The organism is Parabacteroides goldsteinii (assembly GCF_020091425.1).
Taxonomy (GTDB): domain Bacteria; phylum Bacteroidota; class Bacteroidia; order Bacteroidales; family Tannerellaceae; genus Parabacteroides; species Parabacteroides goldsteinii.
In genome coordinates this window covers 807,398-922,740 of sequence record NZ_CP081906.1, presented here as the reverse complement: position 1 = coordinate 922,740, position 115,343 = coordinate 807,398, and the positions used below count along the sequence as shown (strand labels likewise).

At 43.5% G+C, this 115,343-nt stretch carries 69 protein-coding genes and 2 tRNA genes (2 of these 71 running past the window's edge); 36 read left to right on the top strand and 35 right to left on the bottom strand.

What is annotated here, in order from left to right; all coding sequences use genetic code 11:
* On the top strand, positions 1-3,134 hold the 3' portion of the coding sequence (locus tag K6V26_RS04705) for an InlB B-repeat-containing protein (protein ID WP_224264717.1). 439 nt of this gene lie to the left of the window's left edge; the window shows 3,134 of its 3,573 coding nt (coding positions 440-3,573); its start codon lies beyond the left edge, outside the window; its stop codon occupies positions 3,132-3,134.
* 64 nt (positions 3,135-3,198) lie between these two features.
* Here K6V26_RS04705 and K6V26_RS04700 read toward each other — a convergent pair whose 3' ends face one another.
* From K6V26_RS04700 to K6V26_RS04640, 12 genes are all read right to left on the bottom strand, one after another.
* Positions 3,199-4,446: a DUF1015 domain-containing protein gene (locus K6V26_RS04700; protein ID WP_046146666.1), complete on the bottom strand. Its 1,248-nt coding sequence runs from the start codon at positions 4,444-4,446 to the stop codon at positions 3,199-3,201.
* A gap of 10 nt (positions 4,447-4,456) precedes the next feature.
* Positions 4,457-5,380, bottom strand: coding sequence for an NAD(P)-dependent oxidoreductase (locus K6V26_RS04695; protein WP_010799991.1), 924 nt, complete (start codon positions 5,378-5,380; stop codon positions 4,457-4,459).
* 2 nt (positions 5,381-5,382) lie between these two features.
* Complete coding sequence (gene serC, locus K6V26_RS04690; protein ID WP_224264716.1) at positions 5,383-6,450, bottom strand: 3-phosphoserine/phosphohydroxythreonine transaminase; 1,068 nt, start codon at positions 6,448-6,450, stop codon at positions 5,383-5,385.
* A gap of 188 nt (positions 6,451-6,638) precedes the next feature.
* Positions 6,639-7,910 carry a replication-associated recombination protein A gene (locus tag K6V26_RS04685; RefSeq protein ID WP_048315981.1) on the bottom strand — a complete coding sequence of 424 codons (1,272 nt, stop codon included), beginning with the start codon at positions 7,908-7,910 and terminating at the stop codon, positions 6,639-6,641.
* 224 nt (positions 7,911-8,134) lie between these two features.
* Positions 8,135-9,298, bottom strand: coding sequence for a site-specific integrase (locus K6V26_RS04680; RefSeq protein ID WP_048315984.1), 1,164 nt, complete (start codon positions 9,296-9,298; stop codon positions 8,135-8,137).
* An 869-nt stretch (positions 9,299-10,167) separates the two neighbouring features.
* On the bottom strand, positions 10,168-11,562 hold the full coding sequence (locus tag K6V26_RS04675) for a RagB/SusD family nutrient uptake outer membrane protein (protein ID WP_044245754.1): 1,395 nt from the start codon (positions 11,560-11,562) through the stop codon (positions 10,168-10,170).
* A gap of 20 nt (positions 11,563-11,582) precedes the next feature.
* Positions 11,583-14,438 carry a SusC/RagA family TonB-linked outer membrane protein gene (locus K6V26_RS04670; RefSeq protein ID WP_262905164.1) on the bottom strand — a complete coding sequence of 952 codons (2,856 nt, stop codon included), beginning with the start codon at positions 14,436-14,438 and terminating at the stop codon, positions 11,583-11,585.
* A gap of 281 nt (positions 14,439-14,719) precedes the next feature.
* Positions 14,720-15,931, bottom strand: coding sequence for an ATP-binding protein (locus tag K6V26_RS04665; RefSeq protein ID WP_224264715.1), 1,212 nt, complete (start codon positions 15,929-15,931; stop codon positions 14,720-14,722).
* Between the two features lie 143 nt (positions 15,932-16,074).
* Entirely contained in the window at positions 16,075-17,541 is a 1,467-nt protein-coding gene (locus K6V26_RS04660) for a SusD/RagB family nutrient-binding outer membrane lipoprotein (RefSeq protein WP_224264714.1), read from the bottom strand.
* Between the two features lie 39 nt (positions 17,542-17,580).
* Positions 17,581-20,457 (bottom strand): SusC/RagA family TonB-linked outer membrane protein, encoded by a 2,877-nt coding sequence (locus K6V26_RS04655; RefSeq protein WP_229102445.1) that lies wholly within the window; start codon positions 20,455-20,457, stop codon positions 17,581-17,583.
* Positions 20,458-21,238: 781 nt separating this feature from the next.
* Complete coding sequence (locus K6V26_RS04645) at positions 21,239-22,831, bottom strand: SusD/RagB family nutrient-binding outer membrane lipoprotein (RefSeq protein WP_224264713.1); 1,593 nt, start codon at positions 22,829-22,831, stop codon at positions 21,239-21,241.
* 12 nt (positions 22,832-22,843) lie between these two features.
* Positions 22,844-26,011: a SusC/RagA family TonB-linked outer membrane protein gene (locus tag K6V26_RS04640; protein ID WP_224264712.1), complete on the bottom strand. Its 3,168-nt coding sequence runs from the start codon at positions 26,009-26,011 to the stop codon at positions 22,844-22,846.
* 724 nt (positions 26,012-26,735) lie between these two features.
* Between K6V26_RS04640 and K6V26_RS04635 the strand changes: the two genes are divergently transcribed.
* From K6V26_RS04635 to K6V26_RS04620, 4 genes are all read left to right on the top strand, one after another.
* A complete protein-coding gene (locus K6V26_RS04635) occupies positions 26,736-29,876 on the top strand; it encodes a SusC/RagA family TonB-linked outer membrane protein (protein ID WP_224264711.1) in 3,141 nt (1,046 codons plus the stop codon).
* 32 nt (positions 29,877-29,908) lie between these two features.
* Positions 29,909-31,456, top strand: a complete 1,548-nt coding sequence (locus tag K6V26_RS04630) for a RagB/SusD family nutrient uptake outer membrane protein (protein ID WP_224264710.1) — start codon at positions 29,909-29,911, stop codon at positions 31,454-31,456.
* A 30-nt stretch (positions 31,457-31,486) separates the two neighbouring features.
* A complete protein-coding gene (locus tag K6V26_RS04625) occupies positions 31,487-32,269 on the top strand; it encodes a hypothetical protein (RefSeq protein WP_224264709.1) in 783 nt (260 codons plus the stop codon).
* A gap of 101 nt (positions 32,270-32,370) precedes the next feature.
* Positions 32,371-35,259: a M16 family metallopeptidase gene (locus K6V26_RS04620; protein ID WP_224264708.1), complete on the top strand. Its 2,889-nt coding sequence runs from the start codon at positions 32,371-32,373 to the stop codon at positions 35,257-35,259.
* 53 nt (positions 35,260-35,312) lie between these two features.
* Here K6V26_RS04620 and K6V26_RS04615 read toward each other — a convergent pair whose 3' ends face one another.
* The 3 genes from K6V26_RS04615 to K6V26_RS04605 are packed head-to-tail and all read right to left on the bottom strand — an operon-like array spanning position 35,313 to position 39,993.
* Positions 35,313-36,773: a TolB family protein gene (locus K6V26_RS04615; protein WP_224264707.1), complete on the bottom strand. Its 1,461-nt coding sequence runs from the start codon at positions 36,771-36,773 to the stop codon at positions 35,313-35,315.
* A gap of 11 nt (positions 36,774-36,784) precedes the next feature.
* Positions 36,785-38,536 (bottom strand): DUF6057 family protein, encoded by a 1,752-nt coding sequence (locus K6V26_RS04610; RefSeq protein ID WP_048316162.1) that lies wholly within the window; start codon positions 38,534-38,536, stop codon positions 36,785-36,787.
* Between the two features lie 11 nt (positions 38,537-38,547).
* A complete protein-coding gene (locus K6V26_RS04605; protein ID WP_224264706.1) occupies positions 38,548-39,993 on the bottom strand; it encodes an ATP-binding cassette domain-containing protein in 1,446 nt (481 codons plus the stop codon).
* Positions 39,994-40,433: 440 nt separating this feature from the next.
* Between K6V26_RS04605 and K6V26_RS04600 the strand changes: the two genes are divergently transcribed.
* Entirely contained in the window at positions 40,434-41,102 is a 669-nt protein-coding gene (locus K6V26_RS04600) for a 3-keto-disaccharide hydrolase (protein ID WP_010800008.1), read from the top strand.
* Positions 41,103-41,194: 92 nt separating this feature from the next.
* Here K6V26_RS04600 and K6V26_RS04595 read toward each other — a convergent pair whose 3' ends face one another.
* On the bottom strand, positions 41,195-42,856 hold the full coding sequence (locus K6V26_RS04595; protein WP_224263243.1) for an IS1182 family transposase: 1,662 nt from the start codon (positions 42,854-42,856) through the stop codon (positions 41,195-41,197).
* 129 nt (positions 42,857-42,985) lie between these two features.
* Entirely contained in the window at positions 42,986-43,759 is a 774-nt protein-coding gene (gene argB / locus K6V26_RS04590) for an acetylglutamate kinase (RefSeq protein ID WP_224264705.1), read from the bottom strand.
* A gap of 70 nt (positions 43,760-43,829) precedes the next feature.
* On the opposite strand from argB, the gene K6V26_RS04585 reads away from it, so the two are divergent.
* The 8 genes from K6V26_RS04585 to K6V26_RS04550 all read left to right on the top strand — a co-directional run bounded on the left by K6V26_RS04585 (position 43,830) and on the right by K6V26_RS04550 (position 49,027).
* A tRNA-Gly gene (locus tag K6V26_RS04585) sits at positions 43,830-43,902 on the top strand.
* A 47-nt stretch (positions 43,903-43,949) separates the two neighbouring features.
* Positions 43,950-44,798, top strand: coding sequence for a BRO-N domain-containing protein (locus tag K6V26_RS04580; RefSeq protein ID WP_224264704.1), 849 nt, complete (start codon positions 43,950-43,952; stop codon positions 44,796-44,798).
* Between the two features lie 93 nt (positions 44,799-44,891).
* On the top strand, positions 44,892-46,322 hold the full coding sequence (gene nhaD / locus K6V26_RS04575; protein WP_224264703.1) for a sodium:proton antiporter NhaD: 1,431 nt from the start codon (positions 44,892-44,894) through the stop codon (positions 46,320-46,322).
* 19 nt (positions 46,323-46,341) lie between these two features.
* Entirely contained in the window at positions 46,342-47,004 is a 663-nt protein-coding gene (locus K6V26_RS04570) for an MgtC/SapB family protein (protein WP_007652609.1), read from the top strand.
* Positions 47,005-47,069: 65 nt separating this feature from the next.
* Positions 47,070-47,705, top strand: a complete 636-nt coding sequence (locus K6V26_RS04565; protein ID WP_007652608.1) for a hypothetical protein — start codon at positions 47,070-47,072, stop codon at positions 47,703-47,705.
* A 12-nt stretch (positions 47,706-47,717) separates the two neighbouring features.
* The gene (locus K6V26_RS04560) at positions 47,718-48,074 is read left to right on the top strand and encodes an arsenate reductase family protein (RefSeq protein ID WP_007652607.1); all 357 of its coding nucleotides are present in this window, start codon (positions 47,718-47,720) and stop codon (positions 48,072-48,074) included.
* A 7-nt stretch (positions 48,075-48,081) separates the two neighbouring features.
* Entirely contained in the window at positions 48,082-48,441 is a 360-nt protein-coding gene (locus tag K6V26_RS04555; protein ID WP_007652606.1) for a DUF3795 domain-containing protein, read from the top strand.
* A gap of 10 nt (positions 48,442-48,451) precedes the next feature.
* On the top strand, positions 48,452-49,027 hold the full coding sequence (locus tag K6V26_RS04550) for a uracil-DNA glycosylase family protein (protein WP_224264702.1): 576 nt from the start codon (positions 48,452-48,454) through the stop codon (positions 49,025-49,027).
* Between the two features lie 138 nt (positions 49,028-49,165).
* Here the strand turns inward: K6V26_RS04550 and K6V26_RS04545 are convergent, their stop codons facing one another.
* Positions 49,166-50,668, bottom strand: a complete 1,503-nt coding sequence (locus K6V26_RS04545) for a glutamine synthetase family protein (protein WP_007652603.1) — start codon at positions 50,666-50,668, stop codon at positions 49,166-49,168.
* Between the two features lie 186 nt (positions 50,669-50,854).
* Here K6V26_RS04545 and K6V26_RS04540 point away from each other — a divergent pair.
* A tRNA-Trp gene (locus K6V26_RS04540) sits at positions 50,855-50,927 on the top strand.
* A gap of 145 nt (positions 50,928-51,072) precedes the next feature.
* On the opposite strand, the gene map is transcribed toward K6V26_RS04540, so the two are convergent.
* The 4 genes from map to K6V26_RS04520 all read right to left on the bottom strand — a co-directional run bounded on the left by map (position 51,073) and on the right by K6V26_RS04520 (position 53,877).
* Positions 51,073-51,924, bottom strand: coding sequence for a type I methionyl aminopeptidase (gene map / locus K6V26_RS04535; protein WP_010800013.1), 852 nt, complete (start codon positions 51,922-51,924; stop codon positions 51,073-51,075).
* 84 nt (positions 51,925-52,008) lie between these two features.
* On the bottom strand, positions 52,009-52,539 hold the full coding sequence (locus K6V26_RS04530) for a hypothetical protein (protein ID WP_224264701.1): 531 nt from the start codon (positions 52,537-52,539) through the stop codon (positions 52,009-52,011).
* A complete protein-coding gene (locus K6V26_RS04525; RefSeq protein WP_224264700.1) occupies positions 52,536-53,264 on the bottom strand; it encodes a DUF2271 domain-containing protein in 729 nt (242 codons plus the stop codon). Before K6V26_RS04525 ends, K6V26_RS04530 begins: the two co-directional genes overlap by 4 nt.
* Positions 53,257-53,877 carry a TetR/AcrR family transcriptional regulator gene (locus K6V26_RS04520; RefSeq protein WP_186961303.1) on the bottom strand — a complete coding sequence of 207 codons (621 nt, stop codon included), beginning with the start codon at positions 53,875-53,877 and terminating at the stop codon, positions 53,257-53,259. Before K6V26_RS04520 ends, K6V26_RS04525 begins: the two co-directional genes overlap by 8 nt.
* Positions 53,878-54,124: 247 nt before the next feature.
* Here K6V26_RS04520 and K6V26_RS04515 point away from each other — a divergent pair, with 247 nt between their 5' ends.
* Entirely contained in the window at positions 54,125-54,958 is an 834-nt protein-coding gene (locus K6V26_RS04515) for an endonuclease VIII (protein ID WP_224264699.1), read from the top strand.
* Between the two features lies 1 nt (position 54,959).
* Here K6V26_RS04515 and K6V26_RS04510 read toward each other — a convergent pair whose 3' ends face one another.
* Together K6V26_RS04510 and K6V26_RS04505 are read right to left on the bottom strand one after the other, a co-directional pair.
* Complete coding sequence (locus tag K6V26_RS04510) at positions 54,960-55,322, bottom strand: hypothetical protein (RefSeq protein ID WP_224264698.1); 363 nt, start codon at positions 55,320-55,322, stop codon at positions 54,960-54,962.
* Positions 55,319-55,612, bottom strand: coding sequence for a hypothetical protein (locus K6V26_RS04505; protein ID WP_007652597.1), 294 nt, complete (start codon positions 55,610-55,612; stop codon positions 55,319-55,321). The genes K6V26_RS04510 and K6V26_RS04505 overlap by 4 nt, the downstream gene beginning before the upstream one ends.
* An 88-nt stretch (positions 55,613-55,700) precedes the next feature.
* Between K6V26_RS04505 and K6V26_RS04500 the strand changes: the two genes are divergently transcribed.
* A complete protein-coding gene (locus K6V26_RS04500; RefSeq protein ID WP_224264697.1) occupies positions 55,701-56,291 on the top strand; it encodes a nitroreductase family protein in 591 nt (196 codons plus the stop codon).
* A 76-nt stretch (positions 56,292-56,367) separates the two neighbouring features.
* Here the strand turns inward: K6V26_RS04500 and K6V26_RS04495 are convergent, their stop codons facing one another.
* The 6 genes from K6V26_RS04495 to K6V26_RS04470 all read right to left on the bottom strand — a co-directional run bounded on the left by K6V26_RS04495 (position 56,368) and on the right by K6V26_RS04470 (position 65,998).
* Positions 56,368-58,428, bottom strand: a complete 2,061-nt coding sequence (locus tag K6V26_RS04495) for a glycoside hydrolase family 2 protein (protein WP_394373145.1) — start codon at positions 58,426-58,428, stop codon at positions 56,368-56,370.
* Between the two features lie 159 nt (positions 58,429-58,587).
* Complete coding sequence (locus K6V26_RS04490; RefSeq protein ID WP_224264695.1) at positions 58,588-59,442, bottom strand: DUF7281 domain-containing protein; 855 nt, start codon at positions 59,440-59,442, stop codon at positions 58,588-58,590.
* Positions 59,439-63,104, bottom strand: coding sequence for an ATP-binding protein (locus tag K6V26_RS04485; protein ID WP_224264694.1), 3,666 nt, complete (start codon positions 63,102-63,104; stop codon positions 59,439-59,441). Before K6V26_RS04485 ends, K6V26_RS04490 begins: the two co-directional genes overlap by 4 nt.
* Complete coding sequence (locus K6V26_RS04480; protein ID WP_224264693.1) at positions 63,088-63,648, bottom strand: condensin complex protein MksE; 561 nt, start codon at positions 63,646-63,648, stop codon at positions 63,088-63,090. The genes K6V26_RS04485 and K6V26_RS04480 overlap by 17 nt, the downstream gene beginning before the upstream one ends.
* Positions 63,649-63,657: 9 nt before the next feature.
* Positions 63,658-64,854: a hypothetical protein gene (locus tag K6V26_RS04475; protein WP_224264692.1), complete on the bottom strand. Its 1,197-nt coding sequence runs from the start codon at positions 64,852-64,854 to the stop codon at positions 63,658-63,660.
* Positions 64,855-64,927: 73 nt separating this feature from the next.
* The gene (locus K6V26_RS04470) at positions 64,928-65,998 is read right to left on the bottom strand and encodes a Fic family protein (protein WP_224264691.1); all 1,071 of its coding nucleotides are present in this window, start codon (positions 65,996-65,998) and stop codon (positions 64,928-64,930) included.
* A gap of 547 nt (positions 65,999-66,545) precedes the next feature.
* Between K6V26_RS04470 and K6V26_RS04465 the strand changes: the two genes are divergently transcribed.
* From K6V26_RS04465 to K6V26_RS04405, 13 genes are all read left to right on the top strand, one after another.
* On the top strand, positions 66,546-67,136 hold the full coding sequence (locus K6V26_RS04465) for an HU family DNA-binding protein (protein WP_048316155.1): 591 nt from the start codon (positions 66,546-66,548) through the stop codon (positions 67,134-67,136).
* A 2-nt stretch (positions 67,137-67,138) separates the two neighbouring features.
* A complete protein-coding gene (locus K6V26_RS04460) occupies positions 67,139-71,221 on the top strand; it encodes a hybrid sensor histidine kinase/response regulator transcription factor (RefSeq protein ID WP_224264690.1) in 4,083 nt (1,360 codons plus the stop codon).
* 124 nt (positions 71,222-71,345) lie between these two features.
* Positions 71,346-72,509, top strand: a complete 1,164-nt coding sequence (locus tag K6V26_RS04455) for a glycoside hydrolase family 88/105 protein (RefSeq protein ID WP_224264689.1) — start codon at positions 71,346-71,348, stop codon at positions 72,507-72,509.
* Between the two features lie 148 nt (positions 72,510-72,657).
* Positions 72,658-75,738 (top strand): SusC/RagA family TonB-linked outer membrane protein, encoded by a 3,081-nt coding sequence (locus tag K6V26_RS04450; protein ID WP_224264688.1) that lies wholly within the window; start codon positions 72,658-72,660, stop codon positions 75,736-75,738.
* Positions 75,739-75,757: 19 nt separating this feature from the next.
* Positions 75,758-77,365 carry a RagB/SusD family nutrient uptake outer membrane protein gene (locus tag K6V26_RS04445; RefSeq protein WP_007652576.1) on the top strand — a complete coding sequence of 536 codons (1,608 nt, stop codon included), beginning with the start codon at positions 75,758-75,760 and terminating at the stop codon, positions 77,363-77,365.
* 69 nt (positions 77,366-77,434) lie between these two features.
* Positions 77,435-79,702, top strand: coding sequence for a hypothetical protein (locus K6V26_RS04440; RefSeq protein WP_224264687.1), 2,268 nt, complete (start codon positions 77,435-77,437; stop codon positions 79,700-79,702).
* A 36-nt stretch (positions 79,703-79,738) separates the two neighbouring features.
* Positions 79,739-82,156: a glycoside hydrolase family 3 C-terminal domain-containing protein gene (locus K6V26_RS04435; RefSeq protein WP_224264686.1), complete on the top strand. Its 2,418-nt coding sequence runs from the start codon at positions 79,739-79,741 to the stop codon at positions 82,154-82,156.
* Positions 82,146-82,592 carry a hypothetical protein gene (locus K6V26_RS04430; protein WP_046146644.1) on the top strand — a complete coding sequence of 149 codons (447 nt, stop codon included), beginning with the start codon at positions 82,146-82,148 and terminating at the stop codon, positions 82,590-82,592. Before K6V26_RS04435 ends, K6V26_RS04430 begins: the two co-directional genes overlap by 11 nt.
* A gap of 308 nt (positions 82,593-82,900) precedes the next feature.
* The gene (locus K6V26_RS04425; RefSeq protein ID WP_122327613.1) at positions 82,901-83,323 is read left to right on the top strand and encodes an HU family DNA-binding protein; all 423 of its coding nucleotides are present in this window, start codon (positions 82,901-82,903) and stop codon (positions 83,321-83,323) included.
* 75 nt (positions 83,324-83,398) lie between these two features.
* Complete coding sequence (locus K6V26_RS04420) at positions 83,399-87,448, top strand: hybrid sensor histidine kinase/response regulator transcription factor (protein WP_224264685.1); 4,050 nt, start codon at positions 83,399-83,401, stop codon at positions 87,446-87,448.
* 111 nt (positions 87,449-87,559) lie between these two features.
* A complete protein-coding gene (locus K6V26_RS04415) occupies positions 87,560-90,718 on the top strand; it encodes a SusC/RagA family TonB-linked outer membrane protein (protein ID WP_224264684.1) in 3,159 nt (1,052 codons plus the stop codon).
* Positions 90,719-90,758: 40 nt separating this feature from the next.
* Positions 90,759-92,666, top strand: coding sequence for a RagB/SusD family nutrient uptake outer membrane protein (locus K6V26_RS04410; protein ID WP_224264683.1), 1,908 nt, complete (start codon positions 90,759-90,761; stop codon positions 92,664-92,666).
* A 213-nt stretch (positions 92,667-92,879) separates the two neighbouring features.
* On the top strand, positions 92,880-96,212 hold the full coding sequence (locus tag K6V26_RS04405; RefSeq protein WP_449590453.1) for an SUMF1/EgtB/PvdO family nonheme iron enzyme: 3,333 nt from the start codon (positions 92,880-92,882) through the stop codon (positions 96,210-96,212).
* 6 nt (positions 96,213-96,218) lie between these two features.
* Here K6V26_RS04405 and K6V26_RS04400 read toward each other — a convergent pair whose 3' ends face one another.
* Both K6V26_RS04400 and K6V26_RS04395 read right to left on the bottom strand, forming a co-directional pair.
* Entirely contained in the window at positions 96,219-99,281 is a 3,063-nt protein-coding gene (locus K6V26_RS04400; protein WP_224264681.1) for an SbcC/MukB-like Walker B domain-containing protein, read from the bottom strand.
* On the bottom strand, positions 99,278-100,528 hold the full coding sequence (locus K6V26_RS04395) for an exonuclease SbcCD subunit D (protein WP_195439373.1): 1,251 nt from the start codon (positions 100,526-100,528) through the stop codon (positions 99,278-99,280). The genes K6V26_RS04400 and K6V26_RS04395 overlap by 4 nt, the downstream gene beginning before the upstream one ends.
* Positions 100,529-100,939: 411 nt before the next feature.
* Between K6V26_RS04395 and K6V26_RS04390 the strand changes: the two genes are divergently transcribed.
* From K6V26_RS04390 to K6V26_RS04375, 4 genes are all read left to right on the top strand, one after another.
* A complete protein-coding gene (locus tag K6V26_RS04390) occupies positions 100,940-104,293 on the top strand; it encodes a SusC/RagA family TonB-linked outer membrane protein (protein WP_224264680.1) in 3,354 nt (1,117 codons plus the stop codon).
* A gap of 18 nt (positions 104,294-104,311) precedes the next feature.
* Entirely contained in the window at positions 104,312-106,111 is a 1,800-nt protein-coding gene (locus K6V26_RS04385) for a RagB/SusD family nutrient uptake outer membrane protein (RefSeq protein WP_048315602.1), read from the top strand.
* 48 nt (positions 106,112-106,159) lie between these two features.
* Positions 106,160-107,278: an Sb-PDE family phosphodiesterase gene (locus K6V26_RS04380; protein ID WP_048315601.1), complete on the top strand. Its 1,119-nt coding sequence runs from the start codon at positions 106,160-106,162 to the stop codon at positions 107,276-107,278.
* 352 nt (positions 107,279-107,630) lie between these two features.
* On the top strand, positions 107,631-109,301 hold the full coding sequence (locus K6V26_RS04375; RefSeq protein WP_224264679.1) for a putative transporter: 1,671 nt from the start codon (positions 107,631-107,633) through the stop codon (positions 109,299-109,301).
* 48 nt (positions 109,302-109,349) lie between these two features.
* Here K6V26_RS04375 and K6V26_RS04370 read toward each other — a convergent pair whose 3' ends face one another.
* The 3 genes from K6V26_RS04370 to K6V26_RS04360 form a co-directional block, all read right to left on the bottom strand.
* Entirely contained in the window at positions 109,350-110,999 is a 1,650-nt protein-coding gene (locus K6V26_RS04370; RefSeq protein WP_224264678.1) for a Gfo/Idh/MocA family oxidoreductase, read from the bottom strand.
* Positions 111,000-111,003: 4 nt separating this feature from the next.
* Positions 111,004-111,510 (bottom strand): DoxX family membrane protein, encoded by a 507-nt coding sequence (locus K6V26_RS04365; RefSeq protein ID WP_007652543.1) that lies wholly within the window; start codon positions 111,508-111,510, stop codon positions 111,004-111,006.
* Between the two features lie 74 nt (positions 111,511-111,584).
* Positions 111,585-112,772, bottom strand: a complete 1,188-nt coding sequence (locus tag K6V26_RS04360; protein WP_195439382.1) for a THUMP-like domain-containing protein — start codon at positions 112,770-112,772, stop codon at positions 111,585-111,587.
* 302 nt (positions 112,773-113,074) lie between these two features.
* On the opposite strand from K6V26_RS04360, the gene trpB reads away from it, so the two are divergent.
* On the top strand, positions 113,075-114,262 hold the full coding sequence (trpB, locus tag K6V26_RS04355) for a tryptophan synthase subunit beta (protein ID WP_224264677.1): 1,188 nt from the start codon (positions 113,075-113,077) through the stop codon (positions 114,260-114,262).
* 3 nt (positions 114,263-114,265) lie between these two features.
* Positions 114,266-115,343, top strand: the 5' portion of a protein-coding gene (locus K6V26_RS04350; protein ID WP_224264676.1) for an anthranilate synthase component I family protein. It continues 329 nt past the right edge of the window; only the first 1,078 of its 1,407 coding nucleotides appear in the window; it begins with the start codon at positions 114,266-114,268; its stop codon lies beyond the right edge, outside the window.

Here is a 115,343-nt window from a genome sequence, read left to right as displayed (position 1 = left end):
AAATGGAAGCTCCTGTAACTTTCAAGAATCTGACATTAGATCTGAAAGAACTTGTAGCCTGTGGTAATGCATTGGTCTTCGATGAAAATGTAACTTGTACAAATCAGTATATGACAGTATGCGGCGGAAGTGGCTTTTATGAAGAGGGAGTAGAAATAAAAAGTACTTCCATTACAATAAAGAGCGGAACATTTCAAACAGTTTATGGTGGCGGATTTTACGCAGATGTGACTGGCGATACTAATATAAAAGTACTAGGCGGTAATGTTTCCTGGCTTTATGGAGGAGGTAAGAATGCTTCGGTTGCGGGTACGGCGAATGTAGAGATTGAGAATGGCAGTATTGATTATGTATATGGTGGAGGTAAAGAAAGTTATGCCGAATGTGGAAATACCAATGTCACAATAAAAGGCGGCACCTTCGGGAAAGTAGATGGCTATAGATATAATCTGATGGGAGGTGGAGAAGAGGCCCCTGTCACGGGTAAAGCCAAAGTAACGATAAACGGTGGCACATTCAATTGTTTTGTAACTGCCGGAGGAGGTCAAAATAATGCAACCACCGCCACCTGCGGCAGTACGGAATTGAATATAACCGGCGGTACGTTTACGAAATGGACATACGGCGGCGGTTGGGCGTCGCCGGTTTTAGGGACGGCAACGGTACGGGTAAGCGGTTCTGCAAGTTTGACTACTACCTTATGCGGGGGAGGTGTTATGGCAACGGCATCCTGTCAAAATACGGATGTACAGGTATCAAGTGGAAGTTTGGGTTATTTGTATGGTGGTGGCGAGAACGGTCCGGTTATTGGTGAGAGTAAATTGACCATTGATGGCTCGGCTTCTGCCTCCTGGACTTTCGGAGGTTGCTATAATGCTGATTGCAGAAATACCGATGTAACGCTTAATACCACAGGTACAATTACCGGAGGTTTATACGGAGGTTGCAGAACCGGTAGTAGTAACACCTCTCGGGTGAATATAAAGCAAGGAACTGTAACCAATCTCATTTATGGAGGTGGCGAACAGGAAGCATCTGTTGTAACCGGCGACACTTATGTCACTATGGACGGTGGATCCTGTATCGGAGTATATGGCGGAGGCTGGCAAGGGCAGGTGAACGGGACTACCCATGTGCTGGTAAATGGGGGTACGATAAGCGATGCTATTTATGGCGGTGGCTATGGTAGTGATCAGGATAACGATAAGGGACGTGTCGGTAATACAGAAGTGAGGGTTACGGGTGTAACAACAAAATCAACTGTTTTTGGTGATGGTCTTTACGGAAGTGTGACAGGCAATACCTCCGTAATAATAGAAGGAGGCAAATTTGATGGTATTTACGGAAGCGGACCGAATGGTCAGATTGGAGGAAAGGCTGATATATTGGTTAAAGGAGGAGAAATATCTGTTCTCCGTATTGCATCAAATAATATACCTAAAGTGGGAGGAAGTATTACTATAGAGGGAAACCCTACTATTACTAGTACAATAAATTCATGCCAAAACATTACCGGCGACCGGGCAGACGATTTCAAACTGATCCTAAAAGGAGGTGGAACAAAGGAAAATCCTCTTGTTTTGCCAACAATAGATCGGTTTACCGATATAACGCTGGATAACTCTTTTATAACAATTGAGTCGGTAAATCCGTCTTCCACTGAATATCCGGCTATCCGCCTGCTTAGTGGTAAAGCAACGACGATAAAAGGAAAAGGGCTAACAGGTGAGACGCTTCTTGTCAGGAGTGTGGGGGGAGTTCCTTCAACAAGTGTTCCACTGATTATAGGTGATTTCCCTTCAAACCTTCAGTTTTCATATTTCTACTCAGCTGATACAAAATATCCTCTTTTCAAAGCAGGAGATACCTATCAATTGTCGGAATATAAAGATGCGGTAGCAGTAGTTCTTAAGACTGTGAATATCACTCAGCCTACACACGGAGCGCTTGCTGTTAAATGGATAGGTATAGCGGGTAATCATGATACGGAACTGGATAGTGGCGATAAAGTCCCTGCCAATACGGAACTGACATTGTCCGTGATTCCTGAAGACGGTTATCAGGGAGGTTCCGTTTTTGCTAATGGGGAGGAGCTTACCGGTTCTACTCATTCGGTAACAGATGATGTAACCTTTTCGGCACAAGGATTTACTGCCATACCTTATACAGTTTCTGTTACTCCAACGGCAAACGGTACAATTACAGCGACTCCGAATACCAACGTAACAGTAGGAACAGAGGTTGCTTTAACCATCTTGCCAAACGACGGTTACCGCCTGAAAAGTGGTTCATTGAAAGTCTATAAGACAGGAGACGAAGGTACAACTATCGCTCTGTCCGGAACCTCATTCAATATGCCGACTTATGGCGTAACGGTTACAGCAGAGTTTGAGCAGATCCCTTATCAGATAACAATTTCTTCTATGGAGAATGGAAACATTACAGCTTCTCCGAATGCCGACGTAACAGTAGGAACAGAGATTGCTTTAACCATCTTGCCAAACGACGGTTACCGTCTGAAAAGCGGTTCATTGCACGTATATAAAACAGGGGATGCAAATACAACTGTTGCCTTGTCCGGTAATTCTTTTCGTATGCCGGCCTACGACGTGACCGTCATGGCTGAGTTTGAAGGAATACCGGCTCCACCTCCCCCTGTTTATTATACAGTTACTCTTCCGTCCGTAGAGGGAGCCACGACCGATCCGGCTCCGGGTGACTATGAGGTTGAATCGTGGGATAATTTCCGTTTCTACCTGACATTGGATGAAGATTATAACCAATCCGAACCAATCGTCACGACCGATCGGGGAGAAACAATTACACCACGGAGCAGTGACGGAGCCTATATCGTGAAGTATATCCGTAACGATGTCGAAATCTTCATCGACGGTATAGTGAAAAATCCCGATCCGGTTGCCAACGAGACAGTCGATACCGGCAGTATCAAGATTTATGCCGCCAACGGCTATCTACACATACAGGCTCCTCAGCCGGAACAGGTTCACATCTTTGCCCCCGACGGACGCCTGCTGAAAGCTTTCCGGACTTCCGGCAATGAAGAACAGATAGCATTACCGAAGGGTATTTACCTGATACGGGTAACGAATCAGTGTGTGAAAGTTGTTTTATAATAAAAGACAAACCTATCAAAAAAGCCCCAGAGCAAAAGTTCCGGGGCTTTTCAATAGATCGTTATCATACCAATTTATGAATAACCAGTCCTGACCGCAATTTAGGTTCAAACCAGGTTGTCTTAGGAGGCATGATATTTCCGGTATCGGCTATATCCATCAACTGTTTCATTGTTACAGGATATAGAGCTAATGCCACTTTCATTTCGCCACTGTCTACACGGCGTTTCAATTCTCCCAATCCACGGATACCTCCGACGAAGTCTATACGTTTGTCTGAACGCAGGTCTTTAATACCCAAAACTTCGTCCAGGATCAGGTTGGAAGAGATCGTCACATCTAGTACACCGATAGGGTCATTATCGTTGTACGTACCAGGTTTAGCTGTCAATGAATACCACTTACCATTCAGGTAGAGGGAGAAGTTATGCAGTCCCGTTGGTTTATATATATCCGTACCTTTTTCTTCTACGGTAAAGTTCGTTGCCACTTTGGAGAGGAACTCTTCCTCCGTCAGTCCATTCAGGTCTTTTACAACACGGTTATAGTCGATAATCGTCAACTGATTAGCCGGGAAGCAGACAGCCATAAAGAAGTTATACTCTTCATCCCCGCGATGGTTCGGGTTTTGTTTAGCCTTCTCCGCTCCTACCAAAGCTGCCGCTGCCGAACGGTGGTGACCGTCCGCTATATATAATGAAGGCATTTCTTCGAATAGTTCGGTGATACGGGCAATATCTTTCTCTTCATCGATAATCCAGAAAGTATGACCGAAACCGTCCAATTCAGCCACGAAGTCATATTCCGGTGCATTAGCCGTATATTTCTTTACGATAGCATCCAGTTCGGCATTGTCAGGATAAGCAAAAAATACCGGTTCGATATTGGCATTGTTCACACGAACATGCTTCATACGATCCTCTTCCTTATCACGGCGTGTCAACTCGTGCTTCTTGATGTTGCCTTTCAGATAATCATCCACATAAGCGCATACGACCAGGCCGTATTGTGTATGTCCATTCATAGTTTGTGCATACACATAATATTGTTCTTTCTGATCCTGAACCAACCAACCTTTATCCTGGAACATCTGAAAGTTCTCGGCAGCCTTTTCGTAAACGGCCGGATCATGTTCGTCTGTTCCCACCGGGAAATCTATTTCCGGCTTGATGATATGGTATAAAGACTTTTCGTTGCCTTTCGCTTCTTCACGTGCTTCTTCAGAGTTCAACACATCATAAGGACGTGATGCGACATCTTTTATTAAATCTTTCGGAGGACGGATACCCTTGAAAGGTTTTATTTTTGCCATGGTAGTAGATTTATTTATTGACTCTAAACTTTTCGTTACCGTTCTGCAAGAAATCGACGATTTGTTTTGCAGCAGCAATACCGGCATTGATGTTGGCCTCAGCAGTCTGGGCACCCATCTTTTTCGGTGTACCGAAATAGCGGTCCGGATATTTGGCAGCCAGGTCTGCATCGATAGCCGGCTTGATATCCGTGATATATTTAAAGTCAGGACGTTCTTCCAGCATCTTTGCCAGACCGGCTTCGTCGATCACCTCCTTACGGGCCGTGTTTACTACGATGGCGCCTTTAGGCATAGAGTTCATCAATTCAAAATTGATAGAACCTTTTGTTTCGGCTGTAGCCGGGATATGAAGAGATACGATCTGGCACGTCTTGAACAGGTCGGCAGTGGAAGCAACCGCTTTTACACCATCCTTTTCAATCACTTCTGCCGGACAGAATGCATCATAAGCATATACATCCATACCGAAACCTTTTGCAATACGGGCTACATTACGTCCCACATTACCATAAGCCAGGATACCCAGCTTCTTGCCCATCAATTCTGTTCCGGAAGTTCCGTTATAGAAGTTTCTGACAGCATAGACCAACATACCGAAAACAAGTTCGGCAACCGCATTGGAATTCTGTCCCGGCGTATTCATTACACACACATTGTGGGCAGTGGCAGCAGCCAGATCCACATTGTCATAACCGGCACCGGCACGAACCACAATCTTTAATTCTTTGGCAGCATCCAACACCGGAGCATCAATGATATCACTACGGATAATCACCGCATTGGCATCTTTCACAGCATCCAGCAATTGAGCTTTGTCCGTGTATTTTTCCAGAAGAGCCAGTTCATAACCTGCACCTTCAACAACTTCACGGATACCTTTCACTGCTATCGCAGCGAAAGGTTTATCGGTAGCAACTAATACTTTTGTCATAATCAATGCTGTTTTTCAAATTCTTTCATTGTAGCAACCAACGCTTCCACACTGCTCTTCGGCATTGCATTATAAAGAGAAGCACGGAATCCGCCTACTGAACGGTGACCTTTGATACCTACCATACCGGCAGCAGAAGCAAATTTATTGAATTCGTCTTCCAATTCCTTATATTCATCGTTCATTACGAAACAAACGTTCATGATAGAACGGTCTTCTACGGCAGCAGTACCTTTGAACAATTTGTTGCGGTCGATTTCATCATACAGGATAGCTGCTTTTTCAAGATTCATCTTTTCAATAACAGCAACACCACCTAACTCCTTATACCATTTCAATGTCTGCAAAGCGGCAAAGATCGGGAACACAGGAGGCGTGTTGAACATAGAGTCCTTCTTGATATGTGTATTGTAATTCAACATTGTAGGAATAGCACGTTCTACATGTCCTAAAGCATCTGTACGGACAATAGCCAATGTTACACCAGCAGGAGCCAGATTTTTCTGTGCACCGGCATAAATTACATCATATTTAGAGATATCGATCGGACGGGAGAAAATATCAGAAGACATATCGGATACCAGACGTACATTCAGATCGGGATCATAACGCATCTCCGTACCATAGATCGTATTATTAGATGTAAAATGGAAATAGTCTGAATCTTCTGCGACTGCATAACCTTTCGGAATATAAGTATAATTAGCCTCTTTTGAAGAAGCTACAACATCAACTTCTCCGAATAATTTAGCTTCCTTGATCGCATTAGAGGCCCATGTCCCCGTATCCAGATAAGAAGCTTTTTTGTTCAACAAGTTGAAAGGAACCATACAAAACTGCATGCTGGCACCACCACCCAGAAATACAACCTCGTAACCAGCCGGCACATCCAGTAACTCTTTGATCAAAGCTCTGGCCTCGTCGTTTACTGCAACAAATTCTTTACCTCTATGAGATACTTCAAGAATTGATAACCCTGTACCTGCGAAATTTTCAACAGCTGCTGCTGCATTCTTAATCGTGTATTCGCTCAGAATAGAAGGTCCTGCAGAAAAATTGTGCTTCTTCATATCAATTTCTTTTTAATGTTATATATTATTTAAGTAACGTGTTTTTCGAAAACAGGCGGCTAATGTACGAATTTAATTGAAATTTGAAAACTGAATAGTGAAAATTATTAGCAAAAAGCCACTTTTTCCACCCATCCGACAACTTTATTCCAGTTAATCATCAATTTTCAATTATTAATTGTCAATAATCAAAACCGGTCTCCCCATAATTTCCTCATATGTTCGACCAGTTTTTGCTCAGCCGGATTATTTTGCCCTTTCCAAAAGTGCTGATCCTGTACTTCCTTAGGCAAATAGACCTGTTCAACAAAGTTGTTTTTATAATCATGTGCGTACTTATATTCTTTCCCATAGTCCAACTCCTTCATCAAAGTCGTCGGAGCATTCCGCAAATGAAGCGGAACCGGGAGGTTTCCCGTACGTTCAACCAATGCCAATGCATCATTTATAGCCATATAAGCCGAATTACTTTTAGGGCTGCAAGCCAGATAAACCGTAGTTTCCGCCAATATAATCCGTCCTTCCGGCCAACCTATCTTCTTCAGGGCATCAAAACAGGCATTCGCCAGCAATAACGCATTCGGATTAGCCAATCCTACATCTTCCGAAGCAGAGATAACCAACCGGCGGGCAATAAACTCAGGGTCCTCCCCTCCTGCCACCATACGGGCCAGCCAGTAAATAGCTCCATCGGGATCGCTTCCCCTGATCGATTTGATAAAAGCTGAAATAATATCATAATGCATCTCTCCGCCTTTATCATAAGCTGCCGGATTTTCCTGTAACCGGTCAACGACTTTTTGATCCGTTATCTCGATCTTATCCGTTTCTTCTGCCGAAATAACCAGCTCCAGTATGTTGAGCAGCTTCCGGGCATCTCCGCCGGAATAACGCAGCATGGCATCTGTCTCTTTCAGGACAATATCTTTATCCTTCAGTACGACGTCCTCTTTGATCGCCTTATTTAATAATGTAAGCAAATCATTTTTATCCAATGATTTCAGTACATATACCTGACACCTGGACAAGAGCGGACGGATCACTTCGAAAGAAGGGTTTTCCGTTGTAGCTCCAATCAACGTCACCACACCCGTTTCCACTGCATTCAGCAAGGAATCTTGCTGGGATTTGCTGAAACGATGTATTTCATCAATAAACAATATAGGAGATACGGTATTAAAAAAGCGATTGCTTTTCGCTTTTTCAATCACATCACGCACATCCTTCACCCCCGAATTAATAGCACTCAATGCATAGAAAGGAGCCTCCAGCTTATTGGAAATGATCTGTGCCAATGTTGTTTTACCAACACCCGGCGGTCCCCAAAGAATAAAGGAAGGGACGCGACCTGCATCTATCATTTTCCTTAACACGGCTCCTTGCCCTACAAGGTGTTTTTGTCCGATATAATCATCCAACGTTTTCGGACGTAATCTCTCTGCTAAAGGTTGATTCATCATGCAGACAAAAGTCGGATATTTTATTTACTTTTCAAAGTATAACCTGCTGAAAAATTCACTTACAAATAAATGTTTGAGAACAGAATTTTACAACAAAAGGAAAGCCTCAGGGAGTCAAAACCGGAGCGACACCCCATGCGGGCTAACATTTTGTCAACAAAACATTAGAGAACCCAGAAAATCCCTCATAATCTCCCCACGTTCCCTAATGCCATTATCCAATATCATTTAATACTTGACAAACTCGAAAGATCACGTACTACTGTCATATCCATAATATTACTGTATATCTCCGTCGTACGTACACTTTTATGCCCTAAAAGCTTCTGCACTGTTGTTATATTCGCGCCATTATATAATAATAATGTAGCATTCGTATGACGGGCAGTATGGAAAGAGACTTTTTTGTCTATATTCGCCATCTTACAAATTCGACGGAGTTGCTTGTTCACATTCGAATTTGAAGAAGCCGGCATATCGAACAAGGTCCACGGATTATTCTTATAACGTTCATAAATCGGAAGAGATTTTCCGTCAAACAATAAGAATAAGGGCAAACGAACATTAACATCCGTTTTGATAGATGAATAGATCAACCAAACCTTATCATCAATAATGAGAAAGTTCTCCCTCGTGATACTGACTATATCCGAAAAACGAAGTCCGGTATAGCAACTGAACAAGAACATATCTAATGTTCGTTGCAGCGTACGGCGGCCTTTCAGGTTAAGGCTTTCCAGCTGTTCCAATTCTTCCGGTGTAAGATGAGTTCGCTTGCTTTCCATATACTTGATCTTGTACTTACGGAAAGGATAGCGATGCAAATCAAACAGATCTTTATTGATTGCCAGATTGATGTAACGCTTCAAATGCTTCATATGTTTGGCAATCGTATTCCGGTGATATTTATTTACCAACATATAATGCTCAAGATCGCAAAGGAAATTAAAACTCAAATCATTAAAACTCACATCCGTTTTAAATGAAGAGAGAACCTGCAATGTCGAAAAATGATTCTTCAACGTTGAGGGTTTCAGATTACTTTGAGTAATCTCATTTTTCATAAACAGAGAAAAAGAAGTCTGACCTGCTTCAGGTTTCTCTTTCAGATCATTCAACGAAAATTCCTTACCGGTATGTACAATTTCCAGTTCCAGCTGTTCTAATTCTGCAATAAAATTAGCCAGATACTGATTTAAAGAGTCCATATTAGGATGGTTCTTCACTGCTTTTCTCTTTGCATCCCACTGGAAAGGCTTGACATAGACCTTTGTCGAAAAATACTTTTTCTGCTTATTCAAGTACGCTTCTACCTGAACCAAAGCTTTACCTTCTGAGTTTAACTGCTTTTTGCGGTTAAATACCAAGTTATAAATTACTTTTTCCATGATATATATTTATTTTCTGAATGAAACACGAAGGAACAATAATTAGTTCTTTCTTATGTCTAAGACAAATTAAAAATTTGTTATTACTTATTTACCGGAGTTCCAAAGAGACAAAATCCCCACCTAGACTTGCCTTAAAAAACAATTGATCCGAATAACTCATTTCTACTATGAGTCTGCAAAGATAAAAGAGACTTACTAATCATAAAAAACAAAAAACAAGAAGAAGCTTTCCGAAATGGATACAAAAAAGACTTTTTTACTTAATCTGTTCAGAAAGTGAAACACAAAGAATCTATTTTTTTGATGATTGAAAGAAAAAATAAAAAGTGTAGCGTTTACCAATATCCCCATTAAAGAAAACAGTTTTAGCCAAGTTGACAGCCGTGAGTGAAGTATTGAAGAAAAAGAGGTAGAACCACTCCTCTATACAGAGGATAATCAAAGAGTAAGAGTCAAAAGATGAAGAATGACACCTAAATTCATAAAACATAAATTTGTATGAATAAGCAGGAAATGAGAAACGGGTAGGCATCCGTTCGCCATACCTTGCCTATCCGTTGGAAGATAAGCGTATGTTTTTTTCCAAGAATACGTACGGCTTTTTCCCAGACTTAGCTGCGCTATCATGCCAGTACTACTATGTCATCTTGCTAGCGTAGTAGTGTCAATACCATTACCCCGGACAGATTGAGAGATGAATGTAAAAAGAAAGGCTGTACCGTAAAACATAATTACGACACAGCCTCTTATAATTTGTTACCAGTAATTTTATTTACTTATGATTCATTTTTACCGTTCAATCTTCAAAAAACCGATTCTGTATATTCTATCATATTCATAATATCCAAAGAGAATCCTTTATCGGATTAATATTGCGGATTCTGAATCAAAATAGAAGGAGCTAAGTCTATCTCTGCTTGCGGAATCGGTAATATTGTACGATAATCATTATATTTGATTTCTCCGACATATGGATTGACGACAGACTTTTTATTTCTCCAATAATCGAATGACATACTATTTTCTGCCATTAATTCAATACGACGTTCGAACAATATATCATCCAATGTTACACTTTTTACTTCTACATAATCTGAAATACGATTTTTACGCAATGTATTTACATACGAAACAGCATCCCCGTTGGTTTTCAATGCCGCCTCTGCTGCAATCAGGTAAACCTCGGATAAACGTATGATCTTGGGATTGTTTACATAAATATTATTGTCACGTCCCGGATATTTGGCTGGATATATTCCAGGGTTTGCACCCTCTTCTTGATTATCGATCAAACCAGAACGAATATCTTTAGGATTAGCAATCAAATATTTATACAAATCGCTGGATTCTTCAAAAGCACATTCTCCATAACCATCAGAAGAACAATAATAACCAACAGCATTACGCTGTGCATTATAGTTAGTAGTGATAGTCATTTCAAACAATGATTCGGTAGTGTAAGTCAATCCCCATGATTTCAAATAATTATCAATTGTATAAAGAGAGTATTCTTTACAAGCGATAACATCATTTGCATCTTTCAATGCCGCTTCGTTGTTTCCATAATAAAGATTTGCACGAGCACGAAGAGCCAGCGCAGCCCAATAGTTGATATGCCCGTTGTTTGCTTCTTTTGTCAACAAAGGAATAGCCGTATCAAAATCTTTCAAAATCTGGTCGTATGTTTCTTTCAATGTTGTACGTGGAGCAACATATCCAGGTTCATACACTTCAAGAGACAACACAAGCCCCGTATTACCTGCATTAATATCATCGGATATTGTCGGAATCTGGCAAAACATACGAGCCAGATCAAAATGAAGTAATGCGCGCCAAGCATACAACTGACCTTTATAATCATTGAATGTAGCCTCATCTTCTTCTGCCACGACTAAAGCATCGGCAGCAGCTAAAGCCTTATTTACATTAGCGATTGCTTTGTAAAAATAATAATAAGCCCAATCAGGAATATCATCTTTTTGAGTAATCGTGTAACGAGATAACGGACCGGCTTGATTGTTATTACTTAATGCTTTAAAATCCGAACCTCTCAAATCGGCATAGATCGCAAAATCGGCACTGTATGTCATACGGTCTTCCGACATCAAATAATAAATTCCATTTACAGCATTGCCAAAATCATCTAATGAAGTAATTGCCTCTTCAACAGGTAGAGATGTTGATGGGTTTTTCTCCAAGAAGTCGCTGCAAGATGTAAATATACTACTGATGAAAGCACCTATTAATAATATCTTTTTCATATACATTTCTTTCTTTTTAATTATAATTCAAAGTTCAAGCCAAACATAAATGATCTTGTCGGCGGTGTATCGACTTGCCGATAACCATTCACATCTACATCCGGATCAATATAATCGCTTGCACAATAAATCAAGAATGGATTGTTGGCTTTAAAGAATACACGTAGGTTATTGATGTATTTCTTGGAAACAGGAACCTTATAACCGAATGTGATATCACGCATACGAATATTGTTTGTTGATTTAATTGTACGTGAAGAGAAACGGTCTGACCGATATGGGTTGTTATATATCGGTCTCGGGTTGTCTACCACATCACCAGGAGCTTTCCAATAGTTTCCTGCAACCTCTTTTGACACACTGAAGTTTCCGATACGCATACCATCACTCTGTGACAAGAAATAAGCCGGATAATCAAACAAGCTTGCACCGGTTTGGAATGAAATCATAAAAGATAAATCAAAATTCTTATAGACAAACGTATTTGTCATACCACCAATCCAGTCCGGAATAGCTTTCCCAACAATCGTATTTCCGGCTTTTGTATAATAGTTCGTCACATTGCCATCTTTTACAACCTGACCGTCTACTACCGCATCACGGCTGTTTAATGAAGGATCAATGTAGAATTCTCCTAAACCAGTTTCCGGATTAACACCTAACCACTGTGGCAGATAGAATGTGTGCATAGATTCTCCTTCGCGGAGCAGATACATGTTACCATCACCATACATGATGTCATTACCTTCTGGCAGCGACTTTATTTTATTATTTTGTTTAGTTACGTTGAAATCGGTAGTCCAAGTAAAATCTTTTGTCTGGATATTGGTAGAACCGATTGTAAGTTCTACACCGTTATTTTTGATTTTACCAAGATTTTGCCAGTTAGTACTGAAACCAGTAATATATGAAGTCGGTACTCTAAAGAGCAAATCGGTTGTTGTCTTGTCATAATATTCAAGAGACACATTGACACGATTATATAAGTTCCAGTCAATACCGATATTGAAGTTTTTGGATTTTTCCCACCCCAGATTAGAGTTACCTGCACTACCCCAATAAATAGCACTGGCATCACCATAACCGCCACCAAAAGAGTAAGTAGCCAAATTGGCGTAATAGTCGCTGGGTAAGTTACCATTTGTACCAAAAGAGGCACGTAGTTTCAAATCACTGAATAGAGGATTGTCAGACAAAAAGTCTTCTCCACTAATTCGCCATGCACCAGAAACAGACCAAAAGTTAGCCCAGCGGTTATTCTTTCCTAAGCGAGAAGAACCGTCACGACGGAAACTTCCAGACAGATAATATTTGTTGTCGAAATCATAATTTACATTGGCAAGTACAGACATGATAGACGAACCGTATGTCGAACTTGATACGTTATAAGGTTGTCCGTTTGCCAATTCCGGAAGTTTGTCTGTCGAATATGATTTGGCAGAAGCCACGGTCAGCAACAGACTACGGTCTTCAATTTCGTAACCAACCAATGCACGGATGTTGTGTTTGTCGAAGTTGCCATTGTAATTTAAAGTGGTAGAGGATGTCATTGTCTTATTCGTATAGTCTGTTCGGTATCCTAAACCATTCAAAGAAGCCCCATTTACACTACTCGGCGCCCAAAATTCACGTTCCTTATTATCAATATAGTCATAACCAAAGATAGTCTTGGCAGAGATTCCATAAGGAAGAGAAACTTCCGCTTCAAAATTTGTCATACTTCGTAACATTTCAGAAGTAACCGTTTCTGCGTTAGGACCAGTTGATTCGCCTAACATCAGGTTGGGATTTGAAATATTTGATTTCAAACCTGCATTCGGATTATATGAACCGTCTTCCAATTTGTTTACAGCTGTTGGGTCCATAGAATACAAGATAGAAAGAGGAGAACTTGTTCCCATTCCTTGCTCCTGGTCATTTTGGTCACGAAAACCATTGGTATTTGTGAATGATAACATTTGACGGGCGTTAACGCGTAGCCAATCGAAAGCCTGGTGGTCAATATTGATACGTCCGCTATAACGTTCAAAATCACTACCGGCAACGATACCTTTCGTCTTATTGTATCCGAAACCGGTGTAGAATTTTGTTTTCTCATTACCACCGCTAATAGCAACTTGGTGGTCTGTGATCATGCCGTTTCTATATACTTCTTTTTTCCAATCTGTATCAATATCGGAATCATAATTCCAAAAGAAATCAGGCGTATTTTCGTCAGAAAAAGCATTAGCGTCTGCTTCGTTCATGCCGCCTCTGAATATTGCATAGTTCTTGATGCCTTCCCAATAGTATTCTTTTAATTCGGCTGCATTCATCAGGTTGTATTGATTTTTTACTGCCATATTGGTCCAGCCGGTTTCCATATTGTAGGTAATTTTTGTTTTACCTTGTTTACCCTGTTTAGTTGTAATGATTATTACACCGTTGGCAGCACGGGATCCATACAAAGAAGCAGCAGCGGCATCTTTCAGTACCGTTAAGTTTTCAATATCATCCGGATTGATGGATGATAATACGGATTGAGATTTCAACCCGGAAGTCACATCATTGTTTACAATGGCAACCCCATCAATGACATACAGAGGCTGGCTGGAAGCACTGATCGAACTGATACCACGGATTTGGATTCTTTGGTCAGCACCAGGATCACCGGTTGATCCTCCGACACGAATACCTGCCACTTTCCCTTGTAAAGATTTTACAAAAGACTCTTTTTGTGCTGACAATTCCTCAGATTTGACAACAGAAGCAGATCCGGTAAAAGAAGCCTTTTTCGTAGTACCATACGCAACCACCATCACTTCATCAAGTTGTTGGTTATCACTTTCCAATACAATCTTTAATATTGGCTTAATTACAACCTCTTGGCTTTTCATACCGACATACGAAATCACCAGAGTCTTTGCAGAACTTAGTCAATCGTAATATGTTGATTAACAACAGTTTATAAACACTAAACAATTCGGTTATTTTTGCTATAATAAGCTTATTCAATCTCTTTTTATCAAACAAATATATTGTAAAACATCTGATTACCAGGTGTTTGATATTTTTGTATACAAAAACAGGTAGAATTTGATATTATAAAACTAATACTCAAATTCTACCTAAAAAAGATAGGAATATCTAATTCCTGTATATAAATCGATAGAAAAAATTACTTGAATTCTCGTAAAAACTTCCGTATTGGAATTTGTTTTATTCCTTCATAAGAACTACCCTCCAGTTCATCCATTGTAATAACCATTTTGGGATAATTGTCTTTAATAGCCAATAGATTTCCGAATTCTCTTTCATGAGTTTTTGGGTCCATAACAGAGTAGGCTACCTGAACGTATATTTTTTCACCATCTTTCTCACCGACAAAATCAATTTCTCGATCTCCATCTCTTCCGACCAAAAGGTTATAACCATTGACAAGAAGGTGATGGCAAACGATATTCTCCAATACTTGTCCTATATCGTTAGGTCTGAAAGGACGTATTGCGTGGCGTATGCCCAAATCTTCAAAATAATACTTTTCTCCGATTTGGAACTGGCGTTTTCCTTGAATATCAGCTGGTCGTAATCTTTTTACAAAATAAGCATTGTTTAAATAGGTTAGATATTCTAATATTGTCTTTGGAGGTAAATCAACACGTTGGGATTTAAGATATTCACTTATTTTATTTGCAGAAAACAGATTTCCTATCGTATCAGCCAGATATATGGTTAAGTCTTGCAATTGTCTGACATTTCTGATGCTGTACCTATTTACTACATCTTTTAGAATAATCGTATCATAAATGCTTCTGAGATAATCCGATACTAATAGCTCATTGAAAGGGAGATTGATCAGATAGGGTAATCCTCCAAATTTATAGAACTTCGTAAAAGAGTCAGAACTATCTTCCAGTTTGTGGAACTGTAAAAACTCATTATAAGTAAGGCTGTATACTTTGAATTCAATATAACGGCCACTTAAATAAGTAGCCAACTCACCGGAAAGCATGTTTGCATTACTACCGGTGCAATATATATCATAGCCCCCTTCCGCAAAAAAATGCCGTAGTGCTTTCTCAAAGTTTGTGATATCCTGCACTTCATCAATAAACAGGAAGCATTTATCATTTAGATTATTACGTTTTTGAGTTACATAATTTACCAGATCAGAATAATCTTTTAAACCATCAAACTCGAATAATTCCTTATTGATATAAATAAAGTCTGAAGAAGGATATGACAAACGTATATAGTCCATTAACTGGAATATAAGAAAACTTTTTCCGACACGACGTTGTCCTGTCAGCACCTTTATCATCTGCGTATTTACAAATGGCTTGATACGATCAAGATATAACTCTCTTTTATAAAACTCCGGAATCCTCATGGCTTATTACTTATAAGTAAAACTTTTCGCAAAAATAGTGATTTTATTTCGTATAAGGAATAAAAAGATTTCTTTTGAACAGAAAATAAAAAAGCGAGAATGCCATATAGTCATCCTCGCTTTTTATTAAATTATAATATAGATTATTTATCAAACCACATCGCATCCCATATTTTAGGTGAATCTTTTGGAGCATTCGGATTTGTGCTTAATTCGTCCGGAGAATATTCCCAACGACGAATCAAATCTTTAGATGATGCTTCTGCTGGTACAGTCAGAGCAGGAACTTCATTGCCTTGTGTACCGGAACGACGCCATTGAACAAATGCTTCAAGAGGTCTGTCCATTAAATCAATCCACTGTTGCATATGAATTTCGTAAAGAGCTTCACTTTCTGATAATTTAGACAAATCTGGTAAATTAGATAAAAATGTTTTTGTTGCTTCTGTATCTGCTTTATAATAATTACATGCTGCCTGCACACCAGCCTGGAATAATTCATTCGCTTTAGCCAAATCTTTAGTTACACCGATACCACGGGCATACACTTCTGATTCCAGAAGTAATTGTTCCTGATAGGAATAAAGAACATCCGGACAATCTTTTCTATATAGATAGGAACTGATAGCCGATGAGTAAATGTTTCCGTCTTCGTCATCTTCTGCATCCTGACGGGTGTCAAGAGCTCTGAATACACCATCATGTCCCGGATCGAAATAGCGTGGAATACGTGAGTCTGCGTATTTTTCCATTGGTTTAAATACATTGTTATGTGCAAAAAACATAGTATTGATACCTCCGGTATACTTTGCCAGAATTCCATATTTAGGATTTTCATTTCCTGCTGTTTCGGAATATTGGAATTCCATATTTCCGGCAGCAGAAGAGATCATTTTCTTTTCATCCATCATCTTTTTGATATCATCGGCTTTGCTGGGATCTGCATCCACCATAACCATTAATGTACGGAATTTAAAAGAATTAGCAATCGCTATCCATTTGGACATATCTCCCTTAAAATAAGGGTCATATTCGTCAATGCAGTTTTTATCATTGATATCAATCATTGCCAGTGCTTGGTCCAGCATATCAATAACACCATTTAAGACATCTTTCTGATCATCGAATTTCGGATATTTAATTTCTTTTTTCCATGCTTCAGAGAAAGGTACATCTCCATATATCATAGTTGTTTCATAAACCTGCATAGCTAACAGTATTAAACACTGTGCTTCTGCATTTTTATTTTCCGGAACACTATTTTGTGCTTGCTGTATGGCCAATTGAAGGTTGTTACCACATACGGAATAGTAACTAACCCATGTGTTTCCTAAGCTATACGTGCTGATAACATAATAAGCTTCGCCCCAACCACCATAATTGTCACCTCCGTCAGCTTGCGACTGAATGGATTGTGAGAAAGGAATGTAAGAGTCACCTCCAATACGATTACCGGACCAGTTAACAGCAGCATAGTTGAACAAATACCCTGCTTCCACTTTCTCTGCTGTATTCGGATTATTGTTTACATCTAACCAATCACTGCAACTGCTGAGTGTACTGCAAACAACCAGCAATAGAAGTATATATATATTTATTAGATTTTTCATTTTATTTACTGTTTAATTTTAGTTGAAATAATGAATTAATTACAACGTCAGTTTCAAATTAAATCCGAAGCTACGTGTTGCAGGAATACTGTTGAATTCTACACCTTCACCAATTTCAGCCGTACCAAAGAAGTTAGCTTCCGGATCAATATGGGGAACATGAGATTTGATCAACCATAAATTACGACCTTCAAATCCTAGATCCAAAGATTTGATAAAGAAATCCTTAAACCATTTTCTGGGTAATGAATAGGAGAATGTTAACTCTCTCAGTTTTACATAAGAAGCATCAAAAACACAGCCTTCTGTATTAGATGTTTTTGCCATATGACTCCAATAGTCCTGCATATTTTTAACAGGGACATCATTTGGACGGCTAGTTCCATCCGCATTCATAATAACTCCTGATTCAATGTATTGGTCTTCACGTCCTACAGCTGTTTCAGCAGAGAGACCGAGTGATCTTAAAGAAGAAACTGTTCCTGAATAAAGACTTCCACCCTGGCGAATATCAATTAGGAAGCTAAGGTTGAATCCTTTATAAGAAAGACTATTATTGATACCCATTGTAAAATCAGGATAGATATCACCTAAACGAACATTGTTTTCTGTTTCACGTAAACCTGTTTTTTCGTTGATAATAAAGTTTCCCTGGTCATCACGTTTCCATCCTGTTCCATACAACCCGAATGACTCGCCAACCTGTGCCTTTACCTGTAAACCACTCCATCCGGAAGTCAATGTATAGTTTGTCATTCCTTCTGCCAACTCATTTACAGTTTGTTTATTAGATGCAAAGTTTATGTCCAAATCCCATTTCCAGTCACGTGTACGGACAGGGGTTAATCCAAGACTGATTTCAATACCATTGTTCGTTAATTTACCGGCATTGATATTATTTGTAAAATAACCGGTAGAACGAGGTACATCTATAGAAACAATCTGATCTGTTGTTACATTACGGTAATAAGTAGCATCTAAACGTACACGATTGTCAAAAAATCGTAGATCGGCACCAATTTCAAATGCAGATTGATTTTGAGGCTTCAGATCTTCCAGAGGGAAAATACGCGGTCCGGTAAAACCAACTAAACCATTATGTGGCAAAGTGTTTACAATACTATACTGCAAAAAATATGTGTTTACAGCTTTATATTGGAATGCCAACTGATAAGGTTTTTCATCGCTACCAACGTTTGCATAGTTTATACGGAATTTACCAAAGTTCAGGATGTCTTTATTTTCCATTAACTCTGTAAAAACAAAAGCGGCACTTACTGAAGGATAGAAATAAGAACGATTGTTGACAGGTAAAGTAGACGACCAGTCGTTACGTCCTGTTACATTTAGGAATGCCATACTTTTGTAACTGAAGCCCAAATCGAAATAAATACCCATAAGGCGTTTGATTTCGTAGTAGTTTACGGGACTTGTTGCTTTTGCATTTGTATAAGTATAAAGACCATCGACGATCAAACCATTTGCCAATGTATTGTTATTAGTCCATTCGCGCTGATTGATATTATGTCCGAAAATACCTTTGATTCCGAAATCATCAAATGTCTTTTCGTATGTAACCATCAAGTCGTTATTAACAATTCTATTAGCCAAGTCCCATGTTTGGAATTTACCTTCCATTTCGCCAACAGTTCCTTTTGCATATATCTTACGTCTGGTTTCGTTATAGAAGTCAGTTCCGGCATTGTTTGAGATAGTCAATCCTTCGAAAGGCTTATATGTCAAAATGATATTGCCGATGACACGATCCATTCTTGTCGTATATTTATTTTTGTTGATAATCCAATAAGGGTTATTACTTTTTCCGTCAGGATCCAGAGTAATTTGTTTTCCGTATTCGTCCACCCAATTGTTTTTAATATCGCGTGTATCAACAGTTCTTGGCAATCCATTTACCAGAGGCACTAACAAGTTCGGGTCGTTTGAACCTTGTGCGGCACGTCCTTTGGAATCATTACGTACGTATTGTGCAGAGACACGGGCTGAAAATTTTGAGTTGAAATCCATTCCGGCATTTACAGAAAAACTATATTTATTATAATCAGACTCCGGTATAATACCTTTCTGGTTAACAGAAGAGAAGCTGGTTCTAAAATCTGCTTTTTCACCACCACCGGCAACAGATACGTTATTGATATAACTCATACCTGTTTGGTAAAAGTCTTTTACATTATCCGGATATGCTTGTAAAGTTACTTTTTCTCCTTTATAGTTATTATATTGCATACCGTCGGCAGCAGCTTTAGCAATGTTCGGTCCCCAACCGTTCAAACTCTTAACGTTGTATTCTCCGTAGTTACCTTGAGCATATTCATTTTGGAATTCAGGTAATTTAGCTACGTTCTCAAATCGCGTAGAAGAATTTACGGTAATGAATGTCTTCATGTTCTTGCTACCTTTTTTAGTTGTGATAACAATTGCACCATCTTTTGCACGTGCTCCATACAACGCTGTTGCAGCTGCCCCTTTCAGGACATTGATAGACTCAACATCATCTGAACTGATGTCGCTGGCACGGTTACCGGCATCGACGTTTCCTGTGATATCATCAGGATTATAAGCACCATTATCAATAGGTAAACCATCAACAACAAACAAAGGTGAAGAGTTCGTACCAATAGAGGAAGCTCCGCGAATTTGAATTTTTGCAGCTCCGCCCGCAGTACCAGAGGACTGTCCGATACGTACACCTGCAACTTTTCCAGATAAAGCATTTACTACATTACTTTCACGCGCTTTGGTAATCTCTTCTCCTCCTACGCTCGACACAGCATAACCCAATGATTTTTCAGAACGTTTAATACCGATAGCTGTTACAACAACTTCGTCTATATTTTGAGTATCAGAATTTAATCTGATATTCAAAACAGCCTGAACAGCGACTTCCTGAGTTTTCATACCTACGTACGAAATTACCAGAGTCTTTGCAGAACTCAGTTAAATATAATATTTTGATTATCAGATATTTAGGTAAATATCAAAATATTTATTTTTCTGATAATAAACTCTGATTTCAACAATAGGACAAATAGCACAATCAATATATACAACTGTAATACTGATGTTTACATTTTTAGCATATAACAAATGGTAGAATTTGATATTATGAAATATAATACTCAAATTCTACCTTATTACATAAATCTTCAGATATGCTTTTTCCCGTATCTGTAAAGCGTGTAAAAATGAACGAAACCCAATCCTACCTATTTTGTACAAAAACAGGATATCTCCTAATTTGTAACAAGGCATGCTGTAATCATTAAAAATATCCGGCAACATCTGCCGTTTAAAACATCTAATTAACTAATTTGAAATCGACCTATTTCAAATCAATTGATTAGATGCGGACTTTCTTCTCAAAAGTATCCTGTCTATTGAGCAATTTATCCCTATGTCTTTTTAATTACTATGCATACTAATTTAAATTACATCGGCAGGTAATCAATGGTTGATAACCATCAACCGTTTGGTTCATAATTATCGACCGATTGGCTCACAATTATCAACCATACGGCCGATAATTATCAGCCGCTGATTTCGTCAGCTTCTAATATAAGAAATAAAGCTATAAGTTGTTCATAAGCAAAGGAATAAATAATAATGTGTTACAATAAAAAAAATAGGGCGTATCGTAATCGCCGATACACCCTATTCCTGTCTTTATTACTTTCTATTCTCAACGGCTTCCGCCTGCCCACCAAACGGGTTCAGTGTAAACATATTGTCCGTCACCAAAAGCTGTTTTTATAGCCGGGTTGGCAAGCACATCGTCTGCACCGTATCCGAAACGATACGGGAATCTGTTGGTATTTAATGGGTTCTTCAGTTCAACGAATTCTTCACCGGCACCTTTCATACGACGGTAATCGCAATATGCTTCGGTAGACTCGCCTGACGCTCCGAAAAATGATAGGTATTTCTGAATCATTGTTTCTTTCAGAGGATTGACTGCGAACAGAGGTTTTACGCTTTTCTCGAAATAATCTTCTGCAACATCTGCGCCCAGGTTTACTTCGCCGCCTACCCAATTCTCAGTAGCATCTATCAGCATGTTTTCTGTATTTGCAAATCCGGCAATTACTGCTTCTTTCAATGCTGCTTCCGCTTCGTTTTTTCTTCCTAAGCGGCAAAGCGCCTCTGCTTCAAGGAATTTCACTTCGTGATAACTGATTAACTGCGTAGGAGTAGTGATTGCCCATAAGGCCATAGACATACCATAAATATTCTGTACTTCATCCGGAGTCCCGTTGGGTGCGAAATTGATACTTTCAATATCAGTAGCCTGGTCTCCACCATATCCGTAAACAATATATCCTGTCGGGTCCGGTTCGATAAATGCCTGAGGTGCTCTCGGGTCATTTCTTTCTACGAACTTGTCTATCAGGCTTTCGCTGGCTGCAAAACTGTTACGGCTATAGCTGAAACCCCATAATGGGTTTACCTGAGAATCTCCATCGTAAATAGTTAATTTACATTCTTCGGCAGCAGACTTGAATGAGTTGTTTACATAAGTAAGAATATCTTCCAAATCTTTTGTCTTATTACTGCTCTTGTTAAGCAGGCGCATTGTATAACGTGCTTTCAACGCATTTGCGGCCTTGTACCATGCACTGGCTTTACCGGAATAAATATAGTCTTTTGAACCGACTGCACCTGACAGACCTTCATCTTTGGCATTACCGCCGTCCAAAAGAATGATGGCTTCGTCCAGATTCTTATAAATTTCTGTGTAAATAAACTCCTGTGTATCTATTTTCGGCTGCATATAAGCCGGAGTTCCGTCAGGATTCAAGATACCGGTTTCGGTGAAAGGTGTATCACCGAAGAAGTCCGTAACAATGGCTGCATTGTAGGCCAGATAAATTCTAGCAATAGCTTCAGTCACCACATTTCCTTGTTCGGAAGGGTCTTCCTGGCATTTCTGAATGGCTATTTTAGCATTTTTGATATTGGAATAAACTGTTCCCCAGACATTGTTATAGGTCGTTGCGATAGTCGGCTCCCCTGTGCGTACTTCCGCTCTGTACATCTGATTACTGATGCCTGTTTCATGTTCCATGTAAACAGACGAGTAAAGAGAGAAGTCTCCACCAACTACACCAAATCCGGTGCTGACTCCCAGGTCTGTAATCAGAAACTTAGCAGGAGCATCCGTCGGGTTATTCGGGTTGTTATTAACCTTGTCCATCGCATCTTCCGTACAGGAAGTAATGCTGAATGCAGTCAGGAATGAAAAAGCTAACAGCTTTCCTATTTTATTTATTTTCATTTTGCGTACGAATTAAAATTTAACATTGACTCCAAAACCGTAACTGGCTGTTTGAGGCATTGAATAGTCTTCAAATGCACCAGACATGTTGTTGTTACCCTGGCTGGCTTCCGGGTCTAAATCAGGAACCTGTGCCCAAATAAGAATATTTCTTGCGAAAACATTCAGAGTAACTTGCATCCAATTGCTTTTGAATACCGGATAGCTTACTGCTACTTCGCGAAGTTTAATGAATGAATTATCATAGATTGAAGATTCATCAATATTATTCAGGATACTATAATAATTTTGCTGTGCATTTGCACCTGTAATGCCAATATCATTTTTTGTACCGTCTTCTTTATACCCATCAAAGATGATAGTTCCTTCACGATTTTCAGTTCTCTTGCTTACACCATAATAATCTGCCAGACCGGATGTTCTGCTATACATTTGTCCGCCTTGCTTCCAGTCTAATACTGCACTGATTGTACAATCCCACAGACGTAATGTAGTGTTAAAACCCATGATAAAATCAGGCGATACCTTACCGATAACCTGTGCTTCACCGGCTATTGGAAGACCGTTTTCATCAACCAGACGATTGCCGTTAGCATCTCTCTTATAACCGACACCGTATATTACCGGATATTTTTCGCCGGCAGCAGCACGTACCTGCGGAGTTACATAACCACCCAGGCTGATATTTTCCACTCCCGGAGCAAGTTCGTCAACGTAGTTGTCCATTTTGGTCCAGTTGAAACCGAAGTCCCAGTTTATGTCTCTCGTTCTGATCGGATTGAAAGACAAAGTGATTTCATGTACGTTCGTATGAAGTTTACCACCATTTGTCACTAGCTTGCCGGCTCCGGTCGATGAAGCCAGAGGCACATCGAATATCTGGTCTTTTACATTCTGACGGGAGAATGTATAATTTAATGTTACCAGGTTGTCGAAGAAACTTAGGTCTGTCCCCAGTTCATAAGAACGTGTATTCTGAGGTTTCAGATTCGGATCATAAATTTTGTAATAAGGCGTATAACCGTTACTACCGTTAATCGGATACAAGATTGGAGTTAAAGAATAGAAACCTCCTCCGTATGTCGGTACAGAATAAAAGTTTTCACGGAAATCACCGGCCTGTCCCACTTCTGCATAAGAAGCTCTAATCTTTGCGTGGTTAACGACATCGTTTTTCAGCGCATCCAGTTCTGTCAGGATAAAACCCGCAGAAACAGAAGGGTAGAAGAATGCACGGTTTCCGCGCGGCATGCTTGAAACATAGTCCTGACGCCCTGTTACGGTTAAATAAAGCATGTTTTTATAAGAAGCGGATACGTTTCCGAAGAATCCGACAGTTCTTTTCTTCCAGTGTTCGGATGAAGTGGACTGAGTCGTTGCATTGTCAATATGATTCCATCCCGGGAAGTTGTAACCTGTTCCGTATTCATAATATTTACCTCTGTTGCTCTGGATTACTTCGTTACCGGCAACTACATTCAATCCCCAGTCTTCGTTGATATTCCAGTCATAATTAATTGTCAGCAACGAGTTGTAGGTCGCATTGGTCCAACCGTAATTTTCGATTTGGCCTTTACCGCCTCCGGTGTTACTTCCGTAACCGTAACTATCGACATAGTCTGTTGTATACGAATCGACACCGAACATATATCTTACATTCAATGTATGGTCTGTCGTACCAAACTTCGTTTTGTAGTTTGCATACGCATTACCAAAGAAACGGTTTGTATTTTCAGTAAATTTGTTATTATCCATCGCCCAGTATGCCTGGTCGAATGCACCACGGAATGAGTTTTGTGTATAAGGGTCGCCTGCGATATGGCTAGGGATTCCTGCCAGGTCGTAGCTTGGAGGTGCTGAATAAACAGTTCTCAGCAAACCGTTACCCGAAGTAACTGCCTTATCGATTGCCGTAGTAATGTAATTACCGATGAATCCGGTAGTCCAATTGTCATGCAGTTTTGTTTCTGCACTTACTTTTACATTATATCTGTCCATACCTGTACTAGGAATGATACCATCCTGGTGAGTATTACCCAAGGAAACGGAATAAGAACTCTTATCCAAAGCCTGAGCGACATTTATAGAATTACTCCAGGTTACGCCGGTATCGAAGAAATCTTTGGCGTTGTCGTATGCCTGCGGTGTAGTCCAAGGGTCTAAACCAGCTGCGGCACGTTGAGGTTGATAATACATACCTTCATGATTTCCATATTCTTTAGTATATGCATTACTTGTATTTCCGCCATAAGTCGGGTCATTAGGAAGGTCAGTAATTTTAGGTCCCCATGACAAACTGTTAGTAGGACTGTATTTTCCCGAAGCTCCCTGTGCATACGTTTTCTGGAATTCAGGAAGGCGTCCGATTACATCGAAACTCAGGTTAGAAGAAAAACTAATCTGAGGTTTGCCTTTAGCCAGGCCTTTACCACTTTTAGTCGTAATAACGATTACACCATTAGAAGCACGGATACCATACAAAGCAGAAGCTGCCTGACCTTTCAGGATATTGATGCTTTCAATATCGTTAGGGTCGATATCCACCGCACGGTTTGCGAAGTCGGCACCGCTCACACTACCATTGTTCTGCAAATCCGTATCAACGTCAGGTGTACTTGTTACAGGCATACCGTCAATTACATACAGCGGAGTATTGTCACCGGAGAAAGAACGTGCACCACGGATCGTGATCTGAGAAGACGCACCAGGCATACCGGAAGACGGTTTGATATCCAAACCTGAAACTTTACCCTGCAAAGCGCCGGCTAAGTTTGAATTGGCAGCCTGAGTCAATTTTTCTCCCTTTACATCTTGGACAGCATAACCCAATGCTTTCTTTTCTTTAGAGATACCCATCGCTGTAACAACAACTTCATCCAGATTTTGAGTATCTGATTTTAAAACTACTCTTACATTCGGGGAAACGGGTACTTCTTGTGTAAGCATACCGACATAAGAAACTATCAGTACTTTACCGTTAGAAGGAACTTCCAACGTGAAGTTACCATCATAGTCTGTCACTGTACCGACCATTGTACCTTTCACAACAATCGACGCCCCAATAACCGGCAGCCCATCATCAGCGGAAATAACAGAACCTGCTACTTTCGTGTTCTGAGCAACCACAGTGCTTATACCTATTACGAGGCACAGCAGAATAAAAGTGAACTTTTTCATCATAAACACACATTATTTATTAAACTAATAGAATTTACCATGTATATACAAGTGCGATATAATTAGATAGTTAAGTGACAAAATAAGACTTGTTAAGATTTTATTTAGTCTTTGCAGAACTTGGTATAAAATGCGTAAACGAATCTAAAATCAAGGGCGAAAGATTTAGAAGAAGTAACAGGATATACATGTGGGTATCTTTTCAATGTATTTTCTATCTTGCTAGAACAGAAATAGAAATAACTTTATTTACTACTCATTTTCAAAAAAAGAGGGATTTGACTGACTATATTTTTTCACAGAAAATTAGTAGCCGATATTTTTTGACTTGCTTTGCGTTTCAATCCATCATCTCTATTTGGGGGCAAATGAAACGAAAAAATCGCGAGGCTTTTCTACCGGGGTGGTCCCCAGCGGTTTTTAGGTCAAATAAATCTTAGCCTGAAGTGTAAAAGACAAGGGGTTAAAAATAGATAATTTTAAATCGTCTGTTTGTCGGAAATCTTAAAATAACAGCAGCTGTTTCACTTCCGGAATACCCGATTTACTGGCTATTTTGTTAATTAACAGTCCTTTTTTTGTAAAAAGTTATTAGAATTTAGTTGTTATAATAAATTTATTATTACATTTGCAGTCTCTCAGGTATGTTTTATAATAGGTTTTTGGCAAAGTATTCACAAATATAGTGCAAATTAGTTATTTATAAGTTAAATAAAAAAGTGTGTCTATGAAAAAGTTGACTTATCTTTTGTTTTGCCTAATTTTAGGTATTGGGATGGCGACTGCTCAGACGACGAAGGTAACAGGTACTGTTATCTCGGCGGATGATAATGAGCCAATTATTGGTGCATCGATTGTCGTAAAGGGTACGATGGTCGGTACAGTGACTGATTTTGATGGTGCGTTCTCTTTGGATGTACCAAGTTCTGCAAAGACTCTGGTAGTTTCTTACGTGGGTATGAAGACTCAAGAGATCGAAGTAAAATCTAATTTAAAAATCCTAATGCAAACTGATAATCAATCTCTTGACGAGGTTGTTGTAGTTGCATATGGTACTGCGAAGAAAGAATCATTTACTGGTTCTGCCGAAATCATCAAAAATGAGAAGATCGAAAAAAGAACTGTTGCTAATGTTAGTAAAGCATTAGATGGACTAGTGGCCGGTGTACAGACAACATCGGGTTCCGGACAGCCGGGGTCTGGTTCTTCTGTCGTAATTCGTGGTTTCGGTTCTATCAAAGCATCTCAAAACCCGTTGTATGTGGTAGATGGTATTCCTTATGACGGTAATATCAATGCAATCAATCCAAACGATATCGAGTCGATGACTGTATTGAAGGATGCATCTGCCGGTGCGTTGTATGGATCTCGTGGTGCAAACGGGGTTGTGATGATTACAACTAAAAAAGGTAAGGATGGTGCTTTACTTGTCAATTTGAAAGCTAATTGGGGTATTGCTTCACGTGCTATCCCCAGATATGAGACAATGGATGAAAGAGGTTATCTGGAAACGATTTTCCAATCATATAAAAATGATCAGATTGCAAGTAACGGATTATCTCCTGAAGCAGCAGGTGTTGCTGCATTAACAGCTATGGGAAGCGGAGCTAAAGCTATCTTTGGTACTAACCAGATGTATAATCCGTTTAACTTTCCTATTACAGAACTAATTGATCCGGTTACAGGTAAGGTCCGTTCTGATGCAACATTACGTTATCATGAAGATTGGATGGATGAAGCTACAGCAAACAATCCGTTACGTCAGGAATATGTATTGAACATGTCCGGTTCTCAGAATAAAACAAAATACATGTTTTCTTTAGGCTACCTGAATGAAGACGGTTTGTTGAAGACTACTAACTTTCAACGTTACACGGGTCGTATCAATGTGGATACAGAATATAAAAATTGGCTGACCGCTGGTTTGAGTACAAACTTTGCCCATACGAAGAGTAACACTTCTCAAACATCTACTTCTGCTTCATCAAATATTTTCTACTCGGCTCAATTGATGGCTCCTATTTTCCCTGTACATCAATTGGATGAAAACGGACAAATTATGTATGGCGCCGATGGTGCACCTATGTTTGATTATGGTTCAACTCGTCCTGCAGGAGCAAATGCCAATTTTAATAGCATTGCAACTTTGTTTGATGACAAATACGGAACAAACGACGATAACGTAAGTGGACGTACTTATATCAGTTTGGGTGATTTGAAAGACGGTCCTCTTCAAGGATTGAAATTGACAGCGAACTTCGGTTTTGATTATGTGAACCGAAATAACTTTACTTATTATAATCCTTATTTCGGAAATGCAGCCAGTGTAAAAGGTATGCTGGGCAAGACTAACTATCGTTATTTCAGTTACACATTCAACCAATTGCTGACTTATGATAGAAAGTTCAATGACAAACATCACATTGACTTTTTAGCCGGTCACGAATATTATGATTACGAAGTGAGTTCTTTGAGTGCAACCAAGTCTGGTTTCCCATTCGGAGGTATCTATGAATTAGCTGGTGCTACTACTATCACAGATGCTAGTTCTGTAAAGGATTCTTATACGATCGAATCTTATTTGTTCAGAGCAAACTATGATTATATGGACAAGTATTATTTGTCGGCCAGCTTCCGTACAGATGGTTCTTCTCGTTTCAACAAAGATTATCGTTGGGGTAAATTCTGGTCGGTCGGTGCAAACTGGCGCATGAATAACGAAGCATTCCTAAGCGATGTGGACTGGTTGAATAATCTGTCAGTGAAGGCTAGCTATGGTGTTCAGGGTAATGACAATGTCGGTACATTATATGCTTGGCAATCTTTCTATGATTTAGGTTGGCCTAATGCCTCCATGAGTGGTGCATTAGTATCTTCTCTTGAAAACACGAATTTGAAGTGGGAACAAAACGGTAATTTGAACGTGGGTGTCGAAGCTAAAGTCTTCGATCGTTTCTCAGCATCTATCGAATGGTACAACCGTAAAACAACGGATATGTTGCTCGATTACCCGATGGCATCTTCTTTAGGTTTCGACAGTTATTTGAAAAATATCGGTAGCATGCGTAACACCGGTTGGGATATTACGTTAAACGGTCGTTTGGTCAACACAAACGATTTTACCTGGGACCTGACTTTGATGGGATCGACTGTCAAAAATAAAGTATTGCATTTGGCAGATAAACCAGAAATCATTAGCGGAAACTATATTATAAAGGAAGGTGAAACGATTAACTCATTCTATACAGCAAAATCTGCCGGAGTAGATCCTGCGACAGGTAGCCAATTGTATTGGGTTTGGGATACGGATGAAAATGGCAATCCGGGAGAACCTTACATCTCTTCCAATATAAACAAAGCTACAGCTTCTAAACAGATTATGGGTAGCCGTATTCCGAATTTGTACGGATCATTCACAAACGATTTCAAATATAAAGGTTTCGATTTAAGCATCATGTGTACTTATTCGATCGGTGGTAAAGTGTTGGATAGCGTATATAATACCTTTATGTATGGAAACTATGTCGGACAAGCCAAACATAAAAACCTGGAAAGGGCATGGAAACAGCCGGGAGATATTACCGACGTACCTAAAATTGAAATTGGTAAAGCGTATCCTATCACAGACGCCGATTTGATCAATGCTTCTTATTTGGCGATTAAAAATATCACATTAGGTTATTCTTTGCCGACCAGATTGACAAAGGGAATGTTCATGAAAGATATACGCTTCACGGCTACAGCCGATAATCTGGTGTTATTCTCTCATTTGAAAGGTATGGACCCGCAATATAACTTCAGCGGTGGTACTACATTTGTTTATACACCTTCAAGAACTATTTCTTTCGGTGTAGATGTTAAATTTTAAGCAGAACCAGTAAAATATAAATACGAAAAAAAATGAAAAAAGTAATATATATATTATCTGCTGTCGGATTACTTACTTTGGGAGCATGTAACGACCAATTGGAAACAAATCCGACCGATAAAGTCAGCGGAACAATTATATTTAGCGATGCCAATGGCGCTGAAACGGCGATGAATGGTATTTATCGTGCTACTTATGTAGCTGGTTGGGGTACAGGTTGGGCTGACGAAAATCCCGGATTTGTCGGTGTCTATTTAGCTGGCGATCTGATGGGAGAAGACCATCTGATGCTTGGACAAGGACAAGGCTGGTTTTATGAAGATTACCGTTTTAATGTTCGTCAGGATTATACACATAAGCAAGGACGTCCATATCAGTTCTGGAATCTTCATTATACGCTGATCTCAAACGCCAATTACATTATCGCCCAAGCACCGGATGCCGGAGGTGATCAGAATCTTTTAAACAGCGTTGTAGGACAGGCCTATGCTATGAGGGCACTCTCCTATTTCCAATTGATCCAGTTGTATCAACAGACTTATAAAGGAAATGAATCAGCTCCCGGAGTACCTTTATATACGGAACCGACTACAAGCTCATCCGAAGGTAAACCGCGGGGTACTGTAGAAGATGTCTATAAACAGATCAATTCTGATTTGGAAACAGCTATCTCGTTATTGAAAGATTGCGGTGTTGAACAAAAACATCCATCTCATATCGACTATTATGCAGCGAACGGAATCAAGGCACGTGTTTGCCTCGTTCAACAAAATTATGAAGGCGCACTAGCTGCTGCCAAAGAGGCTTTGAAAAAGCCGGGATTGCAAGCGGTTCTTCCTGTTAGTTCATTAACAGGATTTAATAGTGTAAAAAATGCCGATGTATTGTGGGGTGTAGAAGTTATAGCAGATCAAAGTCAACATTTCGCATCCTTGTTCAGTCACATGGATGCTGATACTGAAGGAATGTATGCTTCAGGTGCAGAAAAATGTATTTCCAGTTGGTTATACAACAATATGCCCGAGACAGATGAACGGAAATCTTGGTGGAGAGGTGACCTGAGTGAAGACGAAATAGTGAGTGGTACATCCATGTTGCCTTATTGCCAGGTAAAATTCAAGTTTGCAAATGTAACCAGCCGTACCGGTGATTATATTTATATGCGCGGAGAAGAAATGGTGCTTATCGCCGCAGAAGCAGAATGTCACTTAGGACATTATGCTGAAGCACGGAAGTTAATTTCACAATTAGGAAGCGTACGCGACAGCAATTATGCGGTTCGTTTGGCAAAATTCTCCGATTCTAATTCTTATAATCAGAATACAGTAGCTCCATTGCAGACTCTTATGGATGAAATCTTATTCCAGCGCCGTGTGGAATTATGGGGCGAAGTAGGACGTATATTCGATTTGCAACGTTTAAAACTAGGCTTCGATCGTGATTATAGCGGCTCTAATCATACCGAATTGGTTAAGAATGTAGATACAAATGCCGGATCCAATGCATTCATAATGACATTGCCCCAATCGGAAATAGACGGTAATGCCAATATCAGCGCATCCGATCAGAATCCATTCTAATGACATGTTTAATAATTAAGCAATAGAAATATGAAATCAAATATATTCAAATCGTTATCCTTGCTGATTCTAATGGCAATGGCATTCGTTGGTTGTTCAGAGCATGATGGTGTCGTTTACAGTGGAGACAGTGCCGTTTATGCTTTTGCCGGAGCTACACAGAAAGTCGAAATGTTAGCAACGGATGGAAACAAGATCGTTGTTCCTGTCTATCGCGGAACAACACAGGGAACTTCTACTCTTGAACTGACCTTTACTCCTGCCGAAGGAACTGAAGAGTTGTTTACATTGGAAAATCCAACTCTGACGTTCGAAGATGGAAAATCTGTTGCAGAAGCAGTTATTACTTATAAAGATATCAATTTATTGGGAGTAACAGACCAATATGTTTTAACTTTAGGATTTGATGAAGCTAAAGCCTCTCCTACTAAAGTTAATTCTATCACGGTAAAAGCTCAACGCAAGTTAACCTTTAAATCCATAGGTACAGGAACGTTCACATCCAGTCTTTTTGAAGAATCCTGGCCACAGGTTATTGAGAAAGCAGTTGAAGCAGATGTATATCGGTTGCCGGATTGTTATTATGAAGGTTATCCTATCATCTTCTCAATGGATGAGAATGGGGAAATAGCTAATATTGCGATACAAGAAACGGGGTATGTGGATAAAGATTATGGTATGACTTCTTTTTATTGTACAGGCACGGAAAAAAGCGGGAACAAACATAATATTTCAGCCTTCTTGGTTGTGAATTACAATGGAGGTTTGGCTAAACTATTTGACGAATTTGTGACTCTTGAATTTCCAGAATAATATATAGCATACATCGAAATGAAAAAGATACTGTTTTATTTTATGCTAATAAGACAGTATCTTTTTTGTTTTATTACATCTACAACATAAATTAAATACAAATGAAAAAAATCTATTTTCTGATTTGGTTAATAATCACGGTTGTTTACCCTTTCACGGTTTCTGCACAAGGATTGAAGGGGTTTAAACTTAAAAACGGACTTTCTGTATATATATGGGAAGATAGTACGAAAAATGATGTGTTTGGTTTAGTCGGAGTAAAAGTTGGTGCGGTAAATGATCCGGAAGACTTAACTGGACTGGCACATTACCTGGAACACATGATGTTTAAAGGAACACAGAGTATCAGTGCTTTAAACTGGGAAAAAGAAAAACCTATATATGAACAGATCATAGCCAAATATGATGAAATGGCAAATGAAACAGACCCAGCTAAAAAAGAAGCGATTTCACTTGAAATAAATAAACTGACCGTAGAAGCAGCGAAGCTTGCCGCTCCTAACGAATTTGCTGAATTGACAGATAATATGGGAGGAAAAATGCTCAATGCTGCAACCGGATACGATGAAACCATGTATTACAGTTCATTTCCCCCCTCTCAGTTATATAAATGGCTAGACCTTAATTCAGAACGTTTTATTAATCCGGTCTTTCGCGCCTTCCAGCCGGAGTTGGAAACCGTTTACGAAGAATTTAACAGAAGTCAGGATATGCAAGGTTCCCTGCAATCAGACTTTATGTTGAAACACATTTTCCCTGGTCATCCTTATTCCCGCGCAATACTAGGTTTACAGGAACATCTCAAAAAACCTCGTCTGGGGGGATTAGTCGATTTCTATAAGAGTTGGTATGTTCCGGAAAATATGGTTCTGATCTTAGTCGGAAATATCAAGTTAAAAGAAGCAATGGGGCTTATTAATGACCGCTTTGGCCGTTTGAATCCACAAAAAAGCCCAGAACGGAAAACCTATCCTGAAATAGAAATAAAAGGCCGCACAGAATATAGTACAAAAATGGGAGACTTCCCTACTTTAAGATTAGCCTTCAAAGGGGTTCCGAAAGGACATGAAGACGAATTAGCCCTTACTATTTGTGTAAACATGTTATCTAATAGTAACCGTACCGGATTATTAGATAAACTATCTTTGTCCGGAGATGTCCTGGGGGCTGATGCCGGTTTGATCAATTTCAAAGAACAAGGTCGTATACTAATTGTAGGTGTCCCCTATTATGATGTAAACCAACGCCGCTTCGAATCATCAAAATCGCTTGAGAAAATGTTACTTCAGGAAGTCTCCAAAATACAAAAAGGAGAATTTAATGAAGAACTATTCAACTCAGTGAAAGCGACTCTTATACGTGACTTCGATCTCGCTTTTGAATCATCATACAATAAAGCGGAACAAATTTTGTCTACTTTTATTTGTAATGAAGACATAAGCCATGTTTTGAATTATAAAGAAAGATTGAAAGCCATCAGCATAGAACAGGTAAAAGAGATTGCAAGCAAATATCTCAATAAAAATTACATTGTGTTAAATTATCAGCCAGGAAAAGCCCCTAAGGCTGAAAAACTATCCAAACCCAAATATGATCCGATCAATCCGGAACGCGGAGTGATATCACAATATGCTGAAAAATTCCGTAAGCTACCGGTTCGTAAAGTTGATCCGGTTTATGAAAAGTTCGATGCTGTCCAGATCAAGCAAGTGAATGAACGCTCCCGATTATTCTATACACAGAATCAGGAAAATGCGATATTCACACTAACTCTGAAATATGGAGTCGGAACCCATGAAATGCCTCAACTTAAATATGCCGTCGATTTGATGAACAATGCCGGTATTATGGGAGCTTATGAACCGCAAGCGTTAAAGCAGGAGTTCAATGCCCTAGGCGCAGTTTGTAATTTTGGTGTAGATGACAATTACCTTTATGTCTCTATGTCTGGTTACGAAGAAAATCTTGAAGCTTCCTGTAATTTGCTGACTCGTCAGATCCTTATGCCCAAACTTGATGAGAAACAATTAAATAATATGATTGGTTCTGCTTATCAGATGCGCGCTATCGAAGAAAAAAATGAAAATTTGTTGGAAGGAGCCTTACATGACTATTTACTGTATCAAAACAAATCCGAATATCTGGATCGTATGCCATTGGAAGATATTATCAATCTAACAATCAGCAGTCTTACAGGAGAATTCAATCGGGCCACAGATTATGAAGCAGAAATTCATTATGTGGGTTCAATGCCTTTCAATGATGTTTACGATGTTTTAAGCAAGAACCTTCCTTTGAAAGCTACAGAAAAGACAAGTAACTCACCTGTTGTAAAGGATCGTGTTCAATATAAAGAAAATACGATCTATTTCGTATCCGATAACGATGCATTGCAAAGCAAGATTTATTTTTATGTCGAAGGTAATCCTTTTAAGGTTGAAGATGACGTTTATTACAAAGCTTTCAACAAATATTTTGGAAGCGGATTCGGCGGATTGGTTATGCAGGAAGTTCGTGAATACCGTTCTATGGCTTATACCGCAGATGGTGGAGAAATCACGCCACCTCTGGCTAATAAAAATGCCTACTTCGAAGGATATATCGGTACCCAGGCAGATAAAACGATAGACGCAATTGATGTCTTTATGAATCTATTGACGGAAATGCCTGAATATGCAGACCGCATCAGTGGCATAAAAGATTATTTGAGGGAAGGTCTTCAAACGGCTAAACCGGACTTCCGTTCAAGGAGCCAAGTGTATGAAGCATGGAAGCGTTTGGGTTATACCGAAGATCCTGCCAAAACACAATTACCTAAAATCCAGAATTTATCATTTGAGGATGTTGTAAAATTCTATCAACAAAACGTAAAAGGCCGCCCGGTAGCTATCGGTATAATAGGCGACCCCAAACGAATTAATCTGGATGAGTTATCGAAATACGGAAAAGTCATTCGGATAAATAAGAACAAACTTTTTTCTTCCAAATAATAGAAATTCGACTAATATTACTAATAAAAAAAGCCGCTTAAAAGCGGCTTTTTTTATTTAGCGAACTTCACATCTATCCCTTTATCCTCTTTCGCTTTCAGTCCTAACACCCTGCCACCGACTTTCACCTTTCCGGTAATAAACTCCGGAATATTATATGACATCATAAAACGGTCATAAAAGCCGGTATCTTTCTGAGGCAATAAAAACGGTTTGCATGCATTTCCTTTTTCATCTATATAAGCGATATAAGGACGTGTATATAATCCATCCATCCGGCGACTGCTAAATATAACCCAACGGCTATTGCTACTCCAGGAATGATAGCTTTCCACATCATCGCTATTCAATATATCTAACGGTATGCTTTCTCCTGTTGACAAATCCGCCATCTGCAAATCCGCATCTTTATGCCAGATTGAGAAATTTCCATAACCCGAGACTGTATACATTAAATATTTCCCGCCCGGAGATACCCGGGGGAAAGAAGCACTCCGACCTGAAACTGCTGCATTATATAAAGTATCTACCTTTGAACCGAAACTCCGGCTGTCAGGATCGAATCCGATAGCACATAAATTATATTTGATCTCTGAAAACTCTTCCGGAATAGGACGTGCCGGAGCCGTACAGAAATAAAGCGTTTTTCCATCCGGAGAGAATGTCGGGAAAGTTTCAAAAGCATCTTTGGAAAACAACTTAGCCGTAGTTACAATCTCATGTTTTTTCACATCATAGACAACAACGTCCGACGCCTCATCAAACACTTCTATACGGTTCCTGTCGTTGGCATGGAAACCCTGTTTGGTGTTGTTTACAGAAAATGCCACATATTTTCCGGAAGGATGCCAGGAAGGATAGACCAAAGAGGATATTGTCTGCTCGGTTTTCGTGTTCAGTTTTTCTATCTTATCGCCATCTATCAGAAGAGTTCCCGGATATGTTTCACGCATATGGAAAAGCATCTTATCCGGATTCTGCATGCAAAATGAATGACAATTCACACAGTTCCTGCCACTCATCTTATTCTCGATAATAGGCATCTCGGTATAATTCTCCAGGTTACGCTGATAAAGTCCCATTTTATTCCATAAAGTGTATCCCGGTGCAATCAGACGGTAAGCTATATAAGGATCGACCGGTTCTGCCGCCACATTCCATTTAACAGGAGCATATTCCACCCATTTCCCTTTATCTTTCACCTGAACAACAACCTTTACCTCATTTCCTGCCGCAGACGATAATAGTTTTTTCCATTTAGAAACAGGAAAAACGAACTGGTTATCCTTCGCCTTCACTCTTATCTGCTGATCCGAGAATGACAGAACAGCACGTGCATCTTCAACAGGAGTCTCCAAAGAGAAATTCAGCGGAGCGATATTTGCCGGTATCGTTATATCGGTGTAATCCGGGAAGATAGCAGGTCTTTCGCTTAACGTATCACTCACCTGAACCGAATCCGAACAAGAAAAAAACAAGGCCAGCAATGCTATATATTTATAATTTCCATTCATATCCCATTCCTTTATTTAAACATAAAATAAAACCAGTAAGTATCTCCGTAAGCCCTGCGCAACAGTCCGGGGAGGGCACTCTTATTATTCCGGTTCGCCAGAACCTGTTTCTTGTATTCTGCAAAACGTTGCATGACGGAGGGAGAAATATCAAAACGTTTCCAATAATCAGGTTCCGCTTCCGACAACGTGATCACTGCTTCCTGGAAAGACTTCGGCAACACTGGGAGCACCTCCGTTCCATAATAAGTTTCGACCAGTCCTTTGAAACCATCCATATTCTTTGCCAATAAAAGAAAGGCTCCCAGATATTCGATGGCCGCTTTATTTTCCGGATTGGCTTCAGCGATCATACGCATGTCTTTTTCGATATAGTTTATCTCTGAAAGATAGTTCTCTTTCGGTAAACATTTGCGCCTTGGTCCCAGCACCGGATCCTGCTCTACAGCAGCATCATTATATAAAAATTTACGATGTTCACCGGCCCATTTTTTATAATAAAATGTATTCTCCAATATATTCAGATACTTCTCCGCCACCGGATATTCCCCATAAATAATATTTGTCTGAACAAGTCTCTTTAACATACGGGGATTCCCCTCTCCTATGGCTGTTGCATATGCTTCAAAAGCCATTTCCTGAGCCATCGCCGGATTTCCCATGGCAAAAGCAATATCACTCAATAAAGAGGATATCTGCTCTGTTTTATTCCATCCGACCATTATTCCCTGCGGTCCTCTCTGGTCAAAACTGAATAAACGATCTGCCAACTCTCCTTTTTGAGATAATGCCAGATTCAAAAAACACATATTCAGATAATTAGTCAACGTGCCTTGACTGCTTTCCACTATTTTATCCCATTGTTCCGTCCTTGCATAATAGTCGAGTTCTTTCACTTTGGCTGATTTCTTATCTCCATATTCAGGTATTCCCCACCAGCATAATACAAATAAAAGGATTACCTGAAAGATTCCGCCGGCAATCAGGAGTTTTTTACCAATATCTTTCTTCCTTTTCCTCAACAGAAAAGCGACAATCAGGATCAAAGGCAACGAAATCCATGAATAATAGATGACAGTTTTCGGTTCCAATGCAGTATGATAGTAAGCATCCGGCAAGAAAGCAAAACGATATTCCCCCAGCATCGAGAAATAGACACTGCAGACCCCGCAAAGAAGAGCGAGAACAACAGAAAATAACGACCAGTAAAACCGGGGAGTTTTATTAAAGAACTCATATACTACCACCGACAAAGCAAACAAACATGCTACAGACCCGGCCAGTCCATAAAGCAAAGGTGTTATAATGATCTCTGCTATCATCCGCCATTTGTCTGTCGATATACAAAGGCAGAAATACAAAGCACAAAGCATCATGTTGAATGCTATCGTTCCAAAAACCAGATAATTAAAATCAAAATGGAGGAACATAATCAAAACAATCGGGATCAGATAAAGCAGGAAACAATTCGTGTCCGGAGCGATCCGGCGAACAATCCCTCTCATTCCTAATCCGGTTAACAGCAACAGTCCCGCAGTAATTCCGGCACCGGCATAGGGATAGATAAAAAACTGCACCAAAAACTCAGATAAGGTTAATGCAAACCCACCAGGCATAGCCAGTTTCTCTGAAATATACTCACCGGTAAATTGAAATAACTGACTTTGTTCGATAAAAAAGAAATGGAACTTGCTATATTCCTGAAGAAAAATGAACAAAGCAGCCAATACAACCAACCAGAAAGCTGTGACTTTCAATTTCATGGTATTATATTTTAAGCATGTTTAATCAATTCAAAACGTTTATCAACACACGAAGGTAATTCATGCGGATAATGAGTGACGTAAACCAATGTCTTTCCCGGCCGTTCACAAAACTGCTCAATAATACGGGCAGCCTTCCGTTTATTACTGATATCGAGTCCGTGCAACGGCTCGTCCAGAATAATTAAATCCGGATCTTTCACAAAAGCCCGGGCCAGTAAAGCCAATCGTTGTTCTCCGGAAGACAATGTCAGGAACGAACGGTCCTTCAATTCTTCAATCCCAAATACACGCATCCAAGCCAAAACTATAGACTGTTGTTCTTCCGTACATTTACGATACAATCCGATAGAATCAAAAAATCCGGAACCGACGATATTTAAAGTGGGCACATTCTCCATATAAAAGAGATGCATCTCCGGAGAAACATATCCTATCCTCTTTTTTATATCCCAGATACTCTCACCCGATCCCCGTTTCCGGTCAAACAAATATAAGGTATTTGCGTAAGATTGAGGGTTATCTGCATAAATCAAACTTAATAAAGTTGATTTTCCGGCACCATTGGAACCGAATAACGCCCATTTCTCTCCATTTTTCACCTCCCAGTCCAGTTCTTTTAAAATAGTGCGGCTACCATATTTAATGGAGACATGCTCCATACGGAACGTCACTTCATGGGCAGAGGGTTCTTTATTCGATGCGGGTAATGAAATATCCCCGGAATAACCGGGAAACAAATGTTCCAACAAGTCTGTCCGGCCCATGAAATCAGCACGTGTCTGAGAAGGATAAGGTGTACGGTTATAGACTGGCAAAACGTGAGTTATCATCTCCGGTATGTCATCCGGATTCGACAACAATAGAATAACCTGTACATTATCCAGCTTCGCCATTTGTTGTAGTAAATGAACCAACACATCACGCGAAGCCGCATCCAGACCGATAAAAGGATTATCCAGTATCAAAATACGCGGATGGTTCAATAAAGAACGGACGATAAGAAATTTACGTAGTTCCCCGCTGGAAAGAAAAATGAGTTTTTTAGGCAGCAAGTCCTCAATACCGAAAAATGAGAGTATCTGATGTAAATCCGTTGTACCGGAATATTCTTTCAAAATATCTTCTACAGTCGGCACTTCATCGGTTTCCGTTGAGTGCCAGCGTTGTTGGTAATAAGAATTCCGGCAATCAGCTAATGAGTAAATGTCTTTGAATGCTATACTTTTTATCAGGTTACTGATTTTGTCATCATAACTGAACGTCACCTCTCCCTCTTTCAATGCAAACTTGCGCTGCATCAGGTCAGCAATCAATGTTTTACCAGCTCCGTTAGGTCCGACTATTGCCCATTGTTCCCCTTCATTGATTTTCCAGCTGAATGGCTCCGCAAAACGCAGTTCCGGTAAACGGGTTACTACATTATTTATATTAACGATTGTTTTACTCTTTTCCATTGTTGTTAATTTGTCCCCCAAAGGTAAAGAGTTTATTTATAAAATTAAACATACCGGAATAAAAGGAACTATTAAAAGAAAGGGATCACTCATCCCGAGCAATCCCTTATTATATATACAGGCCTGGTATGTCTATGAAATTCTTACAAATTAGTTATTTTAATGCCTGTAATTTTCCTACTCAACTTAACGTATCTATTTACTATTTTTATTGTATTTACATTTTATTATATTTAATCCAGAAATCAGACACCAGCCTTTTCGAAACAAAAATAATAAAATAAAAGAAAACAGCAACAGAAAACAACATATTTCGTATAAATCAACCTTTTTTGCTATCATTCAAAAGACAGGTATAAAATTAACCAGTTTTTACTCGCTTATTAAAATGGATTATCTATCTTTGGATTTCTAATTATTTTATCTTAAAATCCAATAACATGAAACGATTTTTTTATTTCTCAATTCTCTTTCTAGGCATCATCAGCACCCTTAGTGTTTCAGCTTCCGACAACAAATGGAAACCTCTGTTCGGAGAAAACCTTTCCGATGCCAGCTACAATCCTGAAGTTTGGAGTATGACAGGCGGTGTACTTGCAGCAGTGGAGGATGAATCCATTTGGACAAAGACCGAATATGAAAACTTTGAACTGGATTTGGACTTCAAAACCGACGTAGGAACTAATAGTGGCGTTGTAGTATATTGCACCGATACTAAAGATTGGATTCCCAATTCTGTAGAAATACAGATTGCCGATGATCATTGTGAAAAATGGGGAAACGGCAAACCTTATGAAAAGTGCGGAGCCATTTACGGCCACCTGGGTGCAAAACAAGACAAAATAGTAAAAAAGCCCGGCGAATGGAACCATATGCGCATCAGATGTGTCGGACAACGCATTAATGTTATCCTGAATGGTAAAAAAGTAACGGAAATGGACATGAGCAAATGGACTTCGGGAACAGTCAACCCGGACGGCAGTGAAATCCCCAGTTGGTTACCTAAGCCATTTGCAGAACTTCCAACAAAAGGATATATCGGATTACAGGGTAAACATGGTGATTCCCTGATCTGGTTCCGTAACGTAAAAATAAGAAGCATCAAATAATAAATGAAAAGAGGAAAGAGGAAAGGTAAATGTGTCAAAACTAAGGCACATCTCCTTTTTTATCTTAAAAATAGTCGTTCCTCTTTTTTTGTCTATGCGACTATTTTTTCAGTAATTAGGTAATAAGGCTTAATATTCGTCGTATGTTGAGCCACACGTGGTCTGATAAAGATAAATATAGTGTGTGTACTCCTTCTCTTTCCTGCTTTTAGTAGTTTTGTACACATCTTTTTGATATTAAAAGCTATAGCAAAGAAGGCAAAGTCCATTGTAACCTTGTCTTCTCCCACATGCCGGAACCTTTTGTATGCCATGTTGTGTTTCATTTGTCCAAAAACTGCTTCCGGTTCTATACATCGCCTTCCCCTATGCCTGATGCCTTCTTTCGAGAGTAACCTTTCCCGTGCCTGCCGTTTGTATTGGTTTAACCGGTGGTTGACTTCTATAATACGGTTCCCCCGGGCTTTAAAGCAACTGCCACGTAAAGGACACCCTTCACATCTTTGTGCTTTATACCGGGCACTTTCGGTGATGTATCCGCTAGCTGTTTTGTCACGCCTGGTTCCTATACGGTTCATGTGCTGCCCCATAGGACAAACGTAATAATCCTCTTCCGCATTGTAATAGAGACTCTCCGCATGGAATGGATTGGGGGTATAACGGGGACGCTGTTCTTTATGGAAGTAGTTGTACTTAACAAAGGCTCCTATCCCATTATCTTGCATGAACCGGTAATTTTCTTCCGAGCCGTAACCGGAGTCTGCCACACCGACAGTCGGTAAGCGGTTATAGCGTTGCTCAAAGGAGTGGAAGAAAGGTATGAGGGTCAGTGTATCGGTTGGGTTGGGAAACAGTCGGAAGTCTATGAGGAATTGGTTCTGGGTACCTATTTGCAGATTATATCCGGGCTTGGTCTGTCCGTTTCTCATGGCGTCCTCTTTCATGCGCATGAAGGTGGCATCAGGATCGGTCTTGGAATAGGAGTTGCGTTCTCCAAGAGTGTCAAGATGGTTGTCGTATTCCATCAACTTGTCACGGTACTCCTCAAGTTCCCGGACCTGTTTCTTCTTTTCCCGGATGACTTTCTTTTGTTCCTTGTCCTTTGTTACAGGCTGGTGTTCCAGCACCTCTTTAAGTTCATTCACTATATCTGAGAGCATGGCGGGAGTGAACTCTACGGGTGTGTCTTTGGCGGAGTTCTCTTGGGCTATGGCTTCATCCACCTGCTCCAGGAGAATGCGGATCTTATCCATCAGCTTTGTACGGTTCTTTTCGACTGTCTTGCGCCAGACAAAAGTATATTTGTTGGCTCTGGACTCAATCTTGGTACCGTCAATATACTCTACGTCAAGGCTGATGAAACCTTTGTCGACAAGGACAAGAACCAACTGCGTGAATACATTATTTATCTCTTCTTTTACACGATTACGGAAACGGTTGATGGTTATAAAATCCGGATGTTCATTACCGGAAAGCCAGATATAATGAATGTCACGTAGGAGAAGCTTCTCTATTTTGCGGCACGAATAGATATTGTTCATGTAGGCGTAGATAATCACCTTAAGCATCATTTTAGGATGATAAGGACAACGACCGGTTGCTTTATAAAGCTTCTTGAAATTGTCAAGATTGAGATTATCAACAACAGTATTAACTATGCGAACCGGATCGTTCGCTGCTATGTTTTCATCAATTCTTCCGGGAAAAAGAACTGTTTGGTTGGGAATGTAAGGACGAAAATGTAACTTTGCCATAATGAAAAACTTTATGCCTAAAGATACAAAAACTTTGGGTAATAACAAAGCCCGGGCTTGTGAAAGTCTGGGCTTTGTGCATAAAAAAAGGTTGTGCCAGCGTTTTGACACAACCTCCTTTTCATTTTATCAATAAACTTTCGTTCCTTTTCCCTGATGGATTTCAGAAGCCTGGGTTATAATAACCTCTTTCACCCCTGCATCGATTGCCTGAAATGAATTTTCCAGTTTAGGGATCATACCTCCCTGGATAATCCCCTCTTCTACCAATTGTTTAAATACCGTACGGTCTATTTCCGGAATAACGCTTTCATCATCATTCTCATCCCGCAATACACCTTTTTTCTCAAAACAGAAAACTAATGTTACATCAAAATGCTTAGCCAGTGCTTTTGCTGCTTCACCGGCAATCGTATCAGCATTGGTATTCAGCATATGCCCCTGTTTGTCATGGGTCAGCGGAGCCAATACCGGAACAATGCCCTGATGGATCAGAGAAGCCAGCAAATCTGCATTCACTTCTTTCACATCTCCCACAAAACCATAATCGACTTCAGCTACCGGACGTTTATCCGAACGCATCAGATTCATATCTGCTCCAGTGAGGCCTAGTGCATTCACATCTAACGCCTGCAAACCGGCCACAATATTTTTATTGACCAGGCCGCCATATACCATTGTTACCACTTTCAGTGTTTCAACGTCAGTCACCCTGCGGCCATTCACCATTTTACTTTCGATGCCTAACTGGCTCGCCAGTTTAGTTGCAGAACGTCCTCCGCCATGTACCAATGCTTTAAAACTTTCTATATGAGAAAAATCCCGAAGCAAACTTTTCAATGTTTCCTCTTCCTCAACGATCTTTCCGCCGACCTTAATCAGCGTAAGCTTTTCTTTATTCATATCTGATAAAATATTTTTGCGTCAAAGGTACAAAAAAACAAAAGATTTATATACTTTTGCACCTGTCAACGCGGTAGTAGCTCAGTTGGTAGAGCATTAGCTTCCCAAGCTAAGGGTCGTGGGTTCGAGTCCCATTTACCGCTCCCTAAAAACAAGACCTTAATAATAATCTCTATATACCCATCGAAACATGACAAAGAAAGAAGCAATCAAAATTTTTGAAGAAAAAAAAGTTCGTACTCTTTGGGACGATAAAACTGAAGAGTGGTATTTTTCTATAGTGGATGTAATATCTATTCTGACCGAAAGCATAGATGGTCGAAAATACTGGAACAAGCTAAAACAGAGGCTAAAAGAAGAAGGTAGTGAACTGGTGACAAATTGTCACCAGTTGAAGATGCCTGCTTCTGACGGAAAAATGCGCATGACAGATGTCGCCACAACTGAACAACTTTTTCGTCTTATCCAGTCCATCCCATCACCTAAAGCAGAGCCGTTCAAACTTTGGATAGCTCAAGTAGCAAAAGAGCGGCTTGACCAACTACAGGACCCGGAATTATCCATTGATCAGGCTATGACTGACTATAAACGTCTCGGCTATTCGGATAATTGGATCAACCAGCGCCTCAAAAGTATTGAAATACGAAAAGACCTGACTGATGAATGGAAACGTCACGGTCTACAGGAGGGAGTACAATTTGCAACCCTCACTGATATAATTACCAAAACATGGTCAGGAAACACGACTAAAGAATACAAGCAACTGAAAGGTCTTAAAAAGGAAAATTTGCGGGATAATATGACAAACACAGAACTTGTACTCAACATGCTGGCAGAACTATCTACCAAACAAATTTCCGAGGCTACCGAACCGGATACGTTCAATGAACACATAGATGTAGCAATGCAAGGAGGAGAAGTTGCCCGTAATGCCCGACTTGAATTAGAGGCAAAAACCGGAAAACAAGTCATTTCACCTCTGAATGCAAAAAACGGATTACGATTGAATAAGGAAAACAAAAAGCAGGATGAGATATAATTCAAAACATTTCGCCCAAAAGGAGTGTTAATCCCATATAATTCCTACATTTGCGACTATTAACTGAATTTAAAAAGAAAAAGAAGATTTGCTATGTTGACAGTAATGATTTTTGTTTTTCTGATTGGATACTTATGTATAGCTTTAGAGCATCCGCTAAAGGTGAACAAAGCCGGAACAGCCCTACTGACCGGAACAATACTTTGGGTTTTATACACATTTGCTGCACCTGATCTGATCCCGACCGCATCAGCCGAAGAGTTTAATGAATTTCTGGATGCCTATCCGGCTATAGCAGATCTTCCTTTTGTAGAACAATGTACCCGCTTCGTCGTTGAACACCAGGTACTGGACAGTATCGGAGAAATTGCAGAAACATTGATTTTTCTGATTGGCGCGATGATCACCGTGGAGTTGATAGACGCTCACGGCGGTTTCATGTTTATCACAAACCGTATCAAAACCAACCAGAAAAAAAAATTATTACTACTGGTCGCATTTATTACTTTTTTCATGTCTGCCATACTCGATAACCTGACAACTTCCATCGTTATGGTTATGCTAATGCGGAAACTACTGGGGAACTACAAAGAACGGTGGGTATTCGGCAGCGTGATTATCATTGCTGCAAACAGTGGCGGGGCCTGGTCACCAATTGGAGACGTGACAACCATCATGCTTTGGGTCAGAGGAAACATTTCCTCATCCTCAACTATTCCACACCTGATTTTGCCCAGTCTGGTATCAATGATAGTACCCGTTCTCATCATGATGCGTTTCCTTCATGGGAAAGTGACTCCGCCCGATGCATTTACCTATAATGAAAATGACAAACTACTCAAAGAATTAAGAACCAAAGAAAAACTCTCGATACTGATACTCGGCGTATTATGTCTTATATTCGTCCCTATATTTAAAACGATCACTCATTTGCCTCCGTTTATGGGTATCCTGATGGGAGTCGGTATTTTATGGATCTATACAGAATTAATGTATAAACGAAATATTGTCAATGAAGACCTTAAACTTCGTCTGTCAAAAATAGTGCGTCGTATAGACGGGGCAACCCTATTATTCTTCCTCGGAATCCTTTTGGCTGTCGACGCATTGCGGTGTAGTGGTGTATTGACAGATTTCGCTTTCTGGCTGGATGAAACTGTCGGAAATGTATATGCTGTAAACCTGATCATCGGTACTTTATCGGCCGTAGTTGATAATGTTCCGCTGGTAGCCGGAGCTATCGGCATGTATCCGGTTGCAACAGACGCTATCATCGCAACAGCAACAGATCCGACTTATATGGCAAACTTTGTTCAGGACGGAATATTCTGGCAATTCCTGGCTTATTGTGCCGGAGTTGGAGGCAGCATGCTGATCATAGGTTCGGCTGCCGGAGTTGTCGTGATGGGATTGGAACGCATCAATTTCATCTGGTATCTGAAAAACATATCCTTGCTGGCCTTGATCGGATATCTGGCCGGTGCAGGAGTATATATTCTTCAAAATGTAGTATTAGGATTATAAACAAGGGAGGCATACAATTATGTTATGGGATTTTATTCTGAGATTATTTATTGCCGGTATTCTTGGTGCCGTAATCGGTCTTGACCGGGAATACAGGGCGAAAGAAGCCGGCTATCGTACACATTTCCTGGTCTCACTGGGAAGTGCCCTTATCATGATTGTATCCCAATACGGTTTTCAGCAGATTATACAAGAAAGTAGTGTTTCGCTCGACCCCAGCCGTGTTGCGGCACAGGTTGTTAGTGGTATCGGCTTTATCGGAGCGGGAACCATTATCATACAAAAACAATTTGTTCGCGGACTGACGACTGCCGCAGGAATATGGGCAACAGCCGGAATCGGCCTGGCAATCGGTGCCGGAATGTACGGCATCGGTGTTGCGGCAACCGTACTGACCCTGATGGGACTTGAACTGCTAAGTTATATCTTTAAAAGCCTGGGAATGAAAAGTTCGATGATTATTTTTTCCACCAATGAGAAAGATATCATAAAAAAGGTAACCCGGGTTCTGAACGACAAAGGCTACCTGCTCGTCTCCTACCAAATGGAAAAAGTCAGTCATTCAAACGTCGATACTTTCATTGTCACCCTGGTTATAAAGGCCAGGAAAAGTACGGACGACAACCAGCTGCTACTTTTCATGGAAGAATTTCCGGAGGTAACAGTTGAGAGAATTGAATAGAAATTCTTAAAACGGGGACAAGTTTTAGTATCTTTGTCCCCGTAATCATTTTATAACAGATACACATGAACATAATTTCTAAACTATTCAAGAAAGAAAAAGAGGAAACAGAAGCTACATCAAAAGGCTCCGTTGAAGAATTTGTAACATTAATCCGCGTATATTATCAGGCGGTAATGGCCGTACAGTTGGGTATTACCAATATTAATATGTTGTCGGATATGGCCCTTTTCAAACGGATGCTGAAAATTCCTACCCAAAATAACAAGCCTGGTATCGCAGAAAAGGCACGTGTCCGCAAGATATTAATGCAGGACTATGCCATGAAAGAAAGTTTCTTCAAGGAAATAGAAGCCTCAGTAAAAAAGAACTGTAAGTCGCAAAACGACATCAAATCATACTTTTTCCTTTTCCAGGGATTTTGTAATGACCTGTTCTCCCTGCTGGATAACCTGATGCAATGGAAGTTCCGTTTCTCCATGCTGGTAAAAAAATTATTATATAACCAGACAGCAAAAACAATCCATGAGATTGTAACCCGTTCGGAATGGAAAGAGGTCAGTGTCCAGAAAACAGCCTGGAGCATCCGCAAATACAAAGAGACATTAGGCTATTCGGAAGAATGGATGACTGATTTCGTTTACAACATTGTCCTTCTTGCCAAGGAAGATGCCAAAAACCAACGTAAAAAAGACAAATAAAATCAGACAGGTATGAAATATCTATTTTTAGAATATCCGAAATGCAGTACCTGCCGGAACGCAAAAAAATGGCTGGACGAACATAAAGTTGCTTATGAAGACCGCCATATAATCGACCAGCATCCTTCGGCTGAAGAGTTGACGGAATGGATAGGACGCAGCAAATTACCGCTGAAGAACTTCTTCAACACCAGTGGCCTTGTATATAAAGCCATGCAGTTGAAAGACAAATTGCCCTCCATGAGTGAAAAGGAACAGATAGAACTACTTGCTTCCGACGGCAAACTAATCAAACGTCCTTTGTTGGTAAGCGAGAATCAGGTATTGGTCGGCTTCAAAGCGGCTGAATGGGAAGAATCCGTAAAATAAAGAATATATGAAAGGAATGGAAAACCTTACATATCAACCCGACGCTGCATATGTTGCAGCTTGTGGCCTATATTGCGGTGCTTGTCGCAAATTCGTAAAAGGACAATGCCCCGGATGCTGGGAGAATAAAAAAGCGGACTGGTGTAAAATACGGGCATGCAACATCGAGCATAACTATAAAAGTTGTGCCGACTGCACAATCAGTTCTATCGATGAATGCAAGAAGTTCAATAACTTCATCGGAAAAGTATTTTCTATCCTCTTCCGTTCCGACCGTCCGGCCTGTATCAGAAGAATACAGGCAATCGGCTATGATGCTTTTGCCAGGGAAATGCACGCTAAAAAACAACAGACAATAAAACGATAATTATATCCCGATGGTTTCAGAATTACATCCGTTAGGTTTCTTTTTACCGGAGCAGACTAAATTGCTTATGTTGGGGAGCTTTCCTCCTCCGATGCAACGTTGGTCGATGAACTTTTATTACCCGAATATACAGAACGATATGTGGCGTATCCTCGGACTATTGTTTTATAGCGATAAAGAATATTTTCTTGAAACGAAGAAAGCGTTCAGTGAAGAGAAAGCCAAGACTTTCTGCCGGGAGAAAGGTATCGGTATCGGCGATACGGCTGTCGAAATAATCCGGTTAAAGAATAATGCTTCCGATAATTTCCTGCAAGTGATAAAACCGATAAATCCGGAAGAAGTCCTGTCGCAAATACCCGAATGTAAAGCGATTGTCGTTACAGGGCAGAAAGCGATGGATACGATTTTATCGGTATTGCCTCCGACAGAGGAGCCGAAAGTCGGAACTTATTCAACATTCACCTTACTGGACCGGGTATTCAGGTTATATCGTATGCCTTCCTCATCACGAGCCTATCCGAAACCATTAGAGGAAAAGGCGGCGGTTTACAGAGGGATGTTTGAAGAACTCGGAATGTTATAAAGAGGGAGTACCCCATTCCCGTGCTTGACACGGGAACGCATTAAGGCAGACCGTAAATATCTGATTGATAAGGTCAGTTCTTCTGCGGCCCCGTGTCAAGCACGGGGACAAGGCTCTCCCCCTTTCTATTTTATACAACTACCCGCAATGGAAATAAGTATTTACCAACCGAAGCATTCCTTCGGGGTCATTCTTCAAATCATCTCTCAGGGTAAAGTCGTTATAAGACTTCAACTTTTTGATTATACCGTCTATCATGCTCGGGCTAAACACATTATATTTCTCAAAGACAGCCCGTTGCTTTTGCAGACGTTCGGCCGAAGCAGCACAACTGTCGGGTAACTGGTCCAGAGTTTCCAGACGGGCCTTGTTTTCTTCCTGGTGGATATTCACATTTACATAAGTCTTTTCGGCTATTTCCAACGCATTTTCTATCTCAAAACCATGACGACAAGCGACAGCCAATCCAGCCAACAACTGATACAAATCGGCAGAACCATCCGGCGAACGCATCTCAACCGTCTGTTTCTGTGTCGTATCATAATGGCTTTCCGATTCCAGGGGGTTAGCCAATACACACATGTCTTTCTTTGCAGCCCAGCCTAAGGGGACACGTACCAATACCGAACGGTTCCGGTCGCCCCAGCAAACGTTTGTCGGAGCTTCCTGATGGGGCACCAAACGGAAGTAAGAGGTTGGATTCGTATTTCCGAACGCAGTAATCGAAGGAGCCAGTTGCATCATTCCGGCAATCGCCTTACGGGCAGTTTCAGACAAAGCACCGTCGGCCAACATCTGATTTTTACCGTCTTTCATAATTCGCATATGAACATGCAAACCCGAACCGGCTTTTCCGACTGTAATCTTAGGAGCGAATGTGATATCCAGACCATAGCTATAAGCCAGATTACGAATTACCCATTTGGCAATCATTAACTGGTCGGCAGCTTCTTCCACTTTGGTTGGTAGAAACTCGATTTCGTTTTGCTCATATATCTTTCCGTTCAATGTAAAGTTACCGACTTCGGAATGGCCATATTTAATCTGTCCGCCGGCCTGGGCAATATATTGCATACACTGGGTACGGAACTCATTGAATTTGGCGAACGGGCCGGATTCATGATATCCGCGCTGGTCGGTTGCCGGGAATAATTCTTCCTCTTCCGCTATCACATAATACTCCAATTCGCCCATTGCCTGAAACTCCATGCCTGTTACTTCCGTAAAGGCTTTGCTTGCTTTATACAAGGTATATTCGGGAGAGCTTTCCAACGGTTCGCCATCTTTATTAAAGAAAGAACAAAGCATAGTGATCGTCGGCAACTCGGCAAAAGGGTCGACGAAGGCTGTCCGGAAGCGGGGAATTACATACAAGTCGCTACTGCCGGCTTCAATAAAAGAGAACAGGCTGGAACCATCCACACGCTCACCACAGGTAAGGATTGCATTCAGATAGGCTGCATTATTAATAACAAAATTCAATGTTTTCAGACGGCCGTCTCCTGCCGGATACATAAAATTGACCATCTTGATTCCTTTTTCGCGGATAAAAGAAATAATATCCGCCTTTGTAAACTCAGATGAAGGTTTCTGCAAAAATTCGACTAAAAGATTCGAATTCATTTCTAATTCGTTTTCCATGTTTTGTTGATTGTATTTATACAATATAGATTTAATTATATTTTCTATAAGGTTTCAAAGATAAAAAAAGATATGACGGTTGTTTCGCTTTTCGTTGGATTTTATCAGGTAAGTGAAAATAGAATTGCACTTTTTCTGAAAAAGCCTTGCATATTAAAAATAAAAACCTACCTTTGCACCCGCAATACGGAAGTAGCTCAGTTGGTAGAGCACTGGTCTCCAAAACCAGGTGTCGGGAGTTCGAGCCTCTCCTTCCGTGCAGAAGCGATACAATTTGTATCGCTTTTTTTATTCGGATAAATAGTACTTACAAAACATATATGCTTTGATTACGAAACATATATGCTTTGCGTACAAAAGTCCCTTATTTTGATTTCAAAGGTCCCTTATCTTTGAACCGGTGTTTAGTCCGATAATATTTCCAGTCCGTTTTCACGCATCACGAATGTGTGTTCCCATTGGGCGGAAGGAAGTTCGTCGTCGGTTATTACCGTCCAGCCATCTTCTTCGGCAATATAAACACGATATGTACCCATATTAATCATCGGTTCAATCGTAAAGACCATTCCCGGGACCAGTAACATGCCGGTACCCTTACGTCCGAAATGAGTTACTTCGGGTTCTTCATGAAATTCCAGTCCTACCCCATGCCCGCATAAATCACGGACAACAGAAAAACCGTTCTTTTCCGCATGTTTCTGGATGGCATGACCTATGTCGCCAACAAAACCGAATGGCTTAGCTGCCTTCATTCCTATTTCCAGGCACTCTTTTGCCACACGCACCAGTTTCTCTTTTTCAGGAGAAACCTTGCCAATCATAAACATCCGCGAAGCATCCGAATAATAACCGTCCAGAATTGTCGAAACATCTACATTGATAATATCCCCCTCTTTCAATATCTCTTTTTCGCTGGGGATACCGTGGCAGACCACTTCATTGATGGAAGTGCACACGCTCTTCGGGAATCCTTCAAAATTCAGCGGGGCCGGGATAGCACCGTGGTCAACCGTATAGTCATAGACCAGTTTGTCTATTGCGGCTGTCGACATTCCGGCTTTTATTTCTTTTCCCACTAAATCGAGAATACCTGAATTTACAACCCCGCTTCTGCGGATACCTTCAATCTGTTCTTCTGTTTTAATCAATTTCCGGGAAGGTACCAAATGACCTTTATTCTGGAGGTAGAGAATCTTTTTATCCAATTCGGTAAGTGGCTGACCTTTGATAAGTTGCCAATTGTTTCTTTTTCTCATAAATCTTTGCTGTTATCGTTAGTAATAACACAACAAAGGTACGTTTGTTTTTCTTCTTTTCGGAAAAAACGAGTTTAATAAAGTTCAAAAAACAATCCCCAGCTTAAAGGGGAGGCTATGAAAACTCAACGATTCTTCATAGGAAGAATCAAAATAAGGAGTTGAATATTCCCGTAAGCGCTTTAAATCCTGCAATCCGTATCCCAGGGAAAACAACATCTCCTTATCAGACAATAAGTTCATCCGGACACCCACAGACGGAAACAAATAAAATCCTCCGTCCACTTTACTTGCCGGTGCAAAAGAATAGCCGGCCGCACAATCCAGGTAAGGAGTGAACCTGCCCGGTTTTAACAGGTTGAATTGTAGGTTTCCCGCCAAAGGAATCAGTGCTTCCTTATCATAAAGGGAAAATCCGGTTCCCACACCGGCAGCAAAGCGGCTACTGAAAGAATACAACACCCTGCCTTCCAATGTGAAAGGGACTGTCGAAGGAGTGCTCATCGGAATACCCGTACTGACGGTTACCTGATACCGGACAGGGCTACATTCCCTCTGTCCTTTCGAGAAAAACGGTATCAGAAAGAAAAGCATGATAAACAGATATTGTTTCATGGCTGAATCGTTATGGTTATTTGTTCGACAATCTTCAAAGCGGAAGTCAGGCTGGAAGTATCCGTATATAGTTGCCCATTGCTTCCGTCAGGCGAACTATGACCGATAAGGCTGGCGACATACGATGTAACACCGGATGTCAGGTCGATATCTGCGGCATAGACAACAGCCGGTTGTCCGCTCCCCTCCTTTCCTCCCGAATAATTATCATCTCCCTCCTGAGCCGATTTGGGATAACTCTCATTAAAATCGGTCGAATGGTTGATTTCTATTTTTATACGGAACTGCTTCAGACCGTCTGCCGGTTGCATCTTCACATCGAATCCGGAATGCGGCGTAGCGCCGGTCAGACCGTCGGTGAAAGGTTCCTTTTTAGTCGGCAGATAAAGACCGTCGTCATATTTTACCCCACGGGAATAACACCAATGCGGCAATGCTTCTTTCCTTCTGTTCTTGCCGGCCATCAGCCAGCTTTGAGTTGCAATCTTATGCGTCACATAGACGGTCGACAGATAATTTCCATCCTTATCTTCCAACCAGATTGCTATCTGGGGAGGATTCTTTCTACTGATTCCTAAAAACAAGGGAAAATCGTGTAACCATGATTCACCTTTCTGCAAGGTAATCTTTAAGTCATTACTCTTATACTCAACCAAATCGTTGTTGCAGGAGCAGCAGGCCAACAGTGCCATACAAGCTCCTAAAATAATTCCATACTTATGCATTTCTATAATTTTTAATCCAATTATCAATCAACAGGTCTATTCCTTTTTCCAATTCTTCCCAGCCGGTCTCACTCTGCAATTTGAAGCCGTTGTAGACCGGACAATTCTCTTCCAGCATAACCAGATAAGTGATAGAAGATGTGAGAACCGTCGCTATAACGGCAATATCCGCTTTCGGCCAGTCCGTCAACCGGCTGACAGCATCAATCAGCCAGATACCCTTCGCCTCCCTCCTCTCACGCAGTTCTTTGATTACTTTATTCTTGGCCGAAAGTTCCCAGCGATACAACCGCCTCAACGTATAACTGTTACGCAACATCGTGATTTGGTCACGAAACAGTTTCTTGACAAATTCACCCAAATGTTCCACTTCCGGCAGTTCAGGTTCCAGATTAATCCAGTAATCATTCCGTTCGATATAAGCAACAATCAATCCGTCCAGCGATTCAAAATAACGATAAATCAGCATTTTGGATAATCCGGCTTTTGCTGCAACCGCATTAATTCCCAGATTCTCGAAACCATCTTCTTCTATCAGGTCGTCCACCGCCTTCAACAAAGCCAGCTCTGTCAACTCTCTGTTTTTATTCGTTCTTACTACTTCTTTTTCCATACTTTACATCTTTGTTACCACTCGGTCACAAAACTAAGTTACCAAACGGTAACATCAAAAGGAAAAGTGATTTATTTTAATACCAATGTCGAATAATATAGAAAATCACCACTAATGGATGCGTCTCATAAAAAGACATATTATTCCCAATCTATTCAAAAAAAGACTTCTGTTCTGTTTCATACCTATAGATATATTCGTATGTTTACAGTGTAAAAATCATATATTAACGAACAAACTTATTCAAATGATAGAAGCACCGGAAGCCCAGATCCTGTCGGAACAATTAAATCAAACGATTAAAGGAAAGAGAATCTCTTTTGTCAGTGCCGGATATACCCCGCATAAATTTGTCTGGTATTATGGAGACCCTGCCGGTTACAGTGACAAGTTACTCCATAAAACTGTCGGAGAAGCACATGCTTACGGAGGGTTGGTTGAAGTGGAAATCGAGGATGTACGGTTACTTTTCGGAGACGGGATGAATATTTGTTATTATGCTCCCGGAAAAAAACTGCCGGAAAAACATCAGTTACTGATTGCCTTCGAGGATGAAAGTTGTATCATGGGTTCTGCCCGAATGTACGGCGGAATCTGGTGTTTCCCCGCAGATTCTTTTGAATGTAATTTCTCCCCCTATCGTGATGGGGCACGAAGCAAACCGCAGGTACTTTCCGATGCTTTCAACAAAACCTATTTCCTGAGCCTGATAAACAGCGAAGAAAAACAAAAGAAAACAGCCAAAGCATTTCTGGCCACCGAACAAACAATCCCAGGTCTGGGAAACGGTGTTTTACAGGATATTCTCTTCAAGGCTCGTATCCATCCTAAAACACGCATCAGCACATTATCGGATAAACAGAAAGACACTTTGTTTCATTGCGTTAAAGATACGCTTCAGGATATTTATCTAGCCGGCGGCCGCAATTCTGAAACCGACCTGTTCGGTAAGAAAGGAGGTTATATTCCCATTTTATCTAAAGATACCGTCGGAAAACCATGTCCGGTCTGCGGAGAAGATATACGGAAGGAAAATTATTTAGGAGGAAGTATTTATTATTGCTTCGAATGTCAGAAATAATTCAACCGTAAGGTTCTATATCTTCACAAACCCAATCGGAAGTATGTTCTATTGTATAACGTAACTTTTCCGGTTTCTGGTGAGTTCCAAAGAACATGGCTATTTTTATAGCACCATCTTCTATCCAGTAAACGATTTTTAAATTCGAATGCTGAACAAAAGTACGGAAACATTGAGGATAATCCTGCAATGTTGGTTCTATATATCCTAAACCTGGAAAATCAGTTAAAACTTGAAGACAATCTTTTATCGAAAAGTAAATTTGATTGGCTCTTGATGTTCCATACAAAATCTGATTAAAATCTTTCAGTTCCTTTAATTGCTTTTTAGCCAACGGAGAGATGATACGTTTCAACTTTTTCATCTATTTCTAGCCTCCTCTTCAATGCCCCATTCTTTTTCCAACTCAGCAAAAACCTCATCGGCATCCAGCATCTTTCCGTTCCGGTCATCTTCCAACACCTGATCTATCAAACTACGAAAATGCGCTACCGAACGAATTTGCATACTTTCAGGACAGGATAATGGCTCACGCGCTCCTTGCTGATAAGTAAAAATCTGATCTTCCAAAGAAATCAGCAACTCCTCATCTTCTATCTGGCTGATCTGTTTTATCAGATCTTCCCGACGTCTGTTTATTGAATTGATTGACATAATATGAACTATTAACGTGATTTACAAAGGTAGTAATAATATGATTCGATTCCGGATTTTTTTCCAAATCAATTCGTATGTTTGCAACATGAAATGGAAATATTCTTTTATCGTATTATTATCTGCTTTGATTGCCTGTAACAACAATACGGAATCTAAAGACAGTAAAGAAGTTAATGAAACATTGGAGACAATCTTCAATCGTAAAAGCGTACGCAAATACACTGAACGTCCAGTTGAAAAAGAGAAACTGGAGACACTGGTACGTGCAGGAATGGCCACCCCTTCCTCCAGAGACCGCCGTCCGTGGGAATTTATCATCGTAACAGACCGGGACATTCTGGATACAATGGGAGACGGACTCCCTCTGGCCCGTATGTTAAAAGAGACCAAGCAAGCTATTATCGTTTGCGGAGATACAGCGAAGTCCAATAACGCCTGGCAACTGGACTGTTCCGCTGCCGCACAAAACGTATTACTGGCAGCCGAATCATTGGGACTGGGAGCCGTCTGGACAGCCGCTTATCCGTATCCTGAACGGATGAAAGTAGTTCGGGAGGCTTTACACTTACCGGAACATATCGTTCCGTTGACTGTCATTCCGGTAGGCTATCCGACAGGCATTGAAAAGCCCAAAGACAAATTCAATAAGAAACAAATACACTATAACGGATGGTAAAAAAGACTCCCGGTGCTATCCTGCCGTCTGACAGGAAACACCGGGAGTTTCATTTATTGTTTAGTTCAGAGAGAGATCAGAATCCGGCATGTTCTTCCTTGTTCACCGACTGGTCCGAATCACGTTTCTTCTCGCCATTATATACCCATTCGATTTCATCTTCGTACGTCTTGCCGTCTTTCACAACAACCGTTTTTACGATATTTTTACCCATATCGAGCGTAATGTTATCTATAATATAATGTACGGGCGTATAACCTTCACGGATACCGGTCAGTTCCTTTCCATTCAGATACACTTTCGGCGTACCGATATTTGAATAAACAGTCACAGACGTTTCCTTTTTCTCACGGTCCCAGTTACGACGTTGCGTCAGATACAGTACAGGTTCTTTGCTCCAGTTTGCCTTGTACCAGAAATAAGAATCTTTCTTTATTTTACGGTCGAATGTTACCAGGCCTTTCATATTACGTGCCGGAACACCGCCGCGCACCCACATCGGGGCACAGAAATCAAACGTATTCCAAAGATAAGAAGCAATGATATACGGATGGGCAGCGATCACACTCCACTGATATTCGTGCGTTTTGGTAGCGAATGTTTCGGGATAGAACTCTTTCGTCCAGTTCAACGCATCTCCCAGATATTCCGTCTGATGGTTCAGGTTGGCATCTGCACCATATTCGGTCAGCATCAGTTTCTGATGCGGATATTCTTTCTCCAGATTCTCCACCCAGGGTTTGATATCCTGTATTTTCTTTTCATACCAACCGAAATAGCGGTTCATACCCTGAATATCGGCAACCAAGTTAACCGGATGCTCCATATGTCCGTATCCGTTCACCGAAACCGTATAACGGTCCGGGTCTTCCGTTTTAGCCAAGTCATGCAAAGACTGGGTCAGTTCTTTTGTATATTGGTGCGGCTGATATACCTCATTATGCAATCCCCACACATAGATAGAAGGATGATTGAAACTCTGGCGGATCATTTCACGCAACTGGTTACGGCAATTCTCCGCTTCCTGTCCGGTCACACGGTTTACAAACGGTATCTCCGCCCAAATAATCAACCCCAGGCTGTCACAACGGGAATACAGATAATCGGATTGCTGATAGTGGGCAAAACGAACGGTTGTCGCACCGACATCCATGATCGTAGCCAAATCGAAATCATGATTTTCGTTCTTCAAGGCACTTCCCAGCCCCCACCAGTCCTGATGACGGGTAACACCATACATCGGATATTTCTCACCATTCAGATAGAAACCTTTGCCGGCAACAATTTCATATTTACGCAACCCCAACGGCTGTACCATTTCATCAATCACCTGTCCGTCTTTAATCAAACGGCTGACAACCTTATACAGATAAGGATTTTCACGTCCTTGCCACAAAGTCGGTTTCTTTATTGTAAAAGAAGATTCATAGGCCTGCTCACCTTGTGCCGACAGTTCGAAAGACTGGCTATGAGTAGCCACCTGCTTTCCTTCCTGATCGTAAATCGTATTCTGCAAAGTAACAGGAGCGGGTTGCAGAGTTCCGTTGTCGAGCTTTACCTTCACTTTTACATCTGCCTGTTTCTTCGATACATTCTTCTGAGTGACATAAACACCGGGAGATGCACAATCGGTCACACTTATATTATACGGTTCAGTGACAACCAGCCACACCGGACGATAGATACCGCCATATACGCCAAACAAATTATGATTAACCGGGATCACATCGGGACGTGATTTATTATCCGCTTTCACGATAATCTCATTTTCCTCTCCAGCCTTCAATAGCGGACTGATCTCACAGGCAAAAGCAGAATATCCGCCTTTATGGGAAGTTGCCAGCATGCCGTTCACAAAAACCTCTGCACAGGAGCCGACTCCCTCAAACCGTAAAAAGACACGCTTATTTTTCAGTTCAGCCGGGAAGAAATATTGTTTTTTATAATAAGCCGCCCCTTCATAAAAACTATTGGCCTGTACCTGCATATCTTTTGCATTCCAGGTATGAGGGATTTCAACTTCCGACCATCCCTTATCCCATTTCGGGGCATTGATGGCCAGTTCCTTTTCCGCCGGAGCTTTTTTAAATGACCAGCCGGAATTAAATGATTCGACTTTTCGGCCTTCCGCCTGCATGGTCATTAATCCCAGACAGGCTAATAATAAGGTTAAACTTAATACTCGTTTATTCATGATTTGTTAATTGAATGAGTTGCAAATATACCCCGGCATTCTTTTTTTCAGTAATAAAATCATCTCATTACCGATTAAGATTGTCTCTATTTACCTATAAAATCACTCAAAACGGATAAAAACCTCCTGGTCAAGTCCTCTTTTATGCTTATGGATCAGTCCTACCAACTTTTGAACTTCCGGCAACTCCAGACATTCGGGTGATAAGTTGAACGACTGCTTATCATATCTCTCCCGGCTTCCTCTATCCAACCACTCTTCTATATCATCCGGTACAAAATAATGAGCCTTCCCCGCCAGATAAGGTAAGTATTCATTACTGAAAACATTCAAACCTGCCGGATCAAAATCGCCGAAATGAAGATACGGATTCGGTATAGCTGCCAGCCAACGAATCAGGTCTTTGCTTTGTGTCTGAGGATAACGGCAAACAAACAGAGGCGTTATGTTATTGAACAGATAGGCTTGCTGACGGATATAACGAAAGTTCTCCGGATTCTCCATACCTACAACTGTCACTCCCGAATCTGGTACAAACGTTTCAAAATCGGAAATAAACAAATAACTACCCTCAACAGGTGAGACAACAAACAGTTTCCCGTTAAACATAGATTCCAAAGGCTGGTAACTGTTCACACAGAAACCCTTAAAACTTCTCACCGAACGAATTTTTGTATCACCTGCCTGACGTGCTAAATCAGCACGGTGCAAGTCTTCCTTTTCCAATGTTTCGACATAGAGCGAAAGGTTACTTATATTGAAACGGTTGTAAAGAAAGTCATCGAGCGCAACTTGATTCCTGACATAATAAGTTTTCCGACTCCCTTTCGGAAGGATTTGCAACACCTCTTCTTCCAGCAACAAAGCAGACAGTACATTATTAAACTGGCTGGAAGGAAGCTTTTCTCCCCTCCCCAGCCGCTGCAATTTACGGGCATCCGCCAACGAGAGCTTCATGATTCGGCCTCCTTCCGGATCAAGCGTTTAACGACTGTGATATTCTGGCTGTCCTTATTTAATATATAGGTATAGCGATAATCCGTTGCCCGGTAGGAAGTAGGCGAACAATTGACCAGCAGGATATTGCGGCTGTTGGCAAAGTTGAGGATACCTTGTATGTTATTCGGATGCAACTTGCCGATCTCATCCATCATGCAATGCAGGCGGAAGTCGCTGAAACGGCGGGAGGCCTTTTCTTTGAACACATTGAGCAGCATGATATTAATCATCGCCTTGACTAGCACATCCGTCCCGTCGGAACCCACATTGGCCAGTTTTTCCACCCATCCGCTGTCGTTATCGTTCTCCACGATGCGGAATTGCAGGTCGAAGGTGTCGGATAGGGTTAGCTCCTTCTCGCTCGTCAGTGATAATTCCTTCACCAGCGATTGCAGATAACCGACTGCCTTCCGGTTGTTCTCCTCCTGTTTCTCAGCAGAGCCGGAGAAAAGGTCGAAACTTCCCAGGCTAAAAAGATGCTCCTCATTGAAATCGCGTATGGTCTGCATCAACTGCATGATCTTATTCTCACTCGGCATGGCACGAAGGGCGATGCTTTTGATTACTCCGGCAAAGTTGCGTTCCACAAAATCGTCGTTGATATCGTTGATCACCTTCTGTATAGCTCCTTCCCGCGACATCATATCCGAAACTTCCTTTCCGATCTGCCGAATAATATCGGTGTAAGCCTTATTGGAACGTTGCTCGAACTCGGCGATCTTGTCGTTGTCGATAAAGTCAGTCAGTTCAGAAGCGAAATCCATAAAATCATCCTGAGTCGTCAGGCGGGTACGGAAATGGAAGGTGTTCTGTTCGGAGAAATTGCCGGTGAAGCGGTTCACAGCCTCCCGCAAGTCTTTTTCCCATTCTATGATACGGTAATGGTTACGGATCAAGTCCTCTACCAGTATCTTACAACGCTTCCCCGTTTCCTTTTCCGCACCGGACAGCAGTTCGACCGGGCAGTCCTCCTGCTGGCAGAATTCTTTTGTCCGGCGGATATCCTCCCTCAGTTCCTCCAACGAACGGTTTAGGTCGTCCAGGACAGTCCGCTGTTCGCCCGCTTCACGAACCAGTGACAAACGTTTCTGTTCGTATTTCTCTTGTTCGCCGGCCAATTCCTTTTCTTTCAGTTGCTTGTCGTTACGAAACTCATCCATCCGGTCGATCAGTTCTCGTTTATCTTTGCGATATTCGATCACCAGCGTCCGGTTATCTTCTATGAAACGCAGTTCGTTTTCCAGTTTCCCGATCTGATCCGTCACCATCGTTATCCGGGAAGTATCTGCGCCTTCACCGGCCAATTCTTTGGCATACTCTTGTTGCAAGGCAACCAATGTTTCTTTCAGTTTTATTCCGGCAGCGGCAATTCCGGCATGTAACAAAGCAGTGGCAGTTTCCACCTGTTCCGTTTCCTCTTTGACCCGTTGCCGGAACTCTTTCTCTTTGGCTTTGATCCGTTTATCCAGGACAGCAATCGATTTCTGCCATTCCTCTTCCGCCTCCATTCGTTGAGCGGTGACACAGCGTACCTGCTCTTCCACCTGTAGTAACAGGACTGCCTTCTCGTCTGCCGCCTTTTGCTGCCAGGTGATCAGCGCTGCCGCCAATTGCTGCAACTTCTTCTGGTGTTGTTCGTTGCGGTAATCCAGGCGGATCACTTCTTCCTTGTCCGCTTTTATCAAAGGCTGGTATTTCTTTTTGAGACGGACAGCCTCTTCTTCTTTGCGGACAGACAGGTCGTTGAACTGCTTTTTCAGTTCCTGTAACTGTGTCCGTAACTCCTGCTGTTCCTCTTCATATTCGCCAATGGTCTTCACCACTTTGCCGATCCCCGACAAATCAAGTTTGACACCGTAGAGTGTAGCGGATATCTTTTCCATCAACTGCGGACTGAGTCCGGTATGGAACAAGACCTGCTTCTCGTCGATCACCTTCCCGATCGTGTCTTCCCATCTGGGATATTCACGGTTCAGCCACTCATAGAGTGACCCCTGCCGGCTCTTCAGAAGAGTTGCAATCTCAGCGATATGGCGATCAGCCTCCTCTATCCGGCGTGACAGTTCTTTTTGAGCGGAAGCCGTTTCGCGTTCCAATGCTTGTCCTTCCAGCTCCCATTCGCGGGTGGTGCTTTTTATACGGCGGTTGCAAGTTTCTTTCTTCAGCATATCTTCCTTGATCTCTCCTTGCAACGCTGCTTGCTCTTCTTTACAGCTGCGAATTTCTTTTTCATAGAACACCTGATGGCCAATCTCCACTTTCCGGATCGCCAACGCAGAAAGTTCCTCCTTCTTCCGGTCAATCTTTCCGCGGGCGCTGTTCACCTTTTCTTCCTCCTGCTCCTTTATTTCGCGGATCAGTTGTTCCTGTTGTTTGAGAAGTTGCTCTTTCTTCTCAAAGAGCCGTTGTTGCAGACCGATCACCTCCGTCTCTTTGGTATTTTTGAATGTCGTGAATTGAGCCTTCTCCTGCTCTTCCAGCAAAGCAAACTTCTGGCGGATATGTGTAAAACGGTCTGTCAGGACACGCAACTGTTCTTCCAACCCAGCCTTTTTACCCGCGACACTTTCACGAGCGTTTACCCGTTGTTCAATCTCCGTGATATTCAGTTGTTCATATCGTTTCTTCTGTTCACGGGCCTGCTGCAACTTTTCGTTCAACTGTTTGATATCGGATACGATCTGTATTTTCTTCTCTTGGTATTTATTCGCCAGTTCGTTCAATTGCATTTCCGTCTTTCTCAACTTTTCCTGTTGCTCGGAAAGATGTCGTTCACGAACGGGAAGTTCTTCGCCGGCAAGACGATAAGCAAAGTTCAGTTCGTGTGACAGTTCCTTCCGCTCCTGTTCATGGTAAAGCAACGTACGACGCACATCGATGACTTTCTCCGCCTGTTTACGTACCAGTACATTTCCATTCCTGTCCTTTGCATGCCACAGGCTGATGTCCTTATATTCTTCCTCGAATCCTTTGAGATGATCAGCATATTGACTCAGATCAATCGTCGCATTTTCTTCGCTCAGTGACATGATGATCGTATCTTTAATAAATGAGGCTTCCAGTTTTGAATTAAGGAAGACATTCTGTATCGTACGAGGAATATTCTGATACTGGCTGCTTTCGGTGATGGCAAACTTGCGAAACTCGGGCGGCAGTCCCTTGTTATTCCCGAAGATGATATTCCGGTATTCTTCGTATTTCTCGATCTTTCGGCTATAATACACCTTACGACCCAATGCTTCGCGTATCTGATCCCAACCGTCGAAGGCACGCCCCTCCGGAGAAATAAAGAAATCCTTGTCGTAGGCAATATCGAGGAAACGAAAACAGGCACGTCCCTGCGAACGGAACGCCATCACCAGATAACAACCCTCATCGCGCTTTACTTCGTAGATCACATATGAATTGGCATACGGGAAATAGTATTCGTCGAAACTTTTCTTCTCTTTCGAAATTCCCAGTTTCATCTTATCCGCATTATAGAAAAAGAGCAAGGCACGCAGCACGGTACTCTTCCCCACTCCCTGGGTTCCGATGAAATGTACATTGCCGTCGACTGGGATATCGGCATAATTCACCCGGGCGCTGTTAATAAAAACAATTCTATTCAGGTATCTCATTTTGCGTTTCTTCTGGTATATTGATACAGGTTACTAATTCTTCCAGATAATTAAAAGCGGCAACAACCTTATAGGTCGATGTGATCTCGTTCTCCAACTCGATGAACCCGTCACGTTTCAGATCGTTCAGTATCTTTTCGAGTATCTCGTCCTGCTTCTCCTTTCCCGTATATTTCTTTAGTCCGCCGAGCTTCTCCTTCAGCTCCGCATCCAGTTTGAGACGCACCAGAATATCGGACGGCTGGAAACGGAAACCGGGGGCAAACGCATTATCATACGTTTTGACAAAGTCGAGCACATCGATCCACCGCATGGCGATTTCCAGCTTACGTTCCAGTTCGGCACGGGTTTCGCGGCGGGCAAAATAATAGTACTCGTTGCCGCTTTCGAGGAAAAAGTTGATCGAAGCGTAATGTTCATAGAGTTCCGTAAGGTTCCCGTCTATCTGGTTGTAAAGCTGGCGGATATGCGGATCGGTACTATCCGACGAGATAAACCCGCCCTTGCTCAATAACTCGAATATTTCAGCTGTCTGTTTAATCATAGTTCATATTTATTTAGGATACACCAAAGTATATTCGACCCCATAGGCCGAAGCATACTGGTCAGTGACCGAACAATCGTCGTAATACTGGGAGATGATCTGGCAGTAGAAGGTGATACGCTCGTCAATATCTACCTCTTTCGGAAAGTGGTAAGTCATCACGAAAGTGAACAGGTCGCTACCCGAAGCCAGAAACGCGTTCTTCACCTCTTCCAGATTGATAAATATTTCTTCCGTCGTCTGCGTCACAAGATAATCACCGGCAATGTTACCAGCAATCTTCTTCGCCTGGCGGCCATTTTTCTTCACACGGACAAATACTTTACGGATACTTTCCACCACATCGTCGCCGCTGCGCAGATAATCGACCGACAAACGAAGCGGATAAGTGGGCGACGGCTCGAAGCAAACGGGATCTTTGGCTGCCAGAGCTTCGCGGATATTCGTCTTGCTTTCCAGCTCAAACTGGTCTTTCAGGTATTTCAGCTGGCGAACTTTTATCAATATCCGGCTCTGATACTCGATTTGGTTCAAATAACTGATAATCTGTTTCTGGATCTCGATCAGGTTGTGGCTGCATTCGTAAAACTGAAGCCTCAGCATATCGGTAATATGCCCCAGCTCCTCATCCGTAGCAATACAGAAAAAGGCTTCCTCCTTTCCGTTGATAAGTTCCTCTGTCATCCGAATCAACGCTTCAATACCTTCGCGCTTTTCATCGAGGCGCACCAGCTTCTGTTTCTTTATCTTATAATTAGGTTCGCTTTTAAAGGTGTTATCAACATTCCGTTTCAGGTCGATCACATTGCGAAGAGTGGTGACGGCGATGTTACGCAGCGTCCGTTTGATATTTCGCAGATAGCTGTATCGCTGTGTCTCGTTGTTTTCCTGAAGGAAATAGGATATCGTATCTTTCAGATAAGTGATATGTTCATGGACGAACGAAATATTGATCTCCTCGTTCACCTCCAGTATCTGTTCGAAGAATTGCAGATAGGAATCTTCCAGTTCGAGAAACGAACCGTTCTCCCTGACGACCTCCGAATCGACCAGTTTCCGGATGCGTTCTTCCTTATAGTCCACCAAAGCCAGCGCATCCTCATAACGAAACGAAAGTATCTTCCGCTTCGCAAACAGCTCTTTCAACAACCGTTGTTCGCGACTAAGCGTTTTGAGGAGTTCTTCTATGGAATGAAATGCTGGCATAGGGGTATGATGTTTTTAATTAATTGATCTTAATTCGTTAGATTGTACCACCATTTTAGATTGTACCACCATTTTAGGTGGTACAATTGATTAAGACGTGCCAACGTCCACGTGTTCCACCCTCACGCTTAATGTACTCTTTATTCTGTAACTCCTTTATTTCTTTCTGAACAGCCGATTTGTTTATAGTAAGTGCGTCAGATAATTCACGCACCGTAATCTTAGGGTTAGAAGATATCTGCTCTATTATTTTTTCAGTAACAGGCCTTCTGAACAAAATGACTTCACCATTCATATACCACAATTTACCGGAATGCCGGTGAATAATTTTAAGTCCGATATCAAGTTCCTCCTCCAAAACATGCTTCATATAATTAATAAACGGCTTTATTTGTCCAAACGAAGCCTTAGCACCTTCGGCTGGGATAGAGCCGACAGCCGTATCCGCTGCACTTAGAGCACGTAAATAGTTCGCTTTATCCTTTGTTTTAATTACAATCATTGGGTAATTATGACGGGAAAGAATGTAGTTCACCATCAATCTGGCTATACGACCGTTTCCGTCCTCAAAAGGGTGGATACGAATATACCGATAATGGAACACGGCTGCCAACTCTATCGGAGACATATCTCCGGCCACTTCCGCTTTATTATACCATTGTACCAAATCATTCATTAAAGCCGGTGTTTCTTCCGGGGAAGCATATTCAAAAGACTCTCCGGTAACGGTTATTACGGAATTAGGACGAGTCTTATAACATCCGGCATGAATGACGTACGAAGTCGTTGTCCCATCAGGCAATCTGCGATAAACAGTATAATCTTCGCGTAAAAGAGTATGATGAAGTTGGCGGATAAAGGTTTCCGTCAAAGGATGAATCTTTTCTGCAGCTTCTACTTGCATCATTTTCAGACCGACATTATGTGCTTTCATTTCTTCCAAGTCTTTCATGTTGGCTTCGCCGATCACTTTCCCAAATAGCAATAAAAGTTCTGTCTGGCCATAAGTCAGCGTATTTCCTTCCATATGATTGGAATTATAGTTGAATTCCAACATGAATTTCTGATTCAAACGAATACTGTCTTCCTCTTTCAAAGGCTGCAAAGATAACCATTCGCCATAAAGTTTCTCTATATTGTCCATAACCGTTCCTTTTTCAATCTCCTGATTCGTTCTTTCGGATACAGTTACCGGAGAATCCCCTATAGTTGAATTCGCTTGCAACTGAATTGCAAATCTAATAAAATAATCTTATTCCCCCATTGCCACCACCAGTTATTGATAATCGTCCTGCCATCTTTTCCTTTAAGTCCCCAAAGCAGACGACGAGAAACAGAAAAGAGTATCCTATTGATACTGGTCAAAGACAAAGAAAGCGTACTACAGATATTCAATCTCTTCGGGAAGCTACAGGACGGCAAGTAGGAGACAATAAAAAATATCCCCTTCAAAGATACAGGTTGTCCCTATATTAAGTATCTTTGGTGCTGAAGAAAAGATTGTCCGACGGATGTCGAACAGTTAGCCGACTCTTGTCAGACAGCTGTTCCACCTCCGTCGAACAGCTGTTTTACAGGGGTCGGACAAACCTTTTGTACCGATATAAGTAAGATTATATCGGTTATAATTGAGATTATGTCCGGAACAAGGTTGATTACAACCGGGATATCACACTTAAACAACACTGCCTATGTCAGCCACTTATAACCTATTTAAGAATCCGGGGAAGGGAGATAATCTTCATGCTCGTCAGGTAAACCAGTACACCGTGCGCATCGATGCGCTTTGCGAAGAGATTTCCCAGATCAGTTCTTTCTCTTCTTCGGATGTAAAAGGAATGCTGGAAGCACTGAAAAGCCGGATTGCCTTTCACCTGAAATACGGGGATATCGTCGAACTGGAAGGATTGGGTACGTTCAATGCCTCCCTGAAATGTCCGTCTCTGCCCACAGAAAAACAGATCACACCTCATCTGGTGAGATTCAACAAAGTAGTGTTCCGCTGCTCCAACGAACTGAAGAAGGAGTTGCGTTATATGAAAGTGGAACGGGCCGACGAACCAAGCCGTCTGAAAGGATACACGGAAGAGAAGCGGAAAACGAATATATTGAATTACATACAGCAAAACAACACGATCTCTACCCTCGAATGCCGTTCCATCAATGGTTGCTCGAAGTATATCGCCTTGAAAGATCTCCGGACATTGTTGGATGAGCAAAAGATTGTCCGTTTGGGGTATCGCGCCAATGCACAATATGGCCTAAAAACCAGGGAGGAATAAATATGGGAGTTATCTACAGACTGATGCTTACCCTGATCCTGTCCCTGCACCTCATCACTATATATGCAGAAAACGAAAACCCTTTCTTTTTTTCCCATCTCGGTGTTGAAGACGGGCTTTCGCAGGTATCTATTCTCAGTATATTTCAAGATTCGGAAGGATACATATGGTTTGGGACACGTAACGGAGCAAACCGTTACGACGGTTATGAATTTAAAGTATACCAGAACGAAGTAAATAACCCGGCATCGATAAGTGACAATTATATCCGTAAGATAAGTGAAGACAAAGACAAAAATATATGGATAGGGACTTCCAACGGAGTCAATTGCATCGATTACAGGACACAGCAGATTTCCCGCTTCTATCCGCAGGCCATCAATCCGCAGATAACAACGAATGCTGTCAATAACTTTCTCCGCCATGCAGACGGTGAGTTATATGCTTTCACCACACGGAGCATATTAAAATGCAATTCTGACAAAACGGTAGAGGAAATGCCCTACCTGACAGAAATGGAATCACCGATCCATTCTGTTGCCCAGGATAGTGACGGAGATATTTTCATCGGAACAGAAGATAAAGGACTGTACATTTTCACTTCCGACTGGAAGCTGAAGAAACATTATTTACCGGACAGTTCTAATAATCAGCAAACATTACCCATCAGTACAATATCGGCCTTATTACCGGGTCCCGGTAATACTGTTTTCATTGGTACCAATGAAAACGGATTGTGCCTCTACAATAAAAAGGAGCAGACTTTCACCCGTTTGAACACGGATAATTCGGGGTTAAACAATAATTCAGTCCGCCACCTCACCGTATTGAGCAAGGACTCTGTCTTGATAGGGACTTTCAGAGGACTGAATATACTGAACACCCAAAACATGATTATCACTCCGATCAACATGGATATGAAGGCAAAAGGAGCACTCAGCCATTATTCCATCCATAGCATGCTGATCGACCGTGACCAGACACTATGGGTAGGGACCTACTCGGCCGGAGTCAATTATCACAGTCCTTTTTACAGGCCAGCTTCCTTTATCACCACCAACTCTTTTGCCGGTATTATTGGACAAGGACGGGAAGACAGCAACGGGAATATGTGGTTCGCAACGGAAGGAGCCGGATTACTTTACTATAATCCGCGCACCGAAGAACAAAAACTCTACCCCATCAAGCCTTTACAAGCCGGGAATTATGAAATAAATATCCTTAAATCCATCTTGATACAAGGAGATTCCATTCTATGTTCCACCCACTTCGGATCAGTCTATCTCTTTTCCATCCGGAACAAGCAGTACAAAAAAATACATGATTACAAATATAATGACATCAATACATTATATATAGACAGCAAACAGCGGCTGTGGATACCGACCAATACCCCTGACCAAACCGTCATAGCTGATAAAGAAAAAACAACGAGTTATTTTAATGTAAACGGTCATAAAAAACAATTCAGGGGAATCTGCCTGATTAAAGAACTGGAACCGGATGTCTTCTTATTCGGAGCAATATCCGACAGTGTTTTTGTGTACGACATGAACAAAGAAACAGCTACCGACCTTACCTCCCTGCTCCAGAACGGTGATAAGAGAAAACGACTGGGAAGCATATCGGGTGCCTTAGAAGATGACAGCCAATTCATCTGGATAGCCACTACGAAAGGAGGTCTGTTCCGCCTCGACAGCAACCTGAATCTGATACAAAACTACCAGAAAGAAAACGGGTTATCAGAAAGTTACATCAATTCACTTTCGATCGATAAAAACGGAGATATATGGGTCGTTACCGGTAAAGAATTATATAAGTTGAACCGTCCTGAAAACAAATTCGAGCTGGTAAAACCGGTCGACAGTCCGACACAGGAATACTCATTATATGCAAACAATTGTGTATCAAACGACGGGACCCTCTATTTCCCGGGGAACCAGGGTATCCTGGCCATCAACCCGCAAAAAGTAATAACAAATCCGAACAGACCTCCTGTCTATATCACCTCACTACTGATAAACAGCCAGGAAGACCCGGAAGGCCTGCCGACTTACCAGGAGTTATTGCCTTTGCAATATAATAACAACATCACGTTAAAAGCCAGCCAGGGTAATATCACCATCCGCTATTCAGCCCTCAACTTTATCCACTCCGAAGATAATTCATATGCTTATATGATGGAAGGGGCCGACCATAACTGGCATAATATCGGTAACCGCCGGGAGGCTTACTATAGTAATCTGTCACCCGGTAAATATACCTTCCGCGTAAAAGCAGCAAACAACGACGGCGTCTGGAATCCGGAAGAAGCGGTATTACATATTACCGTAAACCCTCCTTTTTACAAAACATGGTGGGCTTATTCACTCTACCTGTGTATCTTATCGTTAATTATTACGCTAATTATCCGTTGGCAACATCGTAAACACGAACGGGAACGGGAGGAAAAATACAGACAACTGGAACAGGAACGAATGAACGAACTGCATGAAGAACGCATGCGGATGTTCACCAACTTTTCCCATGAGTTAAGAACTCCCCTCACATTAATCATCAATCCGCTGAACGATCTTCTCCAACGGGTAACTTTCTCACCCGAAGTAAAAGACGCTCTGCAACTGATTAAAAAAAATACGGGCCGGATGCTGCTGTTGGTAAATAACCTGATGGATATCCAGAAATATGAGGCCGGCAAGACGATCCTTCAAAAGACCCGGTTTAATTTCTCTGCCTTTATGAACGAAATGTATCGTTCATTCGAGAGTGTGGCAACCAACCGGGAAATCACTTTCAGATTAGAAAACAAGTTACCGGAATCATTCTTTACCTGCTATGACGAAGCTGAGATCGAAAAAGTCTTTTTCAATCTGTTGTCCAACGCTTTCAAATTTACTCCTTCCGGAGGGCAGATCACCATCACGATCCGACAGATAGCACAAAATGACTGCGAAGGCTTACCGGTTTTTCCTGAAGACGAAGCATCGATACTGATTGAAAACAGTTATCTCTTCATCGAAATAACAGATACCGGAAAAGGATTCAATCAAAAAGATGCAGAAAAAATATTCGAACCGTTTTACCGGGCGAAAGGAGATATTCATAAGCAAGTCTCCGGCACCGGTATCGGACTCAGTCTGACCCGTTCCATCGTCCAACAACACCAGGGATGTATCTGGGCGGAAAGCATCGAAGGAGAAGGAACTCATTTCATGATACTCTTGCCGGATACGGAAAAACAGAAAGTGCAGACTGACGAAGTCCCTGCATCACGCCCATCGGAAATCAGTAAAAAGGTAGCTTTGCTGGTTGAAGAAACGGAAACCCGCAATAAGCAAATCATCTTGTTGGTAGACGACAACCAGGAAGTTTTGGAATACCTGGAACAACAACTCCAGCACGATTATATTGTCATGAAAGCTATCAACGGCAAGGATGCCCTTGAACAGATAGACAAGACTTATCCTCATATCGTCATCAGCGATGTCATGATGCCGGAAATGAACGGACTGGAGCTATGCCGGAGGATCAAAGAAGATCAGAACTTCTGCCATATCCCGGTAATCTTATTAACAGCCAAGTCGATGGTTTCTCAAATCGAAGAAGGACTGGAGGCCGGTGCGGACGACTATATCGTCAAACCGTTCCATGTCTCCTTGCTGAAAGCCCGTATAAAGAACATCCTCTCACTCCGGGAGAAAATGAAGAACCTATACGGAGAATCTTTGACTTTGAAACAGCTCGGTGTGGAAAAGCCGGAAGAAGACAACGACTTCCTCAACCGGTATATAGAAATTGTAAAAGCCAATATATCCAATCAGGAACTGGACGTCTCCGTCATCTACCAGGCGCTGGGTATGAGCCGGGCAAACTTTTACCGGAAGGTAAAAGCCGTTACAGGCTTATCTCCTATTGAACTTATCAAGAACATACGCCTGGAAGCCGGAGCCAAACTACTTAAAGAATCGAACATGAATGTTTCTGAAGTAGCCCAGCATATCGGCTTCAGCAGCCGTTCTTATTTCGCCCGGAGCTTCAAAGCGGTATACGGAATGTCGCCTACCGAATACCAGGAAAGTAAATAAAACGACATAGTAATTCTGCTTATCAGCAGCCTGAGACATTTATACTCTCTTTTGGGATAATTGTACTTATCCGGAAACAGGTTCTTTTATTCTTTTGACGTTGTTAATTTTAATAGAAGAACCTATGTATTCAATGTCATTAAAACACATGGCTGCCCTGGCTAGTCTCAGCGCCGCCACTTTGTTGCCCGGAAATCTGAACGCACAACCGGCACCCGTTCCTTTTACTGAACAAAACACGGCTACGCCGGACAAGCAGGAAATCCTTTCCATTGCCCGGAAGGTGGCCGACTGGCAGATCAAGGAGTTTTCCAATAACAAATATGCCGTCAAAGAGCCGAAAGGCTGGATAGCAGGCGCCCTTTATATGGGAATGTTCAACTGGGCGGAACTCAGCGGTGACAATCAGTATTTCGACTGGCTGAAAAAAGTATTCAACCGCCAGCACTGGCAGGTAGCCGACCGTATGTACCATGCCGATGATGTTTGTGTTTCGCAAACCTATATCGATATGTATACTAAGTATAAGGAAGACAAAATGCTCCTCCCCACTACGGCACGTATCGACTGGGTTATCAACAACCCGTCCAATGGCGGTCTGGATATCGACTATAGCAAACCGCTTTCCTACGAAAGATGGTCATGGTGCGATGCCCTATTTATGGCTCCGGCTGTCTATACCCGGCTGTACACACTTACCGGAAACAAAAAATACATGATATTTGCCGACGCTGAATTCAAAGCGACCTACAACCATCTGTATGATAAAGACGACAAACTATTCTTCCGCGACAGCCGTTATTTCGGCCAGCAGGAGGCCAATGGGAAAAAGGTATTCTGGGGACGCGGTAACGGTTGGGTTATCGGCGGACTGGCTGAGATATTAAAAACACTTCCAGCCGAAGATACCGAATACCGTCCTTTCTATCTCCAATTATTCAAGGAGTTAAGCGAAAGCCTCGCCAATCTGCAAAACAAAGACGGCTTCTGGCACGCCAGCCTCCTGGACCCGGACAGCTATCCTTCACCCGAAACAAGCGCCACCGGATTTATCGTTTACGGACTGGCTTACGGTGTCAACCAGGGATACCTTCCGGCAGACAAATACCTTCCGGTTATTCAAAAAGGATGGAATGCACTCGTTTCTGCGGTTGAACCGGACGGCAAACTGGGTTGGGTACAACCGGTTGGAGCCGACCCGCGAAAAGTGACCCGCGAGATGACGGAACTATACGGAACCGGAGCTTTCCTGATGGCCGCCTGCGAGATGTATAAATTTAACAAATAAAACCATATAAAATACATGTTTTTTAGCTTATCGAGACAAAAATACACCATTTTGAGACGTTTTTGCCCACACACCAAACCTGCTTTTTATTCTTTTGACAAAAAATTAGTGACATAACTTTATTTTTACAACTTAAATTATTACAAGTATGAACAAATCTTACAACGCCCTCCCTCCTCAAAAGAGGAAGGCAGCAGGGAGAAAGAACAGATTTCTTTCTTTATTAATCATTCTTCTTACATCTTTATCCGTGCAGGTATTTGCACAAGATGTCAGAATAACTGGTACTGTTATTGGAGAGGCCGACAAATTTCCGATTATCGGAGCAAACGTATTGGTAAAAGGTACTACTATCGGTACCATTACCGATGTAGATGGTAAATTTTCTCTTGATGTTCCTCAAAACGCAACCCTGATAGTCTCTTACATCGGTTGCCAGACGCAAGAGATTAAAGTGACAGGAGCTAAAACATTGAACATTGCTATGAAAGACGATGCAATTGGATTGGAAGATGTTGTTGTTATCGGTTACGGTTCACAGAAAAAGTCTGACCTTACCGGTGGGATTGTTGCCGTAGGAGAAGAAAAACTCCAGATGGTAACGACCAACAACCTGTTGGACAAACTTGCCGGACAGGTAGCAGGTCTGAACATCACGACAAGTAAAGCCAGTCCGACCGAAGACCAGACACTGCGTGTTCGTGGTGAAAACTCACTGACTGCCGACAACGCTCCGTTGGTTGTATTGGATGGTATTCCTTACAGCGGTTCGCTGGGTGACATCGATCCGAACATCATTGAAAACATGTCTGTACTGAAAGATGCCTCTTCGGCAGCGATCTACGGTTCACGTGGTTCTAACGGTGTTATCCTGATCCAGACTAAAAAAGGAAAGAAAGGTGCCGCCTCTGTTTCCTACAAAGGTCAGATCGGTTTCTCACAGCCGGAACGTCATATCAATATGATGAACGGTACGGATTACATCAAGTATCTGCAAGCGCAGTATGCAGTATGGAAAGGCATTGAAAACCCGACCGTCGATGACGTATTAAGAGCGATTGAAAAAGAAAACTACCAGAATGGCATAGAAACGGACTGGCAGGATATGATCTTCCGTACAGCCCTGACTAACAGCCACCAGATCAGCATTTCCGGAGGTACGGATGCAACGACTTATATGGCATCTATCTCCCGCCTGAATCAGGAAGGAGTTGTTAAAGATACCGGCGTAAAACGTACGAATATCTCTTTGAATATCACCCAGAAACTGGGTAGCTGGCTGACAATGGGTATGGGAACCCAAGCAATCCAGAAAGATTACGGTGGCATACAGGCCGGTATCTCCGATGCTATGCTTCAGTCTCCTTACGGTAAGATGTACAACTCTGACGGTTCTATGCGCGACTATCCGATGGATGAAACATTACACCCGAACCCATTCGCCAACGAAAAAGCAACCAGCGATAAGGTGACCCGCAACATTTTCATCTCTACTTTTGCAGAAGCAATGTTGCCGGTAAAAGGTTTGTCTTTCCGTACAAATTTCGGTTACAACTACCGCTCTAAATTCGAAGGTGAATATTACGGACGTAATACCCTGACCGGACGTGCACAGAACGGTTCTGCCAAAATTTTGAACCAGCATTACTGGGATTATACCTGGGAAAACCTGTTGAAGTACAACCGTGAATTCGGGAAACATAAGATCGATGCTACAGCCTTGTTCAGTATGCAGCAAACCAATACGCAGCAATCGGAACAATCCGGTACGAGCTTCGTAAACGACGATTCCGAATACCATAACATGGCGGGAGCAGAAAACAACAAGACACTCAAGTCCGAACTGACCGAAACAGCAATGTTGTCATACATGTTACGTGTTAACTACAACTATGCCAACAAATATCTGTTGACTCTTACCGGACGTTCCGATGGCTATTCCGCTTTCGGTGAAAACAATAAATATGCATTCTTCCCGTCTGTAGCCGGAGCATGGAACATTTCACAAGAAGATTTCATGGAATCGACTGCCGACTGGTTAAGCATGTTGAAAGTACGCCTGTCATGGGGTTCGAACGGAAACCAGGCCATCAAGGCTTACCAGACACTGGACCGTCTGTCGCTGACGACTTATATCTGGGGTGACAAAGGTACGACAGTCAACGGCGCATTTCTGCCTTACGACGGTGTCGGCAACCCGAACCTGAAATGGGAAACAACCCGTACGATCAATGCCGGTATCGACTTCAGCTTCCTGAACAACCGCCTGTCCGGTAATATCGACTTCTATGTTGCCAATACGTCCGACCTGTTGATGAAACGTACTGTTCCTATCATGAACGGATACAACTCAATCATGGACAACGTGGGTAAAACCCGCAACACCGGTGTAGAAATCGTATTAAACTCCGTAAATGTTGAAACAAAAGACTTCCGTTGGGGATCTACTTTCAACTTCGCCCTGAACCGCGATAAGATCATCGAACTGCGCGGTGACGGCAACGACGACTTGACCAACAAATGGTTTATCGGCGAACCGGTAAGAGTACATTACGACTACGATGTAATCGGTACCTGGCAGGAAAACGACCAGTTTGTTATAAACGGCCATACAATCTCCTGGGATGCAACTCAGAAAAAATACCTGAACGAAGATGGCGTTGAATATCAGAAAGGTGCAGCACCGGGTTCAGCCAAACTGGCGGACCGTGACGGCGACGGTGTGATTACCGCAAAAGATAAAAAGATCATCGGCTCCAAACTTCCGAGTTTCACCATGTCTCTGGGTAACACGATCAATTATAAGGACTTCACCTTCTCATTCCTGTTCAACGGCGTATTCGGCGTGACTAAGGAAATGCAAGACTACAACTTTGAACGTTGGGGACTCGGATACAATTACATCGACGGTATGGATTACTGGACACCGGAAAACCCGACCAACGAAATGACCTCTCCGGGTTATGTACCTTACGACAAACATACATTCTATAAAAAGATGAATTATGTTCAGTTGAAAAATATCACACTGGGCTATAATATCCCGCAGACAGCTTTAAGCAAAATCGGTATTGCCGCTCTGAATATAAATGCAAGTATCAATAATGTATGTACATTCAGCAACGTGAAAAATGCATTGAACTATGATGGTACGGATACAAATGCGAATATCATTTACACCTATCCGACCGCCCGTTCATATATGTTAGGTTTAAATCTTACTTTCTAATCAATAAATGAATACAGATATGAAAAATATATTGAAAGTTGCCGCAGCAACATTTTTACTACTTTCAGGAACTGCGTGTTCCGACTTCCTGGATGAAGACCTGAAAAAAGAATTGGCACCGGATAATACCTACACCAGTACTTATGGTTTCCAGGTGGGTGTAAACGGTCTGTATGGCTGGGCCCGTTCCGAGTTCAACACATGGGGAGGCGGTACGGCTTCGCTAAGCCAGGCTTGTCCGTACGAAGCATTCCAGGTGGCGACCGATATCGTTTATACCGGTCATAAAGACGGTTCCCTGCTTCCATTCGAGAACCTGTCTTATACATCTTCCACGACATTCGTCGAAAACTACTGGAAATGGTCGTACGGCCTGATTGCCAACGTAAACGAATTGCTTACTTATGCCGATAAAAATGAGAACTGGACTGCTCCGACCGATAAAGCCGGTTTTCAGGCAGAAGCCCGCTTCTTCCGCGCTTATGCTTACCGCTACCTGACTTATCTGTATGGTGACGTTCCTTATGTAGATAAAATCGAAGGACAATTCCGCACTGACTTTACACGGACACCGAAAGCGGAAGTGCTCGGACATATGATAGACGATTTGAAGTTTGCTTCAGAGAATCTGCCGGAAAACCCGGATAATATATCCGACGTCGGCAAATTGACGAAATGGGCAGCCATCCACCTGTTATCGGAAGTTTATCTGATGGCCGGAGAATATGCTAAAGCAGAAGAAGCAGCCCTGCAGGTTATCAATTCAGGTTATTTCCATCTGATGAATGAACGTTTCGGTGCACAGAAAGACCAGCCGGGCGATGTATTCTCAGACATGTTCCTCGAATACAATCAGAACCGTACATCCGGTAATATGGAATCCATCTGGGTTATGCAGCTTGAATACGACACCAACGGCGGTGGCGGCAAATACGAAGACTGGACAAAACGTGCATGGGTTCCCAAATACTGGAACGAAACTGGTTTTACATTATGTGACTCATTGGGTGGACGTGGTCTGGCTCAGATCGTTCCGTTCAAATGGTGGATCGATGAAGATGGTTTCTATACAGCCAATGATGTGCGTAATTCAAAATACAACATTAAGAGAACCTGGTATTATAACAACCCTGAAACCCCGGAATTGCTGGGTAAGGAAGCGCCTGTTACGGAAAGTACATGGTCAAAATGTACCATTTATCCGGTTATCACGAAGTTCTTCTATGGAAAGACCGATGACAGCCCGAGTTATGAAGGAAACAACAAAGACCGTATGAAATTCCGTCTGGCAGAGACCTATCTGCTGTTGGCTGAAGCCCGTATCCGTCAGAACAATGCCAGTGGTGCCGCCGAAGCGATCAACGTAGTCCGCAAACGTGCCGGAGCACCGGACATCACAGCATCACAAGCAACAATGGACTTCCTGCTGGATGAACGTATCCGCGAATTGGTTGGCGAAGAACTGCGCCGTCTGACATTGGTTCGTACCGGTAAACTGGTAGAACGTACCAGAAAGTACAACTCTTACAGCAACAAAATAGACGAACACCATGCTTTATGGCCGATTCCGCAGACAATCATCGACTCCAATACAGGAGCTGATTTCCCACAGAACACTGGTTATTAATCTATAACCGATAAGGGACATTTACAGACAATGTACTTGTCCCTTATTATTTATTAAAATTTATGTATCATGAAACATTTTCTAGTATTTTTATCTCTCCTCTCCACATTCAGTTTATCCGCCCAGGATTGGCTGATCGACGGTTCCTCTTACAAATCGACAGCACAAACAACCCACGATGGGAAACGTCTCGAATTAACGAACGGCCTCCTTCGCCGTACATTCCTGCTTGCTCCCAATGCAGCGACCATCGCCCTTGACAACCTGATGACCGGGCAAAACGAGCTGCGTGCCGTCCGTCCCGAAGCCTTACTTGTCATCAACGGAAAAGAATATCCTGTCGGAGGTCTGACCGGACAGCCGGTCAATAACTTCCTGACAGAAGAATTTATCAACAATATGCAGGCTTGCGATTCAGCATTCATGTTGGTAGACTATCAGATAAGCGAAAGCAAAGAACGCTTCCCCTGGAAACCCAACAGCCAATGGATATCCAACTTATACCCCTGGCCTGCCCCGGGAAAACGGATCACCTTCAATTACCAGGCTCCGGCAACTGCTCCCCAGGAATGTAAAAACCTGAAAATACGTGTCATTTACGAACTGTACAACGGTGCCCCTATCCTGGCCAAATGGATCGAGATCGACAATAAAGGAACAATGCCCGTTACACTCGATTCTTTCAAGTCAGAAATACTTGCTTTGGTCGAAACGGCTCCGAAAGTACATTACGGCGAACCGCATGAAGTCCGCATGATGGCACAGGAAGCAGGTGCTTACACAAAAGATTTCCGTAAACAACCCGTGCAAACCGATGCGCCGCGCGATTATATCGACCGCTTCACCCAACTGTTCGTCGTAACCGACTATGCCATGGGCGGCGATATGGAAGCGATGAAAGACAATCCGGCTGTCCGTTGGGTATTCGATCATCCGGAATACGAATTTACCGGTATCCGCTATTATGGTCAATATAAACCGGCACGCCTGGAAGTCACTCCCCTACTCGGTCCCGGTTTGGAAATCAAACCCGGCGACACCTTTGAATCCTGCACGGCTTTCGAAATGCTGCGTGATGCCAGCGACCGGGAACGGCGCGGACTGGCAGAATGTAAATTCTGGCGTATGATGGCTCCCTGGACACAGGAAAACCCTATCTTCATGCACGTCCGCCAATCGGACAGCGAAGCGGTGAAGCAAGCCATCGACCAATGTGCCGCTGTTGGTTTCGAAATGGTCATTATGACCTTCGGTAGCGGATTTAAAATCGAAAATGACTCAGCCGCCTATCTGCAACGAATGAAAGAACTTAGCGACTACGCTGCCGGGAAAGGTATTGCCATCGGCGGTTATTCCCTCCTGGCAAGCCGCGGAGCTAAAGAACAAGACGCCGCAATCAGTCATAAAACCGGAAAACCGGCCAAAACACGCGAAGAAGGCAGCCGCTTTGGCGTATCTCCCTGTATCGCATCCGATTGGGGAGACACCTACTTCCGTAAATTACAGAACTTCTTCACCACCACCGGAATGAATGTCTTCGAAAACGACGGTTCATATCCCGGCGACCCTTGCGCCTCCACTTCACACAGCGGCCACAAAGGCTATCTCGACTCCCAGTGGAAACAGTGGAAGAAAATCAACCGATTCTATCGCTGGTGCCGGGCAAACGGTGTTTACCTGAACGTCCCCGACTGGTATTTCCTGAGCGGCTCCAATAAAACACCGATGGGATATGTAGAGACCAACTGGTCGCTGCCCCGCGCCTATCAGGAAATTATCGAACGACAGAATATCTATGACGGAACCTGGCAGAAAACGCCCAGCATGGGTTTCATGTTCGTTCCCCTCACCCAATATCACGGAGGAGGCGAAGCGGCCACAATCGAACCGTTGAACGAGCACCTCGACCATTACGAAACGCGTCTACGGAACCTCTTCGGGGCCGGTGTGCAAGCCTGTTACCGTGGTCCGCGCCTCTACGATACGGAAGCGACCAAAGAACTGGTCAACCAATGGGTGGCTTTCTATAAAAAATACCGTCAGATACTCGACTCCGATATCATCCACCTGCGCCGTCCCGACGGACAGGACTGGGACGGCATCATGCACGTAAATCCTTCATTGAAACAGAAAGGATTCATCTCAGTGTATAACCCGCTGGATGTTCCCATCCGCAAAGAGATCAAAATACCTCTTTATTACACCGGACTGACTGACAAAGTGACTGTAAAGGAACAGGATCAGAATGTGCAGGTATATGTATTGGAACGTGACTATTCCGTTACAATCCCCATCACAATACCAGCAAAAGGATACAATTGGTATGTTATTGAATAGGTTTTGCATATAATTTGCATATATAATAAAATAATCATGAATAGAAACAACACATTAACCAGGCAACTGCTTTTTTGCCTGTCTTTCGGACTGCTCCCTTTGCTGAATGCAAACACAAGCAGTCTACAGGCATCAAAGCCTGATGCCCCCAAAAATCAGAAGAAAATATATCAGAAAGGTTGGATCGATTTCAACAAAAACGGGAAGAAGGATATATATGAAGATCCTTCGCAACCTATCGACAAACGGGTGGAAGATCTCCTTAAACAAATGACAGTCGAGGAAAAGACCTGTCAACTGGGAACGATCTATGGATACGGAGCCGTCCTTAAAGATACACTGCCGACCGATGAATGGAAAACCCGTATCTGGAAAGACGGTATCGGTAATATCGACGAGCACCTCAACGGAGAATGGAAACGTACCTCCCTTGACTTTCCTTACTCCAATCACGCTGAAGCAATGAACAAAGTACAGGCCTTTTTCGTAGAAGAGACACGCCTGGGTATTCCCGCCGACCTGACAAACGAAGGTATACGCGGATTGAAACATGAAAAGTCCACCTTCTTCCCCGCCCAGATCGGACAGGGTTGTACCTGGGATAAAGAACTTATCTACGAAATCGGACGCATTACCGGTGAAGAAGCCAAAGCATTGGGATATACCAACGTCTATTCCCCTATCCTCGACCTGTCCCGCGATCCCCGCTGGGGACGTACCGTAGAAAGTTACGGCGAAGACTCTTACCTGGCAGGAGAACTAGGACGCCAGCAAGTATTGGGTATCCAAAGCAACCGGGTTGTTTCAACACCGAAACACTTTGCTATCTACGGCATACCGGGCGGTGGCCGCGACTGCTACTCACGAACCGATCCCCATGCCTCTCCGCAGGAAGTTCACGAACTGCATCTGGAACCGTTCCGCATCGCTTTTCAGGAGGCAGGCGCTTTGGGAACGATGTGTTCACATAACGATTATAACGGGACTCCGGTCAGCGCCAGCCACTACCTGATGACTGAGCTGCTGCGTAACCAATGGGGATTCAAAGGCTATGTCGTTTCCGACAGTTGGGCAATCGACAAAAACGTAAAATTCTACCATATCGTAGATACCGAAGAAGAAGCGGTTGCCAGTGAACTGAACGCCGGATTGAATGTCCGCACCTTCTTTGAGCAATCGGAAGTATTCATCGAAGCGTTGAGAAGGGCTTTACAAAAAGGACTGGTAGAAGAAAGTACCCTGGATCAGCGCGTCCGTGAAGTACTCTATGTAAAATTCTGGTTAGGACTTTTCGACGATCCGTATGTAAAAGACACCAAACTTGCCGATAAGATCGTAAACAGCGACAAGAACCGGGAAGTGTCTCTGCGTGCCGCCCGCGAATCGATCGTTCTTTTGAAAAATGAGAACAACACCCTCCCGCTGTCGAAAACCCTCAAAAACATTGCAGTAATCGGTCCGCAAGCTGATGAAGTCAAATCGCTGACCTCCCGCTACGGCTCTCATAATCCGAATGTGATAACCGGCCTGCAAGGTCTGAAGAACCTGCTGGGAGAAAATGTAAACCTGATGTATGCCAAAGGGTGTAATGTCAGAGATAAAAATTTTCCGCAAAGTGATGTGATGTACTTCGAACTGAGCGATAAGGAAAAGGAAGAAATCGACGAAGCCGTAGAAATTGCTAAAAAGGCCGAAGTTGCTATTATATATGTAGGAGACGATTTCCGCACGATCGGTGAATCCAGAAGCCGCGTGAACCTGGATTTATCAGGCAGACAAAAAGAACTGGTCCGCGCCGTACAAGCCACCGGAACTCCGGTCGTACTGGTACTCTTCAACGGACGTCCGGTTACACTGAACTGGGAAGATGCCAACCTGCCGGCTATCGTCGAAGCCTGGTATCCGGGTGAATTTTCCGGTCAGGCCGTAGCCGAAGTATTATTCGGTGATTATAACCCCGGCGGTAAGCTATCCACGACTTTCCCGAAGTCGGTCGGACAAATCCCCTGGGCCTTCCCTTTCAAACCGAATGCCACCGGCAAAGGCTTTGCCCGCGTAGACGGCGAACTCTATCCGTTCGGTTACGGACTGAGTTATACCACTTTCGAAATCAGCGACCTTCAACCGTCTGCCACAAAAATCGCGGACGGAGACACTCTGACCGTTACATGTAAAGTGAAAAATACAGGTTCGGTAAAAGGGGATGAAGTCGTGCAGCTTTATCTGAATGACGAGACATCTTCCATCTCCCGTTTTGAAAAAGAGTTATGCGGCTTCGAACGTGTCGCACTGGAACCGGGTGAAGAAAAAACGGTTACATTCAAAGTGAACCGCCGTGCTTACGGTATGTATAATGATAAGAATGAGTTTGTGGTAGAGCCTGGAAAATTCTTCCTGTTTGCCGGAAACTCATCCAAGTCAACCCCTTTAAACGCAGAATTTTATGTGGAATAGATTACTTATAAGCCTGTTGCTGCTCTTGGGCAGCCAGGCTCTTTTCTCCCAAACGTGGCTGAATAAAACGGATAAGGATATTCTTCTTTACATCTCAGAAAATAAAGAACGTATAGAAGACAGCAAACAAACGGATACGCTTTTCACCCTGACTTGCCAGGAAGAAGATGAGCTGGGCCGCTTATTCGAAGTATCCTATCGCTTCAATTTAGAAAAAAATGTATGCATATCCTACGAACGTCTGCTGCCGATCCATCGTTATTGGGCAACAACGTTGCTGGAAGAGGCCTCCTTGCAGGAAGCCGATGCCTCCGGAGAAGAAATCGACGTAGACGGAGAGACATTGAATACTCTCTATACCTTCGACAACTTCCGGATACAGGTTTCATTAAAAAACGACCGATTATCCTTACTTTATACGCTACCAGATAAATAAATTCCAGGTAATCCCCTGTCTCTTCGTGCAGACAGGGGATTTTTATATCCAGCCGTTTATACTGAATATCTCACCTTTCATCCATTTTACCGTAACTATCTCTTGACAACGCCTCATTGATTTTGTATATTTGTTACAACCTCTTTTCATAAAGACCTAGGTGTAAATCAATTTAGAGGTACGTCTAAATCAATTTACACCTACCTCTAAATTTAATTAGACGTACCTCTGATTAAAAAATGATTGAGAGAATATCAGAGAAACATCACATTCAGTTTAAACAAAAATCGTATTAATAGTAAACAAACATGAGCATCATTTACAAACCAAGAAAGATGGTATGCACCATCCCCGGCAAAGAAAAAACAGGTTACTTTGCTGCAAAAGCGGTCTCTTCCACAATCGACCTGAACAATTTATGTTATCGTATCTCCAGTAACTGCACGATCACCTCAGCCGATGTCAAAGGAGTGATCGAAGCCCTCCTGACCCAATTCGAACTGGAACTACTGAGCGGCAAAAATATCAGGTTCGGAGATATCGGGACGTTCAGCGCCTCAATCACCAGCGATATTGTTGAGAATAAAGAAGATTTGAAACCTCAGAAGGTCCACATTAAGACAGTTACGTTCCTCCCGTCTACCCGGTTGAAAAATAAACTGAAAACAAAAGCCCGGTTCATGCGGTTACGCGATTTTAACAGGAAATACAATGGAGTAGACGAAGAATAAACAAAAAAATACATATCTTTGCTTCCGACAAATCAATGGTTTCGTGGATTTATTCCTAAAAAAAGCCGATGAAATATGACGAAGAACACACTAGTATTATTTCTTTTATTTTTATTTCCATATCTATTCCAATCTGCCAACAGTAAAAATACTTCCCCTTATTTTTTTACACAGATTGGGGTAGAAGATGGATTAACACAGGGTACCGTTACCAATATCTATCAGGATACGGACGGATATTTGTGGTTAGGAACCCAGGGAGGATTACACCGATATGATGGATACGAGTTCAAGGTGTTCAAAAATAATCCGACTGACTCCTGCTCATTAACAGATAACAACGTACTCGATATCGGAGAAGATAAGAATAAGAATATCTGGGTGATTACAGATAACGGCGTGCATAAAATCACACATCAAACAGGAAAAATCAAAAGATATTATGTAAAAGAGACCCGATTCATGCATTGCTGCATGCTCAGTCAAAGCGGAGACTTTTTCCTTGCCGGAGAAAAATTCATCTATCAATACGATGAGCAAGGCGATTCGCTTGTTTTTAAAGACTGGCTGTCATCCACTCCTATCGCTTCGAATATAAAAGGACTTCAGGAAGATGAAGAAGGGAATCTTTATATAGCAAGTTCATCAACCGGACTTGCAGTCCTGAACAAACAGAGGGAAGTCATACGTTTTTACCAACATGAACCGGAAAATCCGTCTTCGCTGATAAAAGGAGCGATCCGCAGATTATTTACCGACAGCCGGAAAAGGTTATGGATACTTTCCGAAACAGCCGGAATCTGCTATCTTGATAAAGAAAACGAACGGTTCGTCCATCTGAATACGGATAACTCAGCTTTAAGCAGCAATGTTGTCCGTGCAATAGCCGAAACCGATTCCAATACCTTATTGCTCGGAACCTTTTCCGGACTGAACAGGGTAGATATGCAGACATTAAAAGTCACTCCCTATAAATTCAATCCGGATGAACCCGGTACATTAAGCTATTATTCCATACACAGTCTCCTGAAAGATAATACAGGTGCATTATGGGTAGGAACCTGGAAGGGACTGAATTATTACAGCCCGGTCAGAACACAGTTTTACCGGATCACGCCCCGTGAATTTACCGGATTATTAGGAATGGGCAAAGAGGACAGTGACGGAAATATCTGGTTCGCAACTGAAGGAGCCGGACTTTTTTGCTATAATCCAAACACGCAAAGCCAACAATTTTATCCTAAAAAGTCTCCTTACAAAAACAATTACAATTCAAACATCTTTAAATCACTACTTATAAAAGGCGACAGCATTATCTGTGCTACGAATCTGGGATCCGTTTATCTGTTTTCACGTAAACGGAAAGATTATCGCCTACTCTATGATTACCAGTATGGAGATATTTATACTCTACTGAATGACAGTAAAGACAGACTATGGATCCCGACAAATTCCAAAACAGGATTAGTGCTTATCGATAAAGGCGAACAGATCAATCAGTTCAAGGTAGACGGAAAAAGCAGAAAATTCTTTTTTGTTACAGCAATAAAAGAAATAGAGCCGGATGTTTTTATTATGGGTACACTCAGCCAGGGACTCCATAAATATGATATGAAGAAAGAGACACTTAAAACGATCTCTTCGGCAGAACTGAACCTACCCGAAAACGTGAAGCCGGGAACTGTCAGTACGATCCTGACCGATTCATTACAAAATATATGGGTTTCATTTTTTGGTTATGGCATCTTTCGTTTTGACCGTGACCTCAACCTGATCAAACATTATACAGTTGAAGACGGTGTAACAGATGGCTATATCTATTCAATGGTAAGCGACCGGAACCAATCTTTATGGGCATTATCCGAAAATGATTTATATTGTTATAATGCAGAAAAAGATTGCTTTGCTCCCATCCATAACGAAAGCCACCGGGCATTGGAATTTACGTTACATGCAGGAACGACCGACACAAAAGGTACTCTTTATTTTCCCGGAAATAAAGGCATATTATGTTTTAATCCGTCCCGGATGGAGAAAAACACTTATATCCCTCCCGTATATCTGACAAGCCTATCCATAAATAATAATCCGGTAGAATTAGGGGACACTCAATCCCTCCGGTTAAAAGCGGATGAAACCAATATAGCAATCGGATATACGGCTCCAGACTTTATCTCACCTAAACAAAATCAATATGCCTATCAAATGGAAGGGGTAGAAAAGGAGTGGAACTATGTAAGGGGCAGAAGGGTCGCTTATTATAGTAATCTCTCCCCTGGTACTTACAATTTCAAAGTAAAGGTCTCAAACAGTGTAAATTTGTGGAATCCACAGGAAGCTTCCCTAAGCATCACAGTCACCCCCCCCCTTTACAAAACATGGTGGGCTTACATCTTGTATATCATCACAATAGGTACTATTATATGGAAGTTTATATACCATCAGAAAGTACGTCACGAACTGGAAAGCAGTATCCGCTTCAAACAGCTGGAACAGGAAAAAATGAAGGAATTACACGAGGAACGTATGAGATTATTTACCAACTTCTCACACGAACTACGCACTCCTTTAACACTTATCATCAATCCGCTCGAGGATATGTTGCGCCATAGTTCCTTCTCTACGGAAGTCAAAAACACGTTGCAACTCATGCGTAAAAACACACAACGTCTGCTCTTACTCGTTAATAATCTGATGGATGTGCAAAAATATGACTCACAGAAAATGGTACTTCAAAAAGAGAAATTCGATCTATCCGTGTTCGTTCAGGAGTTATATGAGTTATTCGTCCCGGTAGCAAAAAACAGGAATATCACTTTTACCCGGAAAAATGAATTGCCGGTAGATTATTGTGTTTATTATGATCGTCAAGAAATTGAAAAAGTGCTGTTTAACTTACTTTCAAACGCCTTTAAGTTCACCCCGGAAAAGGGAACAATTGAAATTATATTGTCTGTACTTTCAAGCGAAAATGACATAGTTCGTGTGAAACTATGTCAAAATCGGCATCTATCAGAAGACTACTATTTACACATACAAGTATCTGATAATGGGGAAGGTATCACATCTGAAGATATTGAAAAAATCTTCCAGCCATTCTACCGCTCTTCACAAGATTTACATCATCAGATTGCAGGTTCGGGTATCGGACTTAGTTTAGCACGTTTCATAGTAGAACAACATAGTGGAATAATCTGGGCGGAAAACATAGTACCAACCGGAACATGCATGCATGTTTTACTTCCTCTCCCCGAAAAGCCAGTAAGTAATCCGGTCAAACAGACAGAATCCTCCCCCCTGATGAATGTGCAGGAGTTTATTCCTTCCGAAAAAAAAGAAACACCGGTTATCTCACAAACATTGCTTTTAGTAGAAGATAATAAAGATGTGCTGGATTATCTGGAAAAACAATTTGAAAATGAATATAAGGTGCTGAAAGCAGAAAACGGAAAAGAGGCACTTACACAAATAGCCATAAAAATACCCGAACTGATTGTCAGTGATGTCATGATGCCCGAAATGGACGGACTTGAACTGTGCCGTCGGATCAAGCAAAATCCGCAAACAGCCCATATACCGGTCATTCTATTAACAGCCAAAACAATGCCTTCGCAAATCACCGAAGGATATAATGCCGGAGCTGACGATTATATCATAAAGCCATTCGATATAGGCCTATTGCAGGCACGTGTGCGGAATTTGCTGACTTCACGAATACAGATACGGAAAAAATATGAGAAAAAGATCGATCTGAATGAACTCGGAGTCAAAACATCTCCGCTTGACGAAGAGTTCCTGAAACAATATACAAATATTGTGAAAGCAAATTTCTCCAACCCGAAACTCGATATTGATATGATCTGCAAAGAAATCGGTATGAGCCGCGCAAACTTCTACCGAAAAGCGAAAACACTTACTTCCCTCTCTCCGGCTGAGATGATCAAAAATCTGCGTCTAGAAGCGGCAGCCCAGATGTTGCGTGAAACAGATTTAAGTGTCAGTGAAATTTTGGAAAAAGTAGCATTCAGCAGTAGCGGATATTTTGCCTCCTGCTTTAAACAAGTCTACGGAATGCCTCCAAAGGAATACCGAAAAGTTAATTCGACAGGAAAATCAATGAGTTGACACAAATCTTACCATCATTGATATGAAATTAACCTTTCATGTAGGATAATACGGACAATTTTGCCCTCGAGTTAATTAATAAGAGTTAACCATTCATTAATATTATTCTATATGAAGAACAAAGTTTTAATCATGCTGATGGGCTTTTTCCTTTTTGCCCATCAATTGTTCGCCCAGGACGTAAGTGTGTCCGGTAACGTAAAAGATGAAAAAGGAGAAGCTTTGATTGGGGTTTCCATCCAAATAAAAGGAACCCCCACTGGTAACATCACCGATATAGACGGTAACTTTACGCTTTCGTCTGTGCCCGCAAACGGCGAGTTGGTATTCTCTTACATGGGTTACGAAACCCAGACTATTCCGGTAAAAGGAAAATCAGTTATTAATGTAGTATTGAAAGAAGACTCACAGGCCCTCGATGAAGTGGTCGTAGTCGGTTTCGGTACACAAAAGAAAGTTAATTTAACTGGCGCTGTCGCTTCAGTCGGTGCTGAAGTATTGGAAAACAAACCGGTAGCCAATGTCGGTCAGGCATTACAGGGGGTTGTTCCCAACTTGAACGTGTCGGCAACGAATGCATCACCAAATGCAACTCCTTCTTTTAATGTACGTGGTGGTACGTCTATCGGTTTAAAAGAAGGTAAAACAAACGAATGGGAAGTCAAGAACGGTAGCCCGTTGATCATAGTCGATGGTATTCAAGTGGATGCTGATTATCTAAACCTGATGAACCCTAGCGATATTGAAAACATTTCTGTATTGAAAGATGCTTCTGCTTCTGCTATTTACGGTGCACGTGCGACTTACGGTGTTATGTTGATCACGACAAAATCCGGAAAAAACGATTCCAAAGCGACTGTTACATATAACATGAGCCTGCAATGGAACACTCCATCGCATACGCCGGACATTCTGGATTCTTATACCCACCAATTAGCAGCCAACAAACAAACTGAAATGACAGGAGGAACAGTGACTCCTTGGATGGAAACATTATTAGCTGCCAAAAAGAAATACATAGAAAATCCCAGTCCTGAAAATGCATGGATCTACAATGAAGGAAGTACAACCAATATAACATGGGTTGCCAATATGAATCCATACGAAATAGGAGTAAAAGACTGGACTCCTCTGCAACGTCATAATTTGTCGATCAGTGGCGGATCTACAAAAACACGCTATTATATATCTTTAGGATATCAACGCCAAGAAGGTATGTACAAAATCAACACGGATATTCAAAATAGATACAACATCAACATGAACTTAAACTCCAAAATCACAGACTGGTTTGATGTTGCTTCTAAAATATCGTTCAACACAAACAACTACAACGAACCATACATGAACCCGCAAAAAGGTAGTGTATGGAGTGCCATGAAAAACGAACCGGGACGAAATATAAATATGCCCATCATGACAGGCCCTAACGATCCGATACCCGACGCTTATACGGATAATATTCTAGGATGGCTGGCATACGGAGCCACACAGGAAACCAAAAAGACAAACACAGTATTCAGTGTGACTCCAACAATCACTTTCTGTCCAGAATTTAACATAAAGGCCGAGCTCTCTTATCGCCCGACAGAATACTTCCAGAAACGATTCATCCCTGTCCGCAACTATGTAGTAGATGCATGGCGTACGGTTAATACACATACATCACCTTCCAGCGTAAGGGAAGAAACCAGGCATTCGGATTACTATACAATCAATGCCTATGCCAATTTCAATAAATCTTTCGGCAAACATAATGTTTCAGCCATTGCCGGTTTCAACCAGGAATGGTATAAATACCGTATGAATTGGGGAGAAGCAGAAGAAGTCATCACCAATGACCTGCCGACTATCGGTATGACCAGTGGTACCCAATATGCAAGTGACGCTTTTGAACATTGGGCCATCCGGGGTGCTTTTGTCCGTGCCAATTATGACTATCTGGGACGTTACCTGTTTGAATTCAGCGGGCGTTACGATGGTACTTCCCGTTTTGGTAAAGATACCCGTTTCCAGTTCTTTCCATCTTTCTCGGCAGGTTGGAGAATTTCGGAAGAACAATTCATGAAAAATACACATAGCTGGCTGGATAACTTGAAGATCCGCGGTTCATGGGGTTCATTGGGTAACCAAAATGTAGCTAACTATGCATACATTGCCAGTTACGGAGCAGCAAACTACATTTCATGGGTAATGGACGGCGAACAACTAAAAGGGATGAATCCGACTGGACTTATCGCCAGAGATTTAACGTGGGAAACAGCCAAAACACTCGATTTCGGAGTTGATATAACAACTTTAAACGGTCGGTTGGATGCCACTTTTGATTGGTATACACGCCGCACAACCGATATTTTGATGAACGGGACTAAATTGCCGGCTGTTTTAGGTGCTACTGTCCCCAAGCGTAATACGGGCGAATTAAAAACGAACGGCTGGGAATTAAGCCTGAAATGGAAAGACCGGTTAAACAACGGCATACGTTACGATGTTGGTTTCGTATTATCAGACTACCAGTCGGAAGTCATTCATTTCTCCGGCAACCCCAACTCTTTGCTGTCCACCCTGTACGACGGAATGAAAATGGGAGAAATCTGGGGGTATGAAACCGTTGGCATATTGCAGGAAAGCGACTTCACTATCGATGAAAACGGTAAATATATTTTAAACGGCCCTTCTCAAAATAAAATTGCCGGTAGCTGGTATCCGGGTGATATAAGATATGCCGATCTGAATAACGACGATGAAATCTCAACCGGAGATAATACACTTGAAAACCCTGGCGACCGTAAAATCATAGGAAACTCCACACCGCGTTTCCAATATGGTATTACCGGTAATATTTCTTGGAAAAACTTCGATTTGAATATCTTCTTCCAAGGAATTGGGAAAAAAGATGTATGGATCAGCGATAATGCCTTCTGGGGTGGTTCCGGTTCTGCTGGTAACTGGGAGATGTTGAACAACTCATGGACTCCGGAACGTACTAATGCCAAATATCCGATGTATGCCGGACGAGGACAAAACCAACAAGTTCAAACAGGCTACCTGTTTAACGGGGCTTATCTTCGCTTGAAGACATTGGCATTGGGTTATACCCTGCCTAAAGCATGGACCAATAAAGCGAAATTGTCAACCGTACGTTTAAGCCTTTCGGGTTACAACCTGTTTGAAATCACACAGATACCGGATACTTTCGACCCGGATCAGATATCATCAGCTTATCCGATGATGCGCTCCGTAGCTTTCGGTCTGCAAGTTGGTTTCTAATTAATAACAGCTATCAAATATATTATAAAAATTATCGATTATGAAATTCAGTTTTAAGAAATACATATTTGCACTAGGTCTCACTTCAATGCTGTTACCGAGTTGCAACAACGATTTCATGGAGCGTTATCCGCTGGATGAAATCACTGACGAAAGTTTCTGGAAAACAGAAACTGACCTCAAATTAATGTTAAACAGTCTTTATCCGCTATACATCATCGGTCATGGAAGTGGTTGGTCAGATAGCAAAACACCGGTATTGAACGTTGTTGGTAGCCCGTTAATGTATGGTGATGTGTATTCAGACAATTGTGTAAAAACAGGAAATGAATTCAGAAGCATGGCCGGTGAACTTGTTGTACCGACAGGGGCAAGTAAAGACAACGGATGGAACTGGGAAAACCTACGAAAAATAAATTTCTTTTTGGCTCGCTACGAACGCGCCGACCTTAGCCAAGAGAAAAAAAACGCGTATGGCGGAGAAGCTTATTTCTTCAAAGCATGGGAATATTACCAAAAAGTACTCTTTTTCGGTGACGTACCCTGGTTGACATACGATCTGACCGAAGCTTCCGAAGAATTATACGCACCGCGTACCCCACGTACCGAAGTGATGGACTCTGTCCTTATGTGCATCAACAAAGCAGTTGAATGGTTGCCGGAAAAAGCAAATCAAGATTCTGAACGCTTAAATAAAGACCAAGCAAACTTCCTGAAAGCACGCATCTGTTTGTTCGAAGGTACATTCCGCAAATACCATACGGAGTTAGGCCTACAAAACAGTGCCAACAAATATTTGGAAGAAGCCGTTAAAGCTTGTGAAGCCTTATTAGGTAAATATGCTCTTTACAAAAACGGAGAAGAAACCTACTGGAAAATGTTTGCAACAACAGATTTATCCGGAAATCCGGAAGTTATACTGGCACGTAACTATTTAGAAAACAAAGTAGGTCATGCCGCACAACGCTATTACCAACAAAACAATTCAAACCGTCAATCCATGGGAGCTTCCCGTGGACTTGTCGACGAATACTTGTGTATCGACGGTCGTCCTATCTATATTAACGGAAATGAAGGAAACTACGAAAAGAATCCGAATTTCTTAGGATATGGAAAATGGACAGAACTGGAAAACCGTGACCCGCGCCTGACACAAACCATTTGTCGACCGGGAGAACACGTAACGATTTACCAAAGTGGCGTTGTTGATAAAGAGAAGAACGGTATTACGTACCCAGGATTGAATTACACCAGTAGCGGTTCTACTGTAACAGGCTATCGCGTTATCAAACACTGGATGGGAGATAAAGTGGAAGAAGACCGTACAACAAAGGGTATCCAGGCTGCTATCGAGTTCCGTTACGCCGAACTGCTGCTGATATATGCGGAAGCAAAATACGAACTGAACGGGACATTATCTCAATCTGACGTTGACTTGACAATTAATGCGCTTCGTGAACGTGCAGGATTTGATTTCAACAAATACCCGACAGCTAAACTAATCGTCGGTCAAGAACCTGCAGACCCACGCTTGGATAAGATCTATACAAGCAAACTGGATTATACCGTTTCTCCGTTGTTGCGCGAAATCCGCCGCGAACGCCGTATTGAAATGGCTATCGAAAACCGTCGTTATGAAGACTTGATGCGTTGGAAAGCTGGTAAACTACTGACTGTTCCTTTCCGTGGTATGCATTTCACCTCTGTACAGGACTTATACGATGGGTCACATACATCTAAACCGGAAACTGCAGTAAAAGTAGAACTCGGTAAAACAGTTTTCGCAGATCAGGACGGTTTCATCATCTGCTACCCCAAAAGCCCGTATGCAAATACAATAAAAGGTACACTACCTTGGGATGACTACCGCTACTACTGGCCTATCCCGAAAGAAGAATTGGTTATGAACGAAAACTTAGTTCAAAACAAAGGTTGGGAAGACAAATAATTTTGATACCTACTTAATATTGTAAAGAGGCTATCCGATAATTCGGATGGCCTTTTTTCTCTTCTGAAAAAACATATGCCTTTTCCACCCTCATTTCCTCTTTCCGAGATAATAGTGATCGCATTTGATACAATTTTATATGTTCCTGTACACAATTTAGGCATACATTTGTTTTGTACAATTGAAATAGAATAACTTTAACATATCATGAACATGAAATATAAAGCATATTTATGCTCTTTCCTGTTAACCTTCCCTATTCTGGGTAAGGCTTCAGTCGAAGCTGATTCGTTGCGTCAGGTACAGATAAGCCGGCTGCAAGAGCAAGTCAACTGGGTAAATCCGGAAGCTATACGCGCTTATCTGGACGATACAAAATCATCATTGGGAGACAAAGCACCCGGACTCTATCAAAAGCTGGAAGAACTGGAAACGCTACTTCCCCGGGTAAACCGGCATTTATCTGAAGACACCACCCGGCAGACCATTGTCGAAGCAGAAAAACTGCTCGCCCTCAAACGGGAAATCATACTGGCTAATCCGCTGCTCGACGTAGACAAAATCCTGATAGCCCGTTACCGCTTGGGGAATAAGGCACGCAAAGCAATGGGACCGTCGCTCGGGACCTCCGTTGCCAACTATAATTCTCTATTCTCCAGCCGCCGGAAAGGATATGATGCAGAAATCAGCCAGCTTTCAAATCTTCGCGGAGACATTCAAAGTAAAACAATCTATAAGCCTAAAGCGGATGTGCCCATCTCAGATATACAACTGCACTGGGATGCAGACCGACTGTTGTTTTCCTCCCTTAATGAGAACCGCCAGTGGCAAATCTATGAAATAAACACAGACGGAACGGGCCTGCATCAAAAAGTAGTTGCCGACGAACCGGACCTCGAATTTTGCGACGCCAACTACCTGCCGGACGGCAAAGTGGTAGCCACCTGTAATATCGGTTACAACGGTGTCCCTTGCGTACACGGGGACGATGTCGTTGCCAATCTCGTTTCCTACGATCCGGAAACAAAAAATATCCATCGCCTGACATTCGACCAGGACGGGAACTGGGCGCCGATCGTTATTCCGAACGGCCGCCTGATGTATACCCGCTGGGAATATACCGACCTGACACATTATTTCTCCCGCATTGTTATGCACATGAATCCGGACGGGACAGAAAACAAAGCACTCTACGGAAGCGGTTCCTATTTCCCGAACAGTACATTCGACATGAAACCGCTCTCCAAATACAACAGCCGTTTTGTCGGTATCATCTCCGGCCACCACGGAACAGCCCGTTCCGGCCGATTGATTATCTTCGATCCGGCCAAAAGCCGTAAAGAGGAAAAAGGAATGGTCCAGGAATTACCTTTCAGCAAACGCCCGATTGTCCCGATCATCAAAGACGAACTGGTGGAAGGTGTATGGCCGCAATTCATGAAGCCTTATCCTTTGAATGAAAAATATTTCCTGGTGGCCTGCAAACCCGGTCCCGACGCACTTTGGGGAATCTATCTGGTGGATATATTCGACAACCTTACCCTGATCACCGAGCAGGAAGGCGAAGGCCTCACCGCCCCCATCCCATTGAAAAAAACGGAAACACCGCCTATCATCCCGTCGAAAATCAAACCGGGAGAGAAAGAGGCTACCGTATTTATACAGGACATCTATGAAGGTGAAGGCACACAAGGCGTCCCGCGAGGAACAATCAAATCGCTCCGTATCTTCGCCTACGAATATGCCTATATCCTCGCCCCTTCCGACCATGATGCACAGGGTATTCAGAGCGGATGGGATATTAAACGTATTCTCGGTACCGTCCCTGTCGAAGAAGATGGTTCCGTCATGTTCAAGATACCGGCCAACACACCTGTCTCTATCCAGCCGCTGGATAAAAACGGGGCCGCTATCCAATGGATGCGAAGCTGGCTGACCGGTATGCCCGGCGAGATTGTCTCCTGTACGGGTTGCCATGAAGATCAGAACACGATCGCCATGCCTAAACGCACAATCGCCTCCACTATCCTCCCGCATAAACTGGAAATGCCCGAAGGAGGCGTCCGCCCGTTCACCTTCCGCCTGGAAGTACAACCGGTACTGGACCGCAACTGCGTATCCTGCCACAATGGAACCATCGCCCAGCCGGACTTCCGGAAAGACCAGATGGTCACCTATAAACGTGGCATCCTGACAAAGTTGGAACGCCATTACGACCAGAGTTATCTGAACCTCCACCCCTACGTATACCGCCAGGGACCGGAATCGGATATCTATGTGCTTCGCCCTTACGAATATTATGCGAACAACAGCGAACTGATCCGTATCCTGCAAGCAGGTCACCACGGAGTAAAAATACCGGCAAAAGACATGCAGACCTTATACACCTGGATCGACCTGAATGCCCCCTATTTCGGAGCATTCACCCAGCTGGACCTGAAAAAGGAAGCTCCCCAAAACCAGGTAGAACGCCGCATGGAACTGTCAGAGAAATACAGTGGCGTACGTGTCGACTGGCAACAGGAGATTAAGGATTATGCAGCATGGCTGAAAAATAAGGAAAACAACGAAACAGACGGTACTACCGGAGCGACTTCGTCAACCGAAACCAACGCAGGTACAACCAAGGACAAAAAGAAAACGAAAACAATTAAAGTCAAAGGTTTCCCGTTCAGCCAGGAAGAGGCCGTAAAGAAACAGGCCAAAGCCTCCAAGTCCCCACGTCAGCTGACTGTTGCTCCGGGTATCACTTTGGAGATGGTCTGGATTCCTGCCGGTACTTTTACAATGGGTGACAATAACGATCCGTCTGCCTCACCTGCCTTCAAAACACAGGTTAAGGAAGGTTTCTGGATGAGTACCACCGAAATCACGAACGAACAATTCGGTGCCCTGTTCCCCGAACATGACAGCCGGTATATCGGTCAGACCTGGAAAGATCATACGACTCCCGGTTATGCCGCCAATTTACCGAAACAACCGGTAATCCGTGTGAGTTGGGAGGAAGCGAACGACTTCTGTAAAAAGCTGGGAGAGAAAAATCAATGCCGTATCGCCCTTCCGACAGAGACACAATGGGAATGGGCCGCCCGTGCAGGATCGGCCGGTGACTTCTGGTTCGGTGACCGTAAAGCTGACTTCGGCATCTACGAAAACCTGGCAGACAGTACGACTGTCGACCTGGCCGTCACCGGTGTAAATCCCAAGCCGATGCGTCCCAACGATCCGATGCGCCAGTTCTGGGACTTCCTGCCGAAAGAGTTGGGAGTCAACGACCACCATCTGATATCGGCCGATGTCGCTTCCATGAAACCGAATCCCTGGGGATTATACGACATGAACGGTAACGTAGCGGAATGGACCCGTTCCGATTACCTCCCCTATCCTCTCAAAGAGAAAACGGAAAAGGTCAAACCGGAACAGAAGGTTGTACGCGGAGGCTCCTGGCGTGAACGCCCGAAATACTCAACCTCGGCCATCCGCAAGGCTTATTATCCGTGGCAACGCCCGTTCAATGTAGGGTTCAGGGTTATTGTTGAAGAGTAGAGTCAATCATATCACCTCCAAATAGCTTCTTCCATTCCCGGCACGGTTCACACGAATCTGTACCGGGATACGTTCCGTCATCTCCTGTACATGTGAGATTACTCCGATCTTGCGGCCTTGTGTACGGAGGCTTTCCAGGGCATCCATGGCAATCCGGAGGGTATCGGCATCCAATGAACCGAACCCTTCGTCGATGAAAAGGCTTTCTACCTTCATCCGGTTGGAAGACAAGGAAGACAATCCGAGCGCCAATGCCAGCGAAACCAGGAAAGATTCGCCTCCCGACAAACTGTGCACCGTACGGACCTCATCGCACATATCACGGTCGATAACCTGTAAAGCCAGCGTTTCAGGCACCCGTTCCAACCGGTAACGGCGGCTCAGGTCACGCAACTGCACATTTGCATAACTTAGCAATACATCCAATGTATATCCCTGGGCGATACGACGGAACTTGGCACCATCGGCCGAACCTGCCAGGTCATTCAGTTTCGCCCAACGTTCACTCTGCTTACGGCAGGCTTCGAGTTCTTCCTGCTGACTGGCTATCTTCCGTTTGTTTTCAGATTGGGTACGGAGCCGGAAAGCATATTCATTCTTTTCCTGGGTGATACGGGGAAGAAGAAGTTCCAGTGTTTCCCCTTCATGAGTCTGATTCCAGGATTCTGACCAGTCGGACAAAGCCTTTTGGCGGACCAATAAATCTTCCGACGCTTTTTCCAGGTCGCGGGCAATCTGGTCAGAGATACCCCGCAACTGATCGGCAACACCCGACTGCTCCGTCTGAACGGCTTGCAGGCGTTTCAGGCGCTCTTTCAGTTCCTCTTTACGACGGTTGTAATCCTGTTCAACCTGGTCGGCCGGCTTACCGGAAAGCAGTTTAGAACGTTCGGCCCGGAGCGCGGTAAGTTCGGAACGGTTCTTGTCGTGACGCAGGGTAGCCTCTTCTACTTCTTTAGTCAGCGAAGGGAGGAAAGAGGCGTACGATTCGCATTCGGCTTTTTGGGCACTCTGCTCCCGTTGCAGTTGTTGCAGCTTTTCCGTATTTTCATGCCACTGGCGGGCAAAGGTGGTTAAGGTATCCCGGAAAGAGTCCGGGTCCTGTTGCCAGGCTTTTTGCCATTCGTCATTCCCGAAAAGGCGGTTGGCGGCAGAGAGGGACTTCTCCAACATCTCGCGGCTTTCCACACGAATCGCTTCTTCACGGGTTATCTGCGTCTCAGCCAGTTTCTGGCGTCCCTGCAAATCAGTACGGGTATGGTCGGCTTCGGTAAGCTCCTTATGCAATTGCAGGAGTTGCTGTTGAAGCAGGCTCAGTTGCTTTTCATTAGCGGTATAAGCTGCTTTACGGGCATTCAATTGCTGGATTTGTAAAGTCATTGCAGCGATGGCCTGTGTGATGGGATTTTCACACACCCCCTGCCCCCTCTCAAGAGGGGAGCCAGATACCCCTTGTTGCAACTGATGGTAACCTTTCCCCTCTTGAGAGGGGGCAGGGGGTGTGTTACCCTCCATTACCGGATGATGCGTACTCCCGCAAACCGGACAAGGTTTCCCTTCCTGCAATTTCTCCCGCAACTCCAAAACATCCCCGCTAACAGCCTGCCGGGCCTGTTCCACCAACAGATTCTCACGTTCCACACGAACAGCATCCATCTGCTTATCTAGTTCGGTTATATCGGTTTCTTTTTGGGTTTGTTCCAATTTAACTTTAGCATCTTCTGTCTTTCGCAAAGCCAGTTGTTTGCTTTCTATTGTGCGCTGAACAGTAACAAGTTGTGCAGTCTGACGTTCCGCCTCCCGTTTAACGGAAGTGATTGTTTTCACGGCCTTTTCCATTGTGTGGCGGCTTGCGGAAGCAGCATCAAGATGCAACAGCAAAGCAGCCAACTGTTCGGCAATACTCTCCTTGCTACGATACCGTTTGCGCCAGTCGCTTAACCGCGTAATCTCGGCCAGGCTTTGTTGTTGCCGGGTCCGGGCGGCTTTCAGCTTATCCTCTCCCTCCTTCTGCCGGCGGAGTACTTCCCGCAGGCGGGTTTCCGTTTCTTTCACCGAACGGGTTACCTCATCGAGGCGCACATCCAGTTTACGGGCTTGCTGCAACTCCTGCTGCAAGGCTTTGAAGTCTGCTTCGGAGCGTTGTTCATCCTGAATACCCTGTTCGTACTCTTTACGGGCGGTATTCAATAGTTCCGTAGCCCGGAGCAGTTTGGCGGCAGCCTCTTTCTGCTGAACCTGCCGGGATTCTATCTGCTGTCCGGTAGATTTAACGGCCTCCTGCAAAGCCTGTTGTTCTGCTTTCGCCTTTTCCAGGGCGGACAAAGCGGCTTCCGACTCTTTCAGCCGGGTTTGCAGTTCCTGTTCCGCTTCTTCCGTCAATAATTCGATTCCCTGGATACGGGCCTGTACCTTATCGTAAGCCTCTTTGGCGATGGCATTCTTTTCAAAAATCAGGCGGGAGATCGAAGAATAAAGTTCCGTGCCTGTCAGTTTTTCAAGCAGCGACGCTTTTTCTCCCTGCTCCGCTTTCAGGAAAGTGGAGAAATCGTTTTGCGCCAGCAGGACGGAACGGGTAAACTGTTCGAAGGTCAGGCCAATCAGTTCTACCGTACGGGCCTGCAATTCCGAACGGGTCCCCTGCTCCTCTTCTTCCTTATCTATATTATATAAGGTAACGCGGGGACTCTGCAAACGTCCGTTCTCCTTGTCGCGGGCACGTCCTACCGACCAGCGCGAACGATAGCGGTGACCGTTCAACGCCAGAAAGTCGACTTCCGCATATCCCGAAGCCGTCCCTCTTCGTAACAGGAAACGGGGATCGCTCTGGGGAAGCACCTCCTCATTCACATCCCGCAGTCTCACATTATTCTCTTTTGCCTGGTCCGTACGCGGCGTACGGGCAAACAAAGCCAGGCACATGGCATCCAATATCGTAGACTTCCCGGCTCCCGTCGGTCCCGAAATGGCAAAGATTCCGGCAGACAACAAGGGTTCGGCCGTAAAATCAACGTCAAAATCTCCTTCCAGTGAGGCCAGATTACGGCCCCGTATCGCTAATATCTTCATAAAGAAACCTCCCGCATTACATCGTTGAACAATGATTCGATATCTTCCGGCAACTCGCCGCCATACTTACTGGTAAAGGCATGTTTCAACATATCCAGCGGGGCGATACGTTGCAGGTCGTTGTAAGACAACGGACGGACCGTATCCGCCTCCTCCCGTTTCGAATAAGAGGGGACAATAGAAGTCAGGCGGACCGCTTTATCAGCCAGCGCCTCTTCTACGCGGTGGCGGAATCCCGGGTCGGGCTCCGTCAGCAACACACGCACCTCCACATACGGCCAACGAGCCGGTTCGTCGCCCTCCTCCTGATTAGCCACAGGCAGTCCGGCAAGCTGTTCAACCACCTCCTCCGGCGATGCAGGCTGCTCCGGAATCCGATGCAAGGCGGCAAACAAAGGGACAGGCAGCGGTTCGACATCCGACAGGCATCCGTTTTCCACCGTAACGGCAACGACCTGGTGGCGGTAGTTCGTTTCCGAAAAAGACATCGGCAGCGGACTACCGGAATAGCGCAGGTTCTCCCTGCCCCCTATCCGCTGCGCTTTATGGATATGCCCGAGCGCCGTATAAGCCAGCCCTTCATCGAATGTATCCGAAGAGACGGATTCCAGACCGCCCATAATGATGCGCTCGCTACGGTCGTCATCCGACAGTTCGGCCCCGGTAGCATGCAAATGCCCCATGGCGACCAATGCCTCACCGGGCTGCCGCCGGGCATCGGCGAAATCATAGAGCTGGCGGTACATGCGGTTTATACCGGCTATATATGTATCATGCCCCTCTTCCGGAGCCGGATAATCTCCCTGACGCAGATAAGGAACGGCAAGACACCAGCCTTCCCGCTTTTTCTCCTTATTATATAAAGGTATCATCAGGGAATCGAAGTCAATCTCTCCGCTTTCCGTCCGCCGGATAATCCCGACAATGGAGGTATTCAACTCTTCCAGCAAAGGAATCGGAGATTCCAGCCGTGCAGCCGAATCATGATTGCCGGCAACGACAATAACCTGCAAATGCGGATTGCGCCGGTTCGCCTCTTTCAGGAAATGAAAGAAACGGCGTTGCGCCGAAGCGGACGGGTTGGCTACATCGAACACATCACCGGCAATCAACAGGACATCCGTCTGCTGTTCCGCCAGAGTATCCACCAGCCAGTTCAGAAAGGCATCGTGTTCTTCCTCCCGGTCGTAACCGAAGAAAGTCTGGCCGAGATGCCAGTCGGCAGTATGTATAATCTTTAAAGACATAGTTTGTATATCTTGTTTCCGTTAAAATGAAGATTCAAAGATAAAGGATAATTCAGACATATACAGCCTGGCGGTGACTTTATATAAACACAAAAATAACTGCTGGTATTGCATATCACAACTGGATTCCTTTCATATCACAGTTGGATTCCGTTTGTTTCACAGATGGATTTCTTTTGTATCACAGCTGTGAAACACAAAGAAGATCGGATGAAAACGCCAGTGGCTCGGGAGGTAATCCGTTCTGTCTGCCGGGTAAACGGTTGCATCCCGGCAGACAAATCCAGCTATCTCCCAAGCATTTAGTTCTGTAACCGAGAAGTTATGGAATTGTCTTGGTAATGAAAAACAGCAGTAACCGGTTCGTAATCCGGGCGCCCTACTTTTGCAGCAACAAAAAGGAACAAATTTATGACAAATTTTACTTCTGACTCGCGTGTAGGACGTGTGCTCCTACTCCCGGCCGGATTATTGGCTTGCAGCTTATTTACCCCTTTTACCGTAACTGCAAAGAATGACATTCCGGTAACTATCTCCCAGCAGGTTCGAACGAAGATACAGGTGAACGGTACCGTTACCGATGCGACCGGCGAACCACTGATCGGAGCGACCGTTCTCGAAAAAGCCAGCGGTAACGGAACGATTACCGACGTCGACGGAAATTTCAGCCTGGCAGTCCCCTCCGATGCCGTATTATCGGTTAGTTACATCGGTTACAAACCACAGGACATCGTAGTCAACGGCAAAACGACTTTCAATGTCGTGCTGGAAGACGACTCCGAGAAACTGGAAGAAGTGGTCGTTGTCGGCTACGGCGTGCAACGCAAGGTGAACCTCTCCGGTTCCGTAGACCAGATTAATGCCAAGCAACTGGAAGCCCGCCCAATCACGAACATTTCAAAAGGTTTGCAGGGAATGGTCCCCAACCTGAACATCGACTTCACCAGCGGCGAACCGGGACAGGCTGCTAAAATCAATATCCGTGGAGAAGCCTCCATCAACGGTGGTAGCCCGCTGATCCTGATAGACGGCGTCGCCTCGGATGCCGAAGAACTGAACCGGTTGCTCCCGGAAGACATCGAAACCCTTTCGGTGCTGAAAGACGCCTCCTCCGCAGCCATCTACGGGGCGCGTGCCGCCTTCGGTGTCATCCTGATAACCACGAAACAGGGTAGCAGCGACCGCATCCAGGTAAGCTACAATAACAACTTTGCCTGGAAACGCCCCTCTATCCTCCCTAACAAAACTTCCGACCCTTATATCTACCTGAAACTGAAAAACATCGCCGTACTCAACACTCCCTGGAGTTCCGGTCACGTCGCCAGCGACGAACGCCTGGAATGGGCACGCCAGCGTTCCGACAATCCTGACGGGACCGACCCGGTACGCCTCAACCCGCTCGACGAAACGCAGTGGGAATATATGGGAAACCGCGACTGGACACATTATTTCCTGGATAAGAATACATTCAGCAATACACATCAGCTATCGGTCTCCGGCGCCACCGAGAAAACGAAGTTCTACCTTTCCGGCGGTGTGGACGATGAGAACGGTATCCTGGCCGGTATCGTAAAGAATGACAACTACCGCCGCTACAGTATGCGGGCCAAGGTCAGTTATAAAATATGGGACTGGCTGACGCTCTCGAACAACACTTCGTTTGTCGCCACCAACCGCATCAAACCGAGTTATCTTTCCAGCCGCAGCGAACCGTATATCGACAGCAACGGCATCCGCCAGAAAGGGAACGGCGACTCGAACATGAGCATCTTCTACGACCTGGCTCCCACCGACTGGGACAAGAACCCGGACGGAACCTGGGCAAACAATGCCGCCGGTATCGCCATGGCCCAGCTGGTAGACGGCGGCGAAGAAACGACCCAATACAACCGCCTGCAAAGTACGTTCTCCGCCGAGATGTCTTTCTGGGAAAAGATGCTGACGGTAAACGCCAACTTCACTTTCATGAAAGGAAACGAAGATTACGACTGGTTCAAAAACAAATATGTAATCGGATACGGGCCGAACGATATCCGCGAGCTGGGAGACAGCAAAGCCTACAAAAGCACGACCAACGATTATTACAGCGTACTGGAACTGTTTGCGACCTTCAACAAGGCTTTCGACAAACATTATGTGACCGGTATCCTCGGTTTCAACCAGGAATACAACCGCTGGAACTGGTACAAAGCCGAACGCGAAGGAATCATCTCGACCTCACTCCCGTCCATCGGACTGTCGTCGGGCGACCAATTCGTCAGCGAGCAATATGCCGACTGGGCCATCCGCGGGCTTTTCTTCCGTGCCAACTATACGTATGACAACCGTTATATCTTCGAAGTGAACGGGCGTTACGACGGAACATCCCGTTTCCCAAAGGAAAAACGTTTCGGGTTCTTTCCTTCTGCTTCCGCTGCCTGGCGCGTGGATGCCGAACCGTTCTTCGAATCTTTCCTTTCGACCGTCAGCCAGTTGAAGGTGCGCGCTTCATACGGTTCGCTGGGTAACCAGCTTGTCGGGGAATACGGTTATATCCCGGCCATGAGTTCACAACTGGGTAATTACATCATCAATGGCAAATTACAGCAGGTGGTAACCCCTCCTTCGCTGGTCTCTCCGGATTACACCTGGGAGGAAGTGCGTACCCTGAACGGAGGTCTCGACCTGGCTTTCCTGGATAATAAACTGACAGCCACTGTCGATGTGTACCGCCGCGACACCAAAGGAATGCTTACGCTGGGTAAAGAACTTCCGGGCGTACTCGGCGCCAGCGAACCGAAAGAGAATGCCGCCGACATGAAAACAACCGGTTGGGAGCTGACAGTCGGCTACCGCGACCAGTTCCAGCTGGACGGCAAACCGTTCAACTGGGGTGTCAAATTCATGCTCTCGGATAACCGTTCGTGGATTACCCGGTTCGACAACCCGAACGGGAGCCTTACCCAATATTACCAAGGACAGGAACTGGGTGAAATATGGGGATTGCAAAGCAACGGTTTCTTCCAGAGTGAAGATGAAATCAAGAACCTCGACCAGTCGTCCATCATCCCCTGGGGTGCTCTGGAAATCGTCAACGGATGGCCGAAATATAAGGACCTGAACGGTGACAAGAAAATCACCAAGGGAAGCGTCACCGTAGGCGACCCGGGCGACCTGAGTGTCATTGGAAACTCTTCTCCCCGCTTCCGCTTCGGGTTCAACCTGAATGCCGAATGGAACGGATTCGACCTGTCGGCCTTCTTCCAGGGGATTGCCAAACGCGATTATTATCCGATGAGTTACCTCTATTGGGGATTCTACCAGCAGCCGTATGCCGGCGGTCCCGAACACCTGTTCGACTTCTACCGCCCGACAACCGACAGCGATGTGGATATGGCCAAACACTCACAGTCCTATATCAATGCCGGGCTGGCAAACCAGAATCTGAATGCCCGTTATCCGGTGCTCCAGTCATGGCTCGCCGACAAGAACCTGGGTACCGATATCGACCAGTCAATGGGATTGGCTATCCCGCAGACCAACTATTTGCTGAACGGCGCTTACCTGCGTATCAAGAATATCACGCTGGGATATACTCTGCCATCCGAATGGACCCGGAAGGCGCATCTGAGCCGGGTACGCGTATTCGTCAGCGGCGATAACATCTTCGAATGGAGTGCTCTGAAGAAATATTTCGACCCCGAAGCCGTTACCGACGAATCCAACTACGGTTATGTCTATCCGTTCAACCGCCAATACTCATTCGGCGTCAATGTCACATTCTAATCATCAAAAAAAGCAACAATGAAAAAAGAGTTATATTACCTGGCAACGCTTCTTACGTGCCTCGCATCTGCCTCCTGCAACGACAATTTTATGGAACGCCATCCGCAGACGGAGATTGGCGTAGACAGTTACTTCAATACGGAGCAGGACTTGAAAATGTATTGTTACAACCTGTACGACTTCCCAAACTTCAACAATTACACAGCCGATGCCGGAACCGACAACCAGGCAACGACAGACGTTGTGGAAGTAAAGAACATCATGATTTCGACCAACGCCAATTCGACAACGGTGAGTTCCGGATGGGACTGGGAGAAATTACGCACAATCAATCTTTTCCTCGATAACTGCGAAAAGGCTACCGTAGCCGAAGACGTGCTTGCCCATTACCAGGGAGTAGCCCGCTTCTTCCGGGCCCGTTTCTATATGGACAAGGTAAAACGTTTCTCCGACGTGCCCTGGTACGACAAAACGCTGACTACCTCAGACGAAGACTTGTACAAACCTCGTGACTCCCGCGACGTTGTCATCCAGAAGATATTTGAAGACTACCGGTTTGCCGCCGAGCACGTGAAGACCGGCCAGGAGACAGGCGCCGTGGATAAATGGGTAGTCCTCACCTATATGGCACGCCATGCGCTGTACGAAGGTACCTATCGCAAATATCACGACGAACTGAATTTGCAGGGTTCAGCCAACACCTATCTGAAAATAGCCGCTGATGCCGCTCTCCAAATCATGAACGAAGGAGGCTTCAGTATCTATACGACCGGCGATACGGATAACGATTACCACACCTTGTTTGAAAGCCCCGACCTGAGCAGCAATCCGGAAATCATTCTGGCCACTTATTTCGACAGAAAGATAAAAGGGAATGGCTTCTGGGCTTTCATGTTCGGTAATTATATCCCTTGCCCGACCAAAGATCTGGTACAATCTTACCTGATGAAAGATGGTACCTACTACTCCGCCCAGCCGGGTTATGAAACCAAACAGTTCGTAGAAGAATTTCAGAACCGCGACCCGCGTATGTGGCAGACACTCGCCTGGCCGGGATGGGAACTAATCAACACGATGACCTATGCCCCGGGAGCCGGCATCTATGTGCAGAATCTGAACAAGAACTTCTCCGGCTACCACCAAATCAAAGGTTTCATCAATAATAAGGACGAGGATTATTACCTGGGCATCGATTACCCTGTACTGCGTTACGCCGAAGTACTGCTAACCTATGCCGAAGCCCGTGCCGAACTGGGTGAATTAACCCAGGACGATTTGGATAAAACAATCAACAGCCTCCGTTCGCGTGCCGGCATCCCTCCCCTGAAACTAAATCCGGCAGCCGACCCGGTCATGCAGAAAGCCTTCCCTGGCATCTCCTCCACCTTACAGGAGATACGCCGCGAACGTCGTGTCGAACTGGCCCTCGAAGGTTTCCGCTACGATGACCTGATGCGCTGGAAATCCGGCAAATTACTGGAAAAAGAACCCGAAGGCCTCTACTTCCCTTCCTTAGGCAAATTCGACCTGACAGGCGACGGTGTAGAAGATATTTACCTGATTCCTTCCTCACAGGATATCCCCGCTGAAGCGGATAAGGAAACCAATTCGCTGGGTAAAAAGCTGGTATATTACAAAACCGGCACAATCGATGACACGAATGCGACTGTTTACCTGGCCGAAGGGACAAAAGGAAATATCCTGACGATTAAAGACATGGGCACCTTCCAGGAACCCAAATTCTATTACCGTCCCGTCCCGAAACACGAGGTCGACCTGAATCCGGCATTGGCTCCGCAGTTGTTCGGGTGGGAATAAAACAAGTGATACATAGACATAAGATAATAATACTAAAAACAAGAATATATGAAAACGACAAATGTATTAATCGCCTTATCATTCATGGCGGTAAGCGTATGTAGCCATGCACAGGATGCGCTACCCAAACAAATAAAAGTAGGAAAAGAGCGAGTGAAGGCACGCAAGGAAATCCGGTTACCCGAAATAGACGGATATAACCTGTTGAAATGTGATTTCCATATCCATACAATCTTCTCCGACGGCATCGTATGGCCGACATTGCGGATACAGGAAGCCTGGGAAGAAGGTCTCGACGCCATCGCCATCACCGACCATATCGAAGGGCAGCCGGCGCGTCCCGGTGTAGAAAAAGGAAATCATAATTATTCCTTCGACCTGGCAAAAGAGGAAGCGGACCGCCGGGAAATCATCCTGATAAAAGGGGGCGAAATCACTCGCTCGATGCCTCCCGGACATCTGAACGCCCTGTTTGTCAAAGATGTAAATGCGCTCGACCAGAAAGATTACATGAAAGCAATCGAAGAAGCCCACAACCAGGGTGCCTTCATCCAATGGAATCATCCGGGATGGGGTGTCGACTCTATCCTATGGCACGACGTACACGAAACGCTCTACCAGAAAGGCTGGCTGAACGGCATCGAAGTATTCAACGAATTTGAATGGTATCCGGTCGCTCTGAACTGGGTAAACAAAAAGAACCTGACCTTACTTTGCAACACCGATGTACACGACGTCATCGAACGCTTATATGATTTCCGCACCACCAGCCACCGTCCGATGACGCTTGTCCTGTCGAAAGACCGCACGGAAGAAGGAATCCGTGAAGCTCTTTTCGACCGCCGTACCCTGATATGGTTCTATGACACCCTGATGGGAAAAGAAGATTTACTGCAAAAGTTCTTCGAGGCTTCCGTCGAAATGAAACCGGTCCACCACTCCACCCCCGAACGTTCATACCGGAGTATCGTGAACCATACGGATGTCCCCTTCCTCCTCCGGAAAACAGATAAGAATGCAAACGGTTATCCGGAAACAATCAAGATACCCGCCGGAGAAACGATACTTGTCATACAACCTAAAGCAAACAGCAACCAATCGGTGTCTTACCAGGTCGAGAATATGATTATCAGCCCGGAAAAGAGATTAGAGGTCCGGCTGTTTTAAGGTATTAGTTCAAAGGGATATTGTTGTTATTATTTGTTTTAAATATTTCAATAATTGTCAAATGTGAGCTATCTTGTCCCCGTGCTTGACACGGGGCCGCAAGAGAACTGGCGGTATCAAAAGATATTATAGGATACGGTCTGTGCCTTTGCGATCCCGTGTCAAGCACGGGAACGGGATAGTTCAATTCTTTCTAATTGGCACATTGGCATATTGCCACATTGGCTCATTTTTTTCTATATTCGAGCGCGAAGGCTAATTTTCAATTCTCAATTTTCCAATTGCCCTTTATTTCTTATGATATTATCAAAATTAAACCCCTATCTTTGCAATCTCAACAAAAAACTCTCTTATGAATTGGTTGCAGGAAGCTTTTTTAGAGCCGACGATGTTGCAGGCTGTTATAGTTATCTCACTGGTTTCGGCCGTAGGATTATTCTTGGGAAGACAGAAGATATTCGGTATATCACTGGGTATCACCTTCGTGTTCTTTGCCGGGATTCTGGCCGGACATTTCGGGATTGTTGTTAATAAAGACATGCTGAACTTCGCACAGAGCTTCGGTCTGATTCTGTTTGTCTACTCTTTAGGGTTACAGGTCGGTCCGGGTTTCTTCTCCTCTTTAAAAAAAGGCGGGGTAGCCATGAACATGATGGGATTGGGCGTCATCCTACTGGGATTGCTCATGACTCTTGTTTTCCATTGGACAACCGGTGTTTCGTTGCCGAATATGGTCGGCCTGCTTTGCGGAGCTGTTACCAACACACCGGCTCTGGGTGCTGCGCAACAGGCTTTATTACAGGTAGAACCGGCCGATTATAAGGAAGTAACCGATATGGCACTGGCTTGTGCCGTGGCCTATCCTTTGGGAGTCGTAGGGGTTATCCTGGCTATTATCTTACTGAAAAAAGTGTTCGGGGACAAAAAACTGGCGGATGACAAAGAAAAACATAACACGAAACCCAATATCACCGAATTCCATATCAGCAACCCTGCTATCTACGATAAAAGCATCAAAGATATTATGAAGCTGACGGAGAAACATTTTGTGATTTCCCGCGTGTGGCGTAACGGAAAAGTAAGTATCCCCACCTCCGACACCGTACTGCATGAAGACGACCATCTGCTGATTATTTCCCATAAATCAGATGTCGAAACCATCAAAGTGCTTTTCGGAGAACAGGAAAACGTTGACTGGAACAAAGAAGATATCGACTGGAATGCAATCGACTCGCAACTGATATCCCGCCGTATCGTCGTTACCCGCAACCGGGTAAACGGTGTAAAGCTCGGTTCGCTCCGACTACGTAACCTGTACGGCATCAACATCACCCGTGTGAATCGTGCCGGTATCGACCTGGTTGCCGACTCAGCTCTACGCCTGCAAATCGGCGACCGATTGACAATCGTAGGCGAGAAAAATGCAGTCAATAATGTAGGCCGAATTCTGGGAGACGAAATCAAACGCCTGGATAATCCGAACCTGCTGGCGGTATTTATCGGTATCTCACTGGGGGTTCTGCTGGGTTCCCTGCCGATTATGTTGCCGGGGATGACTACACCGATCAAATTGGGTATTGCCGGCGGCCCCATTATTGTCGGTATCCTGATGGGTGCTTTCGGCCCGCGTTTCCATCTGACTACTTATACGACCATGAGTGCCAACCTGATGCTGCGCCAATTAGGTATCGTCATCTATCTGGCCGGGCTTGGGATTGATTCGGGAGCCCATTTCTTCGAGACCGTATTCCGGGCGGAAGGGGCTTTATGGGTCGGACTAGGTTTTCTGCTGACGATTGTCCCTGTCCTGATTGTCGGTTTCATCGCTTCCCAGTTCTTCAAACTCGACTATGCGCACAACGTCGGGATGCTCTGCGGCAGTATGGCAAACCCTATGGCCCTGACCTATGCCAATACAACGGTCGAAGGCGACGAACCATCGGTTGCCTATGCCACGGTTTATCCTTTATCCATGTTTATCAGGGTGATATCGGCGCAGTTAATCATTATGTTATTTACATAAAAAAGGGGGAACTTTCATTCCCCCTCCCCATAATATAATCCGTATCGATTATCCTTTTACGATTTCTTCTTTCTCTTTATCCCAGTACATCGTACGTCCTTCCAGATAAGCATGTGTTCCCATATGGGCAGTCATCGCTTCCTGGAATGCGGCATCAATATTACAGCTCGGCTGTTTATTCTGACGGATACATTCCAGCCATTCACGAATATGCAAGTGGGTCGTGTCGTAACGTTTACCGCTTACATAGGTGTAAAGCAAACCGCGCTGGGCAAAATATAATTCAGTAGGTGACGTTATAGCATCCACCGAATTCTGTCCCGGTACATAGGTGTAGAACGGTTCGTTCGGTTTGATGATCCCCTTGTCCATCTTCTCCTTGTAAATTTCGGACGCCGGATCCGCCTTCAGCGTAATCGTATTGGACAATTCCATCTGGGCATCATGTCCCATAATGACCTTTCCACGTGGACGGTTGCTGGCCAATGTAGCACTATACAACATCGTCATATCCCGGTCGGGGAACTCGAAAGTTGTCTGCAAGACGTCAGGTACCGTACGTCCGTCCTTGAAGTAATAGACACCACCCGACGAAGTAGCCGAATGAGGAATACCCACTCCGAATATCTGGTTGATCGCATCGTACTCGTGTGTCAGCAGGTCACCGCTCAAACCGGTACTGTAATCCCACCAGCAACGCCAGCGGAAGAAACGTTCCAGGCTGAATTTATCACGGGGATCAGGACCGATATACCGTTGCAGGTTGTTCGATGTCATATAGTCGGTATATTCCTTGATGCGTTCTTCCGGTCCTTCGAACTGTTTCCAGTCGATTGTGTCGGGAGAAGCTCCGTCTATCAGCGGATATACCCACGCCCCGTTCGGGTCGTTACGGTTGGTACATACTTCGATCAGCGATACTTTGCCGATCAGGCCTTTGTCGATGATCTCCTTGGCACGGATATAACTGTCGGTCTGACGTCCCTGATGCCCCAGCTGGAAAACGATGCCGGTTTCTTTTACCACCTGGCGCACCTGATAAGTCTCAGGAACTGTCCACGACAACGGTTTTTCCACATAGACATGCTTTCCGGCTTTAGCTGCTTCCATCGCCATCGTACTGTGCCAATGGTCGGGAGTAGCGATAATAACTGCGTCGATGTCATCGGCCGCCAGCAATTCTTTATATGTTCTGTAACGTTTCGGGCGTTTACCGAACTTTCCGTTCGAACCTTCGCGATGAATATTGGATGCCGCCAAAACAGCCGCTTCACCATACACATCGAAGATATCGCACACGCCGGTTACTTCGATATTCAAATCATCCTGCTCCAGGAACTGCTCATAACGTTTGTCCTTGCTATCGTTCTTCGCCCCTTCAATCAGGCCGTCGATCCAGGAAGGTTCGGCAAAACCGGCTGCACGCATCAGCTGCTTGCCACGGATACCGAAACCGATCATTCCGATACGAATCTTTTTCCCGTCCGGCTGGGCAGGAATCATATAATGTTCTTTATCAAACTTAAAGGCACTACCCAGACTTTTCGACTTTTTGTCGTACGTCTGTTTCTTGTAGACACCATAACCCAGTGCCCCCAATACCGGAATGGTAGCCAACGCCTTCAGGGCATTACGACGTCCTTCAGACTGAGGCCCCTGATTTTCTTTCGGAGTATTATTATTGTTTTCTGTTGCCATGATATTACATTAATTTGAGTTTAGACAATAAGGGAATCGCTTTTTTCAGATAGCGGTCCAGCCCGATAATATGAGAGGTGGGAAAAACCAGCAATACAGCCAGCGCCGCCATCTCTACCAGATTCTTGTCTATCCACAGATAAGACCCTTCGAACGGCATCATATATTGTGCCCCGATAAACGAAGGATGGGAAAGGTAATAAAATGCAAGCAATATCATCGCCCCAATAGAAGAGAGTTTGCTGAAAGCACCGGTAATCAGTCCGAGACCGATTAACAACAGCGCCCATTCGTTCAGCGCATTAACCATGTTCATCATGGCCGGATCACTAGCCAATCCGGCGAAAAAGTCAGACATAAAACCTTTGGAATCGAGGAGGTAAGGAAGCGATGTCCATTTGGGATTCAGGATCTTCACCAGTCCTTCGTAGGCAAAATGCCAGCCAATGAATAATCGCAGTACAACCATCGCGGTCAACTGCGCAGAAGTGTAAGAATCTTTTTGTATCATTTCATGTATTTGATTTATCGCCGCAAATATAGGGATAAAATCCGGAGAACAAAGGATTTGAAATACTGATGATACTAAAACTTTCTACATTTTACCAAAATTTTACTATTGTCGGCCTGGGTAGTAGCAAAAAGATATACATCTCCACCATCCATGATCTTTGTGCGTTTACGCAATTCTTCTACGGATAGAGGGAAATTACGGACAGTGATATTTGCACGGGGTATTTGTCCGGATATTCCTTTGCAGAGTTTCCCGGTAAAAGGGAATACCTCCTCTACGACAAAACTCCTGCCCGGAAAAACAGCTACTCCTATATCTGAGGTATAAAGATGGCTGCTCGTATGCAACTTTTCCAATCCGAAACGGGTAGCGGTACTTTTAAAGGCACCGGCTTTCAGCAACGAGGAATTGGGTTCATAGAGATAGTTTTTTACCTGACCGGACAGATGTAACTCTTCCCGACTCTCATCCTGCAAAGTAAAAATAAAAGATTCTTCCTCCCCATTGCCTGTATAATTAATGCAATGAATAACCGGAGAAGTTACGGACGCATCTCTTTCCACAACAAAAAGCAGTTCCTTACATTCGTTCTTTACCGACAACACATGGACTTCCACAGTTCCGGGTAAAAGCTCCAATGTCAACCGTATATCAGCCATAGGAGATAACTTTGCAATCACTTTCGGCGCATGGCGGAAGAGTTCCGGCAACAAGGCCGGCAGGTCGGGTTCACAATCCTGCAAAGCAAAAACCCGTTTATTCCCTTCGCCGCGACGGGCCGGGTCAATATAAAAAACATCGGTTCGGGGCAGTTGGGATATTAACATTGTGCTATCCCCTTCCATAACCGTTATATTGTCGACACCCAATGCTGAAAAATTATTACGGGCAGCCTCGCAATAAGCAGGGAAACGTTCTATATAAGTTACTTGGCGGACTTTCCGGGAGAAGTAATAACTGTCAATTCCCAGACCACCAGTCAGGTCGCACAGGGTTTCATCTTCCTTCACCAAACGCTGTTTGTAGGAAGCCGTCTGTTCAGATGAACATTGCTCTGCCGATATCTTTGAAGGAAATAACAAATCGTCGTTTGCATACCATAGAGGCAGCTTTTCCTTAATCTGCCGCCGGGATGCAATCTGGTCTACTGCAAAAGGAACATCGATTGAAGGATAACGGGATGCACTCAGCAGAAGACGAGTCAAATCATCGCCTGCATGTTCTTTTACAAATCTCCGGAATTCATCTGTCTGTTTCATGCGGCAAAGATAAGGTTTTTATGATTAGTGATACAACGAATATTTTTCAAAAAAAATCCGCAAATCATTTGCAGTTTGTCAGAGAATATCTATATTTGCTGCCGTAATAACAAAAACAGTCATGAGAACATTTATAGTAAATACATTTTGGTGGTGGCGCTCTTTACTCCTACAACGGTCGTAAGGAACGCAGTCCTGTGTATATACTAGTCAAGATATCATAGAAAGGTCTGTCGCACTTGCGACGGGCCTTTTTTCTTTTTAATCCATTTACGAATACAATTAAAACAACATAGCAAAAGATGAAAACGTATCAAGTTGACAAAAACGGTTATTATGGTGAGTTCGGCGGCGCTTATATCCCCGAAATCCTTCACCAGTGTGTGGAAAACCTACAGAACATCTATCTGGAAGTACTGGAAAGCGAAAGTTTCAAGCAGGAATTCAACCAGTTGCTGCGCGACTATGTAGGCCGTCCCTCCCCCCTTTACCTGGCAAAACGATTAAGCGAAAAGTATGGTTGCAAGATTTATCTCAAACGGGAAGACCTCAACCATACGGGAGCCCACAAAATCAACAACACAATCGGACAGATTCTGTTGGCACGCCGCATGGGCAAAACCCGCATCATCGCCGAAACAGGTGCCGGACAACACGGTGTTGCCACAGCTACCGTTTGCGCCCTGATGAACATGGAATGTATCGTTTACATGGGCAAGACGGACGTGGAACGCCAGCATGCCAACGTGCAGAAGATGGAGATGCTCGGTGCAACCGTCGTCCCTGTTACTTCCGGCAACATGACCCTGAAAGATGCGACAAACGAAGCAATCCGTGACTGGTGTTGTCACCCTTCCGATACGTATTACATCATCGGTTCCACAGTCGGTCCTCACCCTTATCCCGACATGGTAGCACGCCTGCAATCCGTTATCAGTGAAGAGATAAAGAAACAGTTACAGGAAAAAGAAGGGCGCGACCATCCGGATTACCTGATTGCCTGCGTGGGAGGCGGAAGCAATGCAGCCGGTACAATCTATCACTTTATCGACGACCAACGGGTGAAACTCGTACTGGCAGAAGCCGGAGGAAAAGGAATCTGTTCAGGTATGAGCGCCGCCACCATCCAGCTGGGAAAGAAAGGAATCATACACGGAGCCCGTACCTTGGTCATGCAGAGCGAAGACGGACAAATCGAAGAGCCCTACTCTATCTCTGCCGGACTGGACTATCCGGGAATCGGCCCGATTCACGCCAATCTGTCCGTCAGCCACCGCGCCTCTATCCTGGCTGTCGATGACAACGAAGCACTGGAAGCCGCTTTCGAACTGACCCGCCTGGAAGGAATCATCCCGGCACTGGAAAGCGCCCATGCGCTGGGAGCACTCAGCAAAGTGAATTTCAAGCCGGAAGACGTAGTCGTGCTGACCGTTTCGGGACGCGGAGATAAAGATATGGATACCTATATTGAATACAAAAACAGAAAGTAACCGATGAAAAACTATCATTTCAAAACGATAAGCAAACAGGTCTTGGGCGACCTGCACACACCCGTCAGCATCTACCTGAAAGTACGGGATATCTATCCGGAATCAGCCCTGCTGGAAAGTTCGGACTTCCACGGAAACGAAAACAGCCTTTCCTTCATCGCCCTCTGCCCGCTGGCAAGTATCGGCATCAACAACGGCGAATGTACGGCAACCTTTCCCGACGGCAACCGCGAAGTGACTCCCCTCAGCGAAAGCTATAACGTAGCAGATGCCATGAACGCGTTTCTGGACCGTTACAGCATCGAAGGGGTTGACAAGAAAGTCTGCGGCCTGTTCGGATACACGGCCTTCGATGCTGTCCGTTACTTCGAAAACATTCCGGTCATGGAAGCCCATCACGAAGAGAACGATGCTCCCGACATGCTATACATATTATATAAGTATATCCTCGTCTTCAACCATTTCAAAAATGAACTGACATTGGTCGAATTATTGCAGGACGGTGAAAAAAGCAACTTGCAAGAGATCGAAACACTGATTGAAAACCGCAACTATGCTTCCTATAACTTCCAGACTACCGGACCAGAGACCTCTCCTATCACCGGCGAAGAATACAAGGCTATGGTTCGCGAAGGTATCAAACACTGCCTGCGCGGTGATGTTTTCCAAATCGTTTTAAGCCGCCGTTTCGAACAACCGTTCAAAGGCGACGACTTTAAAGTCTACCGTGCCCTGAGAAGTGTCAATCCTTCCCCCTACCTTTTCTATTTTGACTTCGGCGGCTTCCGCATCTTCGGTTCTTCTCCCGAAACGCACTGCAAAGTGACAGAAGGCCATGCAAGCATCGACCCGATTGCCGGAACCGCTTTCCGCACAGGCAACGTGGCTCTCGACAAACAGCGTACAGAAGCCCTCCTCGCCGACCCGAAAGAGAATGCCGAACATGTCATGCTGGTAGACCTTGCCCGCAACGACCTGAGCCGCAACGCACACAACGTACAGGTCGATTTCTACAAAGAGGTACAATATTACAGTCACGTCATCCACCTGGTTTCCCGTGTAAGCGGCGAAGTGAACAGCG

Bases quoted from the DNA above. Each gene is read 5' to 3' on its own strand.
- K6V26_RS04415 (WP_224264684.1), top strand. From the start codon at position 87,560: ATGAAGAACAAAGTTTTAATCATGCTGATGGGCTTTTTCCTTTTTGCC.
- K6V26_RS04595 (WP_224263243.1), bottom strand. From the start codon at position 42,856: ATGGCAAAGTTACATTTTCGTCCTTACATTCCCAACCAAACAGTTCTT.
- K6V26_RS04395 (WP_195439373.1), bottom strand. From the start codon at position 100,528: ATGTCTTTAAAGATTATACATACTGCCGACTGGCATCTCGGCCAGACT.
- K6V26_RS04565 (WP_007652608.1), top strand. From the start codon at position 47,070: ATGAACATAATTTCTAAACTATTCAAGAAAGAAAAAGAGGAAACAGAA.
- K6V26_RS04370 (WP_224264678.1), bottom strand. From the start codon at position 110,999: ATGGCAACAGAAAACAATAATAATACTCCGAAAGAAAATCAGGGGCCT.
- K6V26_RS04455 (WP_224264689.1), top strand. From the start codon at position 71,346: ATGTATTCAATGTCATTAAAACACATGGCTGCCCTGGCTAGTCTCAGC.
- K6V26_RS04670 (WP_262905164.1), bottom strand. From the start codon at position 14,438: ATGAAAAGCCAAGAGGTTGTAATTAAGCCAATATTAAAGATTGTATTG.
- K6V26_RS04375 (WP_224264679.1), top strand. From the start codon at position 107,631: ATGAATTGGTTGCAGGAAGCTTTTTTAGAGCCGACGATGTTGCAGGCT.
- K6V26_RS04435 (WP_224264686.1), top strand. From the start codon at position 79,739: ATGAATAGAAACAACACATTAACCAGGCAACTGCTTTTTTGCCTGTCT.
- K6V26_RS04620 (WP_224264708.1), top strand. From the start codon at position 32,371: ATGAAAAAAATCTATTTTCTGATTTGGTTAATAATCACGGTTGTTTAC.
- argB (WP_224264705.1), bottom strand. From the start codon at position 43,759: ATGAATAAAGAAAAGCTTACGCTGATTAAGGTCGGCGGAAAGATCGTT.
- K6V26_RS04685 (WP_048315981.1), bottom strand. From the start codon at position 7,910: ATGATGAATCAACCTTTAGCAGAGAGATTACGTCCGAAAACGTTGGAT.
- K6V26_RS04545 (WP_007652603.1), bottom strand. From the start codon at position 50,668: ATGGAAAACGAATTAGAAATGAATTCGAATCTTTTAGTCGAATTTTTG.
- K6V26_RS04570 (WP_007652609.1), top strand. From the start codon at position 46,342: ATGTTATGGGATTTTATTCTGAGATTATTTATTGCCGGTATTCTTGGT.
- K6V26_RS04440 (WP_224264687.1), top strand. From the start codon at position 77,435: ATGAAACATTTTCTAGTATTTTTATCTCTCCTCTCCACATTCAGTTTA.
- K6V26_RS04550 (WP_224264702.1), top strand. From the start codon at position 48,452: ATGGTTTCAGAATTACATCCGTTAGGTTTCTTTTTACCGGAGCAGACT.
- K6V26_RS04610 (WP_048316162.1), bottom strand. From the start codon at position 38,536: ATGAAATTGAAAGTCACAGCTTTCTGGTTGGTTGTATTGGCTGCTTTG.
- K6V26_RS04490 (WP_224264695.1), bottom strand. From the start codon at position 59,442: ATGAAGCTCTCGTTGGCGGATGCCCGTAAATTGCAGCGGCTGGGGAGG.
- K6V26_RS04420 (WP_224264685.1), top strand. From the start codon at position 83,399: ATGACGAAGAACACACTAGTATTATTTCTTTTATTTTTATTTCCATAT.
- K6V26_RS04665 (WP_224264715.1), bottom strand. From the start codon at position 15,931: ATGAGGATTCCGGAGTTTTATAAAAGAGAGTTATATCTTGATCGTATC.
- trpB (WP_224264677.1), top strand. From the start codon at position 113,075: ATGAAAACGTATCAAGTTGACAAAAACGGTTATTATGGTGAGTTCGGC.
- K6V26_RS04695 (WP_010799991.1), bottom strand. From the start codon at position 5,380: ATGACAAAAGTATTAGTTGCTACCGATAAACCTTTCGCTGCGATAGCA.
- K6V26_RS04460 (WP_224264690.1), top strand. From the start codon at position 67,139: ATGGGAGTTATCTACAGACTGATGCTTACCCTGATCCTGTCCCTGCAC.
- K6V26_RS04700 (WP_046146666.1), bottom strand. From the start codon at position 4,446: ATGGCAAAAATAAAACCTTTCAAGGGTATCCGTCCTCCGAAAGATTTA.
- K6V26_RS04500 (WP_224264697.1), top strand. From the start codon at position 55,701: ATGAAATGGAAATATTCTTTTATCGTATTATTATCTGCTTTGATTGCC.
- K6V26_RS04495 (WP_394373145.1), bottom strand. From the start codon at position 58,428: ATGCAGGCGGAAGGCCGAAAAGTCGAATCATTTAATTCCGGCTGGTCA.
- K6V26_RS04485 (WP_224264694.1), bottom strand. From the start codon at position 63,104: ATGAGATACCTGAATAGAATTGTTTTTATTAACAGCGCCCGGGTGAAT.
- K6V26_RS04555 (WP_007652606.1), top strand. From the start codon at position 48,082: ATGAAAGGAATGGAAAACCTTACATATCAACCCGACGCTGCATATGTT.
- K6V26_RS04390 (WP_224264680.1), top strand. From the start codon at position 100,940: ATGACAAATTTTACTTCTGACTCGCGTGTAGGACGTGTGCTCCTACTC.
- K6V26_RS04465 (WP_048316155.1), top strand. From the start codon at position 66,546: ATGTCAGCCACTTATAACCTATTTAAGAATCCGGGGAAGGGAGATAAT.
- K6V26_RS04560 (WP_007652607.1), top strand. From the start codon at position 47,718: ATGAAATATCTATTTTTAGAATATCCGAAATGCAGTACCTGCCGGAAC.
- K6V26_RS04635 (WP_224264711.1), top strand. From the start codon at position 26,736: ATGAAAAAGTTGACTTATCTTTTGTTTTGCCTAATTTTAGGTATTGGG.
- K6V26_RS04660 (WP_224264714.1), bottom strand. From the start codon at position 17,541: ATGAAAAATCTAATAAATATATATATACTTCTATTGCTGGTTGTTTGC.
- K6V26_RS04655 (WP_229102445.1), bottom strand. From the start codon at position 20,457: ATGAAAACTCAGGAAGTCGCTGTTCAGGCTGTTTTGAATATCAGATTA.
- K6V26_RS04640 (WP_224264712.1), bottom strand. From the start codon at position 26,011: ATGATGAAAAAGTTCACTTTTATTCTGCTGTGCCTCGTAATAGGTATA.
- K6V26_RS04510 (WP_224264698.1), bottom strand. From the start codon at position 55,322: ATGAAAAAGTTGAAACGTATCATCTCTCCGTTGGCTAAAAAGCAATTA.
- K6V26_RS04405 (WP_449590453.1), top strand. From the start codon at position 92,880: ATGAAATATAAAGCATATTTATGCTCTTTCCTGTTAACCTTCCCTATT.
- K6V26_RS04615 (WP_224264707.1), bottom strand. From the start codon at position 36,773: ATGAATGGAAATTATAAATATATAGCATTGCTGGCCTTGTTTTTTTCT.
- K6V26_RS04675 (WP_044245754.1), bottom strand. From the start codon at position 11,562: ATGAAAAAGATATTATTAATAGGTGCTTTCATCAGTAGTATATTTACA.
- K6V26_RS04475 (WP_224264692.1), bottom strand. From the start codon at position 64,854: ATGCCAGCATTTCATTCCATAGAAGAACTCCTCAAAACGCTTAGTCGC.
- K6V26_RS04445 (WP_007652576.1), top strand. From the start codon at position 75,758: ATGAAAAATATATTGAAAGTTGCCGCAGCAACATTTTTACTACTTTCA.
- nhaD (WP_224264703.1), top strand. From the start codon at position 44,892: ATGTTGACAGTAATGATTTTTGTTTTTCTGATTGGATACTTATGTATA.
- K6V26_RS04430 (WP_046146644.1), top strand. From the start codon at position 82,146: ATGTGGAATAGATTACTTATAAGCCTGTTGCTGCTCTTGGGCAGCCAG.
- K6V26_RS04515 (WP_224264699.1), top strand. From the start codon at position 54,125: ATGATAGAAGCACCGGAAGCCCAGATCCTGTCGGAACAATTAAATCAA.
- K6V26_RS04400 (WP_224264681.1), bottom strand. From the start codon at position 99,281: ATGAAGATATTAGCGATACGGGGCCGTAATCTGGCCTCACTGGAAGGA.
- K6V26_RS04410 (WP_224264683.1), top strand. From the start codon at position 90,759: ATGAAATTCAGTTTTAAGAAATACATATTTGCACTAGGTCTCACTTCA.
- K6V26_RS04530 (WP_224264701.1), bottom strand. From the start codon at position 52,539: ATGAAACAATATCTGTTTATCATGCTTTTCTTTCTGATACCGTTTTTC.
- K6V26_RS04480 (WP_224264693.1), bottom strand. From the start codon at position 63,648: ATGATTAAACAGACAGCTGAAATATTCGAGTTATTGAGCAAGGGCGGG.
- K6V26_RS04450 (WP_224264688.1), top strand. From the start codon at position 72,658: ATGAACAAATCTTACAACGCCCTCCCTCCTCAAAAGAGGAAGGCAGCA.
- map (WP_010800013.1), bottom strand. From the start codon at position 51,924: ATGAGAAAAAGAAACAATTGGCAACTTATCAAAGGTCAGCCACTTACC.
- K6V26_RS04365 (WP_007652543.1), bottom strand. From the start codon at position 111,510: ATGATACAAAAAGATTCTTACACTTCTGCGCAGTTGACCGCGATGGTT.
- K6V26_RS04470 (WP_224264691.1), bottom strand. From the start codon at position 65,998: ATGGACAATATAGAGAAACTTTATGGCGAATGGTTATCTTTGCAGCCT.
- K6V26_RS04605 (WP_224264706.1), bottom strand. From the start codon at position 39,993: ATGGAAAAGAGTAAAACAATCGTTAATATAAATAATGTAGTAACCCGT.
- K6V26_RS04680 (WP_048315984.1), bottom strand. From the start codon at position 9,298: ATGGAAAAAGTAATTTATAACTTGGTATTTAACCGCAAAAAGCAGTTA.
- K6V26_RS04600 (WP_010800008.1), top strand. From the start codon at position 40,434: ATGAAACGATTTTTTTATTTCTCAATTCTCTTTCTAGGCATCATCAGC.
- K6V26_RS04630 (WP_224264710.1), top strand. From the start codon at position 29,909: ATGAAAAAAGTAATATATATATTATCTGCTGTCGGATTACTTACTTTG.
- K6V26_RS04385 (WP_048315602.1), top strand. From the start codon at position 104,312: ATGAAAAAAGAGTTATATTACCTGGCAACGCTTCTTACGTGCCTCGCA.
- K6V26_RS04645 (WP_224264713.1), bottom strand. From the start codon at position 22,831: ATGAAAATAAATAAAATAGGAAAGCTGTTAGCTTTTTCATTCCTGACT.
- serC (WP_224264716.1), bottom strand. From the start codon at position 6,450: ATGAAGAAGCACAATTTTTCTGCAGGACCTTCTATTCTGAGCGAATAC.
- K6V26_RS04425 (WP_122327613.1), top strand. From the start codon at position 82,901: ATGAGCATCATTTACAAACCAAGAAAGATGGTATGCACCATCCCCGGC.
- K6V26_RS04380 (WP_048315601.1), top strand. From the start codon at position 106,160: ATGAAAACGACAAATGTATTAATCGCCTTATCATTCATGGCGGTAAGC.
- K6V26_RS04525 (WP_224264700.1), bottom strand. From the start codon at position 53,264: ATGCATAAGTATGGAATTATTTTAGGAGCTTGTATGGCACTGTTGGCC.
- K6V26_RS04520 (WP_186961303.1), bottom strand. From the start codon at position 53,877: ATGGAAAAAGAAGTAGTAAGAACGAATAAAAACAGAGAGTTGACAGAG.
- K6V26_RS04360 (WP_195439382.1), bottom strand. From the start codon at position 112,772: ATGAAACAGACAGATGAATTCCGGAGATTTGTAAAAGAACATGCAGGC.
- K6V26_RS04625 (WP_224264709.1), top strand. From the start codon at position 31,487: ATGAAATCAAATATATTCAAATCGTTATCCTTGCTGATTCTAATGGCA.
- K6V26_RS04505 (WP_007652597.1), bottom strand. From the start codon at position 55,612: ATGTCAATCAATTCAATAAACAGACGTCGGGAAGATCTGATAAAACAG.
- K6V26_RS04580 (WP_224264704.1), top strand. From the start codon at position 43,950: ATGACAAAGAAAGAAGCAATCAAAATTTTTGAAGAAAAAAAAGTTCGT.